A 115,343-nucleotide genomic window follows, 5' to 3' on the forward strand; every position below is an offset into this window, starting at 1 on the left:
CGGACGGGCTTCGTCAAAGTCACTGTCGGAGGTATCATACCATACTATCGGTGTGTCCAGCGCCAGGATGCCCCGGTCTTTTACTTCGGAAGCCGATTCCAGCTCGTCATGATAGAACCAGCGGGAGGGGAAGCGCATAATATCGTCGTGCATCCGGTATTGAGTCTTCAATAGGGAAACGGTATTGGGCTTGGAAGCAGCAATTTTCTGCATCAAGGTACGGTCTAATCCTCCTTTTAGTGCCTCCGGGCATTTAATGGTGGGAGGGAGCTGGCAATGATCTCCGGCCAGTATCACACGGTCTGATTTGCTGATAGCTATCCAACAGGCAGCCTCTAATGCTTGCGCTGCTTCGTCAATAAACAGAGAGGTAAAATAGCGGTTGTTCAATACCTTATTAGCTGAGCCTACCAAGGTGCAGGCAATTACACGCGCTTCATCAAACAGGTCGGTATCTATCTTGATTTCCAATTCCGTAGCTCGTGAGCGTAGCCTCGACAGGCGGTTCCGTACCGAATCTTTATCCTCTCTGCTTTGCCTGCGGAAGGAAGACTGAATCTCGCGGATAGCCTTGCGGATGCTCCACAGGGTAGGATAGTCGGGATGCGACTCGAATTTCTTTTCATACGTGAAAGAGAGCATCTTGTCATTCACCCGGGTAGGATTCCCGATGCGTAAGACCGATACTCCCCGGTCTACCAACTTCTCTGATATCCAATCTACTGCCGTATTGCTTTGCGCGCATACCATTACCTGATTCTCGCGATGTAAGGTTTCATATACGGCCTCTACCAAGGTAGTGGTCTTTCCCGTACCCGGTGGGCCATGCACAATGTATACATCCTTAGCGGCCAATACTCTATTGACAGCCGCTTCTTGAGAGGGGTTCAGCCAGGGGAAACGCAAGGGGAACAGGTCGCGGAAAGCTGCTGGAGTACTTCCTTTCAGCACCTCCCGGAGGTATGCCAGGCGATTCTCCTTCGCCCGCATAACATCTGCCAAGGCCGCAAACATAGTCTTATAACTTGTCTCGTCAAAGTACAGTTGCACCCCCGGTTCATGTGCTGCTTGCAGCTCTGCCAGGGCGGCCGGAGAGGGTAGGGCAACCACCATCCGATCCTCCTGCACATAACTGATAATCCCCGAAAAGTTCAGAAACTGAAAACTACCATCAGGCTTCACAGTGAAGAAGCAAACCGGACGACCATGTTCGAACGTATGTTCTACCTCCTTATCGGCCCTCCGCTCTACTTCTACCACCAACTGATTCAGTGAATTATAATAAGTCTTACCAGACGACACCGGATACCAACACACTCCCTGCTGCACCTTCTTCCACATACCCGCCCTTTCAGATTGCTGCCGGTACGCTTCCTTCTCATACTCATACTCCTTCCTGAGCAGGCTATCCTGTTCCTGCAAGTCTACCAACGCAGCCCTTACTTTGTCCTTTGCCATCTAATCCCTGTTGTTTCCGACAAAGGTAGCTACAACAAACGAAAATACCCTTATACCAGGTAGTGTTTACTTGATATACAATCAATAAAAAGCAGCATTCATCTTGTTTATTCCAAAATGTTCATTATATTCGTATGTTCATTGACAATGAACAATGAATTAAAATGAACAAATCGTATGAAAGCAAAAGATGCTTTGTTAGAAGAAATAAAGGATAAACTCCTTGAAAACACAGGGATTGTAATAACCTACTCTGATAGGAAAAAAGAGCATGGCAGAATTGTTCAAATAAAAAATGAACGTTTCATCGTTGTTGTAAAGCCTGAAATAACACAGGGAAATAAAGGGATTGTTCTTCAACAGTTGAAAGATGTCTCAAAAAAGGCGAATCTACCTGTGCTTCTTATAACAAAGTACATACCTTCTGCTATTGTTAAATCTTTTGTGGAAGAAGGTATTAGCTATGTAGATGCTGCAGGAAACTGTAATATACAACAGCATAATCTTTTACTGATTATTGAAGGAAAAAAAATAGAAAGACTTCCTAAAACAAACCAAGCACGTGCTTTTCAGGAAGCCGGTATCAAACTGATCTATTGTTTATTGGCCAATCCGGATAACATCAACAAATCATTCCGGGAGCTTTCAGACTTATCTCAGATTTCGTTGGGCTCTGTAAGTACTATCATTCAGGAACTTGTATACTCAAAGTTTATCTTAAAAACAAAAAATAAAAAAGTACTTAAAAACAAAACCGACCTTCTGAAACGTTGGGTTATTGCTTATAATGACACACTTCGCCCCAAATTATTTATAAAAAAAATGAGTTTTATAAATAAATCCGAGTATCAGAATTGGAACTATTTAAACTTATCTTCTATTTCTGAAAAAACACGTTGGGGAGGTGAATGTGCCGCTAATATTTTAACGAAAAGCCTTACTCCGGCACACTATACGATCTATACCGATGAAATTTGGCAATCTGTTGGTAAGTCCCTGAAACTTATGCCCGACGATAATGGGAAAATAGAAATACTTCGCTTATTCTATAATGAGGAAGAAGGAAATACAGTTTCCCCTCTTTTGATATATGCAGACCTGATGGGGAGCGGAGATAGCCGAAATATAGAAACCGCAGAAATAATATTAAACAATGAGCTACAATATCTCAAGTGATAGCTTAAACAATCCGCTATTGAAAGACTTATTAAAGGAACTGAATCGTTTCTTTGGCTCTATATATGTAGACTTTTATGTGATAGGAGCCACCGCTCGTGATATGATACTCAGTAATTTGCATGATTTAGTTCCGGATCGTATGACTGCCGATCTGGATATCGCTATTGCTATATCCGACTGGAAACAATTTCAATCTATAGAAGAAAATCTTCCTGAAATAGAGGGTTTTGCTAAAAGTAAAGAGCAGAAACAACGCTTCATTTACAAAGATATGTATGTCGTTGATATTGTTCCATTTGGAGATGTAGCAGAAGATGATGGAAATATTTATTGGCCTCCGGATGAAACGATAGCTATGTCAGTTTGGGGATTTCCTGAGATGGCAGATGCTACAATTCACGTAGAAATTGATGGTGAATTTACGATCAAAATAGCCTCCCTTCCCGGATTATTTTTGTTGAAGTTAGTAGCATGGAAAGACCGCCACTTATCCGCTTCGAAAGACGCATACGATATCGCTCTGCTTCTAACCAACTATCTGGATATTAATGCGGAAAGATCCGTTGAAGAACATTATGATCTTTATGAAACAGAGACCTTTGATCAAGTAATTGCCGGCGGGCAGCTTATAGCAAGAGATGTAAAGTTGTTGATTCGCGAGAACAAAAAAACATTGGAATACCTTATTGAAATACTAAACGAAGAAATCAAACTTGCCGAAGAAAGCCTTTTAATCAATCAGTTAATAGAATCAGATGCGAATTTGCGATACGAACAAATGCTTACTTGTCTGCAATCAATACACGCGATCTTCAACAAGGATCAATCCTTGTATCCATCAGCTTTATAAGGTGTATTGTTAATAAATAAAGAATCGCGCCACATATGTCACGCGATCGAAACACATATGTAGAACGATCGGTTTACATTTGTGTTTCGATCGTTCTACATATGTGGTGCGATTCTTTTTTCTTAATTTATCCGTAGGTTTCCTTTGTTATCTAAATAGAGGCGATCTATACATACTATGCGGTCATAATTAGGCTTTATGCAATTGGGGTCTGCATGACGGTGATATACTATGTAGAGATTTTTATCGGGAGTTTCAATAATTGAGTTATGACCCGGTGAAGAAACTCCTTTTGAAAGATTGGTTGTAAGTAAAGGATTATCCTTGCTTTTAACCCATGGTCCCAGTGGATGTTTGGCATAAGAAACTCCTACACCATAGGACTCAAATCCGGTATGATTCGCAGAATAGGTCATGTAATAGGTGTTGCCCTGTTTAAAGACAAAGGCTCCTTCGTTACACCTATTATTCTCCCAATTTACTTTTTCCCACGCTTGGGAAGCCTCTGACACTAATACCGGCTCGCCATCAAGGCCTGAAAGATCTTTCTTTAGCCGGGCTGCATACAAAACACCGGTAGATATTGTATCCTGATTCCCATTTTTACTGAAATAGATATATGGGGTATCGTCGTCATCTACAAAGATGTTCGCATCAATAGCTGAATAGTCCAAATCAAACCAGGGTGCATAAAGATCAACAAAAGGGCCTTCCGGCTTTTCACTTACAGCTAAACAGGTAAGCATTAAATCACGATCTTCTACATAGCAACTATACGTCATATAGAATTTCCCTTTGTAATGCTTTACTTCCGGCGCCCAAAAGCCATAAATTCCAATGTGTTTTTCAGGTTTGCGATAAAGTTCTCCGATATATTCCCATACAATAAGATTGGTGGATTTATAACAGATAAAGCCCTCACCCTGGGGTAAATTGGATGTTCCCGTCATGTAATAGATGCCATCGTGTTTGTATACAAATGGGTCTGCAAGATGTATTTCAGTCTGGTCTATTGTTTTTACAGGATTAACATACGATCCGGAGTGATTGCAACCAAATAAAAGTATGGATACATAAAGGAGTGATATTATTTTATGTTGCATCTTTACTTAATATTTTTGCTAATCTTTATTGTTATTTTATATAATCTGCACTTATGTCTTCGTCTGAGAGCTTCCGTTCCGGCATTATCTGATTTTGTAATACACCTTTTCCACCTTTATGGGCTTTAAGCAGTGTAACTTTCGTGCAATCAGCATGAAATCCCATTCGGAATCCGGTCACAATAGAATTGAATACTCCCTCTGCGTCTATGGCTGTTTGAAACGGTACTTTGCCGGAATACCAGAAGCAGAAACAATCGGTAAGATTTACAGATACCCCTTTCTTGATATTGAATGCCGTAGCGAACTGGTCGCTATAGCAGAAATTAAGCCAGTTGTTATCACTTTCGATTATGAATCCGTAACTTGTTTCATAATTCTGGTCTTTGGCAAATATATAGAGTGGGTGAATATTACGCAGGCTGTTACCTCCGCTTTTCATCCAAACGCCCTTGTTTACGGATGCTATACGCATGTTACTGAGCGTGTTGTCGTAGCCCTCAATCAGTACACCTATTGAAGTGGGGGAATCGTTGCCTACAATATTTACATTATTGATGTCGGCATCCGATGAGCCACTATTGGCACCGGTCTTGATATGTACTCCCACCTGGGTATGCTTGATAGAGACGTTTTCAATTCTTGTTTCGCGTCCTCCGTCAATCGAGATACCGTCGGCAACGCCTGAACCGTCAATTATTCCACCATAAATTCCGTAATTACTACCCGGGATAGATATGTTGTTAGCCGGATTTGATGCCCCGAGCCTTATAACGGCTCCGCCATCTTTCCATTCACCGATAGCCTTGAATATAGCATAGTTTCCCAGTACCAGATGTACGCTTTTGCGCGGGTCGGCAGGGGTAAGAATCGAACGTGATACGAGATATGTTCCGTCGGGAAAGACAATCGTACGGTTAGGGTTAGAATCTATGAGTTTCTGTATAGCATCGATTGCATCGGTTTTCCCGTCAGTAGGTACATATTCCGTGGCAATGAGGAATGCACTTTGCGCAAACGTAGACATAATAGAAAGTGAGGCAAAAATTAATGCCACAAACATGATATTAAATACTTTTTTTGTCATGATTGATAGGATTTTATAAGTTTGGAAGTATTTATAAAAAAGGAAGAGATATAGTGTTTACATCTCTTCCTTTCCGGTTATGAGGTTATTATTCGTATCCCGGATTGTTCTCGACAATACCTCCGGATTCGATAATCACTTTGGGAGGTATGGGAAATAATACCATGTGATCTTTTGCGGGATATCCTTGTTCCCGGCCATATTCGATATATCTGCCAAAGCGGATCATGTCTTGTCTTCTCCAGCCTTCGAAATAGAGTTCGCGCCCGCGTTCGGCCAATAGGAATTCTTTGAACTTCTCTTTACTTGTCCGGATGTCAGACGGGATGGTATGCGTAACACCCGAACGTTCGGTAATCTGTTTTAGGTAGTTCAACGCCTTCTCCGTAGGCCCGTTCAGTTCATTTTCTATTTCGGCTAACGACAGGATAATGTCTGCATACCGGCAGACTACTAAAGGAAGATTACCGGTACTTGTTTGTTCTTTGGGCAAGAGGTATTTTACCATGATGGCCCCGTAAGGCAAACGGTCACCCTGATTCTCGTCGCGAGAGTAAAAAGTTCCATCAGGGCCTATATAGTTATCAGCTATACCAACCAAACGCTTGTCTTCTTTCGCATACGTGTCATAGAATGCCCACGGCATCATTATTACCCCCCAGTAAGGAGACACTTTTATACCGGACACTTCGGCACAGGTAGATGGGATCATATAAAAGAACCATTCATTTCCCATCTGCTGTCCGCTGGGTACCGACCAGATATTTTCGTTGTTATGCTCTTCACTGAATATTTTGCTGTAATCTTCGGAAAGTGAATATCCCATCTGCGTAAGGCTTTCAGCGTAAGGTAATGCTTTGTCATATTGATGGTCGTTCATATATAGCTTCATCAGCAGCATCGTGGCAACTCCCTTGTTTACCCGCCCCCAGTTGTCCGTATTGTTCGTCTTTCCATGCAGGTGAGGAATCGCTTCGGTAAAGTCTTTTACCATTTGGTTGAAATATTCTTCCTTGGAAGGACGAGGCCCGTATTTGATATCATCCAGTTTGGCCGGATCGGTAATAACAGGGATCGGGCCATATAGGTCGTAGAAGCAAAACATCAGCCAGGCTCTCAGGCATTTCGTCTCCGCTATTAATTGGTTTTTCGCTTTTTCCGGAATATCTGCCTTGTCGAGTACTTCAAGTATATAAGTCGCACGTGTAATATTGCGGCTTACCGTGTACGACGAATAGGTATCAAAAGCGCTACCCCAGTTGAAGAAAATATTCTGATGTTCAATGTTATAAATCACATCGGTAGTCATTTCGGAAAGTCCCAGCCATCCTCCATAGCCCGGGGTGAAAAGAGGCAAACACCAAACGCCGTTGCTATTATCGTTCACAGCGCCCGAATTACATTTAAAATAGGCATACAAGCCTGTAAGCATGGAACGCGCGTCTTCCTCCGTCTGTGGGAAATTCGTTTCCGCGAACGAAGAGTAAACCTTGGAATCCAGGTCGCATGAATTAAAGGAAACAGTCATGTACAAAACCAACAATGAATATATTATTTTCGTCTTCATAATTCATTCAAATTAAAATTAAAAAGTAATATTAACACCCAATACAACCGTAAACGGAATCGGGAAAGGAGCGGCATTCTGTTCCATTTCCGGATCCAGACCTTTATAGTTTGTGAGCAACAACGTGTTCTGTAAGTCAACATATACCGCAGCATTCGAAGCGATCTTGTTATCCCTCAACCAGCTTTGCGGCAACATATAGGTCACCTTTATGTCCTTGAACCGCCAATAGCTTGTATTCTGCAAAGAGAAATCGTCAGTCCCCGACTTATTACTATTACCGGCAGCGTTCGGCGCAATGCCCGGCCACCATCCTGTCGTGTTGAATGAGGTCCAAACATCCTGATAACGATAACTCGTATTAATTTTAGTACTCGGCAAACCGCGATATAGCCATTGGTCATACGTTTTTTTGCCTAATACGCCATACGTATCAATGTCGATCATCACGTTCTTGATCCTGAGACTCGTTCCCAAACCGAAATAGAGCTTGGGTTCGTTGTTTCCCAGTTTCACGATGTCCTCATCGTTCAATACGCCGTCGCCATTGATATCTACAAATTTCTTATTGCCTGCATACGAGTCGGGCTGAAGAACTTTGCCGTTAGATGTATATTGCTGTACTTCTTCCTGTGACTGGAAAATACCGTTTGTCTTCCAACCATAAATCGGGCTTAAATCGTCTCTCTCCTTTATCCATGAAGCGATCTGCACTTCTGGATTCCGCTCCACCCAGTACGAATGGTTATGGCTCAGGTTCAAATAGGCATTCCAATCGAGATCCTTCTTTTCCATGATGACCCCTTTCAGGGCAATTTCATAACCGGTACTACGGGTGGAGCCAATATTTTTGGCCAATGTAGCTACCATATCGGTTGCAGGCAAGGTTGCAAAATCGAGCAAATCTTTTGCCGTACGTACATAGTAATCGAAACTACCGGACAAACGATCATTGAATAGCGAGAAATCAAGACCGGCATTAACTGTCACATCGGTTTCCCACTTCAGGTTCTTATTTCCTTTTTGTTTCTGTATAATCCCTTTGTTTAAGAGGCCGTCGAAATAGTATAAAGCACCGTTAGCCATACCGTAAGTGGTCAGGCTGTAATTGCCACCCGTCAGGATACTTTCATTACCAGACGTACCGATACCGGCTCTCAACTTCAGGTAATTCAATATGTTTTGTTTTTTCATGAAGTTTTCTTCCGAGATTGTCCATGCCGCCGAAACACCGGGGAACCATCCCCATTTGTGGTTCTCGGCAAATACGGAAGAGCCGTCATTACGCAACGTTCCCCCGATTGTGTAGCGATCTTTAAAGGTATAGTTGAAGCGTCCGAAATAAGACAGCTTGTTGCGTTCCCATCTTCCCGAACTATAAGTGGTCTCTTCAACGTCGGAAGACAATTCCAGGTAATTGTTTTCAAGAGCATCCGACGGGAAGTTGAATACCGTAACGGAATAGTTATTCCCGGACGTTACATAGTAACCCGTACCGACTACCACGTTCAAACGGTGGTCCGTACCGAACAGCTTATCGAATGTCAGGTACTCTTCAATCCCGTAGTTATTATTATAGGCATTGGAATAACCTCCGAAATTCCGCTGAGTCTGTTGTGGAAGTATGGACTTGGAGGGAGAAAATACATCCCGGTTTTCATCCGTTTTATCAATGCTCAACTGTACATTGGCTTTTAATTCGGGTAATATTTTGATTTCCAGGTTGGGGGCAAACATGATACGTTTAGTTGTTGTCTTATCCCTCATATAGCTCCAGGCCAACGGGTTTGCACTCATGGCATTCTCCGGGAAAGTTAGATTGCCATACTCATCCTGCAACGGCAAGCGGGGCGAGAAATACAAGGCAGCATTTGTTTGGTTTGCCTCATTGGCATTTCCCCGCCACATTCCCGAAGAGGGGTTGTTGGCCGTCAGTAATGAGTACATACTTGCTACATTCAGTTTCAGGTATTTACTAAAGATTGCTTCCATATTGATACGGCCACTAAAGCGTTCCATATCACTAATTTTCATTACAGATTTCTGGTCGTAATAATTGAAAGAAGCATATACCTTGAAGTTCTCACTACCGGCATTAAACGAGACATTGTGATTGTGGATCAGACCTGTACGGCTCACTTCGTCGAAATGGTCGTACGATTCCGTTTGAGCCAATTGCGCTTCATCATACAACACAGTCCATCCGGAGGCCGGCGCCGGTGTTGGGCCATAAGGGGCATACCGGTTAACATACAACCATTCTTCTTTTATTCCCTGATTGGCAACATTCATGAAATCCTGCGCATTCAGCATATCGTAATATTTATTGATGCCTTGTACGGAGAACGAGCCGCTATACGTTACCTTCGGTTTTCCGCTTTCTCCCTTTTTCGTCGTGATCAGGATCACACCGTTGGCAGCCGATGATCCATAGATAGCCGTGGCGCTCGCATCCTTCAGTACGTCGATCGAGGCAATATCATTCGGATTCAACGTAGCCAACGGGCTTCGATCGGAACCATCTCTTAAAACTGTGCCTAACAATCCGGAAGGACCTACCTTAGCCGCCTTATTCGATTCGGAACTGATAATCACACCGTCAATCACATAAAGCGGACTATTGGAACCGTTCGGAGAGAGCGCTCCACGAATATTGACAGACATACCCGAGCCTGGTTGAGCCGAATTCTGAGAGATAATCAATCCGGCAACCTTTCCTTGTAGCAGATTATCGGCACTGACAGCATTCGGAGCCTCGATATCCTCTGCCTTTACTGACGAGATGGCTCCTGTAATGGTTTTTCTAAGTTGCGAACCATAGCCTACAACTACCACTTCATCCAATGTTTGGGTATCTTCCCGTAACATTATAGAAATGTTCGTTTGATTGCCGACTCTGATTTCTTGTGCAGTATATCCAATATAGGATACCTGCAACACGGCATTTTCTGCTACCGACAGCGAGAATTTCCCATCTAAATCTGTAATGATACCATTGATGCTTCCTTTCTCTACAACGTTGGCACCGATGATAGGATCACCATTCTGGTCAGTAATCGTACCAGTGATGGTTCGTTTTTGTTGCTGAGTTATCAGGTCATTCTTAGATTCTTGAGTGAGTATGATATTCACTCCCTCCATAGCGTATGACAGGTTAGAACTTTCAAAAAGAATGTCAAGTACTTCTCTGACTGGTTTGTTTCTGGCCCGAATGGATACTTTATGTTCCAGGTTGATATCTCTATTGGAAATAAAAAGATAGTCTGTTTGCTGCTCTATCTCATTCAAGACCTCCTTTAATGCTGTCTGCTGCTTGTTCAGGTTCACCCTGGCATTTTGCGAGTTAGTGTTTTCGGCAAAAGCAAAACATGCAAAGAATACTAATAGATAAGTTGTGATTCTCATAATCCTAAATATGTGGAGATAGTTATTGTCTTTTAACAAAAGAATCTCTGATGAAAAAAGTTTTTTCATATATTTGTGATGATTTAAATTAATAAGTATATTTACTTCAATGTACTTGTTTGGAATCGGTAAGTGTTGACGCATTTACCGATTCTTTTTTCTACAGGTGTTTTGTCATAGGCATTTCTTTTAGAATTAATAAATATAGATTTTGCTCATGGTTTCATCCCGTTTATAAGTAAAATGATAGTCGTTTTGCAATACTCTCAGAGCATGATCCACTCCATCAGCTATCCTGAGTTTACCCTGATATCCCAGATCTTTTACTTTCTTATTTTCTATGATAATTTCTTGTCCGAAATATTTTTCTAATAGGAGCATGACTTCTTCAAATGATTTGTTTTCAATAATGATCAATCCGTCTCTCCAGCGGTAGGTTTCAGATTGAATAGGGGATATTTGCAATGTGTTGTCTACAAGTTTTGCACATTCTCCTTTATTTAAGAATATGGAGGTTTCCTTTTCTTCTTCCTGGTATAGTTTTATCCTGCCTGTGAATAAGGCTGCGGAAAAGGTTTCTTTATTGTTATATGCTTCTACGTTGAAGGTAGTACCTAATACTTCGATGTTATATTTATTAGTCTTAACAATGAATGTTTTTTTCTTGTCTTTAGTTACCTCAAAATAAGCTTCTCCATCTAATTCTACGATGCGTTCTTTTTTAGAGAATCTACTAGGGTATTTGAGTGTCGTGTTAGAATTCAGCCAAACTAAAGTGCCATCGGGTAAAGTAATAGATGTCCGGTTACCGGTTGGCACATGTATATTTTGTGATATCATTTCGCCTTGTCTGTCTTGATATAAGCTGAACAGGTAGCTACTTCCTACCAGGATAAGGAATGCGGCAGCTATTTTCATGATATTCCAGATGATGCCTTTTGCCTTATAGTCTGTATGAAGCATTTTATTTTCATCAATCATCAGGGAGGCATCAAAACGGATACGTTCGTTAATGAACTGTTTTTTATGTGTTTCATCCTCCTCCAACCATTTCTGGATGCTGCTTTTTTCACTTTCAGTACATTCTCCTGAAAAGTAACGGATCAATATATCGCGGTTTATTTTCATTCTCTCATTAATTAGCTTCTGTAAATAGAGCAACTAAGCCTCCAAAAATCCCAAACGAATTGAATATTATTTTAGATTTAAATAGCAATTAGGAATAAATAAGTAATAACAAAACAGGCAAATAATCCTTTAAGTCTTTGTATAAGTGATTGTTGGCTTTGTTTATGTGATAGTCTATTTTTTGCAGGGAAACGCCCATAGCTGCCGCTATCTCTTTGCGGGATTGATATTTGAAACGGTTTTGAATAAAGATATATTGAGTTTGTTCCGGTAGTTTAGACAAGGATTTTGTGATGATATCTATGATTTCTTTTGTGAAAATATCCGCATAATTGTCATCCTCCAATGTCATGATGCGGGCCTCAATTTCCCATTTGTGTAATTCTGCATATTTCTTGCTATAGTCTGTCTCTACCTGTAAGTGCTTGAGAAAATTGAGACATTTATTCTTTACCGTCAGAAGAATGTAACCCAACACATCTGTTTCATACGATAAGCTATCTTTATTTTCCCAATAATATAAGATGGCATCGTGGGTAATATCTTCAGCCGTTTGGATATTACTCACATAATAAAAGGCATAACGCACGAAGCGTTTATAATACATATTATAAAACGAAGCGAAGTTAGTATTCGAATTTACTTCAAAAGGTGTTATTATGTCTGTTCTTTTTTTCAAGGGTTCAAAATAAAAGGGAACTTAGCTTGCCCTTACAAATATAAGGATATTTTTTCGGCCAAATCTTAATTTGAGATGTTAACTCCGGATTCAGGCATATTATACTATCCTCTGAGGCTACTTGTCGGGTTTGTAAGGAGGTGTTCAATTCTATGTCTTAACCCCTACTTACATATAGGGACTGCCTAGGGTGATCCTAGGGTGCTCCTAGGGTCTGTCTTAGGTAAGAAAATTAAACAAAAAATGCTGTAATTTCTTTTTTCTTTGTTTGTGGTAATAAGCTTTCGCAATATTACGTATCTTTGATATGCAAAACACAAATCATTACTAAAGAGAAAATATAAATAAGGATGAATGACAAAACTAAAGATCAGATATTTACATTGATTCATAGGGAGATATTGCCGGCTATTGGGTGTACGGAGCCGGTGGCTGTTGCATTGGCGGCTGCCAAGGCTGCTGAGACTCTTGGGTGTGTGCCTGAAAAGATAGAGGTCTTTCTGAGTGCTAATGTGTTGAAGAATGCAATGGGGGTGGGGATACCGGGTACGAATATGGTTGGACTGCCGATTGCTATTGCCTTGGGGAGTTTAATCGGGAAGTCGGAATATGGGCTTGAAGTTTTACGTGATTTGTCTCCGGAGGCTCTTGAGAAGGGGAAGGAGATGATTGCCCGCAAGTGTATCCGTATCTCGCTGAAAGAGAATGTAGATAAACTGTATGTAGAAGTGGTTAGTCAGGCAGGTGAAGAGGTTGCCAAAGCTATTATTTGCCATGAGCATACACGCTTTGTGTATGTAGAGAAGAATGGACAGGTCTTGAGCGATTGTTCAACAGAGGGGGAAGAGGCGGAGGCTTGTTGTCCGGAAGAGCTAAAGCTCTCTTTTGATATTGTTTATGAGTTTGCAATGGAGATGCCTCTGGATGAGATTCGTTTTATTAAGGAGGCTGCGGAAGTAAACAAAAAGGCTTCTGAAGAGTCTAGGAAAGGTTCGTTCGGACATACGGTAGGTAAGACTATTGCGGGCGATATCGGCCGGAAATATATGGGAGATAATCCTTATACACACATGTTGGTGATGACATCGGCTGCTTGTGACGCGCGTATGGACGGAGCCATGATTCCGGTGATGAGTAATTCAGGAAGTGGAAACCAGGGAATTGCTGCTACACTTCCGGTTTTATCCTTTGCCGAAGATATCGAATGTTCGGAGGAACAGCTGATCAGAGCCTTGATGCTGAGTAATCTGATGGTGATTTATATCAAGCAAAGCCTGGGGAGGCTTTCTGCCCTCTGCGGATGTGTGGTAGCAGCAACGGGAGCCAGTACCGGTATAACATACCTGATGGGTGGAGACAAACTGCAAACTACATATGCTATCAAGAATATGATAGGCAATATAACCGGAATGATTTGTGACGGAGCCAAGCCCAGTTGCGCAATGAAAGTAGCCAGTGGTGTGTCTACAGCTATGCTTTCGGCCATGATGGCTATGGAGAATAAGGTAGTAACTTCTGTGGAAGGGATTATTGATGAAGACGTAGATAAATCAATAGCCAATCTGACAGCTATAGGCTCTAAGGGTATGGAGGCTACTGACAGGATGGTGTTGGAAATTATGACGGGGAAAGAGATTTAGTTAGTTCTCTACTTTGCTTTTGTAATATTCATATCGCCCTAGTATTTCTCTTACATAGTTGTAGGTCTCGGTTCCGCGTAGGTAGCCGTATTTTACTACCGGATCGTTATAATATTCGGGGTCTCTTTTCAGACGGACAAATTCGTCTACATTATCGTTCCATATAAGTGGGTCTTTTTCGTATTTCTCAGCCAGACGCTGGGCGTCATAAATATGTCCGATACCGGCATTGTATGAGGCCAGTGTGAATTTGATCAGCTCTGTAGTGTCTGTAATACTGGAAAATCCTTTCCTGAAGCGCCGCAAGACTTCTACACCCGTACGGATGCTTACCTCCGGGTCTGTTAATTGATCGAGTGATACACCCAGTGTTTGTGCTGTAGCGGGCATAATACCCATTAGTCCCTGTGCTCCTGCCCAGGATACTTCGCTTGTTATGAAATGTGACTCCTGATAAGCGATAGAGGCCAAGAGTCTCCAGTCCCAGTCTAGGTTTTTAGCGTATTTTTTGAATAAGGCGTCGTAAGGGGAGATGTTGCCGTGTTTGATCTCCGGCATGCTGATTTCCAAAACCCTTTTACTTAGTTCGAAGTAACGTTTGCTTGCTGCTTTATAGGTAAATCCGCTTACATTGTCTGATGTCCAGGCATTGATAGCCTCTGCCAGTAGGGGACTGCTTTTCCTTACCACCCAGGAGGAACGTTGCTGGAAACTGATTTTCAGGTTGACATCTATATTCCAATAATAGGTTTTGTTCAGGCGGGCAATCTTATCATCACTGATTGTATAGGGTATTTCGCCGGTTGATACTTTTTCTATCAGGTCTTCTGTAGTGATTGTATCTTGGCCGATATCATGTATGTTGAGGCCTCCACCTAATTCCATATCAAGATTGATCAGGCGTTTGTGGTATCTTGTTCCGGGAGTGACGTAAATATCTTTGCCTATCAGTTCTGTTACGTCAGTGATTAGTTTTTGGTTCTTGTCAATACGTTGAACCAACACCTGATAGGAAGAATCTACTCTCCCGCAATAAATAACTTCGCTTTTCAAATCATTATTGATGGGCATCGGATAGGCTACGATATCAGCTTCGCCGGCTTGTAGCATCTGAAGCAGACGGGTAGCGTTTTCGGCTACTTTAATTTCCAGTTTTAAGCCATTTGCATTGGCAAATTCCTGAATCAGATCATATTCATACCCCATGGGTTGCATCCTGTATAAAAAATAAGAAGTAGAACTATATAAGGTAGCAGCTCTAATGGTTCCTTTTTCTTTTATTTGCGGCAGGTCTACAGCTCCCGGCTCCTTGTCTTTGGGCTTATTGCTGTAACAGCTAACCAGAAAGAGCAGTACGCAGTACGCAGCACGCAGTGCGGAGTATGTTTTTGATATTTTCATTCTTCTTCCGTTCTGCGTTCAGCGTGTTCCGTTCTACGAACGAGAAGGACTACGTTTTCCACATGGTGGGTATGAGGGAACATATCTACCGGCTGAACTTTTTTAACGATATAGTCTTCGTCGAGAAGGTTCAGGTCGCGTGCCTGAGTGGCGGGATTGCAACTAACATAGACGATACGTTTTGGGGCAGCTGCCAGGATTGTTTTGATTACATCGTCGTGCATACCTGCCCGGGGAGGGTCGGTGATAATTACATCCGGCCTGCCGTATCTATCTATGAACTCTACATTTAGTATGTCTTTCATATCTCCGGCAAAGAATAGGGTGTTGTCTATGTTGTTGAGCGAGGCATTTACCTTGGCATCTTCGATAGCTTCGGGTACGTATTCTATGCCTATAACCTGTTTGGCTTGACGGGAAACGAAGTTGGCAATAGTTCCGGTACCGGTATAGAGGTCGTAAACCAGTTCATTGCCTGTAAGCCCGGCAAACTCACGGGCTATCTTGTACAGGTTGTATGCCTGCTCACTGTTGGTCTGATAAAAAGACTTAGGGCCGACTTTGAACTTCAGACCTTCCATTTCTTCAATGATATAGTCCTTACCTTTAAATACATGTACCTCTTGGTCGGTTATAGTGTCATTCTTCTTTTCATTAATAATGTAGAGCAGGGATGTGATTTCCGGAAAGGATTCTGCTATGTGGGATAATAAGGCCTTTCTCTTGTCTTCATCTTCATAGAAAAAGACAACAATTACCATCAATTCACCTGTAGAGGAGGTGCGTATAATTAAGGTACGCATGAAACCTTCCTGATTGCGCAGATCGAAGAAAGGGTATCCCTCATGAGAGAAGCAGTAGGCTCTGACGGCTTGCCGTATCCGGTTGGAGATATCATCCTGCAGCCAGCATTTTTCAATATCCAGTACTTTGTCGAACATGCCGGGGATATGGAAGCCCACGCCATTCATGTTGTCATACGTTTTACCGGAGCGGACTTCTTCTTCCGTCAGCCACTTCTTATTAGAAAATGTAAATTCCAGTTTGTTCCTGTAAAAGCAGGTCTTTGCAGAGCCCAGGATAGGGAGCTCTTCTTCCATTTGGATTTTGCCGATGCGCGACAGATTGTCTGTTACCTGCTTTTGTTTGAACCTGATTTGCTCTTCGTAAGACAGGTGTTGCCATTTACAGCCTCCGCATGCACCGAAATGCTGGCATAATGGTTCTACCCGCTTATCGGAATAAGCATGGAAATGGACAGCCTTTCCTTCGGCATAACTATTTTTCTTACGTGTGAGTTGTATATCGACTATATCGCCGGGAGCTACGAAGGGAATAAAGATAACCAGATCATTTACGCGTGCAATCGCTTTTCCTTCAGCGGCAACATCGGTTATTGTAATGTGCTCCAACAGTGGTAGTTGCTTCTTTTTCTTTGCCAATGTATTTGCGTTTAAAAATTTCGCCACGCAAATGTACATATTTACTCTGTAACTATCACACGGAAAGTTCTAAAACACATTAAATTAATTTGTCAAAAATTCCGATATTTTCCCATAAATTAGACTATATTTGTACCGATTGCTATGTCGAGATTGCAAATACTCACACAATATAATCTTATTTTATGGAAAAAAAGAGAGTTTACACCTTCGGAAATGGTAAAGCAGAAGGTAAGGCAGATATGAAGAATCTGCTTGGAGGAAAGGGGGCTAACCTGGCCGAAATGAATTTAATAGGTGTTCCTGTTCCGCCGGGGTTTACGATAACCACTGACGTTTGTAGTGAATATTACGAGCTGGGAAAAGATAAAGTTGTTGAACTTTTGACAAATGAAGTAACAAAAGCTGTAGGCAATGTTGAACAGTTAATGAACAGCAAATTCGGGGATGTAGCTAATCCACTCCTTGTTTCCGTACGTTCGGGCGCCCGTGCTTCTATGCCTGGTATGATGGATACGATCCTAAACCTGGGTCTGAATGATGAAGTAGTAGAGGGCTTGGCTAAAAAAACAGGAAATGAGCGTTTTGCCTGGGACTCTTACCGTCGCTTTGTTCAGATGTATGGTGATGTAGTATTGGGTATGAAGCCTGTTAACAAAGAAGACATCGATCCGTTTGAAGAAATCATTGAAGAAATGAAGCATGCTAAAGGCGTGAAGATGGATAACGAATTGGATGTAAATGACTTGAAACAGCTTGTTAAGAACTTTAAATCTGCCGTTAAAGAACGTACCGGAAGAGATTTCCCAACATCAGCTTACGAACAATTATGGGGTGCTGTATGTGCCGTATTTGATTCATGGATGAACGAACGTGCCATCCTGTATCGTAAAATGGAGGGTATTCCTGCCGAATGGGGAACAGCCGTTACCGTTCAGGCGATGGTATTTGGTAACATGGGGAATACCTCTGCAACAGGTGTTTGTTTCTCTCGTGATGCCGGTAGCGGAGAAGATGTATTCAATGGTGAATACCTGATCAATGCTCAGGGTGAAGATGTAGTGGCAGGTATCCGTACGCCACAACAGATTACTTTAGCCGGTTCCAGACTTTGGGCTGAAATGGCAGGTGTTTCGGAAGAAGATCGGAAAAACAAATTCCCTTCTATGGAAGAGGCTATGCCTGTAATATACAAGGATCTTGATGCCATACAGACTAAACTGGAAAACCATTATCGCGATATGCAGGATATGGAGTTTACAGTTCAGGAAGGCAAATTGTGGTTCCTTCAGACCAGAAACGGAAAACGTACAGGTGCTGCTATGGTTAAGATAGCTATGGACTTATTACGTCAGGGAATGATTGATGAGAAGACTGCTCTGGAACGTATTGAACCTAATAAGCTGGATGAACTTCTTCACCCGGTATTTGATAAAGAAGCATTAAAGAAAGCTAAAGTATTGGTGAAAGGCTTACCCGCATCTCCGGGAGCTGCTACTGGACAAATTGTTTTCTTTGCTGAAGATGCTGCTGATTGGTATAGAGCCGGCAAAAAAATAGTTCTGGTACGTATCGAAACATCTCCGGAAGACCTTGCTGGTATGGCTGCAGCTGAAGGTATCCTTACCGCTCGTGGAGGTATGACTTCACATGCTGCCGTAGTAGCTCGTGGAATGGGTAAATGCTGTGTTTCCGGTGCCGGAGGCGTAAATATAGATTACCGTAAGAAAACAATGGAAATAGACGGTAAGGTATTTAATGAAGGCGACTATATCTCTATCAACGGTACAACCGGAGAGGTTTATGAAGGACAGATTTCTACTCAAGATGCTGAAGTAAGTGGTGATTTTGAAGCATTGATGACACTTACCGATAAATATGCTACAATGGGTGTCCGTACCAATGCAGATACTCCGCATGATGCCTCGGTAGCCCGTAAGTTTGGTGCTGTAGGTATCGGTCTCTGTCGTACGGAACATATGTTCTTTGAAGGTGAAAAGATTAAAGCCATGCGCGAGATGATTTTGGCAGAAAATGCAGAAGAACGTAAAAAAGCGCTAGAAAAACTATTGCCTTTCCAGAAAGAAGACTTCAAGGGTATATTTAAGGCGATGGCTGATTGTCCGGTAACAGTTCGTTTGCTGGATCCTCCTTTACATGAGTTTGTACCTCATGATGATAAAGGACAACAGGAATTGGCCGATGCCATGGGTGTAAATGTAGATGTTGTACGTAAACGTGTAGAAGCATTACACGAAAACAATCCGATGTTAGGCCATCGTGGATGCCGCTTAGGTAATACATATCCTGAGATAACAGAGATGCAGACAAAAGCTATTCTGGGTGCTGCTCTTGAATTGAAGAAAGAAGGAGTGACTACTTATCCAGAGATTATGGTTCCGTTAACAGGTATCATTTATGAATTCCTGGAGCAGGAAAAGATTATTCGTGCTACAGCAGAAAAGCTATTTGCCGAAGCAGGAGATAAAATCGACTACAAAGTTGGAACCATGATAGAAATCCCGCGTGCTGCCTTAACAGCCGACCGGATTGCTTCTGCCGCCGAATTCTTCTCTTTCGGAACAAATGACTTGACTCAGATGACCTTTGGTTATTCTCGTGACGATATTGCTTCTTTCCTTCCGATCTACTTAGAAAAGAAGATATTGAAGTTCGACCCATTCCAGGTATTGGATCAAAGAGGGGTAGGACAGTTGGTGAGAATGGCTGTAAATAACGGCCGGGAAGTACGTCCGGACCTTAAATGTGGTATCTGTGGCGAGCATGGTGGCGAACCTTCTTCTGTAAAGTTCTGCCATAGTGTAGGGCTCAACTATGTGTCATGTTCTCCGTTCCGTGTCCCGATTGCACGTGTTGCGGCAGCTCAGGCAGCTATAGAAAATAAATAAAACTAATTAAAATAAGAACCCTGCATAACAGCAGGGTTTTTTTGTCATTATGGCTCATTTACATGATTTTATAGGTGATTTAGCCTTAATCCTTATCACCGCTGGAATTGCAACAATTCTTTTTAAATGGCTGAAACAACCGGTTGTTCTGGGGTATATCGTAACCGGATTTATTGCCGGTCCACATATAACCTGGCTTCCTACTGTAGCAGATATGGGGAATGTTGAGATATGGGCGGAGATTGGTGTTATCTTCCTGCTTTTCGCTTTAGGACTGGAATTTAGTTTCAAAAAGCTGATGGAAGTAGGAGGGACGGCTTCGCTTGCTACGATTATCAACATGGGATCGATGATTGTAATTGGCTACATTGTAGGGCAGCTTCTTAACTGGTCACCTATGGATAGTATCTTTTTGGGTGGAATGCTCTCTATGTCGTCTACTACCATTATTATCAAGGCATTTAACGATATGCAGCTTCAGAAGCAGAAGTTTGCCGGTATAGTGTTTGGTATGCTGATCGTTGAAGATCTAGCGGCTATTTTGATGATGGTCTTGCTTTCTACAGTTGCTGTGAGCCATAAAATAGAAGGAGTGGAGTTGTTGAATAGTCTGCTTCGTCTTATTTTCTTTGTGCTGGTGTGGTTTATCGTTGGTATTTACCTGATCCCTACTATGTTGAAAAAACTGAAGACATACTTGAATGATGAAACATTAATCATTGTTTCAATCGGTCTTTGCCTAGGGATGGTTCTATTTGCCTCCAAGGTAGGATTTTCGGCCGCTTTGGGTGCTTTTATTATGGGTTCCATTCTGGCGGAAACAGTAAAGGCCAGGCATATTGAACATTTGGTAGAACCGATAAAAAACCTTTTCGGAGCCGTATTCTTTGTCTCGGTAGGTATGATGCTCGATCCGGAAGTGGTGAAGGAGTATTGGCTTCTGATATTAATTCTGACGGGAGTTGTATTGATAGGACGTGTTATTTTCGCAACACTTGGTGTATTGGCTTCGGGAGAAGGGCTTAAAGTAGCGATGCAATCCGGCTTTAGCCTGGCACAGATCGGGGAGTTTTCGTTTATTATAGCTACTTTGGGGATGAGCTTAGGAGTTATCAGTGCCAATTTGTATCCTATTATTGTTTCCGTATCTATCATTACAACCTTTACTACCCCCTATTTTATCAAGCTTTCTACCCCTTTGTACGAACAAATCGAACCTCATATACCTGTCAAATGGAGTAAAATCATAGAAGGCTATGCCGCTTCCGGTTTGAAAACTGTTAATAAACAGAACGACTGGAATAAGCTCCTGAAGAGTATACTCCAGCTTACGGCTATTTATTCAACGATTGTTTTGGCCATTATTTTCACCTTTGAACAGTTTGTAACTCCGTTTATTACAGACAAAATATCCGGTATCTGGGGGAGGGTGCTTACGGCTACTTTAGCCTTGCTTCTGATGGCTCCTTTTCTTCGAGCTATCATTATGAAGAAGAATCGCTCAATCGAATTCCGAAATTTGTGGGATGATAATCATTTTAATCGGGGAGCCTTAATCTCCTTGATTGTGTTTCGGTTAGGTATTTGTTGTGCCTTGATTATGATGGTATTGGTACCTTTGTTTCCGCATTATACCTTGCAGATGATAGTTATTTCGATGGCTGTTATCGCTTTTGTTATTTATTTCCGAGGGTTTAAGTCGCAGTCAAGACGTATGGAAGCTCGTTTTCTTGAAAACTTACATCAAAAACAGCTGTTTGAAGAAAAGTCGGCTCCGATTCACCCCCTGGTAGCAAATGCTTTGCTTTTGAAGGATATCCATCTGGAAGAGATAGATATTTCACCTTCTTCGCCAAAAGTAGGAAAGACCCTTAAGGAATTGAACTTACGAAAGAACCTGGGTTTGAATGTTGTAACGATTATTCGGGGCAACAGAAAAATCAATATTCCGGACGCCAATGAACATATATATCCTTTTGATAAGTTGATAGTATCAGGCTCTGATGAAGATATTCAGCGCTTTACCAAGATGGTTGAAGACCGTAAGGAAACACTTCTGGCTAACGAAGAATCCTCTCACCATATCATCCTTTCTCAGTATGTGGTAGAGGAAACGTCTCCTCTGATTGGTAAAACCATACAGGAGCTTGATCTTCAACGAAAGACGGAATGTATGATCATCAATATAGAAAGAGATGATCATTCCATTATAGCGATCTCACCAACTTGCACTTTACAGAAAGGAGATACGCTTCTGTTAGCCGGAGAACGTGAAAAGATCCACAACTTTGAAGCGAATCTCAGCTTGTAATCAATCAGCGTTTGTGGTACTGATGATCGTAATAACTGATGTAGTCGCCAGTTAAGATATCTTCTACCCAGGATTGATTGTCTAGATACCAGTAAATTGTTTTTACGATACCATCTTCAAAGCGGGTTTCAGGCTCCCAGCCTAATTCGTTTGTTATTTTTGTCGGATCAATAGCGTACCGTTGATCATGCCCGAGACGATCTTTTACGAAAGTGATCAGATTGTCGTTAATCCAGTCGGTCTTGATTTGTCCGTTTGCATCAGCTTCTTTCTTCTTTAATACCTGGCGGTATTTGGGCTCTTCGTCCATAATGCGGCGGATGGTAGCTATTGTCAGTTTAACAATCTCTATGTTTTGCTTTTCATTATGCCCCCCTACGTTGTAGACTTCTCCGTCTCTTCCTTTATGTATTACGGCATTAATAGCCTTGCAGTGGTCTTCTACGTATAACCAGTCGCGCACATTGGTGCCATCTCCGTACACCGGCAGAGATTTACCTTCCAGAATATTTTTGATAATCAGTGGAATCAGCTTTTCCGGGAAGTGATATGGGCCATAATTATTGGAACACCTGGTGATGGTAACAGGCATTTTATATGTATGATTATAGGCCTTTACAAACAGGTCAGCACTTGTCTTGGAGGCACTATACGGACTTCTGGGGTCCAGAGGGGTTGTTTCTGTAAAATAGCCTTCAGCACCCAGGCTGCCATATACCTCGTCGGTAGATACCTGATGGAAGCGTACCCCTTCTCGCCAGGTTGGGTAACCTGCTTCGTCTTTACCTGTCATCCAGGCATGTTTTGCTGCATCCAGCAGGTTCTGAGTACCTAATATATTGGTAACAAGGAATAGTTGCGGATTATCTATACTACGGTCTACATGGCTTTCAGCCGCGAAATTTACCACATAATCAAAATCATATGATGCAAACAGTTTATCAGCCAGCGTACGGTCGCATATATCTCCCTTCACAAATATGCAGCGGTCGCATGTTATGTCTTGTTCTATTGTTTTCAGGTTACCGGCATAGGTAAGTAAGTCCAGGGCAACGATCTTTATATCAGAATATTTATCCAACATGTATTTGATAAAGTTTGCTCCGATAAATCCGGCTGCTCCGGTTACTAAATATGTTTTCATATGAGATTATTTTTGTGGAAATTAATATTCAAAATTATAGTCGGCATCGGCTAAGCCGGGAGCCTGTTTGTCTTTATCCGACAGGGTAAGCAGGCTTTCATTGATGCTCCAATCAATGCCAAAGTCGTCAAATCGTACACTTCTTTCATGCGAAGGCGTATATGGATTGTCTACTTTGTACGTAAATACCGTATGATCTTCCAGTACATGGAAGCCATGAGCAAATCCTTGCGGGATAAATAATTGTCTTTTGTTATCGGCAGTAAGCTCTACAGCTACATGCTTCCCGAAAGTAGGAGAGCCTTTGCGCAGATCGACGGCAACATCCAATACCGCACCTCGGATCACTCTTACCAACTTGGCTTGAGAGTAAGGGTTAAGCTGATAATGCAAACCGCGAAGCACGCCGGCTGAAGAGCAGGATTCATTGTCCTGTACAAAGTCCACCTGGCCGATATGCTTTTCAAATTCCGCTTTCTTAAAGGCTTCAAAAAAATATCCCCGGGAGTCATTGAACACCTTTGGTTCAATAATCCACACCCCGGGGATATCTGTTTCTATAAAGTTCATATATACGTTCTTTTTAATCGAACGCAAAATAAACCATTTTAGTGCATATTTACAATGTTTTTAACCAATCATTTGAATACTACGTTTGATAAAGCGGCTTAAGGGTTCACCTTTCAGCATACCGTTGCTAAGAAGTGCCAGGTCTATCAGTTCATGTACCAAGTTGTTGCCCGAGGCATATTCGGCCAATAGCTTGTTTCTCTGATCGCGCAGTTCATCCAGCTTCTTGTTGGTATTTTCCATATCCTCTTTTTCTTCGGAAGTAATTTCTTCTTCCTTCTTTTTGTTTTGCTTTTCGCGAAGGTCGCTCTGACGTGTTTCCCAGCCCTTTATGTCGGCTTCTATCGGAGATAGTTTGTCGGCACAAGCTGCTTCTTCATCAGCTAGGATTTTCTTTACCAGGTCGTGATCGGTGTTGAGTACCAGGTTATAGCTGTCCGGCATTTCGCCATAGAAAGACATACCTGGTTGCATAGCCGACATTTCACGCATACGGCGCATGTACTCGCTTTGCGTAAGCATTACCGGATTGGCATTACTTCCCAATGCTTCAAACGTTACATAAAAGTCTGCTTTTTCTACTTTCGGCACCTGGCTTTTGAATACTTCCTGCAAGGCGCTTTTTTGATTCTCGCTGAGTGTTACCTGATTGGAGTCTTTTTTACGGATGATGTTGTCTATCACGTCACTGTCTACGCGTACAAACTGTGTCTTTTCAAACTTCTGTTCCAGTTGGCCTACGATGTGTACATCCAGTTGTCCGTCCATTTTCAGCACATTGTATCCCTTGTCTTTTGCCGATTGTATGTAGCTGTACTGGTCTTCTGTGCTGTTGGTGTACAGGTAGATCAAATTGCCGTCTTTGTCTGTTTGGTTTTCTTTTACCAATAGGTTGTATTCATCAAAGGTGTAGTATTTGCTGTCTACGTCTTTCAACAGGGCAAATTTAGCGGCACGATCATAGAACTTCTCATCTGTCAGCATGCCGTATTCGATGAATAGCTTGAGGCTATCCCATTTTTCTTCAAATTGTGGACGATCGTTCTTGAATATTTCTTCCAGTCTGTCAGCAACTTTCTTTGTAATGTGATTGGATATTTTCTTTACGTTCTGATCGCTTTGCAGGTACGAACGGGATACGTTCAACGGAATATCCGGAGAGTCCAGCACACCATGCAATAAGGTAAGGAATTCAGGTACGATACCTTCTACCGAGTCAGTTACAAATACTTGGTTAGAGTATAATTGTATCTTATTACGGTTTAATTCCATGTTGTTTTTGATACGCGGGAAGTAAAGGATACCTGTCAGGTTAAACGGATAGTCTACATTCAGGTGTATCCAGAACAGCGGCTCTTCGCTCATCGGATATAGTTCGCGATAGAAGTTTTTGTAGTCTTCGTCCGTTAGTTCGGTAGGCTTGCGTACCCAGGCAGGTTTGGTATCGTTGATGATGTTATCTTCTTCCGTGTCAACATATTTTCCATCTTTCCATTCCTGCTTTTTCCCGAAAGCAATAGGAATAGGAAGGAAGCGGCAATATTTTTTCAGCAAACCGCTGATCTTGTCTTTTTCCAGGAAGTCTTTGTTTTCATCATCTATATACAGGATGATATCTGTACCTGTCTCTTCTTTGGTTGTTTCTTCCAGGGTATATTCGGGGTTGCCTTCACAGCTCCACTTCATAGGAACGGCACCTTCTTTATATGACTTGGTTACGATTTCAACCTTTTTCGATACCATGAAGGTAGAGTAGAAACCAAGGCCAAAATGACCGATAATGGCTGCTGCATCGTTTTTATACTTTTCTACAAACTCTTCAGCTCCGGAGAAAGCGATCTGATTGATGTATTTGTCAATCTCTTCAGCTGTCATACCGATACCATGGTCGCTCACCGTAATTGTTCCGGCCTTTTCGTCTATTTTTACATGGATGGTCTGATCGCCCAATTCACCTTTGAATTCTCCTACCGCAGCAAGTGTTTTTAACTTCTGAGTAGCATCTACTGCATTTGAAATCACCTCACGAAGGAATATTTCGTGATCGCTATACAAAAACTTTTTAATAACGGGGAATATATTCTCACTGGTTACCCCAATATTTCCTTGTTTTGCCATAAAATATATATTTGTTTTGAATACCCATAAGCAAAAAAAATGCCAGACAAATATGTCTGACATTTTTTCAGGTATAAATATGTTTTTACTTTCCTTCTTTTATTACTTCTGTCGTAAGTTTCTGCTCGTCTTTGTCGAAACCTACTGATATGGTGTCACCTTCGCTAACGGATGCTTTGATGATCATTTCTGCCATTTCGTCTTCCAGATACTTTTGGATGGCGCGTTTCAGCGGACGGGCACCAAACTGTACGTCGTATCCCTTGGAGGCAATAAAGCCTTTTGCTTCTTCTGTAAGTACCAGCGAATAACCTAGTTTTCTTACGCGATCATACAAGCCTTCCAACTCAATATCAATGATCTTGTAAATAGCCTCTTTATCCAGTTGGTCGAACATGACAATGTCGTCGATACGGTTCAGGAACTCAGGCGCAAAGGCTTTGTTCAGTGCTTTCTGAATCACACTACGTGAGAAGTCCTTGTCTGTCTCTTCGGTACTCTTGGTGTTGAAACCGATACCTCTTCCGAAGTCTTTCAACTGGCGGGTTCCGATATTGGAGGTCAGGATCAGAATCGTATTTTTAAAATCGATCCGTCTGCCAAGACTGTCAGTCAGGCGCCCTTCATCCAGTACTTGCAGCAGGATGTTGAATACATCCGGATGTGCCTTTTCTATCTCATCGAGCAAGACTACCGAATAGGGCTTCCGGCGTACCTTTTCAGTTAGCTGTCCGCCTTCTTCATACCCCACATATCCCGGAGGCGCTCCGATCAGACGTGAGACCGCAAACTTCTCGAGGTATTCACTCATGTCGATACGGATCAGTGAATCAGCCGAATCAAACAGATACTCAGCTAGTTTCTTAGCCAGGTGAGTTTTACCCACTCCCGTTGGCCCCAGGAACATAAAGGTACCTATCGGCTTGTTCGGATCTTTCAATCCTACCCGGTTACGCTGGATTGCTTTTACGATTTTACTTACTGCTTCATCCTGGCCTATTACCTTGCTTTTCAGCACTTCGCCCATTTCCAGCAACTTCACATTCTCTGCCGTAGCAATCCGTTGAACGGGAACCCCTGACATCATGGCTACTACTTCGGCTACTTTTTCTTCGTCCACCGTCTCGCGATGTTCCTGCAATTCCTGTTCCCATTTAGCTTTTGCAGCTTCCAGTTGCAGCAGGAATTGTCTTTCTTTGTCGCGGAAGCTGGCTGCCAATTCGAAGTTCTGCGACTTAACAGCTGCCAGTTTTTCCGTTTTGGTATCTTCTATCTTAGCTTCCAGTTCCTCAATACTTTTCGGAACAATTATATTGGAGATATGTACACGTGATCCGGCCTCGTCTAAAGCATCGATGGCTTTGTCGGGGAAGTTCCGGTCGCTGATATACCTTTCTGTCAGATTCACACAGGCTTTCAGGGCATCTTCCGTATAAATTACGTTGTGATGTTCTTCGTAGCGAGGCTTGATGTTCTGAAGGATTTGCAAGGTTTCTTCCGCTGTTGTCGGATCAACGATAACCTTCTGGAAACGACGCTCCAAGGCACCGTCTTTCTCTATATTCTTCCGATATTCGTCTAATGTAGTGGCACCAATACATTGTATCTCTCCACGCGCCAATGCAGGCTTCAGCATGTTGGCAGCATCCATCGAACCGGAGGCAGAGCCTGCTCCTACAATGGTATGTATCTCGTCTATAAAGAGTATAATGTTCGGATTCTTAGACAATTCGTTCAATATCGCTTTGATACGTTCTTCAAACTGTCCGCGATATTTAGTACCTGCTACCAATGAGGCCATATCAAGGCTTATCACTCTCTTGTCGAACAAGATACGGGATACTTTCCGCTGAATAATGCGGAGCGCTAAACCTTCTACAATAGCTGATTTACCAACCCCCGGCTCACCAATCAGTACGGGATTGTTCTTCTTACGACGGCTCAGAATCTGCGCCAGGCGCTCGATTTCTTTTTCACGGCCAACTATCGGATCCAGGCGATTTTCGGAAGCAGCCCGTGTCATATCCGTCCCGAAATTGTCGAGTACCGGTGTATCATTAGGCGACTTGGCTTGCGATGTGCCGGGAGCACGGGAAGCCTCTCTTTTAGAGGAGAAACTGTCTTCTTCGTCATCGTCATCATCATCCGTGTAGCCGTCTGTTATTTCATCCGATTCGTCAAACTCAAGAAATTGGTTTTTATCTTCACTTTCATCTACCAATTTATTATAGACGGAACGGTATGTAATACCTTTATCTCCCAGAACTTTAGCTGCTATATTGAACTCTTCTTTCAAGATCGCCAGCAACAAATGTTCCGTATCTGTTTCTTCGTTTTTAAACAGGCGGGCTTCCAGCATACTCATGCGTAAGACCCGTTCTGTCGTTTTTGTCAGAGCCAACTCTCCACCGGGCTCCGAGTCTATGCCATTGCGTATATCTTCTTCGATTGTTTTCTTTATCTCGTATATATCGGCATTCAGTTCATGCAAAATCCGTACGGCATTTCCGCCTCCGTCGCGGATAATCCCCAACATGAGATGCTCCGGCCCTATATAGCTGTTCTGAAGCCTAGCCGCTTCTTCTCTGCTATATTCCAGTACATCTATAAGTTTTTTTGAATAATTATTTTTCATATTGATCATATATCCTTTGGCAAAATTAATAATCTTTTGCCTATATAACATCAAAATTCGTGCCAATGTTCTTGAAATTCGCAGATAAAGTAGTTGAAGTCCCACAACTGTTGAACTCATGTTCTACAGTTGTTGAATTCGTGTTCAACAGTTGTAGAACACATGTTCAACATATGTGGGACTTTTATTGCATCGAAAGAACACACTTTATATCACGCTTCTGGCTGTACAACTTGGTTGCCAACGATTGCTTTAGTGATTATATCAAAATAAGATAAAAAAAACAGATAAAATTTTTGTATTTGAAATATATTGTCTTTATTTGCGTTTGAATTAAACAAGTGTTTAGAACGAGTGTTTAAATGGAGGTAAAACAAAATTCATCGGAAGTTAAGGAGCGGATCATGGATGTGGCTCGTGATCTGTTCATTAAGAATGGGTACAAGGGGACGAGTGTACGTGATATAGCTTCGGCATCGGGTACAAATGTTGCGATGGTGAACTACTATTTTCATTCAAAGTATAACTTGTTCGAGATTATTTTTGAAGAGGCTTTCAGTCGTTTCCAGCAACGGATTTTTTCTACCTTGGACGCTGATCTGCCTTTTTTTGTGTTGATTGAAAAAATTATTCATTCTTATTACGAAATGTTGCAGGAATATCCTCAGATTCCGATTTTTATCCTTAATGAGGTAAACCAAAATCCGGAGCGGCTTTCGGAACGGATCAGAGAGTTTGGCCCTTACCAGTTGTTCTTGAAAATGGCAACAAGGATCAATGAAGAGGTGGAGAAGGGAACCATCAAGCCTACGCCGCCTTTAGACTTTCTGCTGAATATTCTCTCTCTTTGTATTTTCCCTTTTATTTTTCGCAATTTCGGGTCCAATGTAGCGAATGTTTCAGACGAAGAATATACGAAAATGCTTAACAATCATAAAGACTATGTCGTACAATTTGTAATCAATTCATTGAAACAATAAATCATTAACAATAAGTAATTTTTTGCTTTTATATTAAACGTAATGTTTAATGAGGAGGAGTCTGTCATGAAAGTCAAAAAAAGTATCTGTAGGATAGGAGTCGATGTGGGCTCTACTACATTAAAAATCATTATTCTAAACCCTTCAGGAGATGTCGTTTACAACGTGTACCGGCGGCATAAGGCAAGTATAAACAACGTCTTTGCCGAGGAACTGAGCAACATTGTCCAACAATTTCCCGACACTGATTTTACACTGCATATTACCGGCTCGGCAGGTATGGGTATTTCTGAACGAACGGGTGTTCCCTTCCTGCAGGAAGTGGTAGCTTCCGTCAGGGTAGTAGAAACCAGGTATCCTGATACGCATACCCTGATTGATCTGGGGGGCGAGGATGCCAAGATCGTATTTTTCCAGTCCGGGCGGCAGCCGGATATCCGGATGAATGGAAGTTGCGCCGGAGGTACAGGGGCCTTTATAGATCAGATGGCCGACCTGATGAATATTTCGGTGGAACAACTGGGACAAGAGGGCTTGCAATACGAAACGATCTATCCGGTAGCTTCTCGCTGTGGCGTATTTGCCAAGACGGATGTTCAGAACCTGATCAGCCGGAACATCCCTAGGCCGGATGTAGCCATGTCAATTCTTCATACAGTAGCCTTGCAGAGTATTACATCGCTGGCAAGAGGGGTAGATATTCTGCCTAAAATTCTTTGTATAGGAGGGCCTTTGACGTTTATCCCGGCTTTGCGGAATGCCTTTAAGGATATCCTGAAAGTGGATGATCAGGACTTGTTTTTGCCCGAAAATAGTGAGTATTTCCCTGCCTGGGGAGCTGCTTTGTATGAGGTAGAAGATGATGTAGTCTGTGATTTACAAGAGCTGACTCAGAAACTGCTTCATACTGAAAACGAACGGAAGGATACTCTTCCAGCCTTGTTTGATAGCGAGGAAGCTTACGATAACTGGAAAAAAACACGTAAAATAACCCATCTGAAAAAAGCGCCTCTGGGACGTGAAAAGGAGATCAGCTGCTATATGGGGATTGACTCGGGCTCTACTACGACGAAAATCCTAATTATGGATGAAGAGGCTCGCCTGGTCTACACCTTCTATGACAAGAATGAAGGAAATCCACTGAAAAAAGTAGTGGAAGGCCTAACGCAATTTTACGATGAAGCAAAACAAAAAGGCGTAAAGGTACATATACTGTCTTCTGCCACAACAGGATATGGTGAAGACTTGATCAAGTCGGCTCTTGGACTTCCGTACGGAATTGTTGAGACAATGGCACATCTTTCCGGTGCACAGTATGTGGATCCGGAAGTGTCTTTCGTGCTTGACATCGGTGGACAGGATATGAAGTCTCTTTTCATTGATAAAGGGGTGATTTCCAATATAGAGATCAATGAGGCCTGCTCTTCGGGTTGTGGTTCGTTCTTGCAGAACTTTGCATCCACCATGAATCTGAGTATGAATGACTTTACACGCGAGGCCTGTCTCTCGAAAGAGCCTTCGGACCTGGGTTCGCGCTGTACGGTATTTATGAATTCCAAGGTGAAACAATCGCTTCGTGAGAATGCCGGACTGGGGAATATTTCTGCCGGATTGGCTTATTCTGTCATGAAGAACTGCCTCTTTAAGGTGTTGAAGATGTCAAACCTCAATCGGATGGGCGAACATATTGTAGTACAGGGAGGTACCTTTCGCAACGACGCAGTGTACCGTGCTCTGGAAGTACTCTCCGGAAAATCCGTTAGCTCTACCGATTATCCGGAGTTGATGGGTGCTTTTGGGGCTGCATTATATGCCCGCAAAATGTGGCAGACAAACAAAAATATACCTGCATTTGCCGGTGTAGAACAGCTCCCGGATGTGGAGGCTATAGAGACGAAAGAGCTACATTGTAAGGGATGTACAAACAAGTGTTCGGTATTACGTTTCCGCTTTGATAACGGGAATGTGAGCTATGCCGGAAATAAATGTGAAAAGGTATTCTATAATAAGAATCATGCTCCGCAGAAGGGTTATAATGCCTTCGATTGGAAAAATAGTCTGCTGTTTGACAGGGCAGGAGAGAAGCCTCAAACAACATCAGCTCTACGGATCGGTATTCCACGAGTGCTGAATATGTTTGAAAACTTCCCTTTCTGGCATACCTTGTTTACAAACTGTGGACTGGAGGTCGTATTGTCTCCCGAATCTACTTTCTCGCTTTATCAACGAGGGGTAGGTAGTGTGATGTCTGACAATATCTGTTTTCCTGCCAAACTGGCGCACGGACACATACTGGCCTTGGTTGACGAGAAGGTGGATCGTATCTTCTATCCGATGATCACTAAGGAAGAAAAAGAATTCGGAGGTTCTACCAATTCGTTCAACTGCCCGGTAGTGAGCGGTTATCCGGATGTAATCCGCAGTTCGATGGATCCGGAAGATAAATACGGCATACCTCTGGACAAGCCGGTAATTAATTTTACCAATAAGAAGATTTTAAAAGAGGCATGTGCTACCTATCTCTACTCTTTAGGCATTACAAAAGATGTGTTTGAATCAGCCTTTGAGAAGGCTATGAAAGAAGGAACTACTTTTAAAGATACCCTGCGAAACGAACAAAAAGAACGGCTGGATAAAGCTGTACAGAACAACGAATGGGCTTTTATTGTAGCCGGACGCCCGTATCATACGGACTCGCTGATCCACCAGAAAGTAGGTCAGATACTATCAGATCTGGGCATCCATGTCTTTACGGATGATGTATTTCGTCAACCGAAAAGCGAAGGCTTTGGCAAATTGAAGATCGTATCCCAGTGGGCGTACCCCAACCGGGTAGTGCAGGCAGCTATGGAGGTGGCAAAACTTCCTCAAAACGTACAACTTGTACAGCTAAACTCCTTTGGGTGCGGGCCTGACTCTTTCTTTATGGACGAAACAGGCGATATTCTGAAACATGCTGGAAAGAACCATACGATCTTACGTATAGACGAGATATCCAGCTCTGGCTCTATCCGCTTGCGTTTGCGCTCGTTGATCGAGTCGCTGCAATCCCTGTCTCCTGCTAAGCCGTTGTCTGTCGAGCCTTATGCCGGATACAATATCCCGTACACTAAGGCCGACAAGAAAAAGACGATCCTGGTTCCCTGGTTTTCCGACTTTATTTCGCCCTTTATACCTGTTGTAGCAGAATTGGCAGGCTATCAGTTGGTGAATCTCCCTAAGTCATCAAAGGCTTCGGCTGATGCGGGTTTAAAGTATGGCAATAATGAGGTGTGCTACCCTTCTACGCTTGTTTTGGGGGATATTATCATCGGTTTGCAATCGGGTAAATATGACCTGAATAATGTAGTGGTAGCCATTACGCAGACAGGTGGACAATGCCGTGCTACCAACTACCTGAGCCAGATAAAGACAGGACTTCAGAATGCCGGTTTTGCACAGATTCCGGTGGTGGTTATTTCGTCGGGCAAAGTATATCAGAATGAGCAGAAAGCCTTTAAAATACCACTCTTGAAGTTTGTCAATGTGTTGGTGTATGCTCTTTTATATGCCGATTCTTTGCAGAAGATGTATAGCTCGATGATCATCCGTGAAAAGAAGAGAGGGGATACACAAGCACTCTTTGATTTCTATATAGAAAGAGGGATTGATGCCGTGAAGCAAAACAATGCGAAAGCGATCTTGCAACTAATGGAGCAGGCGGTAGCCGACTTTAACCAGATCCCAGCTTACGAGCGGATCTACACCAAGATAGGCCTGGTAGGTGAAATATTTGTGAAATACAATAATTACGGACAAGCACATATCACGGAATGGCTCCGTTCTAAGGGAATGGAAGTTGTAACACCTCCTATCCTTGATTTCCTGATGCAGTATTTTGTTAATAGCGAAGTTAATATCGAGAACAAAGTAGACCGGGATACTTGGTTATCCCGCATGCTACGTCCGGTATTCCTCTCGTATATGAATAAGCGTATCAACGATATTGAGGCTATTATGCAAGACTTTAAGCTATATGAACCTACCGAGTCTATATTCAAAAAAGCAGAGTATGCAGCTGAAGTACTGGACCTTTCCAACCAGTTTGGCGAAGGCTGGATGATCGCTGCCGAGGTAGCTGTATATGCGCGTCACGGAGTGAATAGAGTAGTCTGTGTGCAACCCTTCGGCTGCATAGCCAACCATGTGGTAGCAAAAGGGATAGAAAAGCGTTTGAAGAAGCTATATCCTGATATGAGTCTGTTATACTTGGATATAGACGGAGGCATGGCGGAAGTAAACCTGCAAAACAGGCTTCACTTCATCATGTAATCGTTGAACCAGTCGATGAACAGAGGGATGCCTTCCTGTATGGAAACCTTCGGTGCATACTGAATATACTCCTGCAAGCGGCTTGTATCTGCATAGGTAATATGCAGGTCGCCCGCTTGCATGGGAAGCATCTGGCAGACAGCTTTCTTTCCGATACTTTGCTCCAGTATAGCGATGAAGTCCATCAAGTGTACGGGTTTGGAGTTTCCGATATTAAATACCTGGTAATACGGATGCTCCGTTTTCTTTCCCGGGGCTTGGGGTAGTAGTCCGATTATCCCGTTTACGATATCGTCAATATAGGTGAAATCCCGGGATAGGTCGCCATGGTTAAATACGCGAATGGGTTGGTCTTCATAGATAGCTTTGGCAAATAATATGGGTGCCATATCCGGCCTTCCCCAAGGGCCATACACAGTAAACAGCCGGACGCCTGTAGAGGGCAACTGGAACAGGTGGCTATACGAATGAGCCAGCAGCTCGTTGCTCTTTTTAGTTGCAGCATACAGGCTTGCCGGATAATCGGTATTGTCTTGCTCTGAGAACGGTACCTGCTTACTGTTTCCATATACGGAAGAGCTGGACGCATAGACCAGATGCTTTACCTTGTGATGCCTGCAACACTCCAGGATATTCATAAAGCCTACTACATTGGACTGGATATATTCCCCGGGATGATCGATAGAGTAGCGTACGCCTGCTTGCGCTGCCATATTGATCACATAATCAAAATTATATTCACTAAACAGTCGGTACAAGCGTTCATAATCCGATATATCAATCTGATAAAAGCAATAGTTGGGATGAAGGCTGCTAACAGTTGCTTTGTCGGGGCTGATATCATCCTTAGATATACCAGACTCTTGCAAACGGGCATACTTCAGATTTACATCATAATAGCTACTGATGTTGTCTATGCCTACGATTTCCGTATCATCCCTTAGAAGCAGTTTTTTTACCAGATGGAAACCAATAAAGCCTGCGCTACCTGTTACTAATATCCTCATGCTGTTTTTTGTTTGCTAAATATAAATTACGGGAGTAGGTGAAGAAACCTACGCTCTGCCCGATGATCAGTACCGGATCTTTCCGGAAGATCCCATATATGATGATACAGGACGAACCAATCAGGCTCAGTATCCAGAAGTTTGCCGGAAGTAAGGATTCACCTTTCGATCTGGAATACCACCATTGATAGATGAAGCGGAAGGAGAAGATAATCTGTCCCAGCGAACCAAAGGCCAGCCAGAGCAACGGAATATTTCCATCAAACAACTTTCCGATGTTTGCCTCCAGCCGGAAAGCAAACATACCAAAGGCTACTATGGGGGTAAGCAAAATGATTATGCGAACAGGCAAATAGATCTTTTTCCACCCATCCTGGGCATTAATATTCCAGACGTAAATGTAGTAGGAAAACAGCTGCCCCAGTATAATAGCGAAGTCTCCTCTCAGCCAGCCGTAAACGGAGAGTAGGAAAGAAGCCAGCAAGCTCAGCTGCCAGTATATCATGGGAGATACGACTTTGCCTGACTTTTCCGACATCACCCATTGGATCAGCATTCGCGCAGAGAACAGCCCCTGTGCCAGAAAACCCAAACCAAAATACCATATGTGCTCCACTTCCACTTGCTGCCTTATTTAATATTAGCTGACTCTATCGAGTAATTGATATATCTTTTCTTCATCCAGCGGTATGCAAAACAGTCTACTAGCGGACTGATCAGCCGGTTCCACAGATGAAACTTGGACTGTCCGGCAATCCGCTCAAAATGGCGAACCGGCAGTTGTTTTATCCTCCCTTGCTGAAGCTGTATTAGTGCCGGTATAAAGCGGTGCATACCGTTAAAGAACGGAATACGTTTGGCATATATTGTGTTTATCACCTTCAATGGGCATCCTGTATCTTCCGCTCCGTCATGCGTCATCATACGTCGGAAGTTATTGGCAATTCGAGACGACAGCTTTTTTACAAAGGAGTCTTTTCTTCCCATACGGATACCTGTTACCAGTTCAAAATTGTTTCTGTATGGGAGTAGTAATTCAAAATCTTCCGGACTGGTCTGAAGGTCGGCGTCAATGTAGCCTACGAAAGGGGATTCAGCTGTATCTATCCCTGCTTTTATCGCCGCACTTAGTCCACAATTCTTGGCAAAGGAAATGTAGTACAGATGTTCGTGTTGGCTGCATACCTCTTTTATTCCTGTCAGACTGGCATCTTTTGATCCGTCATTGACAAACAATACGCATGTCTTGACAGATGCCTGTTGGATGTAAAGCGATAATGCTTCCGCCAAACGTTTGATGTTCTCTTCTTCATTGTAAATAGGTACAATGATGCAGAATTCATATGTCGATGTTACATTCATTCTAATGCCAAATATTATTTTTTTCTGATAATTGCTACTTCTTTTACCAACTCAGGATTATATCGTTTATGGTCTTTTTTTCTCCAGTTGTTGTCGAATGTACCAACCGGCTCTATGATAAGATCTCTCCCTGCCAGCAAGCTATCTATGGGTTGGCCGCTTAGCAATACAAAAGGGGTAGCTTTATAGATCGCTTCCTTGTCCGACAAATCTATTTCTGTTATCCGTTGATTGGCTTCATACACCAATTCTATGCGTAAGGGTTCTTCTCTGTTGTGATAAAACGGAAGGCTCTGTAATTCTGTATGATCACGTAACAAGCGGATACTGTGTCTTTCTTCGTTTATAAACATTTTTCCGATGGGTATCAGGCAGAAGGCCTTTACTACAACCATGGCGAGAATGAGTCCTTTGAATACGGAAGCTACCTGTATACCCTTTTTCCCAAACAAAGAGCGGAACAGATAGAAACTTACTCCCCAGGCACATATCCCAATTATTATAAGTAGGAAAAGGGAAAGCTGTTTCTCTTTATAAAATAATATATATAAAGCAATCGGCAAGGCTATCAGAATCATAGCGATGATGATCGTATTGATCCGGAATACACTTCTGTCGACTTTACTTTTCATTCCCTCCAGCATCCGGCGAAAATAGAAGCCTATCATCATAGCTCCCGGAATCAGGAGGGGCAGTAGATAGCGAGTTTTCTTCTCTGGTATAGCCGACAGCAGTATAAGGGATGCCAGAAACCAGATAAAGGAGAATATGCTTTCCTTTGGGCGGGTTTCTTTTTTGTCGACAAAGAAGTAAACAATAGACGTTACCCAAAACAAAGTCCACATACCGGCTTCGGCAGGGAATTGCCAGTAGTAATACCAGGGACGCACATTGTGATTCAGCCAGGAAGACGACTCTTTCTGACCTACGCTTATCAGTAAGTCGCTATGAAATGCCCATACGTATAATACCCACCAGAAAGAAACAAGCAGGCAGACAACAATCATGGATATAAGTGGCCAGACCTTTTTACGAACACTCGGACGATAGACCGTGATATACCCAATCAGGAAGGGCAGAAATAATGCGTAAAACGAGACAGGCCCTTTACTCAGAAAGGAGAGCCCCATCAATACTCCCGACAGTATGAAGTTCTTCCATTGGACGCCTTTTTCTTCCAGGGCGAGGATCAGAAAGTAGATCGCTCCTAGCATAAAGGCATGGGTATAGATATCCCAGGTAGCCGTGCGAGCCATCAGGATTACATTGATGCAGGTAGCCAGTATCAGGGCAGCTATCAAACCGGTATTTCTGTTGCGGCTTAGGCGTGATACAATCAGGTATAGAAACAAAACCATCAGAAAACCCATCATGCCGGTGGCACATCGTTGAGCAACCAGATTACCAGCTGCCACATGCTCTATACCGGCAGCTATCCAAGTGGGGAGAGGAGGCTTTTCAAGTCTCAGTTCTCCATTCATGGTAGGAAGCAGATAGTTGCCATAATGCACCATTTCCTGCGCGGTAGCCAGGTTCCTTGCCTCCATAATATCAGCGGGAATCATCCTGTTATGGATAAAGAATGAGAAGAAGCATATGGCGATTAATATCCCGTAATGAATAGATGCTTGAGAAAATATCGGCTGGTTTTTATCCATTTTGCTCTATTAAAAACATCGTATATATCCTATTGAGTAATTATCGTAAAGATAGTCTTTCATGCCGTGATTGTAGCGTAAAGAAATGATATTTTTCTTGTACTCATACCGTAAGTTGTTTCGTATGATCAGCGGGCGGTCGCCATTATTTTCGTATCCGTAAAAGCCGGAGAGGTCTGTCGTCAGGCTGAAGTTGCGGTATGTACCTGTAAAGCCTGCTCCATAGGATAAGGCGTCGTTTTGGCGATGCTCTATCTTGTTGGTCGTCCAACAGTAGAAACCTATCAATGCCTGCATGCGCAGAGAGGCTGTTTCCGAAGCATTTTTAAGGAGTGTTTTTCCTACCGTAAGGTCGAACCAATAGGCGGCGGCATCTGTAAAGCGGGCATCACATACCCGGCTTCCGCTGGCTGTTTTCAGTGTCATATTAAGCATGGCATCTACCCACTTCTCACTTTTCAATAGTTGGAAAAAGGCGGAAACCACAATATCACCATTATATGAGATAGGACTTTCTGTTTCTACAGCATGCCGTTCATCGCGGGTTTCGGGGGTGAGTTTGTAGTCCTCTTTTACCAGGCAGCTTACTTCTACTCCGGCGCGTCCTTTTACGAAGGGAACCAGTGCCCGTACAAAGAAATCCTTCGTTTTATCCCCTGTGTAGTAGTGGTATTGCCCGCGCACTTCCACTTCAAAGCGGGATGGGCATATCCCCGAACGAAGCTCGGGAAAAGGAAAAGCACTCGGTCCGAAATAGCGGGGAGAATAGATAAGGTCCTTCACATTGTCGCGCCAGCTATCGTCAGCCATTGCCTTAGGAGTGCAAATAATAGCCAGAAGTATCAACAACAGGTAGTGTTTTCTTATCATTCCTTAGAATTCTTTAGATTGAGGTGCAAAAATATGAATTACTTTTCTATTCGTTGATTGTTTTTGAGATTTTATCAATATTGAGGCTTCGTGCCATGGCGTCGAATATCTCTTTGTAGGTGCCCTCATGGTGGTATAGCTCTTCATGGGTACCCGACTCTACTACCTGCCCGTCTTTCATCACAAAGATGTTGTTGGAGTCTATGATCTGTGAGATACTGTGCGAGATAATGATAACCGTCCGGTCTTTCTTTATCGCGTCTAAGCTGTTTTTTATCTGTTCGGTAGAAACAGCGTCCAGACTGGCAGTCGGCTCGTCTAAGAATATAATAGGAGGGTTTTTCAGAAACATCCGGGCAATGGCTATCTTCTGTTGTTGCCCACCGGAGAGGGCTAATGCCGATGTCTCATACTGCTTGGGCAGACCCATGATTTGTTCGTGTATATGCGACTTTCTGGCGGCTTCCACTACCTCTTCATGCGTAGCATCGGGCTTGCCGTAACGGATATTTTCGTCGATCGTGCCGTTGAATATATGGTTCTTTTGCAATACCAGTCCGATGTGTTCACGCAAGTAGGCGGTATCGTATTGATCCAGTGGAATACCATCCAGCAGAATCTCTCCGGAATCGGGATGGTAGAACTTGTCCAGCAGATTGACCAATGTACTTTTTCCGGCTCCCGACAGGCCTACCAAAGCCGTGATCTTATTGGGTAATATCTCCATATTGATGGTATGCAGAGTAGGTTCTTTGTTGTCCGGATAAGTGAAGTTGACATTCTTTAGTTCAAACTTCCCTTTGATTGCTGTCGGACGGTAACTTCCTGATTGCTCGATCTGATGGTCTGCTTTCAGGATATCAAAGAAGCTCTCAGAGTAGATCAACGCGTCATTCATCTGGTCGTAAATGCGATGCAACTGCCGGATAGGAGCCGAAACGTTATTAAACAACATAATATGAAACATAATCGCTCCGATTGTCATTTGTCCCGACAATACCAGGTAAGCCGTCAGGATGATGATGATAACAACCCCTATCTGCTCTACGAAGCTCTTCAGCCCGTCAAACAGGAAGTTCACTTTCCGAGTCTTCATCTGGGTGTCGGTCAGGTCATTCTGTAACCCCAGTTGCTTTTTGCCTTCGATACTTTCACGGATAAAGGATTTTATCACCATAATAGAGTCGAGGATACCCAGAATGCCCTGACTCTTGTTCTCCCTCAATTCCCTGATCTTCACCCGGGAGCCTTTGATCTTGCGGGCTTGTAGTACACTTACGTAGAAATAGATCGGAATGATACATAGCCCCACCATCCCCACGTAGAAATTAGCTTGAAACATCATCGCCAAGGCCACGAGCGAGTTGGCAAACAGTGGCAGGATGTCGATAAAGAAGTTTTGCACCATACGGGTTAGGCTTTCCACGCCACGGTCTATACGTGTCTGAAGTTTTCCTGACTGGTTTCCACCGGACGTAAAAAAGGCTAGTTTATAGGTCAGTATCTTTTCGATCACAGCCTGCGCCAGGTCTCTTGAAATAAATATCCGAAGCTTCTCGCCATAATACTTCTGCCCAAACTGTATAATGGCATTCACCACCTCTTTCCCAATCAGTATAACCGATATAATACCAATAATATGCAGCCCATCCTTCAGGGCCTTATGCTCCATCAGCAATTCACTGATCTGATCCACTGTATAGCGCAACACCCAGGCATTCACCTGTGCCGCAAAAGATCCGATAAGCGTAAGCAAAAGCGTAAAGACAACCAACCAACGATAAGGCTTTACATAAGGGTATATATTCCTGAACAATCGAGACAAAGACATGGCAAAACGATTAAAATAAGCCTCAAAGATACGAAAAAAGACCGGATTAATGAGTTTTCTCACCCATCCGGTCTTTCGAGATTGAGTCTATATATTTTAGATCTATTCTACGACCATCATTTTGTCGCCTACCGACATTTTGTCTGTTTCGTTGATGTAGACTTCTTTTACGATGCCGTCGATGGGGCTGCGTATCTCGTTTTCCATCTTCATGGCTACCAGTACGCAGAGGGGGTCTCCGGCTTTTACTTCGTCTCCTGCTTTTACGTAGACTTTCAGGATTACGCCCGGCATCTGGGCGGCTATCACCTGGCGTCCGGCGGCTACTGTTTTGGTGCGTGCCATGCGCATTTTCTTCAGCTCGTCTATTACGCTGATCTGGAACAGGTCGCCTTTGTTTTTTACCTCGTATGCGGAGTCGCCTACGCTTGATATCTGTACCCCATGCGAGCGGTTGTTCAGGATAATAGAATAGATGGTGTCTCCGCCCAGGTTGTAGTCTACTTCATAAATCTCGCCATTTACGGATATCTTCTTGATGGGGCCGTCTTCCAGAATTTCTACTTTAAATTCGGTGTCCGGCATATCGTTTACTGTTGCAAAATAAGTTGCTAATGCTTTTGCCATCGTGTTGTCCTCCTTTTATTAAAAATTATTTGCCGACATCTGTAGCTTGCCATAGTGTTTCCATAAGGATTCTCCTACCAAGGGGACTGTCGTAGCGCGGGCTGCGGCTTCTTTTTCTCCTTCAAAATGCTTGATGGCTGCTGCTATGACAGCTACCGTAGGATCAGAGTTTTGCCTCCGGTTCAGCTCTTCTTTGTCGAATTTCGTATCAATAAAGGTCGTATCATAATTGCCTTTCAGGAAGGTTTTATTATGTAATACGCTCAGGTGGAAGGGGATCGTTGTTTTGATACCCAGTATCTTGTATTCACGCAAGGCACGAACCATGTTCGAGATGGCCGACTCGCGATTGCGCCCCCAGGAGCAGAGTTTGGCGATCATCGGGTCGTAATGCAGGGATACTTCAAAGCCTGCGTAGGCGGCGCTGTCGAGCCGCACGTTACGTCCTTCCGGCGCCTCGCGCACCCGGATAATGCCCGGCGAAGGCATGAAGTTGTTGGCCGGGTCTTCGGCATAGATGCGGCACTCGATGGCGGCTCCCCTGAACTCGATGTCTTCCTGCTTGTAGGGCAGGCGGCTGCCCGAGGCTACCAGTATCATGTCACGCACAAGATCTACACCTGTACATTCTTCTGTTACAGGGTGTTCTACCTGCAAGCGGGTATTCATCTCCAGGAAGTAGAAGTTCTGGTCTTTATCCATCATAAACTCCAGGGTTCCGGCGCTGTAATAGCCTATTTTCTTACAGGCTTCTACCGATATGGCCAGCATTTTCCGGCGGGTTTCTTCCTTCACAAAGGGCGAAGGCGACTCTTCGATTACCTTCTGATTCCTTCGCTGGATCGAGCATTCGCGCTCGTAGAGGTGGATTACATTGCCGTATTTGTCACCCAATACCTGCACTTCTATATGGTGCGGATTTTCGATGTATTTCTCGATATACACCGAGTCGTTTCCAAAGGAGTTGGCCGCTTCAGAACGGGACATACGGAAGGCCGCGTCGAGGTCTTTCTCTTCGCGCACCAACCGCATGCCCTTTCCTCCGCCTCCGGCTGCTGCCTTCAGCATAATCGGATAACCTATCTCATTTGCCAATGTTCTTACTTCTTCCAGGTCGGTAACAGGGTCTTCCGTGCCGGGAACGACCGGTACACCCGCTGCTTTCATAATCTTCCGGGCTTCCGTTTTCAACCCCATTTTGGCGATTACGTCGGCGCTGGGACCTATGAAATTGATGCCTTCTTCTTCGCAGCGACGGGCAAAGTCCGCATTTTCAGACAAAAAGCCATAGCCCGGATGGATAGCCGCTCCGGTTTTCTTGGCTATTTCCAGAATCAAATCGGGTTTCAGATAAGATGTATCTTCTTCATTTTCAGAGATACAATACGCCTCTTCCGCATATCGTACATGCAAGGCGCCACGGTCTACATGGGTATAAATGGCCACTGTAGGTATCTTCATTACGCGGCAAGTGCGAAATATACGCATCGCAATCTCCCCACGATTAGCTACTAATACTTTCTTTATCATAATGGTAAATTTGAGTGTTTTTTGGGGGGATTGGATTGGCGTTTGTTGGCCAATAGTTCGAAGCTGCGGATCAGGCGGGGGCGGGTAGAGGAGGGTTCGATGATCTCGTCTACGTAGCCCAGTTCGGCAGCCCGGTAGGGGTTGGCAAACTTTTCCCGGTAATCGTCTTGCAGTTCTTTGCGTTTGGCTTCCGGATCTTTTGCCGTGCTTATCTCTTTGCGGAACAAGATATTAACGGCTCCGTCGGCACCCATCACGGCAATCTCGGCCGTAGGGTAGGCAAAGTTGATATCCCCCCGGATATGCTTGGAACTCATCACATCATAAGCCCCTCCGTATGCCTTGCGGGTAATGACCGTAACCTTGGGTACTGTAGCTTCGCAATAGGCGTAGAGCAGCTTGGCGCCGTGCCGGATGATGCCGTCGTACTCCTGGTTTACGCCGGGCAGGAAGCCGGGTACATCCACGTATGTGAGCAAGGGGATGTTGAAGGCATCGCAGAAACGAACAAAGCGGGCGGCCTTTACCGAGGCGTTTATATCCAAGGTTCCCGCCAGGGCGGCCGGTTGGTTGGCTACTACACCGATGGTCTTGCCATTCAAGCGGATATAGCCTATCACAATGTTTTTTGCGTATTCTTCCTGCACTTCAAAGAAGTTGTGGTCGTCTGCCACAGAAGTGATCAGGTCTTTGATGTCGTATGGCTGGTTGGGATTGGTGGGTATCAGCTCATTGAGTGAGTCATCGATGCGGTTGGGACTGTCTGTTGTAGGAACAAACGGAGGCTCTTCCATATTATTATTCGGCAGGAAAGAGACCAGTTCCCGTATCTTCAGGATGCAGTCTATATCGTTATCAGCCGAGAAATGAGCCACGCCCGAGCGTTCCGTATGTATCTCCGAGCCTCCCAGCTCGTTTTTTGTCACGTCTTCCTGTGTCACACTCTTCACTACATCAGGCCCTGTGATAAACATATAGCTGCTTTCTTTTACCATAAAGATAAAGTCGGTGAGGGCAGGGGAGTAGACGGCTCCTCCGGCACAGGGGCCCATAATGGCGCTGATCTGCGGAATCACCCCCGAAGCCAGCGAGTTACGAAGGAATATGTCCGCGTATCCCGCCAGCGAACGTACGCCCTCCTGTATGCGTGCCCCTCCCGAGTCGTTCAGCCCGATAACGGGCGCTCCGAGCTGCATCGCCATATCCATAATCTTACATATCTTCCGGGCGTAGGTTTCCGACAAAGCTCCGCCAAAAACTGTAAAGTCTTGAGCGAAAACAAATACCGTACGTTTCCCGATAATACCATATCCTGTCACCACACCGTCGCCCAAGGGACGCTGTTTTTCCAGTCCGAAGTCATAACATTGATGGGTTACAAACTTGTCTACTTCTACAAAAGTTCCTTTTTCCAGTAGTAATTCGATCCGTTCCCTGGCGGTTAGTTTTCCCGCCGTATGTTGCTTGTCAATCCGGGCTTCTCCGCCCCCGAGTTCTGCCTGTTGATTTAAGGCATTTAATTGTGCAATCTTCTCTTTCATGGTACATTTACACTTTTACAGGTTTCCGATAAATATAATAGATCTATATAATAATAACAATTGAAACTGCATAGAGTTCATCTATTTACGTATAAATTTTATCTATTTCACTGTATTCCGTTTCGGATGCTTTTTCTGCTACATCCAATCGAAATAGGAAAAGCCATCTGTTTTCTTTTTGCTGAATCAGACATTATTTTCTGTTATAAGTACGTCTAAAAATATTTAGAGGTAGGTGTAAATCAATTTACAGGTAGGTGTAAATTTATTTAGAGGTACGTCTAAATTCATTTACACGTACCTCTAAATAAAAAGTAGACAAGATATAATGCTTAAATCTTGCGTCTAGCCTTCAAAATGGATAGTAAGAAATATTTTTTTTAGTGCATTATTTTTTGCAAGCAAATAGTTAGTTAAATTTGGGTATTTTTAAATCTTTGACGTTAAAATAGCTTTAGGGTTCGTCATTTTGTTAAGAAGATACGGTTTATTTGTTTTCGGTAGCGATTTTGACCCCTTAATATGTGCTGTTATTATATTGTTAAAAAAAAATGCATATTGTAATTTTTCTTATATTTGTTTACTTTTCTATGATATATTAGGAAAGTATAATGGGAAATTTAGGTTGTTGTAGTTATGGTGTTGAAGGGTGATACAATTCTTTATACTGGCGATAAGCAAATACGATTTGACGAAATCTATGTAAATAATTTTTATCGTTTACATCGTTTTGCCAAAGAATATGTTTTGTTTGATGAAGATGCGGAAAATATTGTACAAGACGTGTTTATGACCCTATGGGAAAAGCGGGATATCCTGGATGTACAACTTAGTATTACTACTTATCTCTTCTCCTTAGTTAAGAATAAATGTATAGACCATATACGCCGTAAAGCTGTTGCCGAAGAATATAAACAAGAACTGAATTTAAAATTAAAGTCACTGGAAGATATAAACCATGCCTTTGCTTCTCAAGAGGATATAGAACGATTTATAACCGATGCCATTAGTAAATTGCCGGATCGTTGTCGGGAGATATTTATCAAAAGCCGTTTTGAAGGAAAAAAATATCGTGAAATAGCTGATGAAATGAACCTATCCGTCAATACGGTTGAAAACCAAATGTCTATAGCACTCAAGAAGTTACGTGTTGAACTAAAAGATTTCCTACCTATCTTATTATTTTTTATAATTAGTTAAATAGTGTTTAATTTTTAGTTGCTCTTGGTGGTAAAGTTTTATTAAAACGCTCTACCATTAAAACAATAGACAGGAAATGCACGAACTGATAGAGAAATACTTTAACGGAAGTATTACATACCATGAGAAACAAGAACTATTCTTGTTGATAGAAAGAAATGCCGAATTGAAGGAGGAATTTATTTCCTTACAGAATCTTTATGGTATGTCGTCTTTACAGTTTAGGGAAAATGATCGCTCCGCTGCTTTTACCAAGCTAAAGGAATTCAAACAAAAACGTTCCAGAAAGTCATTTGTTCGTTCTTTAAAGCGTGTGGCAGGATATGCTGCAGCTATTTGTATAGCTATTCTCTCTACCTGGCTGATCATGCGGGAAACGATGATGGAAGAAACACCCCAACTGGCTTTTTATGAAGAATTTGTGACACCTGCCGGGCAACGTGCCATGCTGAAATTGCACGACGGGACTACTGTTTGGCTGAATGCCCGTTCGTCATTGCGCTATCCGAACGTTTTTATTAATGGCGAACGGAAAGTAGAGTTGAATGGTGAAGCCTTTTTCGATGTAAAACATGATGAAAACACCCCCTTTGTTGTAGCTACTGAAAAACTGGATATAAAGGTGTTAGGTACTCAGTTTAATGTAACAGCTTATCATGGGCGAAACGAATTTAACGCCTCGCTGATGGAAGGCTCTATAAAGGTATATAACAAAGGAAACGAGCAAAATGCCTTGTTTATAGCGCCTAAGGAATGTGCCGAATTGGTAAATAATCAGTTGGTTAAAAGGTCGTTTGATAATTTTGATTTTCTATTATGGAAGGAAGGTATCTATGCTTTTGATGATATCACATTTACAGAAATCATCCGGAGGCTGGAACTGTATTACGATGTAACGATCAATGTAGCAAACAGAAAGGTGAGTACGTATAGGTTTACCGGAAAATTCCGTCAGCGGGATGGGGTAGAGAGTGCGTTACGAACTTTGCAGAAAGTGTATTATTTCAAATTCACAAAAGATGAAGAGAATAATATTATAACAATTATATAGAGAAAACGAAAATAATCTGATCTTGATGTATAACCTTTCAACAATTTAATGCCTATGATGTAGATTGAAAAAGAAAAACCGGCAAGTGTTGCCGCACTCACCGGTTAAGTGCTAACACAAAATTACAATGAATTAAGTATTAACAAGAAAACGATGCAAAGTTATGAAAAAAGAACCTTTGTCCAATCTTTTATTATTTCAAAATTGCTATGTAAAGAAATTTTTGAATATTATGAGAATTTCAACGTTCCTTCTTTTTCTTTGTATTTTCACGTCTTTTGCTGAAAAAACCAGTTCACAAAACGCTCGTGTCAATATTAACGGAAACAATTTAACGATTGGTGAATTTATCAATCAGGTGGAAAAACAGACAGACTATTTGTTTGTTTACAGTAAAAACGAACTGAATGTAGACGACGTATTGGCGCTGCGTTCAGGGGATAAATCCGTATCTCAGTGTCTGACTGAGGCTTTTAAAGATACAAATGTTAAATATGTATTTGAAAATGACTACATTGTATTAACAAAAAACGTGGTTTCATCAGTCACACAGCAGGGAAAAGTTATCTCCGGAACTGTAGTAGACAATTTAGGTGAACCGGTTATTGGTGCCAACGTAGTTGTAAAAGGTACTACCATTGGTACAGTGACTGATTTTGACGGTAAATATACCCTGAGTGGTGTGCCTGCCGATGCTGTTCTGCAGATCTCGTATATCGGATATCACACAAGGGAGGTTGCTGTAGGAACGCAGACAGTAATTAATGTTACTCTGGCTGAAGACTCTCAGGCTCTGGACGAAGTAGTGGTAGTAGGTTACGGTACGATGCGTAAATCGGATGTAACAGGTTCTATCTCTGTAACAAAAGGGGATGATATCATTAAAGCACAGAACTTTAACCCGCTGGATGCTCTTAGGGGCAAGGCTGCCGGTGTTAATATCTTCTCTAACTCAAGCCAACCGGGTGCTTATGGTAACCGTGTCGTTATTCGTGGAGCCTCTACTATCCTGGCATCTAATGAGCCATTGTATATAGTGGATGGTGTGGCTATGACTGACTTCCACATGGTTAACCCGAATGATATTGAAAGTATCGAAGTGTTGAAAGATGCTTCTTCGGCAGCTATTTATGGTGCCAGAGGTGCGAATGGTGTAATCCTTGTTACCACCAAAAGAGGTAACAAAGGCCAGGGAGCAGTAGTAAGCTACCAGGGCTCGGTGAGTGTAAATTCGGCAGCCCGCTATATGGAAACGTTGAATGCTCAGGAATGGACAGATACCTTTATGAAAGGTCTTGAAAATGAGAACAAATGGCACGATATGAACTGGTCGATGAACCGTGCAGACTGGTTTACAGACCGTGATTTCTTTGATGCAAACGGTAATCCTCTGTATGATACAGACTGGCAGAGAGAAGCTACCCGCACAACGCTTTCGCACAATCATCAGTTGAATATCCAACAGGGGGGGCAAAACTCATCCATGGGTGCTTTCCTGAACTATTCAGATCAACAAGGTATTGTAAACAACACCTATACCAAACGTTTGAACGCTAAATTCGCATATGATGCAAAGCCGCTTTCATGGTTGTCTACAGCTGTAAACTTAATGGTAAACCACGCTTGGGGACGCTACACTCCGGAATCGGGTGGGGGACAGGATGCTCGTCGTACGATGATTGAAATGTTGCCTTGGTTGCCGATCCGTGACAAGAATGGTGTTTATACTACCTCTTCTACATCAAGCATGAATGATGTGTTTGGTTTTGAAGGTATGTCGAATCCGGTGATGATTCTCGACCTGCAAAAGCGCATGAAATATAATACCCAGATCTTTGGTAATGCCGCCTTGACATTCCATTTGATGGATGGTTTAGACCTGAAGACCCAGTTTGGTATTGATGCTCACTTTAAGCCTACTAAAGCCTATTCTTCTATCACGTTGAACAACATTTCTATGCCGAACGGATGGGCTGAAAGAGAACACGAAGAGTCTATTTACTGGCAGGAAGAAACATTCCTTACTTATAATAAAGTATTTGGTGTTCATCGTTTTAACGCTATGGCCGGTCTTTCATGGATGGAATACACCAAACATTGGGACAAATCACGCACTGAAGGATTCTCTGATGACTTTTATGAGTATTACGAGATGGAAGTAGGTACTTCCCCAAAAGCTCCCGAATCATCTTGGGATCGTTGGAGAATGAACTCTTACTTCTTGCGTTTAGCCTATACGTATGATGATAGATATTCTGCTACTGTAACAGGACGTTATGATGGTTCTTCCAAGTTTGGGGAAAACAATAAATATGCATTCTTCCCTTCTGCCGGTTTGGCATGGAGCGCTAAAAACGAAGATTTCCTGATCGACAATCCAACCATCAGTAACTTGAAAGTTCATACCAGTTACGGTATGACCGGTAACTCTGAAATTGGTGTTTACAAATCGCTGGCAGGTGTTGAAGCAAATACAAGCTTGCTGAATGGTGTACGTGCTCCGTTCTCTTGGGTTAATTCCTTGGCAAATCCTGATTTGAAATGGGAAAAGACCGGTATGTGGGACTTTGGTGTTGATTTGGGCTTCTTCAATCAACGATTGACTTTTGACCTGTCATATTACAATAAGAAAACAACCGATTTGTTGCTGGAACAACCGCTTCCGCGTTCTACCGGATTTAAGAATGTTACCCGTAATATCGGATCTGTAAGAAACCAGGGCTTTGATATCATGATCAGTGGTAGACCGGTGCAAACCAAAGACTTCACTTGGACATCTACATTGAGTGCCAACTACAACAAAAACGAAGTGTTGGCTCTGGGTGAAAATGACGAAGATATCTATACCAATAGCTGGGTAGGAGGTGCCGAAGGTGTGATCCGTGTAGGTCAGCCGTTGAACAGTTTCTATGGCTATAGGAGATATGGTGTATACACTACGGAAGACTTCCAGGCAGGAAAGTGTGAAAAGAAACAGATCGGCCGCGCCAAACGTTCGGAAGAAAAAGAAATCTTAGGTAAAGGTATGCCGGATTGGTCAGGTAGCTTTGTAAATACATTCAACTACAAGAACTTTGACCTGACGGTAGACTTCCAGTTCGTATTAGGTGTTGAAACCATGCAACAGTTCTATCACTCAACTTATGACCGTTTTGGTATCACAAACGGTTTGACAGACATCTTGTATGATGCATACGACGGAACTAACCCCAATACGATGCAGCAGGCTGTGTATCTGATGAATACAGGGCATGCTGGACAGGATACTACTGTAGATTCATCTTGGGTAGTAGACGGTTCATACCTTCGTCTGAATATGCTTCAATTGGGTTATACATTAACTTCTCAGCAAGCGAAGTCTCTTCGATTGGCAGGATTGCGTTTTTATCTGAGTGCCAACAATCTATTCCTGATTACTTCAAGTGATTTTAAAGGATATGATCCTGAAAGTACTTCACAGATAGGTAATGCAAACGAGATAAACGTGAAATTTGGTCAGAATATGACCTTCTTCTCATACCCAAGAGCCCGGACTTTTACTTTAGGTGTTAATGTAACGTTTTAATTAACTTAATAAAGAGTAGAAATATGAAAAAAATAATATATTCGTTTGTTTGTGCTGCTTTATTGTTAGGCACTACAGCTTGCGACAGCTTTTTGGAAGAAAATCCGAAAGATAAATTAACTGCCGGATCGTATTATCAAACGGAAGCCCAGGCTACAGCCAACGTAAACCGTTTGTACTGGCGGGGAGTTATTGAGCGTTATGCGAATGCCGGTAGCGCTTATCTGGGGCCGAAAGCATCTCTTCCTGGTATGCTGACCGGTTATTTTATCAATAGTTATGAAGGACAGGAAATCGTTTGTAAGTATTCGCGGGAATTGACACGTCAGAATTACTCCAGCAACCTTGCCGGAACAGTAAATGACATGTGGGATCCTTGCTTTGAAGCTATCAATATAGCGAATGGTGCGATTAAACATATTCCGGAAATAGCCATGTCGGATGCTTCTAAGAATAAGTTAGTAGGCGAAGCTAAATTTTTCCGCGCCTTTAACTATTTTTACCTGATCAAGACGTTTGGCGATGTTCCTCTGTCTACAGAGCCTTATGAATCATTGGAGAACTTATATTTGGAGCGTACTTCGGTAGCTACTATCTATGAGCTGATCGAATCAGATCTGAAATCGGCTGTTGATGCTTTACCGGCAGTTGTATTTTCTAACGGACATCGCGTAACTAAGTATGCGGCAGCTATGTTGCTTTCTACTGTATATTTCCAGCAAGGTAAATATGCGGATGCAGCTGCGTATTCTAAGATTGTGATTGATTCTCCTCACCAATTGGCAACCAATAGTGATTTGGCGAAGAATAGCGCTTTCAACAAACTGCGTACTACAGATGATCTGGACGAAGCTATCTATGCTGTTGAGTTTGATGACAATATCCGTAAAAGTGACTGGTGGCCTACTTACTCCTTTAACTCAGGTGCTACAGCTATATTCAATAAGTATTCTATTTTTGAAAGAGTATATGGTCCGATAGATCGTTATCTGAATGTTTACACAGACGACGACTTGCGTATCCAGCCAAACCAATTCTTCCATTGGGAATATACAAACCCAATAACAGGTGCAGAGTGGAAGTCTGACCTGGCAGGCTGTTGGTATTACTTCGACGAAGAAGCAATGCTGAATACAGGTAACGGAACGAAAGACTGGAATATTTTCCGCTATGCAGAAGCTTTATTAGTTGCTGCCGAGTCTATCGCTCAAAGCTCAGGCGTAACAGCTGAAGCTGCCGGTTACCTGGCGCAGATTAAAGCACGTGCAGATATGAATGGTAAGACAGTAGGTCAATATACTTCTGAATTGCAGGCTTTGTCAAAAGATGCCTTTATACAGGAATGCTGGACAGAACGTTTGCGCGAATTCCCGTTAGAGTTTAAGATTTGGGACGACTGTGTGCGTACAGGTAAATTCCCAGTAATCTCTGAAACGGAAAAAGGTAAAGTATCATACGTTAATTTGATTGGCGCTCAGAATGCTTCCGGTGCTACGTTCAAAGATACAGATTTGTTGTGGCCTATCTCTGTAGACGAATTACAACGTAATAAGAGTCTGACACAGAATCCAGGTTATAAGACAGAATAATTAATGCACAATGAAATAGTGTAATTTATATGAAGAACGTCTGGAGGCGATGAGCCTTCAGGCGTTTTTTTTATTGAATTTTGAGAATTTTGATTTCTGTATGGGTAATAGTTTTTGTTACTTTGCAGATTGAATAAAAATCTGTTTTATTAAAATTTTAGATCATGAAAAAAATGAATATCCGGAATTTACTGGTTATATCTTTTCTATTTTTCATTGGGATCTCATTGTCTGCCAAAGAAGGAGCTTTTGATCCCGTAGAATATGTGAACCCGCTGATGGGTACACAGTCTACGTTTGAATTATCTACAGGTAATACCTATCCTGCCGTTGCTCGTCCCTGGGGGATGAACTTCTGGACTCCTCAGACCGGGAAGATGGGAAACGGATGGGCGTATGTATATACCGCAAATAAAATAAGAGGGTTTAAACAGACACACCAACCAAGTCCCTGGATCAACGATTACGGGCAGTTTTCTATTATGCCTGTCGTAGGAAAACCAGTGTTTGACGAAGATCAGCGGGCCAGTTGGTTTTCACATAAAGGTGAGGTGTCAAAGCCTTATTATTATAAAGTATATCTGGCGGAGCATGATGTGGTAACGGAAGTTACACCTACAGATCGTGCCGCTATGTTTCGTTTTACGTTCCCGGAAGAGGAGCATTCATATGTAGTAGTGGATGCCTTCGACAGAGGTTCGTATATTAAAATTCAGCCAGAGAAGAACAGAGTTATCGGTTATACAACGCGTAACAGTGGCGGTGTGCCGGATAATTTCAAGAACTATTTTATTGTTGAGTTCGATAAACCTTTTGTGTATGAGATAGTAGTGGCTGATTCTGTATTGAATGAGAATATAAAAGAAAAGCAGGCCGGGCATACCGGAGCTATTATCGGTTTTAAAACGAGTAAGGGAGAAATAGTTCATGCAAAGGTAGCTTCCTCATTTATCAGCTTTGAACAAGCCGAGCTGAACATGAAAGAATTAGGCAATGACGGCTTCGATACGTTAATGGCAAAAGGCAAAGCTGCCTGGAACGAAGTGCTTGGCAAGATAGAAGTAGAAGGAGGTAATCTGGATCAGTATCGTACGTTCTACTCTTGCATGTATCGCTCGTTGTTGTTCCCTCGTAAATTGTATGAGTATGATGCCAACGGAAACGTTGTGCATTACAGTCCGTATAACGGACAGGTATTGCCGGGCTTTATGTATACGGATACCGGTTTCTGGGATACCTTCCGTTGCTTGTTCCCCTTTTTGAATCTGATGTTCCCATCTGTAAACAAGGAGATACAGGAAGGATTGATCAATACCTATAAAGAAAGTAATTTCTTCCCCGAATGGGCAAGCCCCGGACATCGCAACTGTATGGTAGGTAACAACTCAGCCTCTGTATTGGTAGATGCCTATATGAAAGGAGTAAAGGTTGATGATCTGGAAACCTTGTACAAAGGGTTGATACACGGAAGCGAAAATGTACATCCTAAGGTGCATTCTACCGGACGTTGGGGACATGAATATTACAACAAACTAGGCTATGTTCCTTACGATGTGAAGATCAATGAAAATACAGCTCGCACGCTTGAATACGCGTATGCCGACTGGTGCATCTATACCCTTGCCAAAGAGCTGAAGCGTCCTAAAAAAGAGATTGAACTGTATGCCAAACGGGCGATGAACTACAAGAATGTGTTCGACAAAGAATCGAGCCTGATGCGTGGACGCAACGAAAACGGTACCTTCCAGTCACCTTTTTCTCCGCTGAAATGGGGAGATGCTTTCACCGAAGGAAATAGCTGGCACTATAGCTGGTCGGTATTCCATGACCCGCAGGGATTAATTGATCTGATGGGCGGCAAGAAAAGCTTTGTAAAGATGCTCGACTCCGTGTTTATCGTTCCTCCTTTGTATGATGACAGTTACTACGGATTCCCTATCCACGAGATCGTAGAGATGACAGTGATGAACATGGGTAACTACGCGCATGGAAACCAACCTATCCAGCACATGATTTACATGTATAATTATGCCGGAGAGCCCTGGAAAGCCCAATACTGGCTGCGCGAGGTAATGAACCGCATGTACACGCCAACGCCCGATGGCTATTGTGGCGATGAAGATAACGGGCAGACCTCTGCTTGGTACGTCTTCTCTGCTTTGGGATTCTATCCGGTCTGTCCCGGTTCCGGTGAGTATGTAATGGGAGCTCCTTTGTTCAAGAAAGCTACTTTGAAGTTTGAAAACGGAAAGGAACTGGTGATCAATGCTCCGGAGAACAATGCCCAAAATATTTACATCGAGTCTATGTCGCTTAACGGACAGAATACAACGAAAAATTACCTGAAACATAGCGACCTTATGAAGGGTGGCGAACTAAAGGTGAAAATGTGCGACAAACCAAATATGAACAGAGGGATACATGCTGAAGACTTCCCTTATTCGTTCTCGGTAAATGGAACTATTAAAAAGTAGTCTTATGCAACTAAAAGCAGCTTTGGCAGGTATTGGCTTGGCTTTATTCATGCAATCGTGCATGCAGGGAGGAACTTCTTCCGATAAAGAAGCTGTAGATTATGTGAATACGCGTATCGGGAATATTAGTCATATGCTGATGCCCACGTATCCTACGGTGCAGCTGCCTAATAGTATGATGCGTGTTTTCCCTACGCGTCAGGATTATGCGGTAGACCGGCTGAATGGCCTTCCTATGATGGTAACTAACCATCGCAGACAAGCCGGATTGAACCTGATCCCGTATCAGGGAGACGAAAGCGGTATCAAAAAAGGTATAACCCTAAGTTACGATAGGGAGCAGATCAGTCCGTATCGCTACCGGGTGTATCTGGATGAGTTGAATGTGGCAGTAGATTATGCCCCTTCTCATCAGAGCGCAGTTTATCATCTAACGTTTGAAAATAGCGGAGCGCCTTACCTGCTCTTTTCGTGCAATAATATAGGGCGCTTTGATAGTGAAGGCAATGTAATTAGCGGCTTTCAGCGGCTCAATGACAAAGCTACCTTGTATTTTTACGCAGAGACAGACGTTACTCCGGTAAAAGCCGGAGTAGCGGGTGCCGAATTGGAGGACAGTAATTACGGAACAGTCAGAGGTCATAACCCTGTACTGGCTCTGGGATATCCGGAAGGTACACCGCGTGTGGCTATGCGTTATGGCGTTTCCTATATCAGCACCGAGCAGGCCAAAAAGAACCTGGAACGTGAAATTGCAGGCTTTGAGGTGGATCCGGTTGCCAAGGCCGGGCGTGTCAAGTGGAACGAAGCGCTAGGAAAAATAAAGGTGAAAGGAGGAACGGAAGACGAGAAAACGGTCTTTTATACCTCTTTGTATCGTTGTTTTGAACGTCCCGTTTGTATAAGCGAAGACGGCAAGTATTATAGCGCCTACGACGGGAAGGTGCACGACGACAATGGGCGTGCCTTCTATGTTGACGATTGGATTTGGGATACCTACCGTGCCACTCATCCGCTCAGGGTTTTGATCGATCAGGAATTGGAAAGCGATGTTATCCAGTCTTACCTGTTAATGGCTGAACAGAAGGGGAACAATTGGTTGCCAACCTTCCCGGAAGTAACTGGTGATGCGCATTGTATGAATTCCAATCATGGAGTGGCAATGATAATAGATGCCTACAAAAAAGGATTGCGCGGCTTTGAACTGGAAAAAGCCTACGAAGCATGCAAAGCAGCTCTTGAAAGCAAATCACTGATCCCCTGGGTAGAAATACCGGCAGGAGAACTAGATGTTTTCTACAAGGAGAAAGGCTATTTCCCGGCCTTACGCCCCGGAGAAGCCGAAACGGTTAAAGGAGTACATTCCTGGGAGAAGCGTCAGCCGATTGCAGTAACCTTGGGGACGGCTTACGACCATTGGTGTCTGTCCTTAATTGCTCGCGAATTAGGTAAGACAGAAGAGGCTGATTACTATCTGCGTACCTCGTACAACTACCGGAATGTTTTTAATTCGGAAACAGGCTTTTTTCATCCGAAAGATGCCAACGGAAACTTCATAGAAAACATTGATTACCGGATCTCAGGCGGTCCGGGTGCACGTGAGTATTACGATGAAAACAATGCCTATATCTACCGTTGGGACGTGCAGCATAATATTGGCGACCTGATATCATTGACAGGTGGTAAGCAGGCATTTATCGACGGCTTGGAAGATATGTTTAATACGCCTTACGGTATGCCTCGCTGGGAGTTCTACAATACATTGCCCGATCATACAGGAAATGTAGGTATGTTCTCTATGGCCAACGAGCCCTGCTTACATATCCCATATCTGTACAACTACGCCGGGCAGCCGTGGAAGACACAAAAACGTATCCGCACATTGCTTGATCAATGGTTCCGCAACGACCTGATGGGTGTTCCCGGTGACGAAGACGGCGGAGGCATGACTGCCTTTGTAGTATTCAGCCAGATGGGATTCTATCCGGTTACGCCAGGTTCGCCCACATATAATATAGGTAGCCCCTCGTTTCCGTATGTAAAAGTGGATTTGGGTAATGGAAAATCTTTCGAGATCAAAGCAAACAATGCTTCGCCGGAAAATAAATACATCCAGTCTGCCAAGCTGAACGGAAAGACATTAAACCAAGCTTGGTTTGGTCATAACGAGTTGGCAAACGGAGGCACCCTGGAACTTGAAATGGGCCCCATAGCCAACAAGGAATGGGGAAAAGAAACACCTCCTCCTTCGGCCGAATCTATTGATTAGTGAGCATTTATAGGACGTGAGCAAATATAAATAGCTCACGAGGTATTTATTTTTACTCACGAGACAAAATAAATAGGAGGTAAGCGTGCAACGTTTACCTCCTATTGTTCGTAATAATATGTAGAAACAAAAAATATAGAGATCATGAATAAGAAAAATTACTTTTTAATTGTTTGTGTTTTTTTGCTTACCGCTACATATTCATCTGTTTATGCGGCTAAGGAAAAAGGGAACGGGATATTAGTTACTAAAGAAATACAAGTAGACGATTTCAACAGTATACGGATGGGTCCCGGAATAGAATGTAACAGTAAGTTTTTCAACAGAAGCTCGTACGAGAATCCGGTATTTAATTATGAGCAATCTTCCGGCAAAGCTACTTTATCCATCACGATTGACGAGAATCTGTTTCCCTTGCTGAAGATAAATACATCGGGCAATGAATTATCTATTGAAACTTCAAGAGGGACATCTATAAACCCCAGTAAATTAGAAATAAAAGGCTCTTCAAAAAACCTTCGGAAGGTATCTGTTTCCGGTTGTGTGGATTTGGTTTTTACAAATAAGTTTGAGGCAGATCTGCTGAATATTCAGATAAGTGGAGCCTGTGACGTAAGAATGAATAAGCAGGCACGTATCGGACAATTAGAGATACGTATCAGCGGCGCCGGCGATCTGGTGGCAGATAATCTTGTATGTAAGGAAGTAGATATAAATGTAAGTGGCGCCGGGGATATAACCATGAAAGGTGAAGCAGACAATGCCCAATTCACCGTAACAGGTGCCGGAGATATTAAAGCATACGATTTTATAGTAAAAGACCTGGTATGTAGAGTGTCCGGAAGCGGAGATGTAAAAGCAAATGCCAGCGGCACCTTGGATGCATCCGTATCCGGAACGGGCGACATCTTGTATAAAGGTTCAGCCAGAGCTAATACGCGTATCACAGGCTTTGGAGATATCCGGAAAATGGGCGACTGATCCTCCCGAAAATCCTTTTCATATTTTCCTAGCGTATATATGGAATATTTGTTTATTTTTGTTCGATTTTAATAAGTAAACAGATATAAACTATACGATAAATAAAATATGAAAGGGATTGTTCTTGCAGGTGGTTCGGGAACCCGCCTATATCCGATCACACGAGGCATATCAAAGCAATTATTGCCTATTTATGATAAACCGATGGTGTATTATCCCGTGTCGGTTTTAATGCTGGCAGGTATTCGGGATATCCTGATTATTTCAACTCCGCAGGATTTACCTGGTTTTAAACGACTGCTGGGAGATGGCTCCGACCTGGGCGTAAGGTTCGAGTATGCAGAACAACCTTCTCCCGACGGATTGGCTCAGGCCTTTATTATCGGAGCAGATTTTATCGGTGACGATTCGGCATGCTTGGTATTAGGAGATAATATCTTTTACGGGCAGAGTTTTACCGCTATGCTGAAAGATGCCGTTCAGACAGCTGAAGAAGACAAAAAAGCCACTGTTTTTGGTTATTACGTGAATGATCCGGAGCGTTATGGAGTGGCTGAATTTGATGCTACAGGCAATGTGTTGAGCATTGAAGAAAAACCACAATCCCCCAAATCCAACTATGCAGTAGTAGGTCTTTATTTCTATCCCAACAAAGTAATAGAAGTAGCCAAACGAATAAAGCCTTCCCCCAGAGGCGAACTGGAAATAACAACTGTTAACCAGGAATTTCTGAAAGACAAAGAATTGAAAGTAAAACTGCTGGGTCGCGGTTTTGCCTGGCTTGATACCGGTACACATGATTCGCTGTCGGAAGCCTCTACTTTCGTAGAAGTAATAGAGAAAAGACAAGGCCTGAAAATCGCCTGTCTGGAAGAAATAGCCTACAGAAATAAATGGATTACAGATGAAAAACTAACAAAATTAATCGTTCCGATGTCAAAAAATCAATATGGGCAATATCTTAATAAATTGTTGACTAAAAAAGAGTAACAGTACATAATGAACCAATTTATTAACGATTGAGCCTATTAATTTATAATGTTAAAAAACTATTTTTGAAAACGATTTTGACTTTTAACTGTTATATAAAAGAATAGCGATTTGAGAGCTTGACTGGTAATGCCGAAAAGATACAATTTTTTATATAAAAGGTATTGAAGTCGTTTTGATTTAAATTTAGATTAGGCTAAACATTTTAAAGATTTTACTTGTTATAATGGAAAAAAGAGTTAATTTTGCCTCAAGTTTAGCCGTTCTAATAAAGAAATATTAGGTGAAATGATTGTTTAATTAAAATGTTGATGAATATGAAAACAAAATTTTTGACTTTAGCGTTGTTATCATGCTTTGTTATTTCTGTTTCCGCGCAGGAATATCAACCGCAGATTGGTTTCAGCACTGAAACTGGAGCTAAAACCAACTTCAAAAAGAACAAATTTGGAGATAACTGGTTTATCTCACTGGCTGGTGCCGGAACAATGTTTTTTGGGGATGATAATAATGATGCGGATTTTATTGACCGTGTTACTATTGTTCCTCAGATTTCAGTAGGAAAATGGTTTAATCCTTATTTCGCAATGCGTGTTCAAGGAACAGGCGGCGCTTTACATGGTTATGAAAACAGAGGCGGATCTGGTCTGTATATGCAGCACAATTATTTTGCCGGAGGTCATTTGGACTTTATGTGGGATATCACTAACTATTGGGCTCCTTACCGTGAGTCTAAAGTATTCCGCTTTATTCCTTGGATCGGTTTGGGTTATTCTCAACGCTGGAGCAAAGATGAGCAAAACATCCCAAGAACAGAATCTCCTACAGTAAACGCAGGTATCTTGACAGCTTTCCGTTTAGGAAAACGTGTAGATCTTAATGTGGAAGTTCAAGGAATGCTTTTGAACGAAGATTACAACCGCGTTTATAAGAGAAAACTTTCTGATGGTATCGTTCAGGTGTCTGCTGGTTTGACATTCAAACTGGGTAAAACAGACTTCGAAGTTATCGAACCTATGGATTATGCATTGTTGAATGACTTGAACAGTCAGATCAACTCACTTCGTGCAGAAAACGAAGAATTGGGCAAACGTCCGAAATCTTGTCCTGATTGTCCTGAAGTAGTTCCTACAAAGATTGTGAACAACTATGCTGAAAATGTAGTTTACTTCCGTCTTAACAGTTCTAAGGTTGACAAGAATCAGCAAATTAATATCTACAATACTGCAGAATTTGTAAAAGAAAACAATCTGCCTGTAAGAGTTATAGGTTATGCTGATAAAGGTACCGGTACTTCTTCTTACAACATGGGTCTTTCTGAAAAACGTGCGAAAGCCGTAGCTAAAGAATTGATCGAAAAATACGGTATCAACTCTAACCAGATTTCTATTGAGTATAAAGGTTCTGACGAACAACCATACAAAGAAAATAACTGGAACCGTGTAGTTATTATGACTGCTGAAGGTAAATAAAAACATATACCCTATATTAAAAGACTGCAATTCTGTTGCAGTCTTTTTTTTGCTCAAAAATATTACTTATTTTTGTGGCGTTTAAATGAGCATGGAATTAATAAAGAAACGCGGAGACTTGATCCAATGGTTGGTTGGGGTGGGAGATTTAATTGTTTTAAATCTTTTGTTCTTTGCAGTATACGTAGGATTGGGTGATTATTATCTCTCTTCCATTACACCTAAAATGAGAGAAATAGTACTTCTGCTTAATTTCTGCTATTTCTTTGCTCTTTATTTTGTCCCGATCCAATTACATCTCTCTGTTGTATTTTTGGATAAGATCGTACAACGTGCGATTGTACTGATCACTTTCTTTATTTTTCTCTTCGCTACCTGCCTGGTGTTTCTTAATGTTGGAGATACATTGGCTACTTTCCTGCTAGTTTATTACGGTGTAACATTGGTTGTGTTTTCACTCTGGCGTGTTATTGTACGTGTTATATTGAAAATGTATCGCCGGAAAGGCTATAACTTTAAACAGGTTATTATTATCGGAGCCGGTAAGAACGGTATGGAGTTGTATCGTTTGATGAAGGATGAACTGGCTTATGGCTTTATTGTTGTTGGTTTTTTTGATGATAACGAGGCCTTAAAAGAGGTACTTCCTAATTATATCGGCAAGACAGATGAAGTATATGACTTTGTAGGCAAGCATGATATAGATGAAATATATTGTACTCTGCCGGGAACACAGGATGAAAAGATGCTGAAACTCCTGAACTTTTCGGAAAAAAACATGATACGGTTTTATATCGTACCGGAATTTTACAGGAATGTGAAGAAGAGTCTGGTGATGGACATGATGGAATCTATCCCTTTATTATCCGTCAGAAGAGAACCTCTTCAGTCTGCATATAATCGTGCACTTAAGCGGAGCTTTGATATTGTATTCTCTTCGATTGTTCTGGTTACGGTTTATCCTGTTTTATATGTGATTTTGGGAATACTTATAAAGATAAGCTCTCCCGGACCTGTTTTCTTTAAGCAAAAGCGAACTGGTATTTATGGGCAGGAGTTTGAATGTTATAAGTTCCGGACGATGAGAGTTAATCCGGATGCGGATACCATGCAGGCGCTTAAGGATGATCCGCGCAAAACACGTTTGGGAGACTTCCTCAGAAAAACAAACCTGGATGAATTTCCTCAATTCATAAATGTATTAAAAGGAGATATGTCGGTAGTAGGCCCTCGTCCTCACATGCTTAAACATACGGAACAGTATTCAGCACTTATCGATAAATACATGGTTCGACACTTGGTTAAACCCGGAGTAACGGGATGGGCGCAAGTAACAGGCTACAGAGGTGAGACCAAAACCTTAGAGCAAATGGAAGGACGTGTAAAAAGAGATGTATGGTATATTGAAAACTGGTCGTTTGTTTTAGATCTGAAAATCATTGTTGTAACCATCCTTAATATGTTTAAAGGTGAAAGAAACGCCTATTAATTCTTAAATAATTGCACACTTTTCTCCTGTTTGTGTAATCCTAATTCTTTTTTATATTATATTTGTAGCCAATGGGAAGGATTATAGCCATAGATTATGGACGAAAACGTTCCGGGCTTGCTGTCACGGATACATTACAATTGATAGCAACCGGACTTACTACAGTTCCGAGTGGAGAACTCGTGAAGTTTTTAACTGATTATGTATCCCGCGAAGCTGTCGAACTGTTTGTGGTAGGACTTCCCAAGCAAATGAACAATGAAGAATCTGAGAATATGAAGTATGTAGAAGCTTTTGTTACTCACCTTAAGCGTACAATTCCCAATATTCCGGTTCAGTATTATGACGAACGTTTTACATCTGTTTTGGCGCAGAGAGCAATGATTGATGGTGGACTAAAAAAGAAGAAGAGACAAGATAAGGCATTGGTAGATGAGATAAGTGCTGTTATTATATTACAATCCTATTTAGAAAATAAGAAAATAAATCAATTATAATTTTATGATATTACCTATATATTTATACGGGCAAGCCGTATTGAGAAAGGAAACGGAAGAAGTGCCTAAAGACTACTCAGGATTGAAGGAGTTGGTAGCAAATATGTTTGAAACCATGTATCACGCAGACGGTGTTGGGCTGGCTGCACCACAGGTAGGTTTGTCTATCCGTTTATTTGTTGTTGATGGTGATGTAATGGGAGATGATTTTCCTGAATGTAGAGGCTTTAAACGTGCGATGATTAATCCGGTTATTGTAGAACGCAGTGAAGAAGAAATCGCATTGGAAGAAGGCTGCCTGAGTATTCCGGGCATTCATGAGAAGGTATCCCGTCCGGCAAAAATACGCATAAAGTATATGGATGAAGATTTTGTAGAACATGAAGAAACCATTGATGGTTTCGCAGCCCGTATTGTGCAACATGAGTATGAGCATCTGGAGGGACACGTGTTTATCGACAATATTTCTCCCATCCGTAAACAGCTCAATAAAGGCAAGTTGAATACTATTATAAAAGGTACAGCAAATTGTTCCTACAGAGTAAAAGCTGTAGGGAAATGATAATCCTATAAATCAATCATTATGACAGGTTTAGAAAAAAACATCCAAGCTCTGAGAGAACGGAAAGCCGTTGTAGAAAAAGGAGGAGGAGAAGCAGCCATTGAAAAACAAGTCGCAATGGGTAAACTTACGGCTCGTGAACGTATATTATCCTTATTAGATCCCCATTCTTTTAATGAGTATGACATGTTTGTGAAGCATGCAGGACATGATTTTGGAATGGAGAAAAAAGACTTCCCAGGCGACGGGGTAGTAACCGGTACTGGTACCATTTTTGGAGCTCCGGTATGTATTTACGCGCAGGATTTTACGGTAGCAGGAGGCTCTTTAGGTCTGCAACATGCCCGTAAGATCACCAAAATCATGGATCATGCGTTGAAAATGAAGTGTCCGATTATCGGTATCAACGACTCAGGTGGAGCCCGTATACAGGAAGGGGTACAAGCTTTGGCAGGATATGGCGAAATCTTTTATCGCAATACCATTGCTTCGGGCGTTATACCTCAGATATCGCTTATCCTGGGTCCGTGTGCCGGAGGAGCGGTTTATTCGCCGGCTCTTACAGACTTTGTGTTCGTTGTTGAGAATATCTCGAAGATGTTCATCACCGGTCCGAACGTAATTAAAACGGTATTGGGCGAAGATATATCCATGGAAGATCTGGGTGGAGCACGTATCCATGCCGAAATTACAGGAAATGCCCATTTCTATGCCATAAGTGAACAGGAGTGTTTTGATCAGATCAAACGTTTGGTTAGCTTCATTCCCTGGAATAATACAAAGAAGGCGAAATCAATAGAACCTAAGGAGCCTAGTACTCTGTTAAATATAGGAAACATCATCCCATCTGATCCGAAGTTGCCTTACGATGTTCGCGATGTAATTAAATGTATCGTTGACGATTCGGACTTCCTGGAAGTACAAGAGTTGTGGGCTGCTAATATCGTTATCGGTTTCGGACGTATGGCGGGAAATACTGTCGGCTTTGTAGCCAACCAGCCAATGGTTTTGGCCGGAGTATTAGATTGTGATAGTTCAGACAAGGCTGCCCGCTTTATCCGCTTCTGTGATTCGTTTAACATTCCGATTATAACGTTGGAAGATATGCCTGGTTACTTACCTGGTGTAGATCAGGAACATGCCGGTGTAATCCGTCATGGTGCCAAAGTATTGTATGCTTATTCAGAGGCAACTGTTCCGAAGATTACTGTTATTTTGCGAAAAGCTTATGGTGGAGGTTACATTGCAATGAACTCAAGGCATTTAGGTGCCGACTTTATGTTTGCCTGGCCAACAGCTGAAATTGCGGTGATGGGTCCGGAAGGAGCTGCCAATATCATTTTCCGGAAGGAAATCATGGAAGCCGAAGATCAGGATGCGATGCGTCAGCAGAAGGTGAAAGAGTATATTGAGAAGTTTGCCAATCCGTACGTAGCAGCCTCCAAAGGTTTCATCGATTCTGTTATCGAACCTACGGAAACTCGCTCCTTACTGCTTCATGCGCTGGAACTATCAGCTTTGAAAGAAGAATACAGACCCGCTAAAAAACATGGATTACCTCCATTCTGATCGCATATGGAAACAAAAGATGTAGAATTGGTTGATTTTGTTGTTACAGCCCGTAAATACAAAACGTTACTAACCAATAAATATAAGAACCGTCCGATTTGGCATAAACCATGCGCCGGAGAGGTTATTTCCAACCTGCCGGGAACCATTGTGGATATAGAAGTGAAAAAAGGACAAGAGGTGAAAGAAGGAGATCTGTTACTGATACTCGAAGCGATGAAAATGCTCAACAGAGTAGTTTCTCCGGTATCAGGAATAGTAGAGGATATCTATGTGCAGAAAGGGGACAAGATAAGTAAAGATCATTTGATGATAAAAATAGACCCAAAGTAAGATAAAATAATTATTTTTGCCTCTTAATCATTTTACATGTCGATGAAGAAGGCAATCATATTTACCATATATCTACTCTGTTCTCTATCTGTTTTTGCACAGATCAACACAGACCGAGTATTGGCGATAGGACGTAATGCTTTATATTTTGAAGATTACGTCCTATCTATTCAATATTTTAATCAGGTAATAAAAGCAAAGCCCTGGCTGGCCGAACCTTACTTCTACCGCGCTGTAGCCAAAATAAACCTCGACGATTATAATGGAGCTGAAGAAGATTGTGATTTATGCCTTCAGCGAAATCCCTTTTTGGTACAAGCCTATTTTGCTAGGGGTATAGCCCGGCAAAGCCAAGACAACTATAAAGGGGCTATTGAAGATTACAACAAAGGATTAGAATTCAAACCCGAAGACCGGCAAATGCTGGTAAATAAAGCTGTTGCTTATATTCAAAAGAAAGACTATGATCAGGCAGAGGTCGTATTTGAAGACCTGATGGCTGCCCATCCCAAATATTCCATGAATTACCTTACGCGTGGCGCTATGTACCTGGAAAAAGGAGATACGGTACAGGCATTAAAAGACTACAACCAGGCCATAGAAATGGATCCGTATTATGCACCTGCTTATGGAAACCGCGCGATAGTTTATTATCAAACGCACAAACTGGAAGACGCATTGAGCGATCTGAATGAAGCTATCCGCCTGAATACGCGTGAAGGTGGCTTCTATATTAATCGTGGCTTGGTTCGCTATCAGATGAACGATCTTCGCGGCGCTATGGCCGATTACGACCAGGTAATAAGCTGGGATAGCCGCAACCTGATAGCTCGTTTTAACCGTGGCTTATTACGCTTCCAGGTGGGTGACAATAACCGTGCGATTGAAGACTTTGATGTTGTTATTGAGGAAGAGCCGGACAACTATATGGCTTATTACAACAGGGCTTTATTATATCATGAAACAGGAAACTATATAGGTGCCGTACAAAACTTTGATGTTGTATTGAACCAGTATCCCAATTTTATACCGGGCTACTATGCCCGCTCGGAAGCCAAACGCAAAATGAGGGATAATGCAGGAGCTGATCGTGATTACTGGACGGCCTTTGAAATAGAAGAAAGGCTGAAAAAAGAACGTCAGACAGGTATAAGCCCGTCTACTTCGTCTACAGCGGATGCAGATACCTCTTCAGAAGAAAATACACGCGAACAATCGGATAAGAGCATTAATAAGTTTAACCGTTTGGTGGTGTATGATAAAGACGAAGAACGTAAAAGCAAGTACCAGAGCGATGTGCGGGGTAGGGTACAGGATCGTAATGTACGTGTAGACCTTGAGCCGCTTTTTGTTCTTACCTATTATGAAAAGGCAGATCAGATAAAGAAAATTGTTTATTACGACAAGATGATTGAAGATTTCAATGCGCGTATGATACTTCCCCGTAAGTTACGTCTTACCAATGAAGAAGCGCCCTTGAATGAGTTTCAGATAGCTTCGCACTTTACTTCTATTAATGAGCTTTCTGCTAAGATAGATGCGAATCCGTCTAACACGGATGCTTACTTCGGGCGTGCCATTGACTTTATGCTGGTGCAGGATTTTTCCGAAGCGATAAATGACTTCACGAAAGTAATAGAACAGAATCCGGACTTTACGATGGCATACTTCAATAGAGCCGTTGTTCGATATAAGCAACTGGAATACACCATGTCGCAGATGTCGAATGAGATTTCCGATGTTTCTTCCGGAGTGAATCTGACTATTGGAAAACAATCACAAACTGCCACTACAAATGATGCAGTCTCTGCCAAGTTGAAAGACAACAAGCGGGCCATTGAACATGAGCAAATCGTTCGTGATTATGATATGGTGATCAAACTGAACCCAGGTTTTGTTTATGCTTTCTTCAACCGGGGGAATCTGCGCTGTGCCCAACGAGACTTCAGAGCTGCCATACAGGATTACAACGAGGCGATTACACGCGATCCGGATTTTGCCGAAGCTTATTTCAACCGGGGGTTGGCTCGTTTGTCACAAGGTGATGCTAATAGAGGAATTGCTGATTTGAGCAAGGCTGGCGAGTTGGGTATCATCAATGCTTACAGCATTATAAAACGTATGACAAGTAATTGATAAAAACAAAAAGGGAGACCTTCGCAGGCTTCCCCTTCTTAAGACTAACCTTTTGTTAACTATTTATTCGAATTCGTGTTGTATTTATATAACAAGGAAGTTGCCGGGATTGTTGAGAGGTCTCTTTTATTTTAACATATTTTACGAACGTTACATAATCTCCCAAGAAAGTATAATAAACAAGACAATTTTGCGGATGAGAAAAAAAGTTTCACCCTGATGAGAACTTTTTCTCATCCACATGAGAATTTTTTCTCACCCGGGTGAAACTTTTTTAATATATCAAAGAGTAAACCTTTTTGCTTTATGAAAGTCTTAATATTTTACTACTTTTGTTATCTCTAATCATTAATCATCTATACCAATTAAATAAGTAATATGAAACGTCGTGATTTCTTAAGGACCAGTGCTGTTGCAGGGGCGGCTTTAACCCTGAATTTTGATGGTTTACAGGCTGCTTTGGCAACCAATACAATGAGTGTGGAATCTGCTCCCGATATGGTAGCAATCATGGGAGGCGAACCTGCTGCGATGCTTGACAAGGCCTTGGAGGCCATTGGAGGCATTAACCAATATATAAAGAAGGGACAGAAAGTTGTTATTAAACCGAATATAGGTTGGGATCGTACGCCCGAACTGGCCGGTAATACTAATCCTGAGCTGATAAAAGCGCTTGTAAAGAAATGTCTGAACGCCGGAGCTTCTAAAGTGACCGTTTTTGACCATACGTGTGACGACTGGCAGAAATGCTACAAAACCAGTGGTATTGCAGCTGCAGTAGAGTCGGCAGGCGGATTAATTGTTCCGGCAGACGTTGAAAAATACTACAAAGAAGTATCTATCCCCAATGGAGTGAATATTAAAAGTGCCAAGATACATGAAGCCCTTCTGGAGGCTGATGTGTGGTTTAATGTTCCTATATTGAAAAATCATGGTGGAGCCAAGTTGTCATGCGCCATGAAGAACTATATGGGTATCGTTTGGGATCGTCGTATTTTCCATAGCAACGACTTACATCAGTGTATTGCAGATATTTGTACCTGGCATAAAAAACCGGCTTTGAATATTGTAGATGCTTACCGTATCATGCATCAAAACGGCCCGCAGGGGAAGAGTGCTGCCGATGTAGCAACCATCAAATCCCTCTTGGTATCGCCTAATATTGTAGAAATTGATACGGCAGCACTTGGCTTATTCAATCAGGTAAAGAAGCTGGAGATGGAAGCTGTAGGACATATTGGTAAAGGCCAGACTTTGAAACTGGGCTCTACTGATTTGAGCAAAATGAATATCAAACGTATCAAGATATAATGAGAAAACAGACGAATTATTTAAAAGGGTTGCGAGTGCTTTTCGCAATCCTCTTTTTCATACCCATACTACTCTACTTTGTAGATTTTACCGGCAAGTTACCTCAAGGGTTACATACGCTGTTGCACTTGCAACTTGTGCCTGCTATCCTGGGTGGGATGATAGGTATTCTTATTTTTCAATTACTTCTGGCTCTGGTATTCGGACGTATTTATTGTTCTGTGATTTGCCCGGCCGGTGTGTTTCAAGACATTATCAATCGTTTGTTTTGTATCGGTAAAAAGAAGCGGAAAGGAAGCATGCGCTTTTCTTATCACAAGCCACTGAATCTTTTTCGTTATATATTGTTAGGTATTACTGTGTTACTGGCTTTGGTAGGCATTACCGAACTGGTGGTGTGGCTGGATCCGTATAGCAACTTCGGACGTATTGCTGCCAATCTTTTTCGCCCGCTTGTTATCTGGGGTAATAATATCCTGGCCGGGTGGTTGATGGCGTTTGACAACTATACGCTGTATCATGTTACCATTAAGTCAGTTATGTTGTCTGGCGTAATAGCAGGACTGGTAGCTCTGCTTGTGTTTGTATTGATGGTTGTTTTTCGGGGACGTTTCTTCTGCAATACCCTGTGTCCGGTAGGCGGACTGCTGAGTTTGGTTTCGCGTTATTCCTTCTTCAGAATATCGTTTGACGAGTCCGTTTGTAATACCTGCGGATCTTGTGAGCGAAGCTGTAAGGCTGAAGCCATAGACAGTAAGAATATGGCAGTAGATACCTCTCGCTGCGTAGATTGTTTTAATTGTACCTCTACCTGTCCCAAGGGCGGTTTGAAATACCGCTTTAACCCTCCCTTCAAGAAAGCAAAAAAAGAAGAGGAGGCTGTGGCAGATCCACAAAGCCGTCGTACATTCCTGGCTACAGGTATGACCGTAACAGCTTCTTTACCGATTGTAGCACAAGCCGGAAGAAGAATGCGGCACAGAAACACTAATGGCGATCAGGAAAACTGGGGACCTGTAACCCCTCCCGGATCAATAGACCTGGAGCGCTTTAAGGATGTATGTACAGGATGCCATATTTGTGTTGTAAAATGTCCTACCCAAATATTGAAGCCGGCAGGCCTGGAGTATGGTTTTGACTACTTGCTTCGTCCGCATGTATCCTATAAAACGAATTATTGCAATTACGAATGTACGGTTTGCGGAGACGTTTGTCCTGTTCATGCAATAAAAACCCTGACTCCCGAAGAGAAGAAAGTAACCCAGGTGGGTATTGCTACCTTTATTATCGATCGTTGTATCGTTAATACGGAAGGAACTGATTGCGGAGCCTGTTCGGAGCATTGCCCCACACAGGCTGTACACATGATCCCTTTTGAAGGAACACTTACTATTCCTAAGGTAGAGCCGGAGTTATGCATTGGTTGCGGCGGCTGCGAATCCATCTGCCCGGTCAATCCGCATCGTGCCATTATTGTAAAAGCAAACAACGTACACCAGGTAGCTCAACTACCTCCGGAAGAAGAAGTTAAAGAGTTTGAAATAGACGACTTTGGTTTCTAATAATCGCAGTACGCAGAACGGAACACGCAGAACGGTTTTTTAATAAAAATAAATGGTTTTATGCTGTGTTCTGCGTTTTGCGTGTTTCGTTCTGCCTAATTATGATTACCTTTGCCGGATGAAATTTGAGTTACAATATAACGATATACATTCAAATGCTAGGGCGGGCTTGATCACGACGGATCACGGAGTAATCGAGACGCCTATTTTTATGCCTGTAGGTACACAGGGGACAGTGAAAGCTGTTCATATGACGGAATTAAAGAATGATATCAATGCCCCCATCATTCTGGGGAATACCTACCATTTATACCTTCGTCCGGGGATTGAAATACTGGAGAGGGTAGGAGGATTACATAAATTCAACAGTTGGGACAGAGCTATCTTAACCGATAGTGGAGGATTCCAGGTGTTTTCATTGGCCGAGAATAGAAAACTTAGCCGGGAAGGAGCCGAGTTTCGCTCTCATATTGACGGATCAAAGCATTTCTTCTCTCCCGAAAAAGTGATGGATATAGAGCGTTCTATAGGAGCTGATATTATCATGGCTTTTGATGAATGCTGCCCCGGGGATGCCGACTATGCCTATGCAAAGAAATCCCTTGAGCTGACCGAGCATTGGCTTGATCGCTGTGTAGACCGCTTTAGCAGTACGGAGCCTAAATACGGATATCAACAAAGCCTTTTCCCAATAGTACAAGGCTGTGTGTATCCCGACTTGCGTCGCAGAGCCGCCGAATATGTAGCCAATAAGCAGGCAGACGGTAATGCGATTGGCGGACTGGCAGTAGGCGAACCGACGGAGAAGATGTATGAGATGATAGAAGTAGTCAATGAGATCTTACCTAAAGATAAACCCCGCTACTTAATGGGAGTGGGTACTCCGCTTAATTTGTTGGAAGCTATTGAGCGAGGGGTGGATATGTTTGATTGCATCATGCCTACCCGTAATGGACGGAACGGTCAGTTATTTACGCGGTATGGCACCATAAATATTAAAAACCGGAAGTGGCGAGATGACTTTTCTCCTATCGATGCAGAGGCCAATTCCTTTGTAGATACCCAATACAGTAAGGCATATTTACATCATTTAATAAAAGCAGATGAAATTTTAGGCCTGCAAATAGCTTCCATTCACAATTTAGCTTTTTATCTTTGGCTCGTGAAAGAAGCGAGGAAGCATATTATAGCGGGTGACTTCACCCAGTGGAAGCGCGAAATGACAAGCCAATTATCAAACCGGTTATAAAAAGATGAAGAAATTCGGGTTAAAACAGCTGGACTGGTATATAATCAAACAATTCTTGGGAACGTATATCTTTGCCATAATCTTGATTATATCTATCTCTGTGGTATTTGATATAAATGAGAAGATTGACAAGTTCCTGAAGCCGGAAGTAACTCTGTCGGCTATTATTTTTGATTATTACATGAATTTCATTCCTTATTTTGCCAATCTGTTCAGTGCACTGTTTACCTTTATTGCTGTTATCTTTTTTACGTCCAAACTAGCTGATAATTCGGAGATTATCGCTATGCTTGCCAGTGGAATGAGCTTTAAGAGGCTGATGCTTCCGTATGCTATTTCTGCTGCTATTATAGCCTTGTTTACTTTCATATTAAATGCATTTATTATTCCTCCGGCCAATATAACGCGTATTGATTTTCAGAATAAATACATAAAGAATAAAGCTGTAGATTATGCCAACAATGTGCAATTGGAGGTAGAACCGGGCACTATAGCTTATTTTGGCCGTTACGATGATAAATCAAAGATGGGCTATCGTTTTTCTTTAGAGCATTTTGAAGGCAAACAGTTGGTTTCCCGCCTTACAGCTACACAAATCAAATATGATACCCTATACCAGTGGCAGGTTATTGACTATATGATTCGTGACTTTGACGGCATGCGCGAATATATCAGCTCCGGTTCAAGAAAAGACACGACTCTGGCGATTATACCTTCTGACTTTCTTATATCAGTGAATGATTGCGAAACGATGACTACTCCTGAACTGGCCACTTATATCAGCCGGCAGAAGAAACGGGGGATTGGTAATATTCAGTCTTTTGAGATTGAGTATCATAAACGCTATGCAGCTATCATGGCAGCTTTCATTCTGACGAGTATAGGTGCCTCTTTATCGTCACGAAAAATCAAAGGTGGAATGGGATTGAATATCGGTATCGGACTGGGGCTGAGCTTTTCATACATTTTGTTTACGACAGTTACCTCTACATTTGCCATTAATGGCTATGTAAGCCCGATGGTGGCTTCCTGGATCCCGAATATTATATATACCTTCATCGCTATATATTTATATCAAAAAGCCCCACGCTAAGCGTAGGGCTCTTCCTGAATTTCTTTTTTCCCTTTTATTATAAAAGCACTTCTTTTATTGCTTTTTTGAATTCTAATTTGCTCATAGTTCCTCTGGCCATTTGAGGCCGTTTGTCTACCGGACAAAACAGCAATGATGGGATACTGCGTATACCTAGTGCTGATGTAAGATCCTCTTCCTTTTCTGTATTTACTTTGTAGATATTTATTTGTCCGGCATATTCAACAGCTATTTCTTCTAATATGGCTGAAACTTTTTTACTTGGGGCGTACCATTCGGCATAGAAATCAACAATACATGGCTTTTTTCCTTCGAATATCCATTCTTCCGGGTGGGCTTCATAATTTGAAACCTTTTGCAGAAAATCAGATTTTGTTAACGAAATTGCTTTAATCATGGTAGTCTTATGTCTCTCCTTTTTTACTGCTAAACACGAAACCGCCCGGAATCTATCGTCCGGGCAGTGCCTTACACCTTTCTAGTGAAAGGTTTAATATCTCTTATCAACAACTTCCCAGTTGATAATCTTCCATAGCTCTTTCAAATGGTCGGCTCTCCTGTTTTGATAATCAAGATAGTAGGAGTGCTCCCATACGTCAAATCCTAATATAGGCTTCAAACCTTTGGTTACAGGATTCCCTGCATTTCCTTCTTTTGTGATGGATAGCTTACCGTCTTTATCAGCAGCCAGCCAAACCCAGCCTGAACCGAATAATCCAACACCTGCTGCTTCAAATTCTTTCTGGAAGTTCTCAAAAGATCCCCAGGCAGCATCAATAGCTGAAGCCAGCTTACCGGAAGGCTTACCTCCACCGTTTGGTGAGAATTGTGTAAAATACAAGTTATGGTTCAATACCTGGCCTGCATTATTAAATATACCTCCATCCGATTCTTTTACAATGGTTTCAAGTTCGGCATTCTCAAACTTTGTACCTGGAATAAGATTATTCAGGTTGTTTACATAAGCCTGAAGGTGCTTTCCGTGATGGAACTCTATGGTTTGTTTACTGATTATCGGCGCCAAAGCACCTGCCTCGTAGGGTAATTTTACTAATTCGAATTTCATAATACTTTCGTTTTTATCTGTTATATAATTTGGATTGAGCAACAAAATACTCAGTAATAATGCTAACATATGAATACTGTTAAAATGGTTGTTTTATATTTCTAACATATGTAAGAGATAAATTGTTCATTCGGATGGCATTTTTTCTTGAAAAATTGATTTTTCAGATCGAGATGACGAATAATATCAAATAACTTTCTATTTTTGTGCACTTAAATCATTATTAATTTAGTAAACATATTCGTAGATGGCAAAAAAAGTTGGAAACTTGATTCCAAACACCTTTTTCATAACAAAAGGAAGTGGAGAGTCTGACCTGGAGAAACATGCAGGTTCTTATCATATGGCTCTTTATGATGCTGGTATTTCAGATTTCAATATTATGACATATTCGTCTGTTATTCCGGCTACGGCCCATTTAGCTACTATGGATGAAATAGATCTTCCTCCATTTGGCTCGGAATTGAAAACCATTATGGCAATGTCTCACGGATATCAGGACGAGTTCGTTTCTGCCGGAGTAGTATATGCCTGGATGTACAAGGACGAAAATTTTGATGAAAAAGTTGGTGGTCTGGTATGTGAGGTGAGCGGTCGCTATCGTATTGAAGAGTTGGAATCTCGTTTGATACGCGTAATTAACGATCTTCACCAAAAAACATATGGCGATTATTACCTTGGCGAATTAAATTTCATTACAGAAGGTATTACAATTGAGAAAAGGTACGGTACGGCTCTTGCAGCTTTATGCTTCATAGACTTCCTTGTACCTGAAATAGAGGAATAAATATTTTTTTTAGTTAATTAAATAACTTAACTTTGCACCCGCTAATACAAAATAGCTTAAATTAATTATTCAAACATGGCAACAAAAATTAGATTGCAAAGACACGGTCGTAAAGGTTATGCTTTTTATCAGATCGTAGTCGCAGACAGCAGGGCTCCACGAGATGGAAGATTTATTGAAAGGATAGGTTCTTATAATCCGAACACTAATCCTGCTACAATAGATTTGAATTTCGAAAGAGCTTTGTATTGGTTACAGGTAGGTGCTCAACCTACAGACACAACACGTAGTATTCTTTCAAAAGAAGGTGTTTGCTTAAAGAAACACTTACTGGAAGGAGTTAAAAAAGGAGCTTTTGATGAAGCAGCAGCCGAATCAAAATTCCAGGCTTGGCTGAAAGACAAGCAACAAATGGCTCAATCTTTGAAAGAAAAGAATCGTGAAACTGCTAAGGCAGAAGCGAAAGCACGTTTGGATGCTGAAAAAGAAGCAAACAAAGCCAAAGCAGAAGAAGTAGCAAAGAAGAAAGCAGAAATTGCAGCAACCGAAGCAGCCCAACAGGCTGAAGAAGCACCTGCCGCAGAAGAAGTAGTAGCTGAAGAGGCTCCTGCTGCTGAACCAGTTGCTGAAGAAGCTCAGGCCGAAGCGCCTGCTGCTACAGAGGAAAAAGCTGAATAATAAGGTTTCATTCAAGCTAAAATAAAAAGAGGCATTAAACAATGCCTCTTTTTTTATGCCCAATATGTTAAAAAACATATCTGTTTATCCTGATGTGTGCGATAAAACATATAAAAAACCTTGTATGTTGATAAAAAAATGATATATAATGCTGAGATAAAATGGTTTTTATCTATCTTTGCCACAGTTTTTAAGATATGTGTTTGAATATCTTAGCGAAGAGTTCTCCATATCTTCCCTGAAAATCAGGGATTGGATCGGACGATTAATGGTTTTAAAAACAAATTTGGTATTAGTCTTGTTCTTTGTTCGATTCAATTAGGTTTAATATAAAAATTACATTATGAAGGTAAAAGCTTATGTTCTCATTGTAACAGTAATGTTGTTAACAATGTCTGCTGCTACAAAAGACGTAAGATTAGTTGAAGGGTTATCTCCAGGTGATCTTGCTCCGAGAATAGAGTCTTTAGGAAATGAAAGTGATTTTAATTTCCAAAATCATTCGGGCCGTTACACTTTAGTTAATTTCTGGGCAGCTTATGATGCTGAATCCAGAGCTCGTAACGTTAGATTCTCGAATGAAGTAAGTAAACTTAGTTCTGAAAAAATTACGTTGTGTTCCATTTCACTAGATGAAAAAGAGTCTGTTTTTCAAGAAACAGTAAAAATGGACAAGCTAAATGAAACGATGCAGTTTCATGCAGAACACGGTAAAAAATCAGCATTATACAAAAAGTATAATCTGAAAAAAGGATTAAGAAACTATCTGATTAATGATGAAGGAGTTATTATTGCAACAAATGTTACTCCTAACGAGTTGATTGATGTATTGAAAGAAATTTAATCAAGATTAGATTAATTGCAAAAAAGCCTGTCTCTCATAAAGGGACAGGCTTTTTTATTTCCACACGATTATGTTATCTCAATGATTCTACCTCTTCTGTGCGAATCGGTATTTTCTTGCCTAATAAGCGGGCTCCGTTTTCGGTGATCAGGTAATCTTCTTCGTTGCGGATTCCGCTAAAGTCTTTGTAGGTAACTACTTTTTCGTAGTTTATGAACTCTGTAAACTTGTTTTCGCCTTTCCAGAGGTCGATTAGTTCGGGGATGAAATAGATACCCGGCTCGATGGTCAAGACGAAGCCTGGCTCCAGTTTGCGTCCCAGGCGGAGCGATTTGCGTCCGAATTGTGTGCTTTTGGGGCGTCCGTCGTATCCTACGTATACTTCGCCCAGATTTTCCATATCGTGAGTATCCAGACCTAGCATGTGGCCCAGTCCGCAAGGCATGAATAGAGCTGCTGCTCCGGCTTTTACGGCTTCCATCGGGTCACCTTTTACAAAGCCCATCTCTTTTAAACCTTCCATAATTACCTTGAGGGCAAGGTCGTACACCTCTTCAAACACTACGCCGGGGCGGAGCGCTGCAACAGCTGCTTCGTGAGCGGCGACTGAGATGTCGTATATTTCTTTTTGTCGGGTGGTAAATGTAGAATCGGCAGGGATAGTAGACGACATATCTCCGGCATATCCCATTTCTGTTTCTGCTCCGGCATCAAGCAATAGCATATCTCCGCTTTTTATCATATTGCCATGATAATGGTTATGCAGTGTTTGTCCGTTTATAGTAGCAATGATCGGGAAAGATAGCTGATAGTTGCTGGCATAGGCTACTTCGGCTACTGCTGCGGCAACTTCACTTTCGTATATACCCGGACGAACCATCCGCATGGCTGTCAGGTGCATATCGGCAGTTACGGTACAGGCTTTCTCTAGCTCTACTATTTCTTCTTCGGTTTTGTAATTACGTTGATTAACAACCCCTAAGATAAAGGGTACGGAAGGCTTTTCTGTTCCCGGGAAGATACCGAGCCAGCTAAGGAGTTTCACCTGATGCTCAGCTCTGTAAGTGGGAAGATAGTGAATAGCTTGCTTCTTCTGTTGGGCATTTTTTAGGTATTCTTCTATTTCTTTTGCCGGACGAATATCCGTGATACCTATGCTTTCGCCTTTTTCTTTTAGAGTAGGTTGTGTTCCCATCCACACAATAGAGTCGATGGTAAGCTCGTCGCCAAAGACTATTTCTTTGTCGTTATCAATATCAATAATGGCATTTAATCCTGCATACGGCAGGCCGAAGAAATACAGGAATGTAGAGTCCTGGCGGAAGTGGTAGGTGTTATCCGCATAATTCATTCCCGACTCATCATTCCCTAAAAACAATAACAGACCTGATCCCAATGTCTGTTTCAATTTAGCCCGGCGGGCGATATACGTTTTTTTGTTAAACATAAATACTGTATTTTATTTTAATGCTACCAAAGATAGAAAAAGATTGGCATTCACCCTAATGTCTTCCGAAAAATAGTATCTTAAAAGTCCCACAACTGTAGAACACATGTTCAACATATGTAGAACATGAATTCAACAGTTGTTGAACATGTGTTCTACATATGTGGGATTTCAATTCTGTAGATACTGAAAGACTTTCTGAACTCTGTGATGCCCCTTAATAATATCGGTGAAATAAACCTTTAAAAACCGTGATAGTCTAAGTACTTTAAAAGCGTTATAAGTGAAAAAATATGACTGGAAAATCTTTCGTAGTATGCGGAAAAGCCTTACCTTAGTGGACTTTTTCGAGCAAAAAGCGAGCAAAGAGATTGAGTGTATTAAATATAAAAACTAAATGGTTGATCAAGACAGAATTATAAAGATTAACATCGAGGAGGAAATGAAGTCTGCGTACATTGATTATTCAATGTCCGTTATTGTTTCACGCGCCCTTCCGGATGTTAGGGATGGTTTTAAACCTGTTCATCGTCGCGTGTTATTTGGAATGAATGAGTTGGGAAACACATCCGACAAACCTTATAAGAAATCTGCGAGAATTGTTGGTGAAGTTTTAGGTAAATATCACCCACACGGTGATTCTTCAGTTTATTTTGCCATGGTACGTATGGCCCAGAAATGGTCGTTACGTTATCCCTTGGTAGACGGGCAGGGTAACTTTGGGTCGGTAGACGGCGACAGCCCTGCAGCAATGCGTTATACAGAGGCTCGTTTGAGCAAGTTGGCCGAAGAAATGCTTCGGGATATAGACAAGGATACGGTCGACTTCCAGTTTAACTTCGATGATACATTGAAGGAGCCTACCGTATTGCCAACCCGCTTGCCCAACCTCCTTATCAATGGAGCTTCGGGTATTGCCGTAGGTATGGCTACCAACATGCCGCCTCACAATATGAGCGAAGTACTTGATGGCTGTATTGCTTATATAGACTGTAAGGGTGATATCGAGATAGAAGGCCTGATGCAGTATGTAAAAGCACCGGATTTTCCAACGGGAGCTACCATATATGGCTATGCCGGCGTAAAGGAAGCTTTTGAAACAGGAAGGGGACGTATTATCCTTCGCGGAAAAGCGGAAATAGAGGTGGAAAATAATCACGAAAAAATTATTATTTCCGAAATTCCGTACCTGGTAAATAAAGCCGAACTAATCAAGTATATAGCCGACCTGGTAAATGATAAACGCATAGAAGGTATATCGAACGTAAACGATGAGTCAGACCGTCACGGGATGCGTATCGTTGTTGATATAAAGAGGGATGCCAACTCGTCTGTTGTACTGAATAAGCTCTATAAGATGACAGCTTTGCAGTCATCCTTTAGTGTGAATAATATTGCATTGGTAAACGGTCGTCCGCAACAGCTGAATCTAAAACAGTTGATCGGACTGTTTGTAGAGCACAGAAAAGATGTTGTTACCCGCCGTACCAAATATGAACTGAGAAAGGCAGAAGAAAGAGCTCATATACTGGAAGGACTTATCATTGCTTCAGATAATATAGATGAAGTAATAGCTATTATCAAAGCCTCTAAAAGTCCGCAGGAAGCAATCACCAATCTTATGGAGCGCTTCAGCCTGACGGATATACAGGCCCGGGCTATTGTAGAAATGCGCTTGCGCCAGTTAACAGGACTGGAACAAGATAAGCTACGTGCCGAATATGAAGAGATTGCCAAATTGATTGCCCATTTGAAAGAAATACTTGAAAATGAAGAGCTTTTGATGCAAGTAATCAAAGACGAATTCCTGGAAATAAAAGAAAAATACGGAGATAATCGTAAGACAGATATCATATATGCTTCCGAAGAAATGAATCCGGAAGACTTCTATGCTGATGATGAGATGATTATCACTATTTCGCACATGGGATACATTAAGCGTACCCCGTTGAGCGAGTTCCGGGCACAAGGTCGCGGTGGAGTAGGGGCGAAAGGTTCGGAAACCCGTGATGAAGATTTCGTAGAGTATATTTACCCAGCCTCCATGCATGCTACCTTGTTGATCTTTACAGCAAAAGGTAAGTGTTACTGGCTGAAAGTCTACGAGATACCGGAAGGTGCCAAAAATGCGAAAGGACGTGCTATACAGAACCTGTTGAACATAGAACCGGATGATAAGGTAAATGCCTTTATCCGTGTGAAAAGGCTGAAGACAGACACCGAATTTATCAATTCGCATTACCTGTTGTTCTGTACAAGAAAAGGTATTGTAAAGAAAACATTGCTTGAAGCCTATTCCCGTCCTCGCCAGAATGGTGTGAATGCCATAACCTTGCACGAGGATGACGGACTGGTAAATGTACGTATGACGAACGGCAACAATGAGGTGATCATTGCCAACCGTAACGGACGGGCCATCCGTTTCCACGAAAGCGCCGTGCGTGTAATGGGACGTACAGCTGCCGGAGTACGCGGTATGCGACTAGATGATGATCCGCTAGATGAAGTAGTAGGTATGATTTGCGTGAAAGACAAGGAAGAAGAAACAATACTGGTTGTTTCGGAACAAGGTTATGGAAAGCGCTCTCATATAGATGATTACCGTATTACCAACAGAGGTGGTAAGGGTGTGAAAACCATCAATATCACGGATAAAACAGGTAAACTGGTTACTATTAAGACTGTAACGGAACAAAACGATGTCATGATTATAAATAAATCAGGCATAGCGATCCGTATGAAAGTAGTTGATATCAATGTCATTGGCCGTGCCACTCAGGGAGTTCGTTTGATTAACTTGGGTAAACGTCATGATGAAATTGCATCTGTTTGCAAGGTATTATCTGAAGAAGAGGAAATAATTGTTGAACAAAAAGCAGAAGACGAAGCTATTTCAAACCGGAATAGTATAAATCCGGAAGCTGCTGCTGACCCAAACTTTGAAATATTGCAACAAGATGATGAAGATACATCAGAGAAGGATATTGATGATGTAGAAGATAATTCTGAAGAGTAAATTTAAACAAATAGAAATATTAATTACAAATGACTAGTAAGATGAAAAGAGTATTATTTACATTAGCATTATGCGTAGTTGCTTCTACCTCTTTTGCTCAAAAGAAAACAGTAAATGAGGCACAAAGTATTGCCAAAGGAAGCAACCCGAACTTTGAAGAGGCGAGAGGCCTTATAAAAGGAGCTTTGGAAAATGCTGAAACGAAAGATGATCCCAAAACATGGTATGTGGCAGGTTATGTTGAAGATCAGCAATTTAGCGCAGAAAGAATGAAGCAAGTACTAGGACAACAGCCCAATGAACCTGTTATGTATAAAGCTTTGATGAATATCCTTCCTTATTTTGTAAAGTCGTATGAATTGGATCAGTTACCTGATGCAAAAGGTAAAGTGAAACCTAAATATACAAAGGATATTAAAGGTGTTTTGAGCGCAAACCATGTGTATTATATCAATGCAGGAGCTTATTATTTTGATAATAGAGATTATCAAACGGCTTATGACTGCTTTGAACAATACATCGAAATCTCAAATCTTCCGATGTTTAAAGGTGAAAAAGTTGCGGAAAGAGATTCTAACTATATGACTGTTCAGTTCTATGCAGCCGTTGCAGCTACTCAGCTTAATAATTCTGATTTGGCTATTGCTGCCTTGGAACGTGCAAAGAATATGGATTACAGAGGTAATGATATTTATCAATATCTAGCTTATGAATATGAGCAAAAGAAAGATACTGTAATGTTGGAGCAAACACTGAAAGAAGGTTTGACTAAATATCCGGAAGAAAATTACTTCTTGTTGAGTCTGATCAACAACTATATCTATTCTAACAGAAATGCAGAAGCTATCGAATACCTTAAAACAGCTATCGCTTCTGATCCTAATAATGCTCAGTTGTATGATGTAATGGGTAGAGTATATGAATCAGGATTGAAAGAAATGGATAATGCTGAGCAGTACTTTAAAAAAGCATTGGAAATTGATCCGAATTTTTCAGATGCTTTATCAAACCTGGGACGTGTTTATTACAACCAAGGAGTAAACAAACTAGGAGAAGCTAATATGATAAATGATGCAAAATTGTATCAGGAAGAATCAGAAAAAGCAAAAGAATATTTCAGACAAGCAATGCCTTATTTCCAGAAAGTGCGTGAAGTAAAACCTGATGACAGAGATGCCATGATTGCTTTGAGAAGTATTTATTACAATTTGAATATGAATGCAGAGTTTGAAGCTATTGAAGCTGAGATGAATAATGCTGAATAATCCTCGTTAATATATAATAAAAAAAGGCCGCCCAACAGCGGCCTTTTTTAGTTCATTAATTCAAATGAGGATCTTTGGGGAAATTTAACCACGTTTTGTATTGACTCCCCAATACTTCCAGAGAACGCTTCCAGAATGATTCGTCATCGGCAAGCATAATGTTAGAATTAGCCGAGCGACTGACCATCCAGGAGTCTTCTTTGATCTCAAATCCTAACTGGCCTTTTGTCCATCCAGAATAGCCAAGAAAGAATTTCACTTTTCCTTTAATGGAATTGCCATCAATAATATATTGCTTTAATATATCAAAATCACCATCAAAAAATAATCCGTCTGCAATTTTCAAAGAATCAGGAATCAATTCTGCCAAGGTATGGATAAAGAATAGCCTGTTTGAGCTTACCGGCCCACCCAGATAAATAGGAATGTCGGATAGTTTTTCCAAATCAGAGAAAAAATCATTAATCACTAAATTTGTTTTTTTGTTTAGTACAAAACCCATAGAACCGTTTGTGCTATGCTCAATGAGCAAGACCACCGAACGTTGGAAATATGCGTCTTGCAAGAATGGCTCTGAAATTAGAATACTACCTTTTTCTGGAAGCAGATTGTTGTGTTTAATTTTAAAAATGTTATTATTTGCTGCCATAATAATTAAGGTGTATAATATTAATTCACGACAATATATAGCTTTTTATAGTAAAAAACAAATACATTTTGCAACTATAAGGGTTAATAAATGCAAAATTTCAAAAATCTACTTTCTATACTATCGGATGGTTTTCGTTGAATATATTCAAACGCTCGTTCAAAAGTTTATATTGATGATCTTTTATAAAGGACGTACAAGCTCTTAAGCCCTCCTGATTACTGCCCGTTGTTTCCAGTGATATAGCGCTAATTCCATAATAGATTAATTGCTGCATCAACTCGCTTCCGGTCATTCCCGGATAGGAAATAGTGAAATAAAATCCATCGGCAATAGGCTCATCCAAATCATGGTCGTATACGATTTTGAACCCATGATTCTTGAATATTTCTTTTAATCTTTTAGCACGAAGACCATATTCTTTAACTTCTGATACGAAATCGAATGTTCCATCGGAAGCTGCTTTAAACATGGCTGCTAAGGCAAACTGTGCCGAATGGCTGGTTCCCGAAGATAGAGCATATAATACACGGTGTATATATACGGTACCGAATGTTCCGCCACCGTATCGCTGAGTGAGCCCGGGGTAGGAGCGATGGTATAATTTATTGGATATAGCCGTTACTCCGATGCGCTGGCCTGCATAGCTAAATGCCTTTGAACCGGATATTTGCATGATATAATTGTCTGTGTATTTAGCAACAGTAGACTGATAGGGTGGGAGGAATGGTGTGCCCAAGTCCTTGCGGAAATCCATAGCAAAATAGGCAAGGTCTTCAATAACAATCGTGTCGTATTTATTTGCTAATTCTCCGATAACTTTCAACTCTTTATCAGTAAAACAGAACCATGCCGGATTATTAGGGTTTGAATATATCATGGCTGCGATGTTACCCTTCTTGAGATATTCTTCCAGTTTTGCCTGAAGTTTTTCGCCACGATATTCGTACACGTCGAAGGACTCATATTTATAGCCCATGACAACAATTTGCTGTTTTTGCACAGGAAATCCGGGATCAATAAATAAGATTGTATCTTTTCCGTCCACACATTGTCCACAAGTCAGAAAAGAAGCATATGTCCCCTGCATAGAGCCCGTAACAGGTACGCAACATTCCGGATCAATATCTATATCAATAAAAGCTTTGATAAAGCGTGAAGCCTCCTTTTTGAGCTCAGCGGCACCATTAATATTGGGATAAACAGAAGCTATACCACTTTGCAAAGCCTTTATTTCCGCATCAACACCTACCTGTGCAGGCTTAAGCCCCGGTACCCCCATTTCCATGTGGATAAACTCTACATTCGTTAATTCCTCTAACTGTGAGGAAATTGCTACTACTTCACGAATGGTTGCTTTACCAAAATGCGACAACTTATAACTGTCTATAACTTCTTTAGCTATCTTATAGTCTACTGGTGTATTCTTCATTTCATCATTATTTATTGATAGGCAAAAATAAGAAATTTATCATTGCCCATTCATTTTTTTTTGAAAAACTATTGTAAGTTCAAATAATCCCCCTATCTTTGCACCGCAATTGAGAGTAATTGCAACTCAAAAAAACGGTGTGGTAGTTCAGTTGGTTAGAATACCTGCCTGTCACGCAGGGGGTCGCGGGTTCGAGTCCCGTCCATACCGCTTAAAAGACTGACAATCAGTCAATTACGAAGACAAGAAGCCTGTAGAATAGCATTTTACAGGCTTTTTTTATATCCCTTTAGGACACACTAAAGTCATTAAAAAGCCAAAGTCGGACAGAGTTCCGTTACCAAATCATTACCCATTTTCTAAAAAACCAAAAAGGTAACGAATGTCGCGATAAGGCGTTGATTTGTCGCAATTTGGCGCAGAAGAAATTCCTCATATGAGATCACAAGAAAGTAATTTTGTAATCTTAATAATTGAGTAATTATGCGTAGTACATTTAAAATTCTTTTCTACATTAAAAAGAATGCGATTAAGAGCAATGGGAAAGCTCCCATAATGGCAAGAATAACCTTAAACGGGGAAATTGCCCAGTTTAGTGTAAAATGCGAGGTTGACCCCGCAGATTGGAACCCCAAAGCAGGAAAAGCGAATGGCAAGTCTGCAAGTGCCATTAAGTTGAATGGGTTATTGGATAATTTCAGAGCAAGTCTTACCCAACATTACAGAGAAATAACAGATTGGGATAGTTGCGTTACTGCCGAAAAAGTTAGAAATGCTTTTTTAGGCTTACAAACTCGTGAAGATTCCCTGTTGGATTTATTCGACCATCACGTTGAAAATCTCAAAGCACAAATAGGAAAGGATGTTAGTCGAGATACATATATGAAGTATCTGCGAACAAGGAACAGGCTCTATGATTTCATGAAATACAAGTACAATATTTCAGACATACACCTGAAAGAAATAAATCATTCTTTTCTTTGCGATTTTGAGGTATATATGAAGACGATGCATAGCTGCGGACAAAATACTACTGCTAAATTCATGCAGAGATTGAAGTCCATAATTCTTATAGCTAAAAGCAACGGGTGGATTAAAGTCAATCCCTTCCTAAACTATAAGCTGCAATTTGAGAAGTCTGAAAGAGAATATTTGACAGAGCCGGAATTGGAAGCCATTATGAAAAAGAAATTCCCTATCAAACGCCTTGAAACTGTAAGAGATGTATTTGTTTTTTCGTGCTTCACGGGTTTGGCATACGTTGATGTTTTTAATTTGCGAGAAAGTAATATCCGAACCACCTTTGACGAAAGTCTTTGGATTATTGGCAAACGTGTAAAAACTGGTGTTAGTTATAGAGTGCCTTTATTAGATATTCCAATGAGAATTATCGAAAAGTATAAAGGAACTCTGCCAAATGACGAAATACTACCTATCATAAGCAATCAGAAGATGAATTCTTATTTGAAGGAAACAGCAGCCGTTTTTGAAAGAGGAAGCAAATGAGTGTAACGAGAACGTAATCAGTGGATTACAAAAAATAGTTCTCTTTGAAATATTGGGAATAAAAGTATAAAAAAGCAAAGTTAGCGGTGATTTCAGTTACCAGATCGTTACCTGAGCATCTTTTTGCAATTCTTTGTACAGTGCTATTATTCAACGTTTTGCGTAAATTTGCATAGCATCGGATAACTCTAAGTAAACTAAATTTGTAACCATTAAAATTAGAGTTATGGCAAGAAGTACATTTAAGGTTTTGTTCTACCTGAAAAAGAACAGTCTCAAACCTGATGGTAAAGCTCCTATCATGGGACGTATCACAGTCAACGGTAGTATATCTCAATTTAGCTGTAAGCTAAATATCAAGCCTACATTATGGGATACAGGCTCAAACCGAGCAGCAGGCAAAAGCCTCGAAGCGCAGAAGATAAATCAGAAGTAGGATAACATCCGTACACAAATCGGCAAACAGTATCAAAGTATTTGCGATAGGGATAATTTTGTGACTGCCGAAAAAGTCAAGAATGGCTATCTGGGTTTTGGAGATGAATACCGTACCCTATTATCTGTCGCTGACGAGTTTTATGAGCAATACAGTAAACGGGTAGGAAAAGACCGAACCGAAGGCTCTTATGAGCAACTGCTGATTAATCGCAAACGTGTTGAAATGTTCCTTAAGGACAGATATAAACTATCTGATATACCTATAAAAGAGGTAGAGCCCCAATTTATTCAGGATTATTACCTCTATCTACTTGAAGAAAGGAAGCTGGCAGGAAGTACGCTCTTAACTTCCATTACCAAGTTAAAACAGATTATGCTGATAGCCCAACGTAAAGGCTATGTACATATCAATCCTTTTGCCGGATTCCGTTTCAAAGCACAAACTCGGGATAGAGGTTATTTGACCGAAGATGAATTGCAACGGTTTATGACAGTCGAGCTAAGGCGATACAAACAACGACAGATACGGGATATTTTTGTTTTTCAAGCGTTTACCGGTCTTGCCTATGCAGATGTCAAGAAACTTACCTTTGATGATATCCAAAAATCGTTTGATGGCGAAATGTGGCTGATTGCCAAACGGAAGAAAACCGGAACGACGTTTTATGTCAAATTACTACCTGTTGCCAAACAACTTATCGAACAATACCGTCTTGTGGCGAAGAGTAAATTTATCTTTCCTGTCCCCAGTAATGTGGAAAATATGAATCGTTCATTAAGGCGTATAGGAAAACAAGCTGGAATCACGAAGTGGATTTCGTCGCATAAAGCAAGACATACAAAATCTACTTTATGGCTGAAAATAAGCGAGTTACAAGGCTGTTTTTTTTGATAGGTAACGATTTAGAAACCAGCGAACCTCTGCGATTTGCGCCATTTTGCATAAAGACAAAGAACGACTCTCATTTACAAAGTTACATAAAATTATTCTGTCGAAGAAAACTATAGGCTTCTTTCTTCCATATTGTATCTTCCGACATAGGAAACTTTTTCCAGCACAAAAAATAAGATGTGCATAGGTTATGCAAGTTTTCTACCGAAAATATTTGAAAAATATTTTTGAGAGAACCGAAGGCTTGAACTTGCTTAACCGTCAAATGCGCATCTTTAACTTGTGCAGGAAAAACTTCCTAAACAAAAACCCACAGCGTAAAGCTGCGGGCTTATCTATTTACTAATATATGAAATTTAAACTAATTCAGGTTCATCCGACGGTCTACCTTTTCTTTTCATGAATTGTTCGACTTCTGAAGCTTTATAATACACTCTTCCGTCATCGTAGGTATAATATGGAAGCAGCTTCTTTTGCCGATACCGGGCAATCGTTCTTTTTGTAACTCCAAGGAGTTTACACAGATCGTGATTGTCAAGCAGCGCATCACCATCAAAACACTCTTTGAGCTTGTTCATTCTATCAAGCGTTTTGTCTATCTTGTCAAAGCGTCCTAATAGGATTTGCATCCATTCCTCGAAACTTTTTTTATTATCCATAATGACCTTAGAAAAATGTTACAGTGCAAAGGTCGGCAGTAAAAAGAAACGGATTTCATAGGTTATACCTGAGTCAGGTACTATTTTTATTAAAAAAATTCTTATTTGACTGATTTACAGTGAGAAAAAATGAGAAATCAGATATAATACTCGGTAATTGTTGATAGAGAAGGGTATTTTTACTCGAAATAGGCTAAAAATGTGTTTGGATAACCATAAAACAAGAAATACCTGTGTCAGGTGCAACTCAGGTGTTTTGCAGCCACTATATAGGCGTTTTCGCAAGGTTAAACCTTAGAGGTTGTAAGGTTTAATGTTGAAACCGGCAATACTTAGTTACTTTGTATATATCGTTTGGGTAATCCCATTTTGATAGCTTACATTGTTTTTTACACGCCATTCGGATTCTTTCGGATTATCGGAGAATAAAGGCGTTCCGAAGCCAAGTATCACAGGGAAACGGTTAATTATCATTTCATCTACCATATTGTGATTCAGTAGCATTGTTAGGAGTTTACCGCTACAGGCAAGCCAGATGTCTTTTCCCTCTTCCTCCCGCAGTTTATCTATACTGTCAATTATATCATCTGTAATAAAGTGGATATTGTCTTTTGCATGCATGGGCATAGATGAAACCACATATACAGATTTATCCTTATAGGGCCAAATGATATCCATACTCAGAATATTCAGATAGGAAGATTCGTCTATGATTACCGTATCTGTCGATTCAAAAAAACTCCGGTATCCATAGTCTGTCTTTTCCGGACTTGAAAAATCTGATATCCAGTCTAAATCGCCATCAGTCCGAGCTATGTATCCGTCAAGGGAAACTACTGTATACAACTTAATTTTTTTCATAACTTTATGATTTAATTATACAAAAGAAAAAGCGTGGAGCTCGCTCATTCCGATACAGGGGCACTGGTATACCCGAAAGACGAAATTTGCAAGTCCACGCCATACTCTGTATAGCATGAACATTACACCTTTCATCTCGTCTTTCTTGAAAATTACCAGTTTTCTGTATCGAGACGTTCAGCGAACGTTATGTTATGTACTCATGAAGTATCTGAAATACTTCTGATTGTTACTGTTTTACACATGCAAAGATAGCACATTGAATTGATTTATTTACTATCATCATCATCCATTCTCTTTTTTAGGGCTGTTATCATGCGGTTTAGATACTCAGTCCGTTCTTTTCTACCTTTTAATTCTATATATATCTGATATATGTTACTCAAATCAACATTGAACATTGTACCAAACATAGACGCCAGTACAATAATGTCAATATTTCCATGATTGACACTTGCTAAGGTATGGATACCATAGATTATTTCACCCAAAGCATTTTTCTTATCTGTCCACATCTCATTAGAATGGAGGCCATGAATTGACTCCATGTCGTTATCCTCTTTTGTTAGTTTTGCCAATTTATTACTAATGTAAACCGTAAGCATCTCATGCGCCAGGATTTTAGTTAGCTTAAAATCATAACATGTTGAAAAATTACTGTCTCTTTCAAAATAGAAACTATCAAGAGGCAGTTGAATATCCGGCTTTCCTCGAAGGAAATAAACATGGTCTAAGTGAGTACTTCCAGAGCGATAGTATTGATAAAAATCAAGATTAACATCAAAGAAGTATTTTATCCGGTTTTGAATTCGTTCTAAATACAGCTTTTTATCATCAATACTGCCTGCCGGCATTCTTATTTCAATGTTATAAACTTTACTATGGTATATTAACAGGCAAAACAGTTGGGGTTTTATCTCCTTAAAAAAGTAAATTTCTTCGGAGTCTCCTTTGAAAGAATAATTGCTTATAAAGAACTTCAGTTGTTCAAAGCCTTCCTCTAACTGAGGGATAATTAGTTTTGACTTTTGCAGCATACTACATTCCATCTTCTCTATTTCTAAGATGTTCTGAAGAATATTATTCTTCAGAGTTGAAACATATTTTTCCATGATTTCATTTTTAAATTAATGATTGAATAACAAAACATGGTAAACACACGCCAACTATCGCTGCCTGTCAAATACACTTTCCCGGGCTACAGAATTTACAATACATAACTAAGAATTGTTTTATAGAAGTAACAACTCCTAATATATATAAATAAGCCAATCCATAACATAAGGGTATTTGATAATACCGGGCTATTATTTTGCAAAAGACTCGTTGGCGTTAGATAACTACAAAAGCAAGTATAGCGTCCTATACAAGTTTTGATGTTATCGTTATAGTTACCGGTCTTTGTTTTCTTTGCTATTTTTAGATAAAAAAAAATTTTATTTTCACTCATTTTAAATGTTTCGTCAAGTGAGTTTTTGAGTAAATTTTTTTAGTGATAAGTCTACATTCTTCTTAAAGAATTTACTAAAAGAAGATTAATATGCAAATCCCATATTAAAACTTACCCCCCCTGAATGGTTAGATTAGTGTGAGCTAAAAGTATTTTTATTTCTAATATAATAAATCCTGTTATCCAGGCACTTGCAGTTTTGTCACTTGTCTCTTATACCGTTTTAGTAAATATGGAGTAACAAAAAGTTTATACTCTACTTTTATCTGTGTACTTTTATCCTTTTCTATAAATCCATTAGATTAAAATTCACTTCTATTGTAATGAAAGTAAGAAAAGGACAAGAAGAAGAGCTAAGTACTATTCTTGTCCTCTTCGAACTTATTCGTTCAGTAGATTAAAGTAAGCCAGATCAGATTCCAATCCCTAATTACTATTTACATAAGATTCCATACAGCCTTAAACTGTCAGTTTGTTCATTATTACATATTGAAATCTTGCTTTAACTGAATTACCCAACTTTTGATTCTTGTTTCTGTCTTGTCAGATTCATTATCTTCATCGATTGCTAAACCACAAAAATAACCGTCTTTCTCAGATGCGGAAGAATCAAATGAATAACCTGATATATCAACATTATTTCCAACTAATACAGCTCCCGCTTTTTGAACTGCATCTGCAAGCTGTCCGATTGCATCACAAAATGTATCGGAATAAGAAGATGAATCGCCTGTACCAAATACAGCAATATTTTTTCCATTTAGGTTTAACTTTTCCAATTTACTAATATCCCAGTCATCTTGAATATCGCCAAGTCCCCATGTAGATGAACCAAGCAATAAATATTCATAATCAAGTATTTTTTCCAATTGGCTTCTCCCTATATCATAAACATCTTCTTTGTTTATATCTAAGTTTTTAGCTATTTCTTCTGCAATTCGTTGTGTGTTCCCCGAACTGGAACCATAAAAAAGTCCTATCCTTTTCATAATATTTCTTATTTAAATTTTACTGATTATTAGGATTATAGCTATAATAAACCAGAATCAATATTAGTTAAAAACAGTACTGTTATGATTTAGCGTTTATCTTAGCTTTACATTTATTATTTACTAAATATATCTTTTCTTCAATGTGATTTAACTTCACATATTTCACGTTCTTGTATTTCCTTTGTTTTTCGCGCATACACAATCAAGCGAATAGAGTGTCCATAAGTAATATAGTCCCATATCCAACCAAAAAATATAGATATTTTGTTTCGGATACCCAATATAGACCGTAGGTGGACAACAAGCCAAAGAATCCATGCAAACCAACCCTGTATCTTCAACTTTCCTAATTCGGCGACAGCTTTGTTTCTACCAATAGTAGCCATAGCCCCCAAATCCTTATATCGAAAGGCTTTTGGTTGCTCTCTGCTCAGCATACATTTTAGATTTTTGGCAAGAAGGGTAGCTTGCTGTATTGCTACTTGTGCCAATTGTGGGTGTCCATTTGGATAGTTAATATCTGTGGTTTGAAGACATTGGTCGCCAATAGCATATATGTTGTTAAAACCTTTTACTCTGTTATATTCATCTACTTGTATTCTTCCTCCTCTCCCTAATATTGATTTTTCAAGATTATCAATAGGAACTGCACTTACTCCACTGACCCATATAAAGGAACGTGTTGAAATTTTAGTTCCGTCTTCTAATATAACTTTACGATCCTCGTAAGCTATTACTTTTTTGTTGAGTATAATATTTACTCCCATCTTACGCAAGAATTTTTCAGAAGCGGCTGATGATTCTTTTGACATACCCGATAATACCCGATCTCCAGCCTCAATAAGATATATGTTCAACACCTTATTATCCATTTCTGGATAATCTTTAGGTATCACTAATTTCTTCATCTCGGCAATGGCACCTGCAATTTCTACCCCGGTAGCTCCCGCCCCAACAATAACAATATTGAGAAGTTCTTGTCTTTCTTCTTCTGTGGTACAAGTAATCGATCTTTCAAAATTAGAAAGCAAAGTATTTCGTAAACCCATCGCTTCCGATACGTTTTTCATCGGTATAGCCTCTGCTTCGATTGTTTTGTTACCAAAATAATTTGTTATTGTACCTGCTGCAAAAACAATATAATCATATTCTATCTTACCTATCGAAGTCAAAATCATGTTCTTTTCGGGAAAAACAGCTCTTACTTCAGCCATACGAAAATGAATATCTTTCCTTCCCTGAATTATTTTTCGGAAAGGAAAAGATATTGCTGATTGATTAATCCCAGCCGATGCAACCTGATATATAAGAGGTAAAAACTGATGGTAATTATTTTTATCTACCAAAACAATCTGGAAATATGAATTCTTTAGTTTATTGGCTAGTTTGAGTCCTCCAAAACCACCCCCTACAATAATTACTCTTTTTTTATCAGTCTTTGGTATATTGAATCCCATAGTCTATATTAAACTAAAAATTGAAAGATAATTGTATTTGTATTGCAGCCGGAAATACAATATTATTTTCCAAATGAATATGATGATGCAGATTTTCTTCAAACTCATTCAATTGGTTCAACACCAATCTGTAACTTTCGCAAGCATCGTCTGGAGCTAAATATGTATTTGTCAATCTTGATATCTCACGAAAACGGCTACCTTCGGTATCATGCTCACTCATCATTACTGCAATTGGCTGTTCTACACCTCCACAGTGGAAAAAAGGCAATGGTTTCCGTGAAGAATATGCTTCATGCATCTCGTATATATAAGGGAATAGTATTTGCTCTTCTTTATTAAGATGTTCATTAAGATCCGTCAAAGAGGCGTCGAAAAGAGCCTTCACTTCATACAGCGAATTGTATTTATTTCCGTGAACGTCACAGACCTTATTCAACAATTCTTGTATTCCTCTTCCATTCTTTCGGATATAACGATGATGGTGTTTTATAATAAAGTCAACTAAGAGGTCTATATCCCAAGTCTTAAAGTCCATTGTTTTATCTACAAAAGGTTCTGTTTCCCCTAATTTTTTTAATACATCTTTTATATCTATTCCTTGTGCATTACATGCGTTAGATAGTGAAACATCGCCTCTACAGCAGAAATCTATTCCAAAATCATTAAATACTTTAGAGTTATCAAACTTGTCGGCCACTATTTGACCGACAGTCATATCTTTATAATTCTTGTTCATTTTATACAACTTTTTTATATATTACTTTATCTCTCCTGAATTAACAATATGGAATTATAATTACCACAGAGTTATAGTTTAGATAGATTTATGCCAAGAATATCTTCATATCTTCATCTACTGTGGTAATAGTGCTAAGACCAAAGTTATCAGCCAGTACTTTTAGTATATTAGGTGAGAAGAATGCGGGTATTGTAGGTCCTGTATGAATATTCTTAACACCGAGTGAAAGGAGAGCCAATAGGACGATTACTGCTTTTTGTTCGTACCAAGCTATGTTGTAAGCTATTGGTAGTTCATTTATATCATCTAGTCCAAAGACTTCTTTTAATTTCAAGGCGATCAATACCACTGAATAACTATCATTACACTGTCCAGCATCCAATACACGAGGAATTCCACCAATATCACCCAACGGTAATTTATTGTATTTGTATTTTGCACAACCAGCTGTAAGAATAACTGTATCCTTCGGTAGTTTCTCCGCAAACTCGGTATAATAATTACGACTTTTTGCCCGTCCGTCACAACCACCCATCACAAAAAACTTACGAATAGCACCCGACTTAACTGCATCTACTACTTTATCAGCAAGTGCAAATACTTGCTCATGTGCAAATCCTCCAACAATTTCACCAGTCTCGATTTCGGTAGGAGCTTTACAGCGTTTAGCATGCTCAATTAGTATCGAAAAATCTTTCGCTTGACCATCTTTACGGTCTTCGATATGAGTAAATCCACTAAACCCTGTTGTTCCGGTTGTATAAACCCTATCGACATAAGTAGCATTTGGACGAGGCGGTACGATACAGTTTGTAGTGAAAAGGATTACACCGTTGAATGTTTCAAATTCTTCATTTTGTTTCCACCAAGCATTACCATAGTTTCCTACAAAATGGCTATATTTCTTAAATACAGGATAATAGTTTGCAGGTAGCATTTCACTATGAGTATATACATCTACACCTGTACCCTCGGTCTGCTCCAACAGGTCATGCATATCTCGTAGATCATGTCCCGAAATCAAAATGGCAGGATTATTGCGTACTCCAATATTTACTTTTGTTATTTCAGGATTACCATAGGTTGATGTGTTGGCTTTATCGAGTAAAGCCATTGCTTTTACGCCGTATTCTCCACATCTTAGTACAAGTGTAGTTAATTCTTCTATAGAAAGATCTTGGTTAGTAGCTACTAATGCCTCTTGCATAAAGACATAAATATCATTGTCTTCATAGCCAAGATTAAATGCGTGCTCAGTATAAGCAGCCATACCTTTTAATCCATAGGTCAGCATTTCTCGTAACGAACGGATATCCTCATTTTTTGTACGAAGGACACCTATTGTAGCTGCTTTGGCTTCTATTTCATCTTCACTATCGCATTGCCAAGTAGCACAGTCTTTATTTAGGCAATCAACGACATCAGCTCCCAGTTGTGCAGCCAGTGAGTTTCTTAAAGTAATAGCCTCATATGTACGTTTAATGAAACGTGTTCTATCGAAGTTGGCATTAGTGATAGTCATAAACAGTGATTCTACAATAAAACGGCCGACTTCAACTGGCACTTCTATCCCAACTTTACGCATCTGGATTGCATAATACGAAATCCCTCGTAATAGAAATAGCTGCAAATCCTGAAGATTAGCTACATCCGGTGTCTTTCCACAAACACCTCTTACTGTACAGCCCTCATTACGGGCAGTTTCCTGACATTGAAAACAAAACATACTCATTATTTACTGTTTAAGTTGTTGATACTTTTTTCTTTTATTGCAAACATAAAGCCTTTGATTATTTAAATCTGTGACATTTATCACGGGTGATGAAGATATTTTATCTACTTTTGCAATAAAGATTAAGTCAATGGAAAATGTAGAGTTATTTTTTTCTGTAATGTGTGTGAAAGGAAATCACCTGAAGAAATTTTATCAAGAGCTTGTACGATACCTCATACCGTAAAGAGCTACAAAAAAGGAGAGCATGTTGCATATCAGGGCGACAGGGTGGACTTTCTATATATGCTAGCCAAAGGTAAGGTTAAATCAGAAGTCGTTTCTGATCCGGGGATAACTTTACAGATAGATGAGATTAGTGCACCTCATCCATTAGCTGCAATTTTTTTGTTCTCAAGGAATAACCATTTCCCCGTGGATGTTATAGCCTTAGAAGATTCTGAAATAATTCTAATAACGAAAGACTCAATAGAAAAACAGATGGCTAAATGCCCTTATTTTCTTCGTGGGTTTATGGCCTTCACTTCTGACCGTGCACTATTTTTATCAGAAAGATTGAAGATTTTTTCACTGAAAGGAATAAAAACAAAAGTAGCTTTTTATCTTTTTCGACGTGCTAAAGGTGACGAATTTGAATTAGGCCAAAGCATTACCTCTCTTGCTAAATTTTTCAGAGTTGACAGGTCCTCTCTATCACGAGCTATATCAGGAATGGTACATGATGGAATTATTGAATTTAAAGAAGGAAAAGGGAAGATTATTGATCGTAATGCACTGAAAAATATGTTTTAAAAAAATAATTTATATATTGCATTGGTGGAAACAAGGCCTGTTTTCCACTTGTTCCTTCAATATACTCTCTAAGATACTGCCATATGGATAATTCAAAGTAAAAGGCAGATGTGTGTATTTTTATGATTTTACCCGACACTCTGCCTGACTCAGAATTCCAACTAACGTGATCGCCTATTTTAATTGTTTTATCCATATCTTATTTTTGTATAGAGAGTTTATTCAATCTTCATAGGAAATATGCGATCCGACAACTTTTGCCGGAGATGTATAAGTATGCTCCTGAATTTTATTAACGCCCATGATGTGCATTACCTTCCAACCTTTTGCTTTTAGAAAATCAGACACCATAGAACGATGGCAGCGCCACCAGACTGCCTCGGCACACATATATACAGTCGGAGCTTGTAAGGCAATCTTTTCCAGTCTACCAATAGCTTCCGCGAAAGCTTCTGTTTCCATATAATCGGCATATCCACGAAATGAAATATTCTTCCATCGTATGTTTTTTGAATCAGGGCGGACTTTTCGTCGTCCGCCCAACTCTTTCATGTATATATACCTTATTCCTGCCTCCGGCAATAGAATTTCCAGATTCTCTTTATTAAATTGTGGAAACTTAGTTGAACCCGGAAGGCTCCGTATATCCACCAATTGCTTTATTTCAAATGATTGCAGCATAGCAATAAATTCATCTATACTATGGGTAGAATGGCCAATGGTGTAAATAATATGTCCTCTGGATGTTCCCATTATCTCGGTACCGGAATATCTATGCGTCTTTATCCTTTAATCATCGTGAGCAACATCTTAAATTGTTGCTTGGCAAAGAGCGCGTGCGGAACGTTAGCCGGCATAATTACGGTTTGGCCTGTAGTGAGTAATAAAGGTTTGCCCGCTATTGTAATTTCAGCCTCTCCATCCAATATTTCTACTACGGCATCAAATGGAGCTGTATGTTCACTCAGTCCCTGTCCCTTATCAAAAGAAAAAAGGGTGATGTTTCCCGCGTCGTTTTTCAAGACTTGTTTGCTGATAACTCCCCCTACGGAGTATTCAATCATTTCTGCCATATTCAGAATGGCTCCTTTATCAAATAATTCGCTCATAATTATACTTATTTATAGTTAGACTTTTGTTGAACCTCCGTCGATAATCAAGTTAGTACCGGTAATAACCGGCGCATAACTGGATGCCAGAAAGGATATTGCTTTCGCAATGTCTTCCGAATTAGCAATCTTCTTTAATGGAACGGCTTCTATCATTTTGTTTATCGCATCTCTATACTCTTCATTATTCAATACCATATCGGTCAATACCGCCCCGGGAGAAATAGAATTGACCCGTATGTTATAATCGGCAAACTCCAATGCGGCACTTTCGGTAAGGGAGATAACGGCGGCTTTTGAACTATGATAGGCTGCTCCATCGCGAGCTCCTTCCAACCCGGCAATTGAGGCAATATTGATAATCGCGGGATTATCCCCCTTTTTTAGCAATTCCAATGTATATTTTTGCCCCAGGAAAACACTTACTTGATTGATATTAACCACCCTCATATATTCCTCCAAAGACATTTTCCCGAAAGGTTTATACAAGGATATCCCGGCCACATTCACCAATACGTCCAGCTTGCCATGTTCCTTTTCGATTCTCTCTGTTACATTTTTCCAATCTTCTTCGCTGGCAACATCATGTTTGATAAATGTAACATTATTTCCTAAATGCTTTTCTGTTTGTAGTCCCTTTTCCGCATTTATATCCGTAAAATAGACAAAAGCATTTTCTTTCATAAATTCTCTAACGGTTGCTAATCCAATACCGCCGGTTCCTCCGGTAACTAAGACTACTTTATTTTCAAAATCATTCTTTTTCATATCTCTACCTTTTTAGTTCTTTATAGATAACACTGCCTATCACATATTAGTTTATTTCATTGAAGAAGAATCCTCCGAAAGGAAAGCCTTTAGGAGGATTTTCACTATATGATATTTAACAGATTATCCTAAAAACATCTTCATGTCTTCATCCACTGTTGTAATTCCTCCAATTCCAAAGTTATCTATTAGTACCTTAGCTACATTCGGTGAGAGGAATGCAGGCAACGTAGGCCCTAAATGAATATTCTTCACTCCCAAAGAAAGCAATGCCAACAGAACGATTACCGCTTTTTGTTCATACCAGGCAATATTGTATGCAATTGGTAATTCGTTTACATCGTTCAACTCAAATACTTCTTTCAGTTTCAAAGCTATTAATGCCAATGAATAGCTGTCGTTACATTGTCCGGCATCTAATACACGTGGAATGCCGCCTATATCGCCCAACGGTAATTTATTGTAACGGTATTTGGCACAACCGGCGGTAAGAATAACTGTGTCTTTTGGTAATTTATCAGCAAACTCAGTATAATATTCACGCCCTTTCATACGACCGTCACAACCTGCCATTACAAAGAATTTACGAATAGCTCCGGATTTTACTGCGTCAACCACTTTGTCGGCTAATGCAAATACTTGCTCATGTGCAAATCCACCGATAATTTCTCCGGTTTCAATTTCGGTTGGAGCTTTACATCTCTTTGCGTGTTCGATTATTTTTGAGAAATCTTTTGCTTGTCCGTTTTTACGATCTTCGATATGTGTAAATCCTCCAAAGCCTGAAGCCCCTGTTGTGTAAACTCTATCAGCGTAAGTTGAAGTAGAGCGAGGAGGCACTATACAATTTGTTGTGAATAAGATAGGCCCATTAAAAGATTCGAAATCTTCGTTTTGACGCCACCAAGCACTACCGTAATTACCTGCAAAATGGCTGTATTTTTTGAATGCCGGATAGTAATGTGCCGGAAGCATTTCGCTGTGTGTATAAACATCAACGCCTGTACCTTCAGTTTGCTCAAGAAGATCTTGTATATCGCGAAGATCGTGCCCCGAAATCAAAATAGCAGGATTGCTGCGAACACCGATATTTACTTTGGTAATTTCCGGATTGCCATAAGTAGAAGTGTTTGCTTTATCAAGCAATGCCATGGTTTTTACACCATATTCGCCACATTTTAGCACCAATGCTGTTAACTCGTCAGCAGAAAGTTCTTTAGTCGTGGCAACTAACGCCTCTTGTATGAAAGTATGAATCTCAGCATCGTCGAATCCTAAATTCACAGCATGCTCTGCGTATGCAGCCATTCCTTTTAATCCGTAGATTAGTAATTCGCGTAATGAACGAACATCTTCATTTTCGGTAGCTAAAACGCCAACTGTAGCAGCTTTTATTTCCATCTCTTCTACTGTATTTCCTTTCCAAGTCATACATTCGCAGTCTGCTGTAATACCGGTTGCTGCTGCAAGTTTGTCGCGCAAAACAAATGCTTCTTTTATACGAGTTACAAAACGATCTTTATCGAAGTTGGCATTAGTAATGGTCATAAATAACGATTCCATTATAAAATGATTAGCATCAGCCGATACTTCAATACCTTTTTTACGCATTTCTACTGTGTAGCGTGAGATACCTTTCAATAGATAAATCAATAAATCTTGCAAATTTGCTACATCCGGAGTTTTTCCACAGACTCCCTTTACTGTACAACCTTTATTTTGGGCTGTTTCTTGACATTGAAAACAAAACATACTCATAATTTTAATTTTTTATTTGATTTGTAATGCTATTTTTTATAAAAGCTTTGCTTGGGCTGTGGGACGTGGGGTCTTCACAACCAAGATGCGACCTTGTTGTGTTGAATTATTCGATAAACAATGCACTATACCCTTAGGACTTTCCACCAAGTGATCTTTTTCAACTGCTATTGTCTCGTCTCCAACTCGAACATCAATCGTTCCTTCTAAAATATAGAAAAACACATCGACCGGAGTCATATGCGGCTTAAGGCTTTCGCCTGCTTGGAGCGTAATATGTATTGCTTGTGCTGAATCTGCATCATATAATTTACGAACATCTACATTGTGTGGATTTTTTGCAACTTCCACTTGTTGTACATTTATTACATTCATACTATTTCTATTTTTAGTTATATCCAATTTTCTTCCAAAATTTCTCCTTGAATCCCGATAACGATTTTCTTTATCGGGATTTTACGTAAAGCCTGTTCTGCTGCAATCCTTACCAATTGTAACAATCCTCCGCAACATGGTACCTCCATTATAACAACAGTAAGGGTATTAATGTTAGATTGATTTATCATTGCAGTGATTTTTGCCACATAACTATCTTTTCCATCATCTAATTTGGGGCACGCGATTGCTAATGTGTGATTTTTGATAAATCTATCGTGAAAATTTCCATACGAAAAAGCTGTACAATCAGCTGCAATCACCACATCAGCGTTGCTGAAATATCCGGCTTGCGGGTTTAATAAGTGCAATTGCACAGGCCAATGTCGCAGTTGTGAAGGCATGTTATCTACTTTAGTCACCGGATTTACAGGCGCAAATGATTTTGCTCCACTTCCCGGACAGGCTTGTGGCTGTTGAAATGCACCACAACTTCCCTCTTTTTCTAATAGATTCATATTGATTTTTATATTGTGTTCTTTTAAATATTTTAGTCCCTGTGCAAAAAGTTCTGTTTCTCCGTGATTTTTTAAATGTGTTAAATGCGCTATAATAGTTTCTTCTCCTTTTGGAGCAATTTTTTCCATAACAGCTATTTCGTCATAAGGCTCAGCTTCACGTTCTTCAAGCTCTATTGCTCCCACAGGGCAATCCCCGATACAAGCGCCTAAACCGTCGCAATACAACTCGCTAATCATGCGAGCTTTGCCATCAATTACTTGCAATGCACCTTCGTGACAACCGCTTACACATAGCCCACAACCATTACAAAGTTCTTCATCGATTTTTATAATCGTTCTTTTCATGTTCTTTCCAATTGTTTTTTGCAAAAATACAGTGGTATGAGGGAAGGAGTCGTAACATTTGTTACACTTATGATTTTTACTATATGTAACTTTGTATAAAAAAGAATTTATGGATGCTGACTTACTCTTTTTCTGTACAATGTGTCGTGAGAAATCACCTAAAGAAATTGAAAATATAAGTTGCGAGATTGATCATAAGATAAAGCATTATAAACGCGGAGATCTAATTGCCTCACAAGGCGACCGCATATCCGACTTGTATATGCTAACGAGAGGGAAGGTAAAGACGGAAATTATTTCCCAGTCGGGACTTACCGTCTCTGTGGAAGAAATTACAGCTCCTTATCCGTTAGCTGCGGCTTTTATTTTTGCAGACAATAACCGCTTTCCGGTGGAGGTTACCGCAATGGAGGATTGTGAAGTGATACTAATCAGTAAGTCTTCTATTGAAAAACAGATGGCTAAATGCCCCGGATTCTTAAGGGGATTTATGGCTTTTATAGCCAACCGGGTGCAATTCCTGTCGGAAAGGCTGAAAATATTCTCACAAAAAGGAATTAAGACTAAAATTGCCTATTATATTCTACAACGTGACCAAAGTGGAACATTTGAGTTAGGGCGGAGCATTGCATCACTTGCCGAGTATTTTGGGGTAGAACGTCCTTCTCTTTCAAGAGCTATATCTGAAATGGCGCACGATGGTATTATAGAATTTGAAGCCGGCAAAGGAAAAATTTTAAAGTACAATGATCTGAAAGAGTTATTGGGATGAAAAATAAAGTAAAGTTAAATAATGAAGGTGTACGCAGGCAAGACCGACTACTGGATGAATCCGGATCCATTGAGCTCTTGCGTACAGGCGAGTATGGAGTACTTTCAATGGTTGAAAGTGTTGATAAAGAAATAGGAGGGTATGGCATTCCGCTTAACTATGTCTGGGATGGTAATCATTCAATCTATTTTCATTGTGCGCCTGAAGGGTATAAATTGGATTGCCTGAAAGAAAATCCCAAAGTTTCATTTTCTGTAATTGGTCATACAAAAGTAATATCGCACAAATTTACCACAGCCTACGAAAGTATTGTTGTTCGGGGTATCGTATTCATGGAGTTAACGGAAAAAGAATGCATGAAAGCCTTATTGCTGATTTTAGATAAGTATTCACCCAATAATAAAGAAATAGGAATGAAATATGCCGAGAAATCATTCCACCGGACAAATATCATACGGCTTGATATAATAGAAGTATCAGGAAAGACAAAAAGAATAAAGGAATAATTGTGATAGAAACATTTGCAGATAATATTATTGAGTACAACAAGAATTTAGCGTACATCGGAGAATTACCAGCTGGATTTAGGGTAGTAAATCCTTTTTGTGATAACCCGGAAGCAGTAAAAGTAATGGAACAGTTTTATCGCAAATACTACACCGATTCCCGGCAGCGCAAGTTTATTATAGGTATCAATCCAGGTAGGCATGGGGCAGGGATTATCGGTATTCCTTTTACTGATACAAAACATTTGGAAAATGTTTGTGGTATCCGAATGCAATCGGCACAAACGCACGAAATATCGTCTGTATTCGTCTATGATATGATTGCCCAATATGGTGGGGCTGAGCTCTTTTATCAAGATTTTTTTATAAATTCACCTTTCCCTTTGGCTATTGTCCGCGAAAAAGAAGTAGGGAAATGGGTTAATGCCAATTATTATGACGATACTTCACTGTTAAGAATGACGGAAGAGTTTATGATTACTTCATTGAAAAAACAAATTACTATCGGGATAGACTGTAGCGAAGTGTTTGTATTGGGAAAAATGAATGCTACATATATTTCAGAAATGAATAAAAAAGCGAATTTATTTGGACGTATAACCGTTCTTGAACACCCACGGTATATACAACAATACAAATCAAAAGATAAACAATTCTATATTGATAAGTATATTCTGACTCTAAATAACTCCATTGTGTAGTTTTAAGGTTACATTTCTAATCTCCGCTTGAGATACTGTATACACATTATTGGATACTTCATGTGTTCATACAAGTCGGCACTCTATACTTCGAAGTGCATAAAAGCAGGCGACAGCCTGATAATGAAAAATCAAGTGCGAGCAGCTACTTAAATATACTTTCTTTGAACCAAGTATAGTAGTAAATCAAATATTTATTTTATTTTCCCGTGGAAATTTGTTTCTATGGAGAATAATAATTTCCTTTGTACCATATTTCCATTGGATATTATTGTTCTCAGAAGTAAGATCGAAACCTTCTTAATTTATTATGAAACATTTTTTTTCACTCTTTATTTTTCAGACATGAAAGTAATGAATTATAGTACATTGATATTCTTTATCCTTATTATTCAGGGCACATCTGCTTATTCACAAGAGAATACAATCTTGCATGTAGATAGCCTTTCGTTACGAAATGACTATTTAGCCGAAATGCAATCGGTAAATATTCTGAAGCATAAACCTATTGAAGTCACAGAAAACCTTGTAAGATCTGTATTGGATAAACAAACTGCTTTTGCAGTATATAAGGATAATTATATGGTAACCGGAATACCTTTGAACAAACCTGTAAACCGAAAAACTGCAGATGCTTTTTTTCAGTTCAGTATTCGTCACAGGGTCACCAAAAGTGTTCTTCCTTTTAATTCATTTCTATATATAACCTATTCTCAGAAATCATTTTGGGATATTTATGATGAATCAAGCCCTTTTCATGATACAAATTATAATCCGGGTATTGGGATAGGCAGATATGTAATAAGGAATAACAAACTAAAGGGAGCGGTAATGCTTTCACTCGAACATGAATCAAATGGAAAGGCAGATTTGGATTCACGAAGCTGGAACTATATAAATGTATCGATTAAATATTTTTACAACATGCGATTGTCTGCTAAAGCACAAGCTTATTTACCATATGTAGATGGGGAACATAATAAAGATATGCTGAGATATAAAGGCTATGGTAATTTTTCAATCAATTATATTGATAAGAAAAATTTATGGTGGTTCAGTCTTGAGATAGTTCCACGTGATAAGATTATAAATCCTAATATCCATACATCTTTATCATTTCGGGTATCCAAGAACTCAAACCAATATCTAACTTTGGATTACTATGCCGATTATGGAGAGGGTTTGTTGAACTACAAGGAGTATACAAACCAAATCAGAATAGGATTTACTATAAAGCCAGATTTCTTTAGCGCATATTAATTTAAAGCAAGTTCAAACATCTTCTGAAGTTACTATGGAAACTCCATAGGTTCTGCTTTATATTATTATAAAATAGCTTTTCTTAATTCCGGGATATTTAACAGTTCCACTGTTTTTCCTTTCATAAGAATAAGCCCTTCTTTGGCCATTTTACTGATTTCTTTTGTCAAGGCAGGGCGGGTAACACATATATAATCCGCCAGTTGAGCCTGATTATGATCAATATGGACAATATTATTATCGACCAGTTTTTGTTCGAAAAGATAAGCAACAAAACGACTGCGTATATTTTTATACGACAATGCCCGCAAACGCAAAACAGTGCACTTATTACAGTTTCCAGCAACACACAAAAAACTTTTCAGTAAATCTGGAAACTCACTGATAAGTTTGAAGACGGAATCTTTAGTAGCTTTCAGCAACACCCCATCCTCCGTTGCTTTGAAAGTAGCCGGAAGCGTAGTATCAGCCTTAAATAAGTGAGGAGTAGCAAATGCGCGCGGGGCTATTATATGCTCAATCAGTACCTCATTACATAGGGCATCTATAATATCCACTTTCAATTTTCCTTCCAGTAAAACCATTAATTCCCGGCAGGGAGAATCTTGCCTGGCTATAATATCGTTCTTCTTTATGTTGTAAACGGCACAATCTAATCTTTCCAGCAAAGAGTGTTGTACTTTGGGGGATAAATCCTTAAACAAAGGAATCTGCAACAGCAGTTCTTCATGTTTTGCCGTAAAAACAATTCGTTCCATACTTCTATCTACTGATATACAAAAATAGAGAATAAAATAGAGAACACACAATTTTATCAACTATAAACTTTTAACGTTAATTGATGTTTTAAATAGATGGTATGTAATTAAGAACACCTATTTCACCAATGGTATATACTAAATTTGCAAATATGTATTCGCCTAATATTGAAAAAACATGAATAACCTGAAAACAATTATCTTCTGGGGCGCTTTGTGGGGCATACTCGAAGCTACCCTCGGGTGGTTGCTTCACCTTATCCATTTCAAGGGAGAAGTGCTGGTACTTTATCCTTTCGGACTGATGTGCATGATGATGGCTGTCAAACAGACCGGGCAGATGTCTTCTGTCGTGAAAGTGGCAGGAGTAGCGGCAATGGTAAAATTAGTCAACCTGTTTATGCTGCCCGCTGTGCCTGTTTATCATGTAACAAATCCTGCCGTGGCCATCTTTCTGGAGGGGTTGGTAACGTGGGGATTTTGTATATATGCAAAGAAAAGAGAAGCATTATGGAAGATAGGAATTCCCGTAGCATTTATCATGGTACTGGCCTCTATTTTTATCTTCCGGGGATGGCAGCTATTTATGGATGCTTTTATTACTTACAATCCAAGCGTACATAAACCTTACGACGCGGGATTGTTTTTCCAGTGGGGATGGCGTTCACTGATACAGGGTATAATGCTTGTAGGCGCCGCTTATCTGGTTCGGTGTGTTCCCCTGAGTTTCGACTATACAAAATGGACAGGCCGGTTGGCTATACCCTTCCTTTTTGTGTCTATCGTTCTAAATGTGTTATTATAAATTTGTATCATGCTACATCCCGACGAAATCACCGGTGTAGTGCTGGCAGGAGGGAAAAGCTCCCGTTTCGGCTCTAACAAAGCCCTAAGCAAATATGGAGATGAGACTTTTCTAAAGCATATTACCGCATTACTTCAGCCCTATGCGAAAGAAGTAGTTATATCAGGCTCTTATCCTGAATACGAAAGCTTTGGCGTCGCTGTATTAGAAGATAAAATAAGCGAAACAGGTCCTTTGGGGGGAATATATACAGCTTTATTATACAGTTCTACCCCCTGGATACTGGTATTAACCTGTGATATGCCTTTCATTACAAATGAAATTATCATGCATATGCTGGCAGCAGGCAAGGGTGAAAACGTAATCGGGTGGAATCATGCTGAAAATATAGGAATATTCCCTTTACTGGTATCGAAAAACGCATTACCGGATATCGAAAAAGCGATCGAAAAAAAACAATATCGTATAAAACAAATCTTTAACCGGGAGAATACGCGAAGGATAACGATCCCTGACCAGTGGGAGCATTTTTTCGCAAATATCAATAGCCAAGAAGACTATAAAAACACAATAAAATGAATGCGATAAAGATAAAAGGTTCTCCAGCTCGCGGACTGGCGGCTGCTACCCTGGGATTTTTCTTCGGTTCGGCAGCCATATCACTCTTTGGCCCGTCGGCCACCAAACTGAACGAAGTAATGGAGCTCTCCCCATCTATGTTGGGGCTATTGGTAGCCATACCTACCCTGTCGGGTTCATTGCTTCGTATACCATTCGGGGCATCGGTAGATGAAAATGGAGGGCGAAAGTCATTTCTTTGGCTCATGGTTTTGTCCGTTATCGGGCTGGCCGGGCTCAGCTTGCTTCTTACCACCCATTATCCCGACAATATGGAAGGTACTTATTGGCTTATTCTGTTATTCGGATGCCTAAGTGGATGCGGAGTTGCAACCTTTTCGGTAGGTGCGGGACAGACATCTTACTGGTATCCGAAAAATAAACAGGGATTTGCCTTAGGTATATTCGGGGGATTCGGCACATTGGGTGCCGGTGTTTTCGCACTTATACTTCCGGTCTTATTGCAATCTGTGGGCTTTGTGTCAGCTTATCATATATGGACTGCGTTTATGATTCTCGGCACTATTTTGTATGCCGTTATCAGTTGCAATGCTTATTTTTTCCAATACCGGACGAAAGGTTTCAGCGAAGATGAGAGCAAGAAAATGGCAACCGAAGCCGGACAGGAGCTTTTTCCGGCAGGAAATATGAAGCAAAGCCTTATTATATCTGCTAAAATTCCTGAAACATGGATACTCGTTATCGCCTACTTCGTTACTTTCGGCGGCTTTATGGCCCTCACGGCATGGCTTCCCACATACTGGCAGAAGACACACGGTTTGTCGGCTACCCAAGCAGGTCTTTACACGGCGGTATATGCTTGTCTGGCTGCTTTATTGCGTATTCCCGGTGGTAGTATATCCGACAGGATAGGTGGGCTGAAAGTCAGTATGTTTGCTATCGCACTGTTAGGCTCTGTTTCCATCATCATGGCATTTTCGAGTAACTGGATATTGTCCGGAATCTGCACACTGGTCATTGCCGTTGCGTTCGGACTGAATAATGCCGCCATTATGAAACTGGTTCCTGTATATGTATCCAAATCGGTAGGTGGGGCATCCGGCTGGGTTGGAGGCCTGGGCGCTTTCGGTGGATTTGTTATTCCTCCCGTACTTGGAAAAGTGGTGGATGTGATGGGAATCACCGGTTATTACCGGGGCTTTTTCACCTTTACCGTATTAAGTATAATCGTACTACTGATCCTCTATTTCGGATTGGTTGTTCGCAATAAGAACAAAAAATAACAGAACGCTATGATAAAGTCTCTTCTACAAAAAAAGAAGTTCTTTTCGGGAGCCGGAGATACCGGACAGAGAGCATGGGAAAACTTTTACCGCAACCGTTGGCAACACGATAAAGAGGTACGTTCTACTCACGGTGTAAATTGTACAGGCTCCTGTTCCTGGAAAATATTCGTAAAGAAAGGTATTGTTACGTGGGAAATCCAACAAACGGATTATCCGCAAAACCGTCCGGGACTGCCGAACCACGAACCGCGCGGATGTCCTCGCGGAGCGAGTTATTCATGGTATCTGTATAACTCGGGACGTGTGAAACACCCGATGATACGCCATGAGTTGCTGGAAGCCTATCAACAGCAAAAAGCTATACTACATGATCCTGTCCCGGCTTGGGAAGCGGTGATGGCTGATGAGGTTGCCTCTAAAAAATACAAAGAAAGACGGGGATTAGGTGGATTCGTCCGTCTGGACTGGAATCTGGCACAGGAAATCATTGCTGCCGCCAATATCTATACCATAAAGAAATACGGGCCCGACCGCCTGGTGGGATTTACTCCTATCCCGGCTTTTTCGATGGTGTCATATGCCGCGGGAACCCGTTACTTAAGCCTTATTGGAGGCACATGCCTCAGTTTTTATGATTTCTATTGCGACCTGCCTCCTGCTTCCCCGCAAACATGGGGCGAACAAACCGATGTTCCCGAAAGCGCCGATTGGTACAATTCGTCTTTTATCATGCTGTGGGGCTCCAATGTACCTGTAACACGCACGCCCGATTCGCCCTTCCTTACGCAGGTAAGATACAAGGGAACGAAAGTTATTACCATATCGTCTGATTACAGTGACGCAAGCAAATTTGCCGATATATGGTTGAATCCGAAACAGGGAACTGATTCCGCATTAGGAATGGCTATGGGACATGTTATTCTGAAAGAATTTTTTGTAGATAAAACAACTCCATATTTCGACTCATACGTAAGGAAATATTCCGACCTGCCTTTCCTGGTGAAACTGGAGTCTTACGAAGGGGGCTACCGCACCGGAATGATGCTTCGTGCCTCCGACTTCAAAGATAAACTAAATATAGAGAAACAAGCGGAATGGTATCCTGTGTTGCTAGACGAGCAAACGGGCGAAAAGGTAGTTCCCAACGGATGTATCGGTTCGCGCTGGAACAACGAAGGCAAGTGGAACCTGCGGAACGAAGATCTGCGGACAGGAAAAGAATATACCCCTCTTTTATCTCTGATAGATAAAAAAGACGAAATCATTGATGTATCCTTTCCTTACTTCGGAGGGGAAGAATATAAAAACCCCTACTTCAACGCCTCTGCCCATGCGGATGTACAAAGAAGAAAAGTGCCGGTTGTGAAATGCCAAACAGCAGAAGGTGAAGTACTATGCGCTACAGTGTTCGACATCATGCTCGCTCACTATGGTGTGGAAAGAGGATTGAACGACCCGCAAACCGCGAAAGATTATAACGATAATATTCCCTATACTCCGAAATGGCAGGAGCAGATAACAGGAGTTCCTGCCGAAAGGGTAATCACCGTTGCCCGCCAGTTTGCCGAAACCGCTGCCAAAACAGAAGGTAAAAGTATGATTATTATTGGCGCCGGGGTCAACCAGTGGTACAATACCGATATGACTTATCGTGCCGCCATGAACCTGCTTATCCTGTGTGGAACCGTAGGGCAATCGGGCGGCGGCTGGGCGCATTATGTAGGTCAGGAAAAAGTACGGCCGCAATCGGGATGGGCAACACTGGCTTTTGCTTCGGACTGGATACGTCCTCCCCGCCACATGAATACGACGAGTTACTTCTATATGCACAGCGATCAGTGGCGTTACGAAAAGGTGAAAGTCGACAGCTTGATTTCTCCACTATGCAAGAAAGACGAATGGAGTAAACTCACGTTGCTCGACTGCAATATCAAATCGCAACGGATGGGTTGGCTTCCCGCTTCGCCCGAATTCGACCGGAACCCGTTGCAGATATGTAAGGAAGCCGAGTCTAAAAATATAGATGTTTCCAATTATATCACCGATAAATTGCATACAGGTGAACTGAATCTGGCTTCGGAAGATCTGGATAGGAAAGAGAACAGCCCTAAAAACCTCTTCATCTGGCGTGCCAACCTTATCGGTAGTAGCGCCAAAGGGGTGGAATATTTTATGAAGCATCTTCTGGGTGCACAAAACAGTGTATTCGGCGAAGACCTGAAGGAACTGGGCGAACCACTACCTCGCTACCAGAACTGGCATGATGAAGGAGCAAGAGGCAAACTCGATCTTGTAGTTACGCTCGACTACCGGATGACATCGTCTTCCCTTCATTCCGACATTGTATTGCCGGCTGCTACGTGGTACGAGAAAAACGATATCAGCAGCACGGATATGCACCCCTTTATTCACCCTTTCTCGAAAGCAGTAGACCCTGTGTGGGAGTCGCGTACCGATTGGGATATATTCAAAGGTATTTCCGAGAAATTCTCTCAACTGTGTCAGGGGCATTTAGGAGTAGAAAAAGATGTAGTAATGCAGCCACTGATGCACGATTCGCCGGGCGAAATATCGGAACCCTTGTTTGTGGATGATTGGAAAGAAAGCGGGAATCATCCCATCCCCGGGCACAATATGGGTAAACTGATCGTGGTGGAGCGTGATTATCCGAATACATATAAACGTTTTACTTCTTTGGGCCCGTTATTGGAAAAAGCGGGAATAACAGGAAAAGGTATTACCTGGAAATCAAATGAGGAATACGAATTCCTCAAGAAACTGAACGGAACGATACAGGATCGGGGAGTTACACAAGGCTTGCCTGCTTTGGAAACGGATATTCAGGCTATCGAATCCATACTGTCGCTGGCACCCGAAAGCAATGGCGTAACATCGCGTAAAGCATGGAAATCTTTGGAAAAGCCTACAGGTCTGGATTTAGAGCATTTGACCGAAGAAGGAGGCGATACCCAAATCCGTTATGACGACCTGGTACAACAGCCCCGTCGCGTACTCAATTCTCCGATATGGAGCGGTGTTGAATCTCACGAAGTGAACTATACCTCCAATTATACCAATGTACACGAACTCATTCCCTGGCGTACCGTAACCGGACGGCAGTCTATCTATCAGGATCACCCGTGGATGCTGGCATTCGGCGAAGGGCTGGTATGCTATAAACCGCCCTTATCAAAACAGGAAATTAATAACGTAAAAGAAAGGTTGCGGATTAGCGATGATACACTGACACTGAACCTGATTACCCCTCACAATAAATGGTCTATCCATTCATCATGGAGCGATAATTTACTCATGCTTACATTGGGTAGAGGAGGACCTGTTATCTGGATTAGCGAGGCGGATGCCGCCAAAATAAACATACAGGATAACGACTGGGTAGAAGTGTTCAACGACAACGGAACGGCAAGTTGCCGGGCTATCGTTTCGCAACGTATTCCCGAAGGCGCTTTGATTATGTATCACAATCAGGAAAGAACAGTGAATGTTCCATTAAGCTCTATTACGGGAAACCGGGGAGGAATACATAATTCCATTTCCCGCATTTGCCCTAAACCTACACACATGATTGGCGGATATGCCCAATTATCATACGGACTGAATTATTATGGGACGATCGGCGCCAACCGCGACGAATTTGTAATTATCCGCAAATGTGAAACCGTTCTCTGGGAAGATGAGGATATGGAAGAAAGAAAGGAGGCAGTAAGATGAAAATACAAGCACAAATGGCTATGGTTTTGAGTCTTGACAAGTGTATCGGTTGCCATACCTGCTCTGTTACCTGCAAAAATGTATGGACAAGCCGTAAAGGAATGGAGTATGTTTGGTTTAACAATGTAGAAACCAAACCCGGACCAGGTTATCCCGTACAATGGGAAAATCAGGACAGGTACAAAGGCGGCTGGACTGTCAGGAAACGCAAGTTGCAGTTATTGCAAGGAAACAATCTCAGTATTCTTTCTACGATTTTTGCCAATCCGCATTTACCCGACATGAAGGATTATTACGAGCCTTTCACTTTTGATTTCTCGAAGTTGACGGGGACGAAACGTTTTCGTACGGCTCCGAGTGCCCGTCCTTATTCTTTGGTCACAGGCCGACGGATGGAAAAAATAGAATACGGCCCCAACTGGGAAGATAATCTGGGCGGTTCTTTCAATGAACGTAAAAAAGACCCGAACCTGAAAGACTTTGATACAAAAGGATACGAAGAGTTTGAGAAATCATTTATGTTTTATGTTCCACGCCTGTGTGAGCATTGCCTCAATCCCGCCTGTGCGGCATCCTGTCCTTCGGGAGCAATATATAAACGGGAAGAAGACGGAATCGTACTCATCGACCAGAATAAATGCCGGGGATGGCGTGAATGCGTAAGCGCATGCCCTTACAAAAAGACCTACTTTAACTGGGACAGGAAAAAATCAGAGAAATGTACGTTCTGCTATCCACTGATAGAAAACGGCAAACCGACAGTCTGCTCCGAATCCTGTGTAGGGCGCATCCGCTATATCGGCGTATTATTGTATGATGCCGACCGTATCGATGAATATGCCGCCACGGAAAACGATAAAGACCTGTACGAAAAGCAGCTTGACCTGATACTTGATCCTGACGACCCACAAATTATCAGCAAGGCACAGGAACAAGGAATATCCTATTCATTTATCAGGGCGGCACAGGCTTCACCTGTCTATAAACTAATGAAACAATGGAAAGTAGCTTTTCCCCTTCATCCCGAATACCGTACATTACCTATGGTATGGTACGTGCCGCCCATGTCTCCCGTACTTCAGCAAGCAGATGTAAAGGATAACTTCTTTGCTACCGTCGATGAAATGCGTATCCCGGTTAATTATATCGCGCGAATGATGACGGCAAGAGACGAAACCCCTGTAAGAACCGCTCTGGCACGTTTGCTGGCCATGAGGCAGTATATGCGCCAACGCACCGTGGAGAAAAACGAAAACCCTTTGATTCCCGCGGAATTAGGACTGGAAAAGGCCGATTATGAAGATATGTACCGCTATATGGCCATTGCCGATTACAAAGACCGGTTTGTTATTCCAACAGCTCCTACGAAAACGGAAGATACCGATCTGGCCGGACTACGGGCCGGGTTGGGTTACGAATATCCGGGTAAAGAAGAGGAAGGACGCAACCTGTTTGGTGGAAGATAAGAGTGTCTTTTATTTAAATACGTTAGTTATGCAAAATACATATAAAATATTGTCGTTGTTACTGGATTATCCAAACGAAGAATTAAAGGAGAATCTTTCGGGTGTGATGGGGATAGTAGAAGAAGAAAGCTATTTGGACGAACCTCAACGCGTCAAATTACAAGCGTTTATCGACTACGTCCTATCGCTGTCATTAACAGGGTGGCAACAGCAATATGTACAGTTATTCGATTTTTCGACCCACAGTAATCTCTATCTTTTCGACCACGTATATGGCGATTCACGCGAGCGCGGACAAGCTATGGTAGATCTTACGGAGATGTATGCCGGGTCAGGATTCACCCCATGCTCCAACGAATTGCCGGATTACCTGCCGCTCTTTCTGGAGTATCTGTCATTACTGACACGGGTAGAAGAATCGGAGAAACTACTACATGAAGTATCTCATATTTTAGACAATATGAAGCAAGCGCTGGAGAAAAAAGAAACGCCCTATGTCCTTCTTCTGGATATATTACATAGCCTCTCTACTCCTTTGGAGAGCGAGCCTGATAAAAAGAAAGGAGTGAGCGTATGACAACATCGGATTATCTGAATAATTTCTTCCTGGGATATCTACCCTATATCGCTCTGGGCGTATTCGCGGCAGGATTTATTTATCGCGCCGTCAAGCGTAATAACACCATACAAGCCACTTCGTCACAATTTATCAGCAACGATAAAAGTATCCGCTGGGGAAGCACGCTCTTTCATTATGCCATCATTCTGGTATTTCTGGGACATATTTTTGGACTGCTTACGCCCGAATGGCTTTACACATGGCTCATTTCGAACGAAACCAAGCGCCTGCTCGCCATTATTATGGGTTCGTTATCGGGTATTACCGCGCTTACTGGCATTACCATACTTGCCCTGCGCCGGTTTACAAATATACGTGTACGGGCAACCGGTCAATTGCAGGACTATATCATCGTAGCCCTATTATTCTTCCAGATCGCACTGGGTTTGTGGGGCACATACATTACCACTCAATCTCCACTCGAGGATTATATGGCTATGGAACATTGGGCACAAGGTATTGTTATATTCGAACCCGATTCGTGGAAATATATAGCCCATCAGAGCTGGGTATACAAACTGCATATTATTAACGGGTTTCTGATATTTATTATCTTCCCGTTTACCAAGTTGATGCACATGGTGATGGTACCGGTACATTTTGTGATTGATTATTTTAGAAAATGATAAACTTTAAACAAGTCGTAGTGTGTATACTGCTGGTCGTATGCACACTGAACAGTTATGGCCAGAACACTGGAAAAGAAGAGATCGACAGTATAAAAACATTCTCACTGGGAGAAGTGGTAGTGATGGAAAAACTTCCCGCATCCGCGGGCACTGAAATATCTTCGTTGGAAATAAAACAAATGGATATCACCAAAGTGCCCGAAGCATTGGAGTGGATACCGGGGATAACGCTTACAGAAGCTTCATCGCGCGGAGAAACCATGATCTATTTGCGAGGATTTAACCAGAGCCGTATTCCGGTATATATGGACGGGATACCTGTATCCGTTCCTTTTGACGGGTTCATTGATCTGGGACGCTTGCAGACCGCTTCCGTTTCCAAAATCCATGTATCAAAAGGAATATCCTCCCTTTTATTAGGCGGGAATACGATGGGGGGAGCTGTAAATATCATCAGTGCGTCACCAACCAATAAGCTGGAAGTAGGCATACAGGCCAGTACACTATGGAATACATCTGTAAATCTGGGAACCAGGCAGGACAAATGGTTCCTGCAACTGGATGCAGGTTGGATACACCGCAATGATTTCCACCTGCCTTCGGGCTATGACGCAGTAGAGGGGCTACAAGAAGGAAGCAAGCGGCATCATTCCGAAACAACCGATTGGCAATTGAATGGAAAGTTTGGCTTCACCCCTCGGGAAGGTGATGAATATGTTGTGGGATACAGTATGGTGCGCGCGGATAAATACGTCCTCCCCTATCTGGGTGAAAACAGCAAACCGCGTTTCTGGAGATATAAGGATTGGGATAAAGACCAGATCTATTTCTTTTCCGGAACTAACCTTGGTAAAGAATGGAGATTGGAATCCCGTCTGTTTTACGACCGATACTATAACTTGCTGAAAGCTTATGATGATGAAAACTATAATTCGCAGGAAAGCAAATCGGCTTTCGATAGCTATTATGACGATTATTCGCTGGGAGCAGGTTTGGTATTGGGATGGAAAGGGATAGAAAACAATCATCTGAAACTGGGAGCGAACTACAAGAAAGATGTGCATCGCAGCCACGATGATGATGACCCCGAAGCCGAACAAAGTGAATATACAGCTTCTCTCTCTTTGGAAAACACCTACACTATCAATGATAAGTTATCCCTTTTGGCTGGCATTGGATATTTCCGGCATCAGGGCGCCACTATCGAAGCCTACGAACAATTAGAGAGTTCTAAAGAATACGGAATAGTGAATTATCCAAAATCATCAGACAACGATATCAACTACCAGTTAGCAGTGGATTACCGATACAATCTTAATCATGGACTACGTTTCAGTTTTTCCCGGAATTCCCGTTTTGCTTCACTAAAAGAGCGATATTCGTATAAACGGGGAAAGGCAGTCCCTAATCCCGATCTGAAGACAGAACATTCCTACAATCTGGATTTAACTTATAACGGCAAATGGAATCATTGGCAATGGTACACAAGCGCCTATTATATGCTTCTCACCAATACCATTCAGGAAATCACAGGAGTGGATACAGAAGACCCGCTTATATGGCAACTTCAGAATAAAGGGAAAGCTCATTTTAGGGGTTTTGAAACTGGATTATCTTACCGATACAGGTGGATAGAAGCAGAAACTAATTACAGCTATATCAACCGCATAAACAAAACGGATAAGAATATAAAGTTTACTGAAGTACCCGATCATAAATGGAACGCGATGATACAGGTCAGCCCTTTTTATGATATAAGGATTCAGGCGCGGATGACCGCCGTCAGCAAAACGAATATGAGCAGTGACGGCAAAATAACAATTCCGGGATATGCACTGTTCCATACTAATATAGGTAAACAGTTTAATGGATTCGATGTAAAACTGGGAATAAAAAATCTCTTCGACAAACTCTATTATTTCTCCGAAGGATATCCAATGGAAGGACGACGGTATTATATTTCGTTGGCTTACCGGTTTATTAAAAAATAAGAGCAACCCATGATAAGGATTATAACAGGGCTTGTAAATGGTGGAAAGAGTACCCGATTTCTAAAACTATACGAAGAAAGTGGAGATGGTATAGGTTTATACGCAAAAAAACTATACAATGAGGAAAAAACGATTGTGGGTTACAACCTCATTCTGCTACCCGGTAAAGAAGAAATCCCTTTTATCTGTTTAAAAGAATCCATATACCAAAACGAGAACTGTTATCTTATCCAGGGACGGTTTGCTTTCCTGAAAGAAACATTCGAGATAGCCGAACAATACATATTGAGTTCTTCTGACCACATTCCTGTCTGGATAGATGAAATCGGCAAACTGGAACTCAAAGGGAAGGGATACGATAAACTGTTGCGTAGGTTGTTGAAATCTGACAGGGAGATAACTATTACGGTAAGGGATAGTCTCTTAGTCGATATCCTGAATCAGTACAAAATAAAGGAATACCGGTTATTGGGTATATAATAGTATAATATAAAAGCTCTGTTTCTTTAGGATCATTGACATAACAAAAAAGACAGGAGCAATAGTTAATGAAACCGTTGCTTCTGCTTTTTTTATATCCTGCTATTACAGCTTGATCACTGGCTTTAACGATTCAGGAATATTAAATTCAGCGCATTTAATCGATTCAAGCTTTTTTTGCCCGGCATTAGTCAATACAAAATACATTTGCCGCTTATCGTCTTTCCCCACAATACGCTTGATAAGACCTTTCTTTTCTACCGATTTTATTACTTTCGATGTATTCGAATTACTCAATCCTAAAACACCGGCCAATTCATTTGAAGAATATTTTTGAATGCTCAGCGAGCATAACAGCATTCCTTCGTTCAACCCCAGGTTATATGATTGCTGGAAGTCTGATTCAAATTCATAAATCGCCCTGTATACATCCCTGATCTGAC

At 41.2% G+C, this 115,343-nt stretch carries 91 protein-coding genes and 1 tRNA gene (2 of these 92 cut by a window edge); 49 read left to right on the forward strand and 43 right to left on the reverse strand.

Features of this window, described 5'->3' with window-relative positions:
- Positions 1-1,458, reverse strand: the 5' portion of a protein-coding gene (locus tag M2470_RS04440) for an AAA domain-containing protein (RefSeq protein ID WP_280743759.1). Its footprint begins 456 nt before the window's first position; only the first 1,458 of its 1,914 coding nucleotides appear in the window; it begins with the start codon at positions 1,456-1,458; the stop codon falls past the left edge of the window.
- A gap of 177 nt (positions 1,459-1,635) precedes the next feature.
- Here M2470_RS04440 and M2470_RS04445 point away from each other — a divergent pair, with 177 nt between their 5' ends.
- Entirely contained in the window at positions 1,636-2,634 is a 999-nt protein-coding gene (locus M2470_RS04445; protein ID WP_280743758.1) for a type IV toxin-antitoxin system AbiEi family antitoxin, read from the forward strand.
- Entirely contained in the window at positions 2,612-3,487 is an 876-nt protein-coding gene (locus M2470_RS04450) for a nucleotidyl transferase AbiEii/AbiGii toxin family protein (protein ID WP_280743757.1), read from the forward strand. Before M2470_RS04445 ends, M2470_RS04450 begins: the two co-directional genes overlap by 23 nt.
- 122 nt (positions 3,488-3,609) lie before the next feature.
- On the opposite strand, the gene M2470_RS04455 is transcribed toward M2470_RS04450, so the two are convergent.
- The 6 genes from M2470_RS04455 to M2470_RS04480 form a co-directional block, all read right to left on the reverse strand.
- Entirely contained in the window at positions 3,610-4,590 is a 981-nt protein-coding gene (locus tag M2470_RS04455) for a glycoside hydrolase family 43 protein (protein ID WP_280743756.1), read from the reverse strand.
- Between the two features lie 31 nt (positions 4,591-4,621).
- Positions 4,622-5,677, reverse strand: coding sequence for a glycosyl hydrolase family 28-related protein (locus M2470_RS04460; protein ID WP_280743755.1), 1,056 nt, complete (start codon positions 5,675-5,677; stop codon positions 4,622-4,624).
- 88 nt (positions 5,678-5,765) lie between these two features.
- Complete coding sequence (locus tag M2470_RS04465; RefSeq protein ID WP_280743754.1) at positions 5,766-7,244, reverse strand: RagB/SusD family nutrient uptake outer membrane protein; 1,479 nt, start codon at positions 7,242-7,244, stop codon at positions 5,766-5,768.
- Positions 7,245-7,262: 18 nt separating this feature from the next.
- On the reverse strand, positions 7,263-10,649 hold the full coding sequence (locus tag M2470_RS04470) for a TonB-dependent receptor (protein ID WP_280743753.1): 3,387 nt from the start codon (positions 10,647-10,649) through the stop codon (positions 7,263-7,265).
- A gap of 195 nt (positions 10,650-10,844) precedes the next feature.
- A complete protein-coding gene (locus M2470_RS04475; RefSeq protein WP_280743752.1) occupies positions 10,845-11,777 on the reverse strand; it encodes a FecR family protein in 933 nt (310 codons plus the stop codon).
- An 88-nt stretch (positions 11,778-11,865) separates the two neighbouring features.
- Positions 11,866-12,456: an RNA polymerase sigma-70 factor gene (locus tag M2470_RS04480; RefSeq protein ID WP_280743751.1), complete on the reverse strand. Its 591-nt coding sequence runs from the start codon at positions 12,454-12,456 to the stop codon at positions 11,866-11,868.
- 350 nt (positions 12,457-12,806) lie between these two features.
- Here M2470_RS04480 and M2470_RS04485 point away from each other — a divergent pair, with 350 nt between their 5' ends.
- Positions 12,807-14,096: an L-serine ammonia-lyase, iron-sulfur-dependent, subunit alpha gene (locus M2470_RS04485; protein WP_280743750.1), complete on the forward strand. Its 1,290-nt coding sequence runs from the start codon at positions 12,807-12,809 to the stop codon at positions 14,094-14,096.
- On the opposite strand, the gene M2470_RS04490 is transcribed toward M2470_RS04485, so the two are convergent.
- Positions 14,097-15,497: a transporter substrate-binding domain-containing protein gene (locus M2470_RS04490; RefSeq protein WP_280743749.1), complete on the reverse strand. Its 1,401-nt coding sequence runs from the start codon at positions 15,495-15,497 to the stop codon at positions 14,097-14,099. It abuts the gene before it with no gap.
- Complete coding sequence (rlmD, locus tag M2470_RS04495; RefSeq protein ID WP_280743748.1) at positions 15,494-16,939, reverse strand: 23S rRNA (uracil(1939)-C(5))-methyltransferase RlmD; 1,446 nt, start codon at positions 16,937-16,939, stop codon at positions 15,494-15,496. The genes M2470_RS04490 and rlmD overlap by 4 nt, the downstream gene beginning before the upstream one ends.
- 185 nt (positions 16,940-17,124) lie before the next feature.
- Between rlmD and ppdK the strand changes: the two genes are divergently transcribed.
- Positions 17,125-19,848 (forward strand): pyruvate, phosphate dikinase, encoded by a 2,724-nt coding sequence (gene ppdK, locus M2470_RS04500; RefSeq protein WP_280743747.1) that lies wholly within the window; start codon positions 17,125-17,127, stop codon positions 19,846-19,848.
- A 49-nt stretch (positions 19,849-19,897) separates the two neighbouring features.
- Positions 19,898-22,159 (forward strand): cation:proton antiporter, encoded by a 2,262-nt coding sequence (locus tag M2470_RS04505; RefSeq protein ID WP_280743746.1) that lies wholly within the window; start codon positions 19,898-19,900, stop codon positions 22,157-22,159.
- 4 nt (positions 22,160-22,163) lie between these two features.
- Here the strand turns inward: M2470_RS04505 and rfbB are convergent, their stop codons facing one another.
- The 4 genes from rfbB to M2470_RS04525 all read right to left on the reverse strand — a co-directional run bounded on the left by rfbB (position 22,164) and on the right by M2470_RS04525 (position 28,626).
- A complete protein-coding gene (gene rfbB, locus M2470_RS04510) occupies positions 22,164-23,303 on the reverse strand; it encodes a dTDP-glucose 4,6-dehydratase (RefSeq protein WP_280743745.1) in 1,140 nt (379 codons plus the stop codon).
- 21 nt (positions 23,304-23,324) lie between these two features.
- Complete coding sequence (gene rfbC, locus M2470_RS04515; protein ID WP_280743744.1) at positions 23,325-23,873, reverse strand: dTDP-4-dehydrorhamnose 3,5-epimerase; 549 nt, start codon at positions 23,871-23,873, stop codon at positions 23,325-23,327.
- A gap of 60 nt (positions 23,874-23,933) precedes the next feature.
- Complete coding sequence (gene htpG, locus M2470_RS04520; protein WP_280743743.1) at positions 23,934-25,991, reverse strand: molecular chaperone HtpG; 2,058 nt, start codon at positions 25,989-25,991, stop codon at positions 23,934-23,936.
- A gap of 85 nt (positions 25,992-26,076) precedes the next feature.
- A complete protein-coding gene (locus M2470_RS04525; RefSeq protein ID WP_280743742.1) occupies positions 26,077-28,626 on the reverse strand; it encodes an ATP-dependent Clp protease ATP-binding subunit in 2,550 nt (849 codons plus the stop codon).
- A gap of 362 nt (positions 28,627-28,988) precedes the next feature.
- Here M2470_RS04525 and M2470_RS04530 point away from each other — a divergent pair, with 362 nt between their 5' ends.
- Complete coding sequence (locus M2470_RS04530) at positions 28,989-29,606, forward strand: TetR family transcriptional regulator (RefSeq protein ID WP_280743741.1); 618 nt, start codon at positions 28,989-28,991, stop codon at positions 29,604-29,606.
- A gap of 66 nt (positions 29,607-29,672) precedes the next feature.
- The gene (locus tag M2470_RS04535) at positions 29,673-33,917 is read left to right on the forward strand and encodes an acyl-CoA dehydratase activase-related protein (protein WP_280743740.1); all 4,245 of its coding nucleotides are present in this window, start codon (positions 29,673-29,675) and stop codon (positions 33,915-33,917) included.
- On the opposite strand, the gene M2470_RS04540 is transcribed toward M2470_RS04535, so the two are convergent.
- The 9 genes from M2470_RS04540 to M2470_RS04580 all read right to left on the reverse strand — a co-directional run bounded on the left by M2470_RS04540 (position 33,902) and on the right by M2470_RS04580 (position 44,343).
- On the reverse strand, positions 33,902-34,924 hold the full coding sequence (locus M2470_RS04540; protein ID WP_280743739.1) for an NAD-dependent epimerase/dehydratase family protein: 1,023 nt from the start codon (positions 34,922-34,924) through the stop codon (positions 33,902-33,904). The genes M2470_RS04535 and M2470_RS04540 overlap by 16 nt on opposite strands.
- The gene (locus M2470_RS04545; protein ID WP_280743738.1) at positions 34,902-35,546 is read right to left on the reverse strand and encodes a lipid-A-disaccharide synthase N-terminal domain-containing protein; all 645 of its coding nucleotides are present in this window, start codon (positions 35,544-35,546) and stop codon (positions 34,902-34,904) included. Before M2470_RS04545 ends, M2470_RS04540 begins: the two co-directional genes overlap by 23 nt.
- An 8-nt stretch (positions 35,547-35,554) precedes the next feature.
- Positions 35,555-36,286, reverse strand: coding sequence for a glycosyltransferase (locus M2470_RS04550; RefSeq protein WP_280743737.1), 732 nt, complete (start codon positions 36,284-36,286; stop codon positions 35,555-35,557).
- Positions 36,287-36,300: 14 nt separating this feature from the next.
- Entirely contained in the window at positions 36,301-37,944 is a 1,644-nt protein-coding gene (locus M2470_RS04555; protein ID WP_280743736.1) for a glycosyltransferase family 39 protein, read from the reverse strand.
- Between the two features lie 9 nt (positions 37,945-37,953).
- Positions 37,954-38,814 carry a hypothetical protein gene (locus M2470_RS04560; protein ID WP_280743735.1) on the reverse strand — a complete coding sequence of 287 codons (861 nt, stop codon included), beginning with the start codon at positions 38,812-38,814 and terminating at the stop codon, positions 37,954-37,956.
- A 46-nt stretch (positions 38,815-38,860) separates the two neighbouring features.
- Positions 38,861-40,645: an ABC transporter ATP-binding protein gene (locus tag M2470_RS04565; RefSeq protein WP_348524211.1), complete on the reverse strand. Its 1,785-nt coding sequence runs from the start codon at positions 40,643-40,645 to the stop codon at positions 38,861-38,863.
- A 102-nt stretch (positions 40,646-40,747) separates the two neighbouring features.
- A complete protein-coding gene (locus M2470_RS04570; RefSeq protein ID WP_280743733.1) occupies positions 40,748-41,272 on the reverse strand; it encodes a DUF2118 domain-containing protein in 525 nt (174 codons plus the stop codon).
- A gap of 18 nt (positions 41,273-41,290) precedes the next feature.
- The gene (gene accC / locus M2470_RS04575) at positions 41,291-42,802 is read right to left on the reverse strand and encodes an acetyl-CoA carboxylase biotin carboxylase subunit (protein ID WP_280743732.1); all 1,512 of its coding nucleotides are present in this window, start codon (positions 42,800-42,802) and stop codon (positions 41,291-41,293) included.
- Positions 42,799-44,343 carry an acyl-CoA carboxylase subunit beta gene (locus tag M2470_RS04580; RefSeq protein WP_280743731.1) on the reverse strand — a complete coding sequence of 515 codons (1,545 nt, stop codon included), beginning with the start codon at positions 44,341-44,343 and terminating at the stop codon, positions 42,799-42,801. The genes accC and M2470_RS04580 overlap by 4 nt, the downstream gene beginning before the upstream one ends.
- Positions 44,344-44,979: 636 nt before the next feature.
- On the opposite strand from M2470_RS04580, the gene M2470_RS04585 reads away from it, so the two are divergent.
- The 19 genes from M2470_RS04585 to M2470_RS04675 all read left to right on the forward strand — a co-directional run bounded on the left by M2470_RS04585 (position 44,980) and on the right by M2470_RS04675 (position 71,735).
- A complete protein-coding gene (locus tag M2470_RS04585) occupies positions 44,980-45,543 on the forward strand; it encodes an RNA polymerase sigma-70 factor (RefSeq protein ID WP_280743730.1) in 564 nt (187 codons plus the stop codon).
- Positions 45,544-45,619: 76 nt separating this feature from the next.
- Positions 45,620-46,594, forward strand: a complete 975-nt coding sequence (locus M2470_RS04590) for a FecR domain-containing protein (RefSeq protein WP_280743729.1) — start codon at positions 45,620-45,622, stop codon at positions 46,592-46,594.
- Between the two features lie 232 nt (positions 46,595-46,826).
- A complete protein-coding gene (locus M2470_RS04595; RefSeq protein ID WP_280743728.1) occupies positions 46,827-50,159 on the forward strand; it encodes a TonB-dependent receptor in 3,333 nt (1,110 codons plus the stop codon).
- A 23-nt stretch (positions 50,160-50,182) separates the two neighbouring features.
- Complete coding sequence (locus tag M2470_RS04600) at positions 50,183-51,748, forward strand: RagB/SusD family nutrient uptake outer membrane protein (protein ID WP_280743727.1); 1,566 nt, start codon at positions 50,183-50,185, stop codon at positions 51,746-51,748.
- A gap of 164 nt (positions 51,749-51,912) precedes the next feature.
- Complete coding sequence (locus tag M2470_RS04605; protein ID WP_280743726.1) at positions 51,913-54,222, forward strand: GH92 family glycosyl hydrolase; 2,310 nt, start codon at positions 51,913-51,915, stop codon at positions 54,220-54,222.
- A gap of 49 nt (positions 54,223-54,271) precedes the next feature.
- Positions 54,272-56,491, forward strand: coding sequence for a GH92 family glycosyl hydrolase (locus M2470_RS04610; protein ID WP_280743941.1), 2,220 nt, complete (start codon positions 54,272-54,274; stop codon positions 56,489-56,491).
- Positions 56,492-56,635: 144 nt separating this feature from the next.
- Positions 56,636-57,472 (forward strand): head GIN domain-containing protein, encoded by an 837-nt coding sequence (locus M2470_RS04615; RefSeq protein ID WP_280743725.1) that lies wholly within the window; start codon positions 56,636-56,638, stop codon positions 57,470-57,472.
- A 108-nt stretch (positions 57,473-57,580) separates the two neighbouring features.
- On the forward strand, positions 57,581-58,462 hold the full coding sequence (rfbA, locus tag M2470_RS04620) for a glucose-1-phosphate thymidylyltransferase RfbA (protein WP_280743724.1): 882 nt from the start codon (positions 57,581-57,583) through the stop codon (positions 58,460-58,462).
- A gap of 317 nt (positions 58,463-58,779) precedes the next feature.
- On the forward strand, positions 58,780-59,934 hold the full coding sequence (locus tag M2470_RS04625; protein ID WP_280743723.1) for an OmpA family protein: 1,155 nt from the start codon (positions 58,780-58,782) through the stop codon (positions 59,932-59,934).
- A gap of 91 nt (positions 59,935-60,025) precedes the next feature.
- A complete protein-coding gene (locus M2470_RS04630) occupies positions 60,026-61,423 on the forward strand; it encodes an undecaprenyl-phosphate glucose phosphotransferase (RefSeq protein ID WP_280743722.1) in 1,398 nt (465 codons plus the stop codon).
- Positions 61,424-61,494: 71 nt separating this feature from the next.
- Positions 61,495-61,920, forward strand: coding sequence for a Holliday junction resolvase RuvX (gene ruvX, locus M2470_RS04635; protein WP_280743721.1), 426 nt, complete (start codon positions 61,495-61,497; stop codon positions 61,918-61,920).
- Positions 61,921-61,924: 4 nt separating this feature from the next.
- Positions 61,925-62,482, forward strand: coding sequence for a peptide deformylase (gene def / locus M2470_RS04640; RefSeq protein ID WP_280743720.1), 558 nt, complete (start codon positions 61,925-61,927; stop codon positions 62,480-62,482).
- A gap of 21 nt (positions 62,483-62,503) precedes the next feature.
- Complete coding sequence (locus tag M2470_RS04645; protein WP_280743719.1) at positions 62,504-64,051, forward strand: acyl-CoA carboxylase subunit beta; 1,548 nt, start codon at positions 62,504-62,506, stop codon at positions 64,049-64,051.
- A 6-nt stretch (positions 64,052-64,057) separates the two neighbouring features.
- Positions 64,058-64,384: a biotin/lipoyl-containing protein gene (locus M2470_RS04650; RefSeq protein ID WP_280743718.1), complete on the forward strand. Its 327-nt coding sequence runs from the start codon at positions 64,058-64,060 to the stop codon at positions 64,382-64,384.
- Positions 64,385-64,426: 42 nt separating this feature from the next.
- Positions 64,427-66,520 carry a tetratricopeptide repeat protein gene (locus M2470_RS04655; RefSeq protein ID WP_280743717.1) on the forward strand — a complete coding sequence of 698 codons (2,094 nt, stop codon included), beginning with the start codon at positions 64,427-64,429 and terminating at the stop codon, positions 66,518-66,520.
- Positions 66,521-66,898: 378 nt separating this feature from the next.
- Complete coding sequence (locus M2470_RS04660) at positions 66,899-67,831, forward strand: DUF362 domain-containing protein (protein ID WP_280743716.1); 933 nt, start codon at positions 66,899-66,901, stop codon at positions 67,829-67,831.
- Positions 67,831-69,393: a 4Fe-4S dicluster domain-containing protein gene (locus tag M2470_RS04665; protein WP_280743715.1), complete on the forward strand. Its 1,563-nt coding sequence runs from the start codon at positions 67,831-67,833 to the stop codon at positions 69,391-69,393. The genes M2470_RS04660 and M2470_RS04665 overlap by 1 nt, the downstream gene beginning before the upstream one ends.
- Positions 69,394-69,511: 118 nt before the next feature.
- Positions 69,512-70,642: a tRNA guanosine(34) transglycosylase Tgt gene (gene tgt / locus M2470_RS04670; RefSeq protein ID WP_280743714.1), complete on the forward strand. Its 1,131-nt coding sequence runs from the start codon at positions 69,512-69,514 to the stop codon at positions 70,640-70,642.
- A gap of 4 nt (positions 70,643-70,646) precedes the next feature.
- Complete coding sequence (locus M2470_RS04675) at positions 70,647-71,735, forward strand: LptF/LptG family permease (protein WP_280743713.1); 1,089 nt, start codon at positions 70,647-70,649, stop codon at positions 71,733-71,735.
- A 37-nt stretch (positions 71,736-71,772) separates the two neighbouring features.
- On the opposite strand, the gene M2470_RS04680 is transcribed toward M2470_RS04675, so the two are convergent.
- Positions 71,773-72,132 (reverse strand): thioredoxin domain-containing protein, encoded by a 360-nt coding sequence (locus M2470_RS04680; protein WP_280743712.1) that lies wholly within the window; start codon positions 72,130-72,132, stop codon positions 71,773-71,775.
- A 93-nt stretch (positions 72,133-72,225) separates the two neighbouring features.
- Complete coding sequence (locus tag M2470_RS04685) at positions 72,226-72,801, reverse strand: superoxide dismutase (RefSeq protein WP_280743711.1); 576 nt, start codon at positions 72,799-72,801, stop codon at positions 72,226-72,228.
- Positions 72,802-73,048: 247 nt separating this feature from the next.
- On the opposite strand from M2470_RS04685, the gene M2470_RS04690 reads away from it, so the two are divergent.
- From M2470_RS04690 to M2470_RS04700, 3 genes are all read left to right on the forward strand, one after another.
- Entirely contained in the window at positions 73,049-73,588 is a 540-nt protein-coding gene (locus tag M2470_RS04690) for a pyruvoyl-dependent arginine decarboxylase (RefSeq protein ID WP_280743710.1), read from the forward strand.
- Between the two features lie 75 nt (positions 73,589-73,663).
- Positions 73,664-74,266 carry a 30S ribosomal protein S16 gene (locus M2470_RS04695; RefSeq protein ID WP_280743709.1) on the forward strand — a complete coding sequence of 201 codons (603 nt, stop codon included), beginning with the start codon at positions 73,664-73,666 and terminating at the stop codon, positions 74,264-74,266.
- Positions 74,267-74,609: 343 nt separating this feature from the next.
- Positions 74,610-75,110, forward strand: coding sequence for a thioredoxin-like domain-containing protein (locus tag M2470_RS04700; RefSeq protein ID WP_280743708.1), 501 nt, complete (start codon positions 74,610-74,612; stop codon positions 75,108-75,110).
- Between the two features lie 73 nt (positions 75,111-75,183).
- On the opposite strand, the gene M2470_RS04705 is transcribed toward M2470_RS04700, so the two are convergent.
- The gene (locus M2470_RS04705; RefSeq protein WP_280743707.1) at positions 75,184-76,557 is read right to left on the reverse strand and encodes an aminopeptidase P family protein; all 1,374 of its coding nucleotides are present in this window, start codon (positions 76,555-76,557) and stop codon (positions 75,184-75,186) included.
- 397 nt (positions 76,558-76,954) lie between these two features.
- Between M2470_RS04705 and gyrA the strand changes: the two genes are divergently transcribed.
- Together gyrA and M2470_RS04715 are read left to right on the forward strand one after the other, a co-directional pair.
- Entirely contained in the window at positions 76,955-79,573 is a 2,619-nt protein-coding gene (gyrA, locus tag M2470_RS04710; RefSeq protein WP_280743706.1) for a DNA gyrase subunit A, read from the forward strand.
- Positions 79,574-79,614: 41 nt separating this feature from the next.
- Positions 79,615-80,838: a tetratricopeptide repeat protein gene (locus tag M2470_RS04715; RefSeq protein WP_280743705.1), complete on the forward strand. Its 1,224-nt coding sequence runs from the start codon at positions 79,615-79,617 to the stop codon at positions 80,836-80,838.
- A gap of 55 nt (positions 80,839-80,893) precedes the next feature.
- Here M2470_RS04715 and M2470_RS04720 read toward each other — a convergent pair whose 3' ends face one another.
- Both M2470_RS04720 and M2470_RS04725 read right to left on the reverse strand, forming a co-directional pair.
- Positions 80,894-81,487, reverse strand: a complete 594-nt coding sequence (locus tag M2470_RS04720) for a YqgE/AlgH family protein (RefSeq protein WP_280743704.1) — start codon at positions 81,485-81,487, stop codon at positions 80,894-80,896.
- A 115-nt stretch (positions 81,488-81,602) separates the two neighbouring features.
- The gene (locus M2470_RS04725; RefSeq protein ID WP_280743703.1) at positions 81,603-82,919 is read right to left on the reverse strand and encodes a pyridoxal phosphate-dependent aminotransferase; all 1,317 of its coding nucleotides are present in this window, start codon (positions 82,917-82,919) and stop codon (positions 81,603-81,605) included.
- 136 nt (positions 82,920-83,055) lie between these two features.
- Here M2470_RS04725 and M2470_RS04730 point away from each other — a divergent pair.
- The 4 genes from M2470_RS04730 to M2470_RS04745 all read left to right on the forward strand — a co-directional run bounded on the left by M2470_RS04730 (position 83,056) and on the right by M2470_RS04745 (position 85,755).
- Positions 83,056-83,129: transfer RNA gene (locus M2470_RS04730), tRNA-Asp, on the forward strand.
- 273 nt (positions 83,130-83,402) lie between these two features.
- Positions 83,403-84,425, forward strand: a complete 1,023-nt coding sequence (locus M2470_RS04735) for a site-specific integrase (RefSeq protein ID WP_280743702.1) — start codon at positions 83,403-83,405, stop codon at positions 84,423-84,425.
- 226 nt (positions 84,426-84,651) lie between these two features.
- Complete coding sequence (locus tag M2470_RS04740) at positions 84,652-84,861, forward strand: Arm DNA-binding domain-containing protein (protein ID WP_280743701.1); 210 nt, start codon at positions 84,652-84,654, stop codon at positions 84,859-84,861.
- 60 nt (positions 84,862-84,921) lie between these two features.
- Positions 84,922-85,755, forward strand: a complete 834-nt coding sequence (locus M2470_RS04745) for a site-specific integrase (protein WP_280743700.1) — start codon at positions 84,922-84,924, stop codon at positions 85,753-85,755.
- Positions 85,756-86,111: 356 nt separating this feature from the next.
- Here M2470_RS04745 and M2470_RS04750 read toward each other — a convergent pair whose 3' ends face one another.
- The 7 genes from M2470_RS04750 to hcp (M2470_RS04780) all read right to left on the reverse strand — a co-directional run bounded on the left by M2470_RS04750 (position 86,112) and on the right by hcp (M2470_RS04780) (position 93,642).
- Positions 86,112-86,414, reverse strand: coding sequence for a helix-turn-helix domain-containing protein (locus tag M2470_RS04750; RefSeq protein ID WP_002561330.1), 303 nt, complete (start codon positions 86,412-86,414; stop codon positions 86,112-86,114).
- A gap of 336 nt (positions 86,415-86,750) precedes the next feature.
- The gene (locus M2470_RS04755; RefSeq protein WP_280743699.1) at positions 86,751-87,275 is read right to left on the reverse strand and encodes a dihydrofolate reductase family protein; all 525 of its coding nucleotides are present in this window, start codon (positions 87,273-87,275) and stop codon (positions 86,751-86,753) included.
- Between the two features lie 269 nt (positions 87,276-87,544).
- Positions 87,545-88,387 carry an RteC domain-containing protein gene (locus tag M2470_RS04760; RefSeq protein ID WP_002561328.1) on the reverse strand — a complete coding sequence of 281 codons (843 nt, stop codon included), beginning with the start codon at positions 88,385-88,387 and terminating at the stop codon, positions 87,545-87,547.
- 820 nt (positions 88,388-89,207) lie between these two features.
- Positions 89,208-89,714 carry a flavodoxin gene (locus tag M2470_RS04765; protein ID WP_002561327.1) on the reverse strand — a complete coding sequence of 169 codons (507 nt, stop codon included), beginning with the start codon at positions 89,712-89,714 and terminating at the stop codon, positions 89,208-89,210.
- A gap of 140 nt (positions 89,715-89,854) precedes the next feature.
- Entirely contained in the window at positions 89,855-91,174 is a 1,320-nt protein-coding gene (locus M2470_RS04770) for an NAD(P)/FAD-dependent oxidoreductase (protein ID WP_280743698.1), read from the reverse strand.
- 13 nt (positions 91,175-91,187) lie between these two features.
- Entirely contained in the window at positions 91,188-91,913 is a 726-nt protein-coding gene (gene ric, locus M2470_RS04775; protein WP_002561321.1) for an iron-sulfur cluster repair di-iron protein, read from the reverse strand.
- Between the two features lie 88 nt (positions 91,914-92,001).
- Complete coding sequence (hcp, locus tag M2470_RS04780; RefSeq protein WP_002561320.1) at positions 92,002-93,642, reverse strand: hydroxylamine reductase; 1,641 nt, start codon at positions 93,640-93,642, stop codon at positions 92,002-92,004.
- A 168-nt stretch (positions 93,643-93,810) separates the two neighbouring features.
- Here hcp (M2470_RS04780) and M2470_RS04785 point away from each other — a divergent pair, with 168 nt between their 5' ends.
- Positions 93,811-94,440: a Crp/Fnr family transcriptional regulator gene (locus M2470_RS04785; protein ID WP_280743697.1), complete on the forward strand. Its 630-nt coding sequence runs from the start codon at positions 93,811-93,813 to the stop codon at positions 94,438-94,440.
- Here the strand turns inward: M2470_RS04785 and M2470_RS04790 are convergent.
- From M2470_RS04790 to M2470_RS04820, 7 genes are all read right to left on the reverse strand, one after another.
- The gene (locus tag M2470_RS04790) at positions 94,406-94,636 is read right to left on the reverse strand and encodes a DUF2945 domain-containing protein (RefSeq protein ID WP_280743696.1); all 231 of its coding nucleotides are present in this window, start codon (positions 94,634-94,636) and stop codon (positions 94,406-94,408) included. The genes M2470_RS04785 and M2470_RS04790 overlap by 35 nt on opposite strands.
- Before the next feature lie 26 nt (positions 94,637-94,662).
- Positions 94,663-95,193, reverse strand: a complete 531-nt coding sequence (locus tag M2470_RS04795) for a DUF488 domain-containing protein (protein WP_280743695.1) — start codon at positions 95,191-95,193, stop codon at positions 94,663-94,665.
- Between the two features lie 29 nt (positions 95,194-95,222).
- Positions 95,223-95,549, reverse strand: a complete 327-nt coding sequence (locus M2470_RS04800; protein WP_280743694.1) for a cupin domain-containing protein — start codon at positions 95,547-95,549, stop codon at positions 95,223-95,225.
- A gap of 18 nt (positions 95,550-95,567) precedes the next feature.
- The gene (locus tag M2470_RS04805; protein WP_280743693.1) at positions 95,568-96,317 is read right to left on the reverse strand and encodes an SDR family oxidoreductase; all 750 of its coding nucleotides are present in this window, start codon (positions 96,315-96,317) and stop codon (positions 95,568-95,570) included.
- 123 nt (positions 96,318-96,440) lie between these two features.
- On the reverse strand, positions 96,441-98,069 hold the full coding sequence (gene hcp, locus M2470_RS04810) for a hydroxylamine reductase (RefSeq protein WP_280743940.1): 1,629 nt from the start codon (positions 98,067-98,069) through the stop codon (positions 96,441-96,443).
- 42 nt (positions 98,070-98,111) lie between these two features.
- Entirely contained in the window at positions 98,112-98,450 is a 339-nt protein-coding gene (locus M2470_RS04815) for a cupin domain-containing protein (RefSeq protein WP_280743692.1), read from the reverse strand.
- A 17-nt stretch (positions 98,451-98,467) separates the two neighbouring features.
- The gene (locus M2470_RS04820) at positions 98,468-99,316 is read right to left on the reverse strand and encodes a 4Fe-4S binding protein (protein WP_280743691.1); all 849 of its coding nucleotides are present in this window, start codon (positions 99,314-99,316) and stop codon (positions 98,468-98,470) included.
- A gap of 109 nt (positions 99,317-99,425) precedes the next feature.
- On the opposite strand from M2470_RS04820, the gene M2470_RS04825 reads away from it, so the two are divergent.
- The 4 genes from M2470_RS04825 (at position 99,426) to M2470_RS04840 (ending at position 102,555) form a co-directional block, all read left to right on the forward strand.
- The gene (locus M2470_RS04825) at positions 99,426-100,088 is read left to right on the forward strand and encodes a Crp/Fnr family transcriptional regulator (protein WP_280743690.1); all 663 of its coding nucleotides are present in this window, start codon (positions 99,426-99,428) and stop codon (positions 100,086-100,088) included.
- Positions 100,085-100,594: a pyridoxamine 5'-phosphate oxidase family protein gene (locus M2470_RS04830; RefSeq protein ID WP_002561311.1), complete on the forward strand. Its 510-nt coding sequence runs from the start codon at positions 100,085-100,087 to the stop codon at positions 100,592-100,594. The genes M2470_RS04825 and M2470_RS04830 overlap by 4 nt, the downstream gene beginning before the upstream one ends.
- Before the next feature lie 2 nt (positions 100,595-100,596).
- The gene (locus M2470_RS04835) at positions 100,597-101,295 is read left to right on the forward strand and encodes an SMUG2 DNA glycosylase family protein (protein ID WP_280743689.1); all 699 of its coding nucleotides are present in this window, start codon (positions 100,597-100,599) and stop codon (positions 101,293-101,295) included.
- A gap of 345 nt (positions 101,296-101,640) precedes the next feature.
- Positions 101,641-102,555, forward strand: coding sequence for a phospholipase A (locus tag M2470_RS04840; RefSeq protein ID WP_280743688.1), 915 nt, complete (start codon positions 101,641-101,643; stop codon positions 102,553-102,555).
- Between the two features lie 65 nt (positions 102,556-102,620).
- On the opposite strand, the gene M2470_RS04845 is transcribed toward M2470_RS04840, so the two are convergent.
- On the reverse strand, positions 102,621-103,313 hold the full coding sequence (locus M2470_RS04845; protein ID WP_046148735.1) for a Crp/Fnr family transcriptional regulator: 693 nt from the start codon (positions 103,311-103,313) through the stop codon (positions 102,621-102,623).
- Positions 103,314-103,491: 178 nt separating this feature from the next.
- On the opposite strand from M2470_RS04845, the gene M2470_RS04850 reads away from it, so the two are divergent.
- The 9 genes from M2470_RS04850 to M2470_RS04890 are packed head-to-tail and all read left to right on the forward strand — an operon-like array spanning position 103,492 to position 114,900.
- Positions 103,492-104,118 (forward strand): hypothetical protein, encoded by a 627-nt coding sequence (locus tag M2470_RS04850; protein WP_002561307.1) that lies wholly within the window; start codon positions 103,492-103,494, stop codon positions 104,116-104,118.
- Positions 104,119-104,127: 9 nt separating this feature from the next.
- Entirely contained in the window at positions 104,128-104,697 is a 570-nt protein-coding gene (locus tag M2470_RS04855) for a molybdenum cofactor guanylyltransferase (RefSeq protein WP_002561306.1), read from the forward strand.
- On the forward strand, positions 104,694-105,980 hold the full coding sequence (locus M2470_RS04860) for an MFS transporter (RefSeq protein WP_046148736.1): 1,287 nt from the start codon (positions 104,694-104,696) through the stop codon (positions 105,978-105,980). Before M2470_RS04855 ends, M2470_RS04860 begins: the two co-directional genes overlap by 4 nt.
- 9 nt (positions 105,981-105,989) lie before the next feature.
- Entirely contained in the window at positions 105,990-109,715 is a 3,726-nt protein-coding gene (locus M2470_RS04865) for a nitrate reductase subunit alpha (protein WP_280743687.1), read from the forward strand.
- The gene (gene narH, locus M2470_RS04870; RefSeq protein ID WP_002561303.1) at positions 109,712-111,181 is read left to right on the forward strand and encodes a nitrate reductase subunit beta; all 1,470 of its coding nucleotides are present in this window, start codon (positions 109,712-109,714) and stop codon (positions 111,179-111,181) included. The genes M2470_RS04865 and narH overlap by 4 nt, the downstream gene beginning before the upstream one ends.
- 28 nt (positions 111,182-111,209) lie before the next feature.
- Complete coding sequence (gene narJ / locus M2470_RS04875; protein ID WP_163274094.1) at positions 111,210-111,758, forward strand: nitrate reductase molybdenum cofactor assembly chaperone; 549 nt, start codon at positions 111,210-111,212, stop codon at positions 111,756-111,758.
- Positions 111,755-112,426: a respiratory nitrate reductase subunit gamma gene (narI, locus tag M2470_RS04880; protein ID WP_280743686.1), complete on the forward strand. Its 672-nt coding sequence runs from the start codon at positions 111,755-111,757 to the stop codon at positions 112,424-112,426. The genes narJ and narI overlap by 4 nt, the downstream gene beginning before the upstream one ends.
- The gene (locus M2470_RS04885) at positions 112,423-114,420 is read left to right on the forward strand and encodes a TonB-dependent receptor (protein ID WP_280743685.1); all 1,998 of its coding nucleotides are present in this window, start codon (positions 112,423-112,425) and stop codon (positions 114,418-114,420) included. The genes narI and M2470_RS04885 overlap by 4 nt, the downstream gene beginning before the upstream one ends.
- Positions 114,421-114,429: 9 nt before the next feature.
- Positions 114,430-114,900: a nucleoside-triphosphatase gene (locus tag M2470_RS04890; RefSeq protein ID WP_163274097.1), complete on the forward strand. Its 471-nt coding sequence runs from the start codon at positions 114,430-114,432 to the stop codon at positions 114,898-114,900.
- A 105-nt stretch (positions 114,901-115,005) separates the two neighbouring features.
- Here M2470_RS04890 and M2470_RS04895 read toward each other — a convergent pair whose 3' ends face one another.
- Positions 115,006-115,343, reverse strand: partial view of a winged helix DNA-binding protein gene (locus M2470_RS04895; protein ID WP_002561298.1) — the 3' portion only. Its footprint extends 40 nt past the window's final position; 338 of the gene's 378 nt are visible here — the last part of the coding sequence; the start codon falls outside the window, past its right edge; it ends in the stop codon at positions 115,006-115,008.

The sequence above is a fragment of the Parabacteroides sp. PH5-46 genome (assembly GCF_029892785.1).
Taxonomy (GTDB): Bacteria; Bacteroidota; Bacteroidia; order Bacteroidales; family Tannerellaceae; genus DFXE01.

Bases quoted from the DNA above. Each gene is read 5' to 3' on its own strand.
- M2470_RS04585 (WP_280743730.1), top strand. From the start codon at position 44,980: ATGGTGTTGAAGGGTGATACAATTCTTTATACTGGCGATAAGCAAATA.
- M2470_RS04845 (WP_046148735.1), bottom strand. From the start codon at position 103,313: ATGGAACGAATTGTTTTTACGGCAAAACATGAAGAACTGCTGTTGCAG.
- M2470_RS04630 (WP_280743722.1), top strand. From the start codon at position 60,026: ATGGAATTAATAAAGAAACGCGGAGACTTGATCCAATGGTTGGTTGGG.
- M2470_RS04865 (WP_280743687.1), top strand. From the start codon at position 105,990: ATGATAAAGTCTCTTCTACAAAAAAAGAAGTTCTTTTCGGGAGCCGGA.
- M2470_RS04445 (WP_280743758.1), top strand. From the start codon at position 1,636: ATGAAAGCAAAAGATGCTTTGTTAGAAGAAATAAAGGATAAACTCCTT.
- M2470_RS04465 (WP_280743754.1), bottom strand. From the start codon at position 7,244: ATGAAGACGAAAATAATATATTCATTGTTGGTTTTGTACATGACTGTT.
- rfbC (WP_280743744.1), bottom strand. From the start codon at position 23,873: ATGAACTTTATAGAAACAGATATCCCCGGGGTGTGGATTATTGAACCA.
- M2470_RS04760 (WP_002561328.1), bottom strand. From the start codon at position 88,387: ATGGAAAAATATGTTTCAACTCTGAAGAATAATATTCTTCAGAACATC.
- M2470_RS04455 (WP_280743756.1), bottom strand. From the start codon at position 4,590: ATGCAACATAAAATAATATCACTCCTTTATGTATCCATACTTTTATTT.
- M2470_RS04485 (WP_280743750.1), top strand. From the start codon at position 12,807: ATGAATGACAAAACTAAAGATCAGATATTTACATTGATTCATAGGGAG.
- M2470_RS04850 (WP_002561307.1), top strand. From the start codon at position 103,492: ATGAATAACCTGAAAACAATTATCTTCTGGGGCGCTTTGTGGGGCATA.
- M2470_RS04560 (WP_280743735.1), bottom strand. From the start codon at position 38,814: ATGATAAGAAAACACTACCTGTTGTTGATACTTCTGGCTATTATTTGC.
- M2470_RS04765 (WP_002561327.1), bottom strand. From the start codon at position 89,714: ATGAAAAGGATAGGACTTTTTTATGGTTCCAGTTCGGGGAACACACAA.
- M2470_RS04470 (WP_280743753.1), bottom strand. From the start codon at position 10,649: ATGAGAATCACAACTTATCTATTAGTATTCTTTGCATGTTTTGCTTTT.
- M2470_RS04565 (WP_348524211.1), bottom strand. From the start codon at position 40,645: ATGTCTTTGTCTCGATTGTTCAGGAATATATACCCTTATGTAAAGCCT.
- M2470_RS04790 (WP_280743696.1), bottom strand. From the start codon at position 94,636: ATGGATAAAACAATTAAAATAGGCGATCACGTTAGTTGGAATTCTGAG.
- narI (WP_280743686.1), top strand. From the start codon at position 111,755: ATGACAACATCGGATTATCTGAATAATTTCTTCCTGGGATATCTACCC.
- ric (WP_002561321.1), bottom strand. From the start codon at position 91,913: ATGAACAAGAATTATAAAGATATGACTGTCGGTCAAATAGTGGCCGAC.
- M2470_RS04830 (WP_002561311.1), top strand. From the start codon at position 100,085: ATGAAAAATAAAGTAAAGTTAAATAATGAAGGTGTACGCAGGCAAGAC.
- M2470_RS04570 (WP_280743733.1), bottom strand. From the start codon at position 41,272: ATGGCAAAAGCATTAGCAACTTATTTTGCAACAGTAAACGATATGCCG.
- M2470_RS04855 (WP_002561306.1), top strand. From the start codon at position 104,128: ATGCTACATCCCGACGAAATCACCGGTGTAGTGCTGGCAGGAGGGAAA.
- M2470_RS04705 (WP_280743707.1), bottom strand. From the start codon at position 76,557: ATGTTTAACAAAAAAACGTATATCGCCCGCCGGGCTAAATTGAAACAG.
- M2470_RS04840 (WP_280743688.1), top strand. From the start codon at position 101,641: ATGAAAGTAATGAATTATAGTACATTGATATTCTTTATCCTTATTATT.
- M2470_RS04825 (WP_280743690.1), top strand. From the start codon at position 99,426: ATGGATGCTGACTTACTCTTTTTCTGTACAATGTGTCGTGAGAAATCA.
- M2470_RS04665 (WP_280743715.1), top strand. From the start codon at position 67,831: ATGAGAAAACAGACGAATTATTTAAAAGGGTTGCGAGTGCTTTTCGCA.
- tgt (WP_280743714.1), top strand. From the start codon at position 69,512: ATGAAATTTGAGTTACAATATAACGATATACATTCAAATGCTAGGGCG.
- M2470_RS04720 (WP_280743704.1), bottom strand. From the start codon at position 81,487: ATGGCAGCAAATAATAACATTTTTAAAATTAAACACAACAATCTGCTT.
- M2470_RS04540 (WP_280743739.1), bottom strand. From the start codon at position 34,924: ATGAGGATATTAGTAACAGGTAGCGCAGGCTTTATTGGTTTCCATCTG.
- M2470_RS04690 (WP_280743710.1), top strand. From the start codon at position 73,049: ATGGCAAAAAAAGTTGGAAACTTGATTCCAAACACCTTTTTCATAACA.
- M2470_RS04475 (WP_280743752.1), bottom strand. From the start codon at position 11,777: ATGAAAATAAACCGCGATATATTGATCCGTTACTTTTCAGGAGAATGT.
- accC (WP_280743732.1), bottom strand. From the start codon at position 42,802: ATGATAAAGAAAGTATTAGTAGCTAATCGTGGGGAGATTGCGATGCGT.
- M2470_RS04450 (WP_280743757.1), top strand. From the start codon at position 2,612: ATGAGCTACAATATCTCAAGTGATAGCTTAAACAATCCGCTATTGAAA.
- M2470_RS04490 (WP_280743749.1), bottom strand. From the start codon at position 15,497: ATGAAAATATCAAAAACATACTCCGCACTGCGTGCTGCGTACTGCGTA.
- M2470_RS04770 (WP_280743698.1), bottom strand. From the start codon at position 91,174: ATGGGATTCAATATACCAAAGACTGATAAAAAAAGAGTAATTATTGTA.
- M2470_RS04740 (WP_280743701.1), top strand. From the start codon at position 84,652: ATGGCAAGAAGTACATTTAAGGTTTTGTTCTACCTGAAAAAGAACAGT.
- narH (WP_002561303.1), top strand. From the start codon at position 109,712: ATGAAAATACAAGCACAAATGGCTATGGTTTTGAGTCTTGACAAGTGT.
- rfbB (WP_280743745.1), bottom strand. From the start codon at position 23,303: ATGAAAACATATTTAGTAACCGGAGCAGCCGGATTTATCGGAGCAAAC.
- M2470_RS04525 (WP_280743742.1), bottom strand. From the start codon at position 28,626: ATGAAAAATAATTATTCAAAAAAACTTATAGATGTACTGGAATATAGC.
- hcp (WP_002561320.1), bottom strand. From the start codon at position 93,642: ATGTTTTGTTTTCAATGTCAGGAAACTGCCCGTAATGAGGGCTGTACA.
- ruvX (WP_280743721.1), top strand. From the start codon at position 61,495: ATGGGAAGGATTATAGCCATAGATTATGGACGAAAACGTTCCGGGCTT.
- M2470_RS04695 (WP_280743709.1), top strand. From the start codon at position 73,664: ATGGCAACAAAAATTAGATTGCAAAGACACGGTCGTAAAGGTTATGCT.
- M2470_RS04655 (WP_280743717.1), top strand. From the start codon at position 64,427: ATGAAGAAGGCAATCATATTTACCATATATCTACTCTGTTCTCTATCT.
- M2470_RS04605 (WP_280743726.1), top strand. From the start codon at position 51,913: ATGAAAAAAATGAATATCCGGAATTTACTGGTTATATCTTTTCTATTT.
- M2470_RS04725 (WP_280743703.1), bottom strand. From the start codon at position 82,919: ATGAAGAATACACCAGTAGACTATAAGATAGCTAAAGAAGTTATAGAC.
- narJ (WP_163274094.1), top strand. From the start codon at position 111,210: ATGCAAAATACATATAAAATATTGTCGTTGTTACTGGATTATCCAAAC.
- M2470_RS04815 (WP_280743692.1), bottom strand. From the start codon at position 98,450: ATGAATGTAATAAATGTACAACAAGTGGAAGTTGCAAAAAATCCACAC.
- M2470_RS04590 (WP_280743729.1), top strand. From the start codon at position 45,620: ATGCACGAACTGATAGAGAAATACTTTAACGGAAGTATTACATACCAT.
- M2470_RS04595 (WP_280743728.1), top strand. From the start codon at position 46,827: ATGAGAATTTCAACGTTCCTTCTTTTTCTTTGTATTTTCACGTCTTTT.
- M2470_RS04660 (WP_280743716.1), top strand. From the start codon at position 66,899: ATGAAACGTCGTGATTTCTTAAGGACCAGTGCTGTTGCAGGGGCGGCT.
- M2470_RS04800 (WP_280743694.1), bottom strand. From the start codon at position 95,549: ATGAGCGAATTATTTGATAAAGGAGCCATTCTGAATATGGCAGAAATG.
- M2470_RS04715 (WP_280743705.1), top strand. From the start codon at position 79,615: ATGAAAAGAGTATTATTTACATTAGCATTATGCGTAGTTGCTTCTACC.
- M2470_RS04550 (WP_280743737.1), bottom strand. From the start codon at position 36,286: ATGAATGTAACATCGACATATGAATTCTGCATCATTGTACCTATTTAC.
- M2470_RS04535 (WP_280743740.1), top strand. From the start codon at position 29,673: ATGAAAGTCAAAAAAAGTATCTGTAGGATAGGAGTCGATGTGGGCTCT.
- gyrA (WP_280743706.1), top strand. From the start codon at position 76,955: ATGGTTGATCAAGACAGAATTATAAAGATTAACATCGAGGAGGAAATG.
- M2470_RS04685 (WP_280743711.1), bottom strand. From the start codon at position 72,801: ATGAAATTCGAATTAGTAAAATTACCCTACGAGGCAGGTGCTTTGGCG.
- M2470_RS04650 (WP_280743718.1), top strand. From the start codon at position 64,058: ATGGAAACAAAAGATGTAGAATTGGTTGATTTTGTTGTTACAGCCCGT.
- M2470_RS04615 (WP_280743725.1), top strand. From the start codon at position 56,636: ATGAATAAGAAAAATTACTTTTTAATTGTTTGTGTTTTTTTGCTTACC.
- M2470_RS04860 (WP_046148736.1), top strand. From the start codon at position 104,694: ATGAATGCGATAAAGATAAAAGGTTCTCCAGCTCGCGGACTGGCGGCT.
- M2470_RS04805 (WP_280743693.1), bottom strand. From the start codon at position 96,317: ATGAAAAAGAATGATTTTGAAAATAAAGTAGTCTTAGTTACCGGAGGA.
- M2470_RS04505 (WP_280743746.1), top strand. From the start codon at position 19,898: ATGGCTCATTTACATGATTTTATAGGTGATTTAGCCTTAATCCTTATC.
- hcp (WP_280743940.1), bottom strand. From the start codon at position 98,069: ATGTTTTGTTTTCAATGTCAAGAAACAGCCCAAAATAAAGGTTGTACA.
- M2470_RS04460 (WP_280743755.1), bottom strand. From the start codon at position 5,677: ATGACAAAAAAAGTATTTAATATCATGTTTGTGGCATTAATTTTTGCC.
- M2470_RS04580 (WP_280743731.1), bottom strand. From the start codon at position 44,343: ATGAAAGAGAAGATTGCACAATTAAATGCCTTAAATCAACAGGCAGAA.
- ppdK (WP_280743747.1), top strand. From the start codon at position 17,125: ATGGAAAAAAAGAGAGTTTACACCTTCGGAAATGGTAAAGCAGAAGGT.
- M2470_RS04700 (WP_280743708.1), top strand. From the start codon at position 74,610: ATGAAGGTAAAAGCTTATGTTCTCATTGTAACAGTAATGTTGTTAACA.
- M2470_RS04600 (WP_280743727.1), top strand. From the start codon at position 50,183: ATGAAAAAAATAATATATTCGTTTGTTTGTGCTGCTTTATTGTTAGGC.
- M2470_RS04755 (WP_280743699.1), bottom strand. From the start codon at position 87,275: ATGAAAAAAATTAAGTTGTATACAGTAGTTTCCCTTGACGGATACATA.
- M2470_RS04885 (WP_280743685.1), top strand. From the start codon at position 112,423: ATGATAAACTTTAAACAAGTCGTAGTGTGTATACTGCTGGTCGTATGC.
- M2470_RS04675 (WP_280743713.1), top strand. From the start codon at position 70,647: ATGAAGAAATTCGGGTTAAAACAGCTGGACTGGTATATAATCAAACAA.
- M2470_RS04795 (WP_280743695.1), bottom strand. From the start codon at position 95,193: ATGGGAACATCCAGAGGACATATTATTTACACCATTGGCCATTCTACC.
- M2470_RS04890 (WP_163274097.1), top strand. From the start codon at position 114,430: ATGATAAGGATTATAACAGGGCTTGTAAATGGTGGAAAGAGTACCCGA.
- M2470_RS04645 (WP_280743719.1), top strand. From the start codon at position 62,504: ATGACAGGTTTAGAAAAAAACATCCAAGCTCTGAGAGAACGGAAAGCC.
- M2470_RS04735 (WP_280743702.1), top strand. From the start codon at position 83,403: ATGCGTAGTACATTTAAAATTCTTTTCTACATTAAAAAGAATGCGATT.
- M2470_RS04820 (WP_280743691.1), bottom strand. From the start codon at position 99,316: ATGAAAAGAACGATTATAAAAATCGATGAAGAACTTTGTAATGGTTGT.
- rfbA (WP_280743724.1), top strand. From the start codon at position 57,581: ATGAAAGGGATTGTTCTTGCAGGTGGTTCGGGAACCCGCCTATATCCG.
- M2470_RS04555 (WP_280743736.1), bottom strand. From the start codon at position 37,944: ATGGATAAAAACCAGCCGATATTTTCTCAAGCATCTATTCATTACGGG.
- M2470_RS04750 (WP_002561330.1), bottom strand. From the start codon at position 86,414: ATGGATAATAAAAAAAGTTTCGAGGAATGGATGCAAATCCTATTAGGA.
- M2470_RS04680 (WP_280743712.1), bottom strand. From the start codon at position 72,132: ATGATTAAAGCAATTTCGTTAACAAAATCTGATTTTCTGCAAAAGGTT.
- M2470_RS04530 (WP_280743741.1), top strand. From the start codon at position 28,989: ATGGAGGTAAAACAAAATTCATCGGAAGTTAAGGAGCGGATCATGGAT.
- M2470_RS04625 (WP_280743723.1), top strand. From the start codon at position 58,780: ATGAAAACAAAATTTTTGACTTTAGCGTTGTTATCATGCTTTGTTATT.
- M2470_RS04610 (WP_280743941.1), top strand. From the start codon at position 54,272: ATGCAATCGTGCATGCAGGGAGGAACTTCTTCCGATAAAGAAGCTGTA.
- htpG (WP_280743743.1), bottom strand. From the start codon at position 25,991: ATGGCAAAACAAGGAAATATTGGGGTAACCAGTGAGAATATATTCCCC.
- def (WP_280743720.1), top strand. From the start codon at position 61,925: ATGATATTACCTATATATTTATACGGGCAAGCCGTATTGAGAAAGGAA.